At 71.2% G+C, this 113,521-nt stretch carries 97 protein-coding genes, 5 pseudogenes and 1 riboswitch (1 of these 103 only partly in view); of the genes and pseudogenes, 63 read left to right on the plus strand and 39 right to left on the minus strand.

The window, feature by feature from the left end; all coding sequences use genetic code 11:
• The 8 genes from ACSHXC_RS36230 to ACSHXC_RS36265 form a co-directional block, all read left to right on the plus strand.
• A protein-coding gene (locus ACSHXC_RS36230) for a sensor histidine kinase (RefSeq protein WP_438295575.1) crosses the window boundary here: on the plus strand, positions 1 to 136 show its final stretch. 2,342 nt of this gene lie to the left of the window's left edge; the window shows 136 of its 2,478 coding nt (coding positions 2,343-2,478); its start codon lies off the left edge, out of view; its stop codon occupies positions 134 to 136.
• Positions 133 to 618 (plus strand): roadblock/LC7 domain-containing protein, encoded by a 486-nt coding sequence (locus ACSHXC_RS36235; protein ID WP_438295576.1) that lies wholly within the window; start codon positions 133 to 135, stop codon positions 616 to 618. Before ACSHXC_RS36230 ends, ACSHXC_RS36235 begins: the two co-directional genes overlap by 4 nt.
• Before the next feature lie 22 nt (positions 619 to 640).
• On the plus strand, positions 641 to 1,057 hold the full coding sequence (locus ACSHXC_RS36240; protein ID WP_438295577.1) for a DUF742 domain-containing protein: 417 nt from the start codon (positions 641 to 643) through the stop codon (positions 1,055 to 1,057).
• Positions 1,038 to 1,631: a GTP-binding protein gene (locus ACSHXC_RS36245; RefSeq protein ID WP_438295578.1), complete on the plus strand. Its 594-nt coding sequence runs from the start codon at positions 1,038 to 1,040 to the stop codon at positions 1,629 to 1,631. The genes ACSHXC_RS36240 and ACSHXC_RS36245 overlap by 20 nt, the downstream gene beginning before the upstream one ends.
• A gap of 123 nt (positions 1,632 to 1,754) precedes the next feature.
• Entirely contained in the window at positions 1,755 to 2,168 is a 414-nt protein-coding gene (locus ACSHXC_RS36250; RefSeq protein ID WP_438295579.1) for a roadblock/LC7 domain-containing protein, read from the plus strand.
• A 133-nt stretch (positions 2,169 to 2,301) separates the two neighbouring features.
• Positions 2,302 to 3,342, plus strand: coding sequence for a DUF6397 family protein (locus ACSHXC_RS36255; protein ID WP_438295580.1), 1,041 nt, complete (start codon positions 2,302 to 2,304; stop codon positions 3,340 to 3,342).
• 105 nt (positions 3,343 to 3,447) lie between these two features.
• Entirely contained in the window at positions 3,448 to 4,365 is a 918-nt protein-coding gene (locus ACSHXC_RS36260) for an ATP-grasp domain-containing protein (protein WP_438295581.1), read from the plus strand.
• Positions 4,362 to 5,180: an ATP-grasp domain-containing protein gene (locus ACSHXC_RS36265; protein ID WP_438295582.1), complete on the plus strand. Its 819-nt coding sequence runs from the start codon at positions 4,362 to 4,364 to the stop codon at positions 5,178 to 5,180. The genes ACSHXC_RS36260 and ACSHXC_RS36265 overlap by 4 nt, the downstream gene beginning before the upstream one ends.
• A gap of 181 nt (positions 5,181 to 5,361) precedes the next feature.
• Here ACSHXC_RS36265 and ACSHXC_RS36270 read toward each other — a convergent pair whose 3' ends face one another.
• From ACSHXC_RS36270 to ACSHXC_RS36290, 5 genes are all read right to left on the minus strand, one after another.
• Complete coding sequence (locus tag ACSHXC_RS36270) at positions 5,362 to 5,970, minus strand: histidine phosphatase family protein (protein WP_438295583.1); 609 nt, start codon at positions 5,968 to 5,970, stop codon at positions 5,362 to 5,364.
• Positions 5,971 to 6,172: 202 nt separating this feature from the next.
• Positions 6,173 to 7,375, minus strand: coding sequence for an ABC transporter permease (locus ACSHXC_RS36275; protein WP_438295584.1), 1,203 nt, complete (start codon positions 7,373 to 7,375; stop codon positions 6,173 to 6,175).
• Positions 7,372 to 8,109 (minus strand): ABC transporter ATP-binding protein, encoded by a 738-nt coding sequence (locus tag ACSHXC_RS36280; protein ID WP_438295585.1) that lies wholly within the window; start codon positions 8,107 to 8,109, stop codon positions 7,372 to 7,374. Before ACSHXC_RS36280 ends, ACSHXC_RS36275 begins: the two co-directional genes overlap by 4 nt.
• A complete protein-coding gene (locus tag ACSHXC_RS36285; protein ID WP_438295586.1) occupies positions 8,106 to 9,170 on the minus strand; it encodes a peptidoglycan-binding protein in 1,065 nt (354 codons plus the stop codon). The genes ACSHXC_RS36280 and ACSHXC_RS36285 overlap by 4 nt, the downstream gene beginning before the upstream one ends.
• A complete protein-coding gene (locus ACSHXC_RS36290) occupies positions 9,167 to 9,670 on the minus strand; it encodes a hypothetical protein (protein ID WP_438295587.1) in 504 nt (167 codons plus the stop codon). Before ACSHXC_RS36290 ends, ACSHXC_RS36285 begins: the two co-directional genes overlap by 4 nt.
• Positions 9,671 to 9,832: 162 nt before the next feature.
• On the opposite strand from ACSHXC_RS36290, the gene ACSHXC_RS36295 reads away from it, so the two are divergent.
• Both ACSHXC_RS36295 and ACSHXC_RS36300 read left to right on the plus strand, forming a co-directional pair.
• Positions 9,833 to 10,531 (plus strand): response regulator transcription factor, encoded by a 699-nt coding sequence (locus tag ACSHXC_RS36295; RefSeq protein ID WP_438295588.1) that lies wholly within the window; start codon positions 9,833 to 9,835, stop codon positions 10,529 to 10,531.
• The gene (locus ACSHXC_RS36300; protein WP_438295589.1) at positions 10,528 to 11,694 is read left to right on the plus strand and encodes a sensor histidine kinase; all 1,167 of its coding nucleotides are present in this window, start codon (positions 10,528 to 10,530) and stop codon (positions 11,692 to 11,694) included. Before ACSHXC_RS36295 ends, ACSHXC_RS36300 begins: the two co-directional genes overlap by 4 nt.
• Positions 11,695 to 11,706: 12 nt before the next feature.
• Here the strand turns inward: ACSHXC_RS36300 and ACSHXC_RS36305 are convergent.
• Positions 11,707 to 12,177 (minus strand): annotated as a pseudogene (locus ACSHXC_RS36305) (DUF2000 family protein).
• Here ACSHXC_RS36305 and ACSHXC_RS36310 point away from each other — a divergent pair.
• Positions 12,134 to 12,268, plus strand: a pseudogene (locus tag ACSHXC_RS36310) (helix-turn-helix domain-containing protein); the annotation flags it as partial. The pseudogenes ACSHXC_RS36305 and ACSHXC_RS36310 overlap by 44 nt on opposite strands.
• Positions 12,269 to 12,277: 9 nt before the next feature.
• Here ACSHXC_RS36310 and ACSHXC_RS36315 read toward each other — a convergent pair.
• From ACSHXC_RS36315 to ACSHXC_RS36330, 4 genes are all read right to left on the minus strand, one after another.
• Positions 12,278 to 12,877 carry a hypothetical protein gene (locus tag ACSHXC_RS36315; protein ID WP_438295590.1) on the minus strand — a complete coding sequence of 200 codons (600 nt, stop codon included), beginning with the start codon at positions 12,875 to 12,877 and terminating at the stop codon, positions 12,278 to 12,280.
• A complete protein-coding gene (locus ACSHXC_RS36320) occupies positions 12,874 to 14,121 on the minus strand; it encodes an MAB_1171c family putative transporter (protein ID WP_438295591.1) in 1,248 nt (415 codons plus the stop codon). The genes ACSHXC_RS36315 and ACSHXC_RS36320 overlap by 4 nt, the downstream gene beginning before the upstream one ends.
• A 52-nt stretch (positions 14,122 to 14,173) precedes the next feature.
• Positions 14,174 to 14,800, minus strand: coding sequence for a toxin (locus ACSHXC_RS36325; protein WP_438297030.1), 627 nt, complete (start codon positions 14,798 to 14,800; stop codon positions 14,174 to 14,176).
• A gap of 80 nt (positions 14,801 to 14,880) precedes the next feature.
• Positions 14,881 to 15,357 (minus strand): hypothetical protein, encoded by a 477-nt coding sequence (locus ACSHXC_RS36330; protein WP_438297032.1) that lies wholly within the window; start codon positions 15,355 to 15,357, stop codon positions 14,881 to 14,883.
• A 530-nt stretch (positions 15,358 to 15,887) separates the two neighbouring features.
• Here ACSHXC_RS36330 and lanL point away from each other — a divergent pair.
• Positions 15,888 to 18,620: a class IV lanthionine synthetase LanL gene (gene lanL, locus ACSHXC_RS36335; protein WP_438295592.1), complete on the plus strand. Its 2,733-nt coding sequence runs from the start codon at positions 15,888 to 15,890 to the stop codon at positions 18,618 to 18,620.
• A 231-nt stretch (positions 18,621 to 18,851) separates the two neighbouring features.
• On the opposite strand, the gene ACSHXC_RS36340 is transcribed toward lanL, so the two are convergent.
• Both ACSHXC_RS36340 and ACSHXC_RS36345 read right to left on the minus strand, forming a co-directional pair.
• Positions 18,852 to 19,427: a DUF2165 domain-containing protein gene (locus ACSHXC_RS36340; protein WP_438295593.1), complete on the minus strand. Its 576-nt coding sequence runs from the start codon at positions 19,425 to 19,427 to the stop codon at positions 18,852 to 18,854.
• 652 nt (positions 19,428 to 20,079) lie between these two features.
• Positions 20,080 to 22,353, minus strand: a complete 2,274-nt coding sequence (locus ACSHXC_RS36345; RefSeq protein WP_438295594.1) for a D-alanyl-D-alanine carboxypeptidase — start codon at positions 22,351 to 22,353, stop codon at positions 20,080 to 20,082.
• A gap of 307 nt (positions 22,354 to 22,660) precedes the next feature.
• Between ACSHXC_RS36345 and ACSHXC_RS36350 the strand changes: the two genes are divergently transcribed.
• Complete coding sequence (locus ACSHXC_RS36350) at positions 22,661 to 24,433, plus strand: Imm49 family immunity protein (protein WP_438295595.1); 1,773 nt, start codon at positions 22,661 to 22,663, stop codon at positions 24,431 to 24,433.
• A 14-nt stretch (positions 24,434 to 24,447) separates the two neighbouring features.
• Here the strand turns inward: ACSHXC_RS36350 and ACSHXC_RS36355 are convergent, their stop codons facing one another.
• Positions 24,448 to 25,455, minus strand: a complete 1,008-nt coding sequence (locus tag ACSHXC_RS36355; RefSeq protein WP_438295596.1) for a LacI family DNA-binding transcriptional regulator — start codon at positions 25,453 to 25,455, stop codon at positions 24,448 to 24,450.
• 427 nt (positions 25,456 to 25,882) lie between these two features.
• On the opposite strand from ACSHXC_RS36355, the gene ACSHXC_RS36360 reads away from it, so the two are divergent.
• The 4 genes from ACSHXC_RS36360 (at position 25,883) to ACSHXC_RS36375 (ending at position 32,053) form a co-directional block, all read left to right on the plus strand.
• Entirely contained in the window at positions 25,883 to 29,062 is a 3,180-nt protein-coding gene (locus ACSHXC_RS36360; RefSeq protein ID WP_438295597.1) for a GH92 family glycosyl hydrolase, read from the plus strand.
• Positions 29,063 to 29,291: 229 nt separating this feature from the next.
• Positions 29,292 to 30,284 (plus strand): zinc-binding dehydrogenase, encoded by a 993-nt coding sequence (locus ACSHXC_RS36365; protein ID WP_438295598.1) that lies wholly within the window; start codon positions 29,292 to 29,294, stop codon positions 30,282 to 30,284.
• Between the two features lie 123 nt (positions 30,285 to 30,407).
• Positions 30,408 to 31,391, plus strand: a complete 984-nt coding sequence (locus ACSHXC_RS36370; RefSeq protein ID WP_438295599.1) for a GlxA family transcriptional regulator — start codon at positions 30,408 to 30,410, stop codon at positions 31,389 to 31,391.
• Positions 31,392 to 31,447: 56 nt separating this feature from the next.
• Positions 31,448 to 32,053, plus strand: a complete 606-nt coding sequence (locus tag ACSHXC_RS36375; RefSeq protein ID WP_438295600.1) for a cysteine hydrolase family protein — start codon at positions 31,448 to 31,450, stop codon at positions 32,051 to 32,053.
• Between the two features lie 41 nt (positions 32,054 to 32,094).
• On the opposite strand, the gene ACSHXC_RS36380 is transcribed toward ACSHXC_RS36375, so the two are convergent.
• Together ACSHXC_RS36380 and ACSHXC_RS36385 are read right to left on the minus strand one after the other, a co-directional pair.
• Entirely contained in the window at positions 32,095 to 34,623 is a 2,529-nt protein-coding gene (locus tag ACSHXC_RS36380; RefSeq protein ID WP_438295601.1) for a DHA2 family efflux MFS transporter permease subunit, read from the minus strand.
• Positions 34,624 to 34,669: 46 nt separating this feature from the next.
• A complete protein-coding gene (locus ACSHXC_RS36385; RefSeq protein WP_438295602.1) occupies positions 34,670 to 35,617 on the minus strand; it encodes a nitrilase-related carbon-nitrogen hydrolase in 948 nt (315 codons plus the stop codon).
• Between the two features lie 168 nt (positions 35,618 to 35,785).
• Here ACSHXC_RS36385 and ACSHXC_RS36390 point away from each other — a divergent pair, with 168 nt between their 5' ends.
• The 4 genes from ACSHXC_RS36390 (at position 35,786) to ACSHXC_RS36405 (ending at position 40,393) form a co-directional block, all read left to right on the plus strand.
• Complete coding sequence (locus tag ACSHXC_RS36390) at positions 35,786 to 36,685, plus strand: PIG-L family deacetylase (protein ID WP_438295603.1); 900 nt, start codon at positions 35,786 to 35,788, stop codon at positions 36,683 to 36,685.
• A 145-nt stretch (positions 36,686 to 36,830) separates the two neighbouring features.
• A complete protein-coding gene (locus ACSHXC_RS36395; protein ID WP_438295604.1) occupies positions 36,831 to 38,075 on the plus strand; it encodes a styrene monooxygenase/indole monooxygenase family protein in 1,245 nt (414 codons plus the stop codon).
• Between the two features lie 144 nt (positions 38,076 to 38,219).
• Complete coding sequence (locus ACSHXC_RS36400; RefSeq protein ID WP_438295605.1) at positions 38,220 to 39,266, plus strand: tetratricopeptide repeat protein; 1,047 nt, start codon at positions 38,220 to 38,222, stop codon at positions 39,264 to 39,266.
• Between the two features lie 59 nt (positions 39,267 to 39,325).
• A complete protein-coding gene (locus ACSHXC_RS36405) occupies positions 39,326 to 40,393 on the plus strand; it encodes a polyprenyl synthetase family protein (protein ID WP_438295606.1) in 1,068 nt (355 codons plus the stop codon).
• 7 nt (positions 40,394 to 40,400) lie between these two features.
• On the opposite strand, the gene ACSHXC_RS36410 is transcribed toward ACSHXC_RS36405, so the two are convergent.
• Positions 40,401 to 41,456: an isopenicillin N synthase family dioxygenase gene (locus ACSHXC_RS36410; protein WP_438297034.1), complete on the minus strand. Its 1,056-nt coding sequence runs from the start codon at positions 41,454 to 41,456 to the stop codon at positions 40,401 to 40,403.
• A 490-nt stretch (positions 41,457 to 41,946) separates the two neighbouring features.
• Here ACSHXC_RS36410 and ACSHXC_RS36415 point away from each other — a divergent pair, with 490 nt between their 5' ends.
• Positions 41,947 to 42,510, plus strand: a complete 564-nt coding sequence (locus ACSHXC_RS36415; protein ID WP_438295607.1) for a GNAT family N-acetyltransferase — start codon at positions 41,947 to 41,949, stop codon at positions 42,508 to 42,510.
• Between the two features lie 104 nt (positions 42,511 to 42,614).
• Here ACSHXC_RS36415 and ACSHXC_RS36420 read toward each other — a convergent pair whose 3' ends face one another.
• Positions 42,615 to 43,058: an SPW repeat protein gene (locus tag ACSHXC_RS36420; protein WP_438295608.1), complete on the minus strand. Its 444-nt coding sequence runs from the start codon at positions 43,056 to 43,058 to the stop codon at positions 42,615 to 42,617.
• Between the two features lie 280 nt (positions 43,059 to 43,338).
• On the opposite strand from ACSHXC_RS36420, the gene ACSHXC_RS36425 reads away from it, so the two are divergent.
• A complete protein-coding gene (locus ACSHXC_RS36425; RefSeq protein ID WP_438295609.1) occupies positions 43,339 to 44,211 on the plus strand; it encodes a class I SAM-dependent methyltransferase in 873 nt (290 codons plus the stop codon).
• Positions 44,212 to 44,301: 90 nt separating this feature from the next.
• Here the strand turns inward: ACSHXC_RS36425 and ACSHXC_RS36430 are convergent.
• The 3 genes and pseudogenes from ACSHXC_RS36430 to ACSHXC_RS36440 all read right to left on the minus strand — a co-directional run.
• A pseudogene (locus ACSHXC_RS36430) lies at positions 44,302 to 44,565 on the minus strand (esterase); the annotation flags it as partial.
• Between the two features lie 165 nt (positions 44,566 to 44,730).
• The gene (locus tag ACSHXC_RS36435) at positions 44,731 to 45,129 is read right to left on the minus strand and encodes a MerR family transcriptional regulator (RefSeq protein ID WP_438295610.1); all 399 of its coding nucleotides are present in this window, start codon (positions 45,127 to 45,129) and stop codon (positions 44,731 to 44,733) included.
• A 100-nt stretch (positions 45,130 to 45,229) separates the two neighbouring features.
• Complete coding sequence (locus ACSHXC_RS36440; RefSeq protein WP_438295611.1) at positions 45,230 to 45,709, minus strand: GNAT family N-acetyltransferase; 480 nt, start codon at positions 45,707 to 45,709, stop codon at positions 45,230 to 45,232.
• Between the two features lie 130 nt (positions 45,710 to 45,839).
• On the opposite strand from ACSHXC_RS36440, the gene ACSHXC_RS36445 reads away from it, so the two are divergent.
• Positions 45,840 to 47,117 (plus strand): RNA polymerase sigma factor, encoded by a 1,278-nt coding sequence (locus ACSHXC_RS36445; RefSeq protein ID WP_438295612.1) that lies wholly within the window; start codon positions 45,840 to 45,842, stop codon positions 47,115 to 47,117.
• On the opposite strand, the gene ACSHXC_RS36450 is transcribed toward ACSHXC_RS36445, so the two are convergent.
• Both ACSHXC_RS36450 and ACSHXC_RS36455 read right to left on the minus strand, forming a co-directional pair.
• Entirely contained in the window at positions 47,091 to 48,275 is a 1,185-nt protein-coding gene (locus ACSHXC_RS36450; RefSeq protein ID WP_438295613.1) for a flavin-dependent oxidoreductase, read from the minus strand. The two genes, ACSHXC_RS36445 and ACSHXC_RS36450, sit on opposite strands and share 27 nt — an antisense overlap.
• Positions 48,276 to 48,421: 146 nt before the next feature.
• A complete protein-coding gene (locus tag ACSHXC_RS36455) occupies positions 48,422 to 49,600 on the minus strand; it encodes a serine hydrolase domain-containing protein (RefSeq protein ID WP_438295614.1) in 1,179 nt (392 codons plus the stop codon).
• Positions 49,601 to 49,908: 308 nt separating this feature from the next.
• Here ACSHXC_RS36455 and ACSHXC_RS36460 point away from each other — a divergent pair, with 308 nt between their 5' ends.
• Together ACSHXC_RS36460 and ACSHXC_RS36465 are read left to right on the plus strand one after the other, a co-directional pair.
• A complete protein-coding gene (locus ACSHXC_RS36460) occupies positions 49,909 to 51,822 on the plus strand; it encodes a bifunctional metallophosphatase/5'-nucleotidase (RefSeq protein ID WP_438295615.1) in 1,914 nt (637 codons plus the stop codon).
• 34 nt (positions 51,823 to 51,856) lie between these two features.
• Positions 51,857 to 52,537 carry a formylglycine-generating enzyme family protein gene (locus tag ACSHXC_RS36465; protein WP_438295616.1) on the plus strand — a complete coding sequence of 227 codons (681 nt, stop codon included), beginning with the start codon at positions 51,857 to 51,859 and terminating at the stop codon, positions 52,535 to 52,537.
• 21 nt (positions 52,538 to 52,558) lie between these two features.
• On the opposite strand, the gene ACSHXC_RS36470 is transcribed toward ACSHXC_RS36465, so the two are convergent.
• Positions 52,559 to 53,389, minus strand: coding sequence for a class I SAM-dependent methyltransferase (locus tag ACSHXC_RS36470; protein WP_438295617.1), 831 nt, complete (start codon positions 53,387 to 53,389; stop codon positions 52,559 to 52,561).
• A gap of 61 nt (positions 53,390 to 53,450) precedes the next feature.
• Between ACSHXC_RS36470 and ACSHXC_RS36475 the strand changes: the two genes are divergently transcribed.
• The 3 genes from ACSHXC_RS36475 (at position 53,451) to ACSHXC_RS36485 (ending at position 57,474) form a co-directional block, all read left to right on the plus strand.
• Entirely contained in the window at positions 53,451 to 54,059 is a 609-nt protein-coding gene (locus ACSHXC_RS36475; RefSeq protein ID WP_438295618.1) for a TetR family transcriptional regulator, read from the plus strand.
• A 117-nt stretch (positions 54,060 to 54,176) separates the two neighbouring features.
• Positions 54,177 to 54,989, plus strand: a complete 813-nt coding sequence (locus ACSHXC_RS36480) for a class I SAM-dependent methyltransferase (protein ID WP_438297035.1) — start codon at positions 54,177 to 54,179, stop codon at positions 54,987 to 54,989.
• 589 nt (positions 54,990 to 55,578) lie between these two features.
• Positions 55,579 to 57,474, plus strand: coding sequence for a bifunctional metallophosphatase/5'-nucleotidase (locus ACSHXC_RS36485; protein ID WP_438297037.1), 1,896 nt, complete (start codon positions 55,579 to 55,581; stop codon positions 57,472 to 57,474).
• Positions 57,475 to 57,655: 181 nt separating this feature from the next.
• On the opposite strand, the gene ACSHXC_RS36490 is transcribed toward ACSHXC_RS36485, so the two are convergent.
• Positions 57,656 to 57,784, minus strand: coding sequence for a hypothetical protein (locus tag ACSHXC_RS36490; protein ID WP_438295619.1), 129 nt, complete (start codon positions 57,782 to 57,784; stop codon positions 57,656 to 57,658).
• A 299-nt stretch (positions 57,785 to 58,083) separates the two neighbouring features.
• Here ACSHXC_RS36490 and ACSHXC_RS36495 point away from each other — a divergent pair.
• The 12 genes and pseudogenes from ACSHXC_RS36495 to ACSHXC_RS36550 form a co-directional block, all read left to right on the plus strand.
• Positions 58,084 to 58,437 (plus strand): annotated as a pseudogene (locus ACSHXC_RS36495) (radical SAM protein); the annotation flags it as partial.
• A gap of 55 nt (positions 58,438 to 58,492) precedes the next feature.
• Complete coding sequence (locus ACSHXC_RS36500) at positions 58,493 to 58,897, plus strand: hypothetical protein (protein ID WP_438297117.1); 405 nt, start codon at positions 58,493 to 58,495, stop codon at positions 58,895 to 58,897.
• Complete coding sequence (locus ACSHXC_RS36505) at positions 58,894 to 59,103, plus strand: hypothetical protein (protein WP_438295620.1); 210 nt, start codon at positions 58,894 to 58,896, stop codon at positions 59,101 to 59,103. Before ACSHXC_RS36500 ends, ACSHXC_RS36505 begins: the two co-directional genes overlap by 4 nt.
• Positions 59,100 to 59,693, plus strand: coding sequence for a hypothetical protein (locus ACSHXC_RS36510; protein WP_438295621.1), 594 nt, complete (start codon positions 59,100 to 59,102; stop codon positions 59,691 to 59,693). Before ACSHXC_RS36505 ends, ACSHXC_RS36510 begins: the two co-directional genes overlap by 4 nt.
• Entirely contained in the window at positions 59,690 to 60,997 is a 1,308-nt protein-coding gene (locus ACSHXC_RS36515; RefSeq protein ID WP_438295622.1) for an MFS transporter, read from the plus strand. The genes ACSHXC_RS36510 and ACSHXC_RS36515 overlap by 4 nt, the downstream gene beginning before the upstream one ends.
• A gap of 132 nt (positions 60,998 to 61,129) precedes the next feature.
• Positions 61,130 to 62,386, plus strand: coding sequence for an SLC13 family permease (locus ACSHXC_RS36520; protein WP_438297039.1), 1,257 nt, complete (start codon positions 61,130 to 61,132; stop codon positions 62,384 to 62,386).
• A 9-nt stretch (positions 62,387 to 62,395) separates the two neighbouring features.
• Positions 62,396 to 62,872: a universal stress protein gene (locus ACSHXC_RS36525; protein WP_438295623.1), complete on the plus strand. Its 477-nt coding sequence runs from the start codon at positions 62,396 to 62,398 to the stop codon at positions 62,870 to 62,872.
• A 191-nt stretch (positions 62,873 to 63,063) separates the two neighbouring features.
• Entirely contained in the window at positions 63,064 to 63,555 is a 492-nt protein-coding gene (gene crcB, locus ACSHXC_RS36530; RefSeq protein WP_438295624.1) for a fluoride efflux transporter CrcB, read from the plus strand.
• Positions 63,552 to 63,899 (plus strand): DUF190 domain-containing protein, encoded by a 348-nt coding sequence (locus ACSHXC_RS36535; RefSeq protein WP_438295625.1) that lies wholly within the window; start codon positions 63,552 to 63,554, stop codon positions 63,897 to 63,899. Before crcB (ACSHXC_RS36530) ends, ACSHXC_RS36535 begins: the two co-directional genes overlap by 4 nt.
• The gene (gene crcB, locus ACSHXC_RS36540; protein WP_438295626.1) at positions 63,896 to 64,270 is read left to right on the plus strand and encodes a fluoride efflux transporter CrcB; all 375 of its coding nucleotides are present in this window, start codon (positions 63,896 to 63,898) and stop codon (positions 64,268 to 64,270) included. The genes ACSHXC_RS36535 and crcB (ACSHXC_RS36540) overlap by 4 nt, the downstream gene beginning before the upstream one ends.
• Positions 64,271 to 64,461: 191 nt before the next feature.
• Entirely contained in the window at positions 64,462 to 65,079 is a 618-nt protein-coding gene (locus ACSHXC_RS36545; protein ID WP_438295627.1) for a phosphatase PAP2 family protein, read from the plus strand.
• A gap of 105 nt (positions 65,080 to 65,184) precedes the next feature.
• Entirely contained in the window at positions 65,185 to 65,892 is a 708-nt protein-coding gene (locus tag ACSHXC_RS36550) for a hypothetical protein (RefSeq protein ID WP_438295628.1), read from the plus strand.
• Positions 65,893 to 65,972: 80 nt separating this feature from the next.
• On the opposite strand, the gene ACSHXC_RS36555 is transcribed toward ACSHXC_RS36550, so the two are convergent.
• Both ACSHXC_RS36555 and ACSHXC_RS36560 read right to left on the minus strand, forming a co-directional pair.
• Positions 65,973 to 66,596, minus strand: a complete 624-nt coding sequence (locus tag ACSHXC_RS36555) for an RraA family protein (RefSeq protein ID WP_438295629.1) — start codon at positions 66,594 to 66,596, stop codon at positions 65,973 to 65,975.
• A 123-nt stretch (positions 66,597 to 66,719) separates the two neighbouring features.
• Complete coding sequence (locus ACSHXC_RS36560) at positions 66,720 to 67,634, minus strand: carbohydrate kinase family protein (RefSeq protein WP_438295630.1); 915 nt, start codon at positions 67,632 to 67,634, stop codon at positions 66,720 to 66,722.
• Between the two features lie 439 nt (positions 67,635 to 68,073).
• A riboswitch (cyclic di-AMP (ydaO/yuaA leader) is annotated at positions 68,074 to 68,257 on the plus strand.
• Between the two features lie 2 nt (positions 68,258 to 68,259).
• On the opposite strand from ACSHXC_RS36560, the gene ACSHXC_RS36565 reads away from it, so the two are divergent.
• The 4 genes and pseudogenes from ACSHXC_RS36565 (at position 68,260) to ACSHXC_RS36580 (ending at position 70,705) form a co-directional block, all read left to right on the plus strand.
• The gene (locus ACSHXC_RS36565) at positions 68,260 to 69,012 is read left to right on the plus strand and encodes a transglycosylase SLT domain-containing protein (RefSeq protein WP_438295631.1); all 753 of its coding nucleotides are present in this window, start codon (positions 68,260 to 68,262) and stop codon (positions 69,010 to 69,012) included.
• A gap of 323 nt (positions 69,013 to 69,335) precedes the next feature.
• On the plus strand, positions 69,336 to 69,767 hold the full coding sequence (locus ACSHXC_RS36570) for an anti-sigma factor antagonist (RefSeq protein WP_438295632.1): 432 nt from the start codon (positions 69,336 to 69,338) through the stop codon (positions 69,765 to 69,767).
• A gap of 95 nt (positions 69,768 to 69,862) precedes the next feature.
• Positions 69,863 to 70,213, plus strand: a pseudogene (locus ACSHXC_RS36575) (dihydrofolate reductase family protein).
• A gap of 42 nt (positions 70,214 to 70,255) precedes the next feature.
• Positions 70,256 to 70,705: a nucleoside deaminase gene (locus ACSHXC_RS36580; RefSeq protein WP_438295633.1), complete on the plus strand. Its 450-nt coding sequence runs from the start codon at positions 70,256 to 70,258 to the stop codon at positions 70,703 to 70,705.
• A 21-nt stretch (positions 70,706 to 70,726) separates the two neighbouring features.
• Here ACSHXC_RS36580 and ACSHXC_RS36585 read toward each other — a convergent pair whose 3' ends face one another.
• A complete protein-coding gene (locus tag ACSHXC_RS36585; protein WP_438295634.1) occupies positions 70,727 to 71,437 on the minus strand; it encodes an HAD family hydrolase in 711 nt (236 codons plus the stop codon).
• A 100-nt stretch (positions 71,438 to 71,537) separates the two neighbouring features.
• The gene (locus ACSHXC_RS36590) at positions 71,538 to 72,485 is read right to left on the minus strand and encodes an ETX/MTX2 family pore-forming toxin (protein ID WP_438295635.1); all 948 of its coding nucleotides are present in this window, start codon (positions 72,483 to 72,485) and stop codon (positions 71,538 to 71,540) included.
• 315 nt (positions 72,486 to 72,800) lie between these two features.
• Between ACSHXC_RS36590 and ACSHXC_RS36595 the strand changes: the two genes are divergently transcribed.
• From ACSHXC_RS36595 to ACSHXC_RS36610, 4 genes are all read left to right on the plus strand, one after another.
• A complete protein-coding gene (locus ACSHXC_RS36595) occupies positions 72,801 to 73,760 on the plus strand; it encodes a HAMP domain-containing sensor histidine kinase (protein ID WP_438295636.1) in 960 nt (319 codons plus the stop codon).
• Positions 73,757 to 74,416 carry a response regulator gene (locus ACSHXC_RS36600; RefSeq protein WP_438295637.1) on the plus strand — a complete coding sequence of 220 codons (660 nt, stop codon included), beginning with the start codon at positions 73,757 to 73,759 and terminating at the stop codon, positions 74,414 to 74,416. Before ACSHXC_RS36595 ends, ACSHXC_RS36600 begins: the two co-directional genes overlap by 4 nt.
• A 55-nt stretch (positions 74,417 to 74,471) precedes the next feature.
• Positions 74,472 to 75,050 (plus strand): ScbR family autoregulator-binding transcription factor, encoded by a 579-nt coding sequence (locus ACSHXC_RS36605; RefSeq protein ID WP_438295638.1) that lies wholly within the window; start codon positions 74,472 to 74,474, stop codon positions 75,048 to 75,050.
• 190 nt (positions 75,051 to 75,240) lie between these two features.
• Positions 75,241 to 76,842, plus strand: coding sequence for an adenosine deaminase (locus ACSHXC_RS36610; RefSeq protein ID WP_438295639.1), 1,602 nt, complete (start codon positions 75,241 to 75,243; stop codon positions 76,840 to 76,842).
• 30 nt (positions 76,843 to 76,872) lie between these two features.
• On the opposite strand, the gene ACSHXC_RS36615 is transcribed toward ACSHXC_RS36610, so the two are convergent.
• The 3 genes from ACSHXC_RS36615 to ACSHXC_RS36625 form a co-directional block, all read right to left on the minus strand.
• Positions 76,873 to 78,468 carry a molybdopterin-dependent oxidoreductase gene (locus ACSHXC_RS36615; RefSeq protein ID WP_438297041.1) on the minus strand — a complete coding sequence of 532 codons (1,596 nt, stop codon included), beginning with the start codon at positions 78,466 to 78,468 and terminating at the stop codon, positions 76,873 to 76,875.
• A 78-nt stretch (positions 78,469 to 78,546) separates the two neighbouring features.
• Positions 78,547 to 80,628, minus strand: coding sequence for a hypothetical protein (locus ACSHXC_RS36620; RefSeq protein ID WP_438295640.1), 2,082 nt, complete (start codon positions 80,626 to 80,628; stop codon positions 78,547 to 78,549).
• Between the two features lie 194 nt (positions 80,629 to 80,822).
• On the minus strand, positions 80,823 to 82,919 hold the full coding sequence (locus tag ACSHXC_RS36625; protein ID WP_438295641.1) for a glycoside hydrolase: 2,097 nt from the start codon (positions 82,917 to 82,919) through the stop codon (positions 80,823 to 80,825).
• Between the two features lie 134 nt (positions 82,920 to 83,053).
• On the opposite strand from ACSHXC_RS36625, the gene ACSHXC_RS36630 reads away from it, so the two are divergent.
• A complete protein-coding gene (locus ACSHXC_RS36630; protein ID WP_438295642.1) occupies positions 83,054 to 83,941 on the plus strand; it encodes an ATP-grasp domain-containing protein in 888 nt (295 codons plus the stop codon).
• Here the strand turns inward: ACSHXC_RS36630 and ACSHXC_RS36635 are convergent.
• The gene (locus ACSHXC_RS36635; RefSeq protein ID WP_438297042.1) at positions 83,928 to 84,590 is read right to left on the minus strand and encodes a PAS domain-containing protein; all 663 of its coding nucleotides are present in this window, start codon (positions 84,588 to 84,590) and stop codon (positions 83,928 to 83,930) included. The two genes, ACSHXC_RS36630 and ACSHXC_RS36635, sit on opposite strands and share 14 nt — an antisense overlap.
• A 116-nt stretch (positions 84,591 to 84,706) precedes the next feature.
• Here ACSHXC_RS36635 and ACSHXC_RS36640 point away from each other — a divergent pair, with 116 nt between their 5' ends.
• From ACSHXC_RS36640 to ACSHXC_RS36680, 9 genes are all read left to right on the plus strand, one after another.
• Positions 84,707 to 87,859 (plus strand): cytochrome P450, encoded by a 3,153-nt coding sequence (locus ACSHXC_RS36640; protein ID WP_438295643.1) that lies wholly within the window; start codon positions 84,707 to 84,709, stop codon positions 87,857 to 87,859.
• Positions 87,860 to 88,017: 158 nt separating this feature from the next.
• Positions 88,018 to 88,950, plus strand: coding sequence for an NADP-dependent oxidoreductase (locus tag ACSHXC_RS36645; protein ID WP_438297044.1), 933 nt, complete (start codon positions 88,018 to 88,020; stop codon positions 88,948 to 88,950).
• A 214-nt stretch (positions 88,951 to 89,164) separates the two neighbouring features.
• A complete protein-coding gene (locus tag ACSHXC_RS36650; RefSeq protein WP_438295644.1) occupies positions 89,165 to 90,427 on the plus strand; it encodes an imelysin family protein in 1,263 nt (420 codons plus the stop codon).
• Positions 90,424 to 91,656, plus strand: coding sequence for an iron uptake transporter deferrochelatase/peroxidase subunit (efeB, locus tag ACSHXC_RS36655; RefSeq protein ID WP_438295645.1), 1,233 nt, complete (start codon positions 90,424 to 90,426; stop codon positions 91,654 to 91,656). The genes ACSHXC_RS36650 and efeB overlap by 4 nt, the downstream gene beginning before the upstream one ends.
• A 186-nt stretch (positions 91,657 to 91,842) precedes the next feature.
• A complete protein-coding gene (locus tag ACSHXC_RS36660) occupies positions 91,843 to 93,744 on the plus strand; it encodes a phospholipase C (RefSeq protein ID WP_438295646.1) in 1,902 nt (633 codons plus the stop codon).
• Positions 93,745 to 93,910: 166 nt separating this feature from the next.
• Complete coding sequence (locus ACSHXC_RS36665; RefSeq protein WP_438295647.1) at positions 93,911 to 94,825, plus strand: glycoside hydrolase family 25 protein; 915 nt, start codon at positions 93,911 to 93,913, stop codon at positions 94,823 to 94,825.
• A gap of 140 nt (positions 94,826 to 94,965) precedes the next feature.
• Positions 94,966 to 96,570: an APC family permease gene (locus ACSHXC_RS36670; protein WP_438297046.1), complete on the plus strand. Its 1,605-nt coding sequence runs from the start codon at positions 94,966 to 94,968 to the stop codon at positions 96,568 to 96,570.
• Positions 96,571 to 96,905: 335 nt separating this feature from the next.
• Positions 96,906 to 98,900 carry a hypothetical protein gene (locus ACSHXC_RS36675; RefSeq protein ID WP_438295648.1) on the plus strand — a complete coding sequence of 665 codons (1,995 nt, stop codon included), beginning with the start codon at positions 96,906 to 96,908 and terminating at the stop codon, positions 98,898 to 98,900.
• A gap of 55 nt (positions 98,901 to 98,955) precedes the next feature.
• Positions 98,956 to 100,599: an ABC transporter substrate-binding protein gene (locus ACSHXC_RS36680; protein ID WP_438295649.1), complete on the plus strand. Its 1,644-nt coding sequence runs from the start codon at positions 98,956 to 98,958 to the stop codon at positions 100,597 to 100,599.
• 15 nt (positions 100,600 to 100,614) lie between these two features.
• On the opposite strand, the gene ACSHXC_RS36685 is transcribed toward ACSHXC_RS36680, so the two are convergent.
• A complete protein-coding gene (locus ACSHXC_RS36685; protein WP_438295650.1) occupies positions 100,615 to 102,030 on the minus strand; it encodes a pyridoxal-phosphate dependent enzyme in 1,416 nt (471 codons plus the stop codon).
• Positions 102,031 to 102,315: 285 nt separating this feature from the next.
• On the opposite strand from ACSHXC_RS36685, the gene ACSHXC_RS36690 reads away from it, so the two are divergent.
• Entirely contained in the window at positions 102,316 to 102,675 is a 360-nt protein-coding gene (locus tag ACSHXC_RS36690) for a peptidase inhibitor family I36 protein (protein ID WP_438295651.1), read from the plus strand.
• 349 nt (positions 102,676 to 103,024) lie between these two features.
• Here the strand turns inward: ACSHXC_RS36690 and ACSHXC_RS36695 are convergent, their stop codons facing one another.
• The 3 genes from ACSHXC_RS36695 to ACSHXC_RS36705 form a co-directional block, all read right to left on the minus strand.
• Entirely contained in the window at positions 103,025 to 104,455 is a 1,431-nt protein-coding gene (locus ACSHXC_RS36695) for a hypothetical protein (RefSeq protein WP_438295652.1), read from the minus strand.
• Between the two features lie 131 nt (positions 104,456 to 104,586).
• Entirely contained in the window at positions 104,587 to 105,969 is a 1,383-nt protein-coding gene (locus ACSHXC_RS36700) for an amidase (RefSeq protein ID WP_438295653.1), read from the minus strand.
• A gap of 84 nt (positions 105,970 to 106,053) precedes the next feature.
• Positions 106,054 to 106,977 carry a LysR family transcriptional regulator gene (locus ACSHXC_RS36705; protein WP_438295654.1) on the minus strand — a complete coding sequence of 308 codons (924 nt, stop codon included), beginning with the start codon at positions 106,975 to 106,977 and terminating at the stop codon, positions 106,054 to 106,056.
• Between the two features lie 137 nt (positions 106,978 to 107,114).
• On the opposite strand from ACSHXC_RS36705, the gene ACSHXC_RS36710 reads away from it, so the two are divergent.
• Positions 107,115 to 108,365, plus strand: coding sequence for an MFS transporter (locus ACSHXC_RS36710; protein ID WP_438295655.1), 1,251 nt, complete (start codon positions 107,115 to 107,117; stop codon positions 108,363 to 108,365).
• 17 nt (positions 108,366 to 108,382) lie between these two features.
• Here ACSHXC_RS36710 and ACSHXC_RS36715 read toward each other — a convergent pair whose 3' ends face one another.
• Entirely contained in the window at positions 108,383 to 109,213 is an 831-nt protein-coding gene (locus ACSHXC_RS36715; protein WP_438295656.1) for an alpha/beta fold hydrolase, read from the minus strand.
• A gap of 180 nt (positions 109,214 to 109,393) precedes the next feature.
• On the opposite strand from ACSHXC_RS36715, the gene ACSHXC_RS36720 reads away from it, so the two are divergent.
• A complete protein-coding gene (locus tag ACSHXC_RS36720; RefSeq protein ID WP_438295657.1) occupies positions 109,394 to 110,239 on the plus strand; it encodes a PhzF family phenazine biosynthesis protein in 846 nt (281 codons plus the stop codon).
• A gap of 10 nt (positions 110,240 to 110,249) precedes the next feature.
• Here the strand turns inward: ACSHXC_RS36720 and ACSHXC_RS36725 are convergent, their stop codons facing one another.
• Positions 110,250 to 110,645, minus strand: a complete 396-nt coding sequence (locus tag ACSHXC_RS36725; RefSeq protein WP_438295658.1) for a tautomerase family protein — start codon at positions 110,643 to 110,645, stop codon at positions 110,250 to 110,252.
• A gap of 130 nt (positions 110,646 to 110,775) precedes the next feature.
• Complete coding sequence (locus tag ACSHXC_RS36730; RefSeq protein ID WP_438295659.1) at positions 110,776 to 111,693, minus strand: glutaminase; 918 nt, start codon at positions 111,691 to 111,693, stop codon at positions 110,776 to 110,778.
• Positions 111,694 to 111,949: 256 nt separating this feature from the next.
• Here ACSHXC_RS36730 and ACSHXC_RS36735 point away from each other — a divergent pair, with 256 nt between their 5' ends.
• Positions 111,950 to 113,350, plus strand: coding sequence for a cytochrome P450 (locus ACSHXC_RS36735; protein WP_438295660.1), 1,401 nt, complete (start codon positions 111,950 to 111,952; stop codon positions 113,348 to 113,350).
• The last annotated feature ends 171 nt before the right edge of the window (positions 113,351 to 113,521 follow it).

The following is a 113,521-nucleotide window of genomic DNA, read 5'->3' on the forward strand; positions in this document are numbered from 1 at the left end:
GCCCACCCCCGAGCAGGCCCGCGACCGCATGACGGCCTACATGGGTGGCTGGGCCCGCGGCGCCGCCGCCCGCACAAGCACCCCCGCACCGGGCGAGCCCGGCGCCGGCCACCCGAGCGAAGGAGACCGCGCATGATCGACCACCAGAGGCTCGACACCCCGCACCACACCGGGGCGGCACCCGGCTCCGAGGCCCGCTGCGGGTCCCGCTCCGGCTCCGGCGAACTCGACTGGCTGCTGGACGACTTGGTCATGCGGGCGGGCGAGGTCCGGCACGCCGTCGTCCTGTCCAACGACGGCCTCGCCGTCGGCGCCTCCAGCGCCCTGACCCGCGAGGACGCCGAACACCTCGCCGCCGTCGCCTCCGGATTCCACAGCCTCGCCAAGGGAGCCGGACGCCACTTCCACGTCGGGGGAGTGCGCCAGACCATGGTCGAGATGGACGACGGCTTCCTCTTCGTCGCGGCCGCCGGAGACGGCTCCTGCCTCGCCGTGCTGTCCTCGCTCACCACCGACATCGGGCTCATCGCGTACGAAATGGCGCGCCTGGTGAAACGTGTCGGCGAACACCTCTACACGCCGCCGCGCCACATCGTGCGCCCGCCGGCCGCCGGTTGACCGGAAAGGGGACGCCCACCCCATGAACGAGCACCCGCCGGAAGGCCCCGCGTACCGGCCGAGCCACTGGTACGACGCCGAAGCGGGGCCGCTGGTCCGTCCGTACGCCATGACCGGCGGCCGCACCGCACCCGGTCCCAGCGGCGTACGCCTCGACCTCATCGCGCTCGTCACGCTCGCCGCGCCGCAGGGCCCCGGGCCCGCCGAGGAATCCCTCCTCGGCCCCGAACACCGGGCGCTGCTCGCCCTGTGCCGCACGGAGACCCAGTCCGTCGCCGAACTCGCCGCCGACGCGGACCTGCCCGTCGGCGTCGTACGCGTCCTCGTCGGGGACCTGCTCGAAGCCGGCCACGTGGTCGTCAGCCGGCCCGTACCGCCCGCGCAACTGCCCGACGAGATCATCCTGAGAGAAGTGATCGATGGCCTCCGAGCCCTCTGAACCCACCCCCGCCCTCGCGCTGAAGATCCTCGTCGCGGGCGGATTCGGCGTGGGCAAGACCACCCTGGTCGGAGCGGTCAGTGAGATACGGCCGCTGCGTACCGAGGAACTCCTGAGCGAGGCGGGGGAGTCGGTGGACGACACCGATGGTGTGGACCAGAAGACCACGACCACCGTCGCCATGGACTTCGGCCGGATCACCATCCGCTCGGGCCTGTCCCTCTACCTGTTCGGCACGCCGGGGCAGGACCGATTCTGGTTCCTGTGGGACGAGCTCTCCCAAGGGGCGCTCGGCGCCGTCGTCCTCGCCGACACCCGCCGCCTTGAGGACTGCTTCCCGGCCGTCGACTACTTCGAGCACCGCCGCATCCCGTTCGTCGTCGCCGTCAACTGCTTCGCCGGAGCCCGCTCCTACGGCGCGGCCGACGTGTCCGCGGCCCTCGACCTGGACCCGGGCACCCCCGTGGTGCTGTGCGACGCCCGCGACAGGGACTCCGGGAAGGAGGTCCTGATCCGGCTCGTCGAATACGCGGGGCGCATGCACACCGCGCGCCTGCTCGACTCGGTCGGCTGATGCGCCGCCCGCGCCCGCCGCGCGACTCCCCGGCGCCCGGCACCGCTTGCCCGTGGCGCGCCGGTGGTGAAGGGTGGCAGGGGAACGGGGAAACGGGGAACTGCATGAGCGGGGAGGCCTGACATGGCTCTGAACAAGGAACTCGACTGGCTGCTCGACGACCTGACCCGGCGGGTCGAGCACGTACGCCACGCGATCGTGCTGTCCAACGACGGTCTGGTCACCGCCGCGAGCGCCGACCTGAAGCGGGAGGACGCGGAACACCTGGCCGCGGTCTCTTCCGGGCTGCACAGCCTCGCCAAGGGCTCGGGCCTGCACTTCCGGGCCGGCAAGGTCCGCCAGACGATGGTCGAATTCGACGAGGGTGTCCTGTTCGTCACCGCCGCCGGCGACGGCAGCTGCCTGTGCGTGCTCGCCTCCGCGGAGGCCGACATCGGCCAGATCGCGTACGAGATGACCCTTTTGGTCAACCGGGTGGGCGAGCACCTCTCGGTGGCGGCGAGGCAGCCCGGGAACCTTGGCGTGACCGAGCTCTGAACTGTCTGAACAGGCGCTTCGCGCGCCGGATTTGAGTTGTCCACAGGCCGAGCGGGATGTCCGTGCGGCGGGTTACGGTCGTCACCGAGAGTATTCGTCTCTCGCGTACTCGTTCCTCACGGGGGAGGATCCGATGACCGTCTTCACCGCTGTCACCACCAAGAACGCCGTTGTGCCCGCCGTCGCCGCCGGTGCGGCACCGGCCGGGCCACGCCTCGCACCCGGCGCCGCCGCCCGCGAACTGGAGCTCAGGCGCGGCGAGTTCGAGCTGGCCGTCCAGCTCGGCCACATTCGCACCGTCCCTGACCCGGGCGGGGGACAGCGCCGGGTCACCGCGCGCGAGGTGGCCCGGCTGAGAGCCGCGGCCGACTTTCCCGAGGGCCTGCGCGAACGGGTGCGGACCGTCGGCACCGGCGAGGGCGCCGACCTGCTCGGCATCGCACCGGGGCGCTTCACCAAACTGGCCCGCACGGGCCGGCTCACCCCGGTGCGCTGCTACCTCAACCGCTACCGGGCGGTCGTCTGGCTCTACCTGGCCGACGAACTGGTCGAACTGGCCCTGCGTGACCCGGAGTTGCTGAGCGGCCGCCACCCGGAGCCCGACGGCGGCCAGGACTGGCGGGCGCGCAACTGGCGCGGGCGCAGGATCGCCATGCTGGCCCGCCAGACCGACGACCAGTGGGAACAGGCGGCCGCGGTCGCCTCCGCCCTCGACAGCGCACACCTCGCCGAGATCGTCCGGGATCCTTACGAACGGGCCTGCCTCAGGCGTCTGCAACCCGAGACGTTCAGGATCCACCCCGAGTCCGCGATCGCCCAGGCCATCGTCGACCGGGTGCTCCTGGCGGACGAGCCGGACGAGATCGAGTGGTTCCGGCTGCTCCTGGTGGAGGCCCTCGCGGACGCGCGGGACCAGTGCCCGGCGCCGCGCCCGATCGGGGACCCGGCGGCGGAGCGGGGCATCCCGGCGGCCGCGGAGCCGGTGACGAAGCGGGGTGTCCCGGCCGGCGTGGAGCCGCCCACGCCGCGGCCCTTGGGGCGGACCGGCCCACGGACCGCCGCTCCCGCGCCGCGTCCTGGCGGAGCCGAGCGCGCCCGGCGGGGGCCCATCCCCCGGGCGAAAGGAGCGCCGGTACAGCGAAGTCTGCTGAGGCGGCTACGGCGGGGAAAGTAGCCGGGCCGGGGTGGGCGGTCGACCCGGCCGAAGTTCATGACATCCTGTGACGTCACAGCTCGCCGGACGGGATCGGCGGACGTCCGGGCATTACGGGGAAGGTCGATGAGGCTCTGCTTCCTGGTGGAAGAGCACTACCGCCATGACGGCATGCCCGTCGAGGTGATCCGCCAACTCGACGCCTGGGGGCACCAGGTCGATGTGGTGCGCCCCGGCGGGTCCCTGCTGCGGATGTCGGAGGCCGTCCGCGCGGGCAGCCACGACGCCTGGGTGCTCAAGACGGTGTCCGGCGGCCCGGGGCTCCCGCTCCTGGAAGCCGCCGCCGCGGTCGGCCTGACCACGGTCAACGATGTGCGGTCCATCCGCGGCGTACGGGACAAGGCGCTCGCCTCGGCCATCGGCCGCAGCCGGGGCCTCCCGGTGCCGATGACGTACGCGGCCGCCCGGCCCGAACTGCTCGCGGAGATATCCGAGTCCGAGTACCCGCTGGTGGTGAAGCCCGCCGACGGAAGCTCGGGCCGGGCCGTGCACCTCGTGCCGTCGCCGGACCGGCTCGATGCGATGCTGCCCGTCCTCGCGGGGGAGGGGATGCTCATAGCCCAGCCGTATGTCCCCAACTCGGGCATCGACCTCAAGGTGTACTGCGTCGGAGGCGAGCTGTACGCCACCGAGCGCCGCTCGCCGCTCCACCCCGACCAGGGCGTCCGCGAACGCCATGTCCCGCTGCCCGCCGAAGTGGCCGCCATCGTCGACCAGGTCGGCGCGGTCTACGGCCTCGACCTGTACGGCGTGGACGTGCTGCTCGGCCCGGACGGGCCGGTGGTCGTCGACGTGAACGACTTCCCGAGCTTCCGACAGGTTCCGGACGCGGCGGCCAAGGTGGCCCGCGCGGTGCTCGAACTGGCCCGCACGGGCAGCGAGGTCGCCGCCGCGGCCTTCGTGTCCGGGACGGGGCGGATCCCGGAGCAGTCGTTCGGGGCACAGCCCGTCCGGAGCTCGGCGGGGGCGGGAGAGGGCCGGTGAGGGACACGACGACGGTCGGGCTCATCACGCCCGAGCCGGACCATCCGCTGCTCTCCGCCACGACAGAACTGCTCAGCGGCGAACACCGGGTGGTGGCGGTCCACCCGGAGGCGGCCGACGCAGCGGTGCTCGGCCCGCTCGCGGACGTCTACCTGCTGAAGTCGCGCACGCCCCGGGCTCTCGCGCTGGCCCGGGACCTGGAGTCCCGGGGGGCCGCGGTGATCAACTCGGTGGAGGCGACCACCCTGTGCCAGGACCGTACGGCCATGGCGGAGCGGGCCCGTGCCGCGGGGCTGCCTTTCTCGGCGACCCGCACGTTCGGTTCGCTGGCCGAGCTCGCGGCCGATCCGGGGCCGGCCGGTCCGCTGGTGGTGAAGAGCCGCCACAGCAGACGGCACGACCTCGTGGCGCGCGTCGACGGCCCGGGCCGGTTGGCCGAGCTGGCCGATGCCTGGGCGGATGAGCCCGTCGTGGCGCAGGAGTTCGCCGAGAACAGCGGCTATGACCACAAACTGTGGGTGATCGACGGCACGGTGTTCGCGGCACTGCGCCGCTCCGAGCTCGCTCCCGAGGGCCGCGGCCTCACTGTCCCGCTCGCGCTCGGTGAACTGCCGTCCGGCTGGGCCGAGTTGGTGGTCGAGGTGGGCGATGTCTTCGGCCTCGACGTCTACGGGGTCGATGTCATAGACACGGGCGACGGCACCCCGCTGATCGTCGACATCAACGCGTTCCCCGGGATCCGGGGGCAGGCCGGCGCTCCGGAGGCCCTGGCGGCGCTGGCGCTGCGCAGGGCCCGTGCGGTGGTGGCGGCCTGAGGGGCTGTCGCTGAACCCGGTCCGGGTTCGCGGCGCCTGGCGTGCGCATCGCCTGAGCTTGGTGCGCCCTGGCAGGCACGGGTCAGTGGGCCCCGCCCCTGCTTGTCGCACCTCGCACGCGCGCACCAGATCCCGCAGACCGATCCGGACGGAGCGAGTCACACGCCCCGGGCCGGCCCGCTCAGTTCGCCGTGTGCTGCAGCACCGAGTTCCAGGCGGTGATGACCGGGCGGTCGTGTTCGCGGCCGAGGCGGGACACCGCGCCCGTGTCGAGGACGAACAGCGCGCCGCCGGAGGCGGGCAGGCCGAGGTAGCGGGCCGTGAGGACGCGCAGGAAGTGGGAGTGGGCGATGAGGACGACGTCCTCGTCGCTCGCGCGCAGGGCCGCCTCGGCCTCGGCCAGCACGCGGTCGGCCCGCGCGCCCACTTCGGCCGGGCGCTCGCCGGGGTGGTCGGCGGGGCCGGGGGCGACGCCGTCGGTCCACAGGTTCCAGTCGGGGCGGCTGCGGTGGATCTCCACGGTGGTGATGCCCTCGTAGCCGCCGTAGTCCCATTCATGGAGATCCGGGGTGATTCGGGCGTTCTTGAATCCGGCCAATTCGGCCGTATGCACGGCTCGTTGGAGTGGGCTGACCAGAGCGAGGCCGACGGGCCGGTCGGCGAGCAGCGGCGCGACCGCGCGGGCCTGCTCTTCCCCGTGTGCCGTGAGCGGCAGGTCGGTGTAGCTCGTGTGCCGTCCCGACAGTGACCATTCGGTCTCCCCGTGACGTACGAGGATCAACTCACCCATGGCTGTGTATTCCGTTCTCCGTGTGCGTCCCCCGGGCCGGTACCGCCCCGGCCGTACGCGAGGACAACCGTCGAGGGTGCGCACGCATTCCGTGCGCACCGGCGTGTCGGGCGTCGGGTACCTCACGTGCGGGGGTGGCATCCTGCGGGCCGGGCCGGGCCGGACGGCTCGGGTCCGGCCCGCAGAGTGGGGACCGCGGCGCTCAGACGGAGTGCAGGGCAAGCGTCGGGGACAGCCGGGATGCGCGGACCGCCGGATAGAGCCCGGCGACCGTCCCGATCACCAGGGTCGCGCCGAAGCCCCCGGCGACCGCCCACGGCGGAATCACCCAGGGGATGCCGCTCGCCACCGAGTACACCGCTGTCGCCGCGCCGCCGAGCACGATGCCGGCCGCGCCGCCGAGCCCGGACAGGAGCAGCGACTCGGTGACGAACTGGCCCCTGATCTGGCCCCGGGTCGCGCCGATGGAACGGCGCAGGCCGATCTCGTAGCGGCGCTCCAGAACAGAAATGATCATGGTGTTGGCGACGCCGACCCCGCCGACCAGGAGCGCCACCCCGCCGAGCCCGAGCAGCAGACTGCTGAACGCGCCCTCCGTGGCGGCCTTCGCCTGTAGGCCGGAGGACGGGTCGGTGACGCTGACATTGCGCGGCGTCTCGGGCGAGACCGTGCGCGGGATCAGATCGTGGACCCGGTCGACCGAGGCATCGGCGGAGCGTTCGTAGATGGCCGTGGGACGGCCGTCGAAGCCGAGGCGGCCGGTTGCGACGTCCCAGCCGACCAGCGCCGAGCGGGCGATGTCGGGGGCCAGCGGCAGCGGGTCGAGGATGCCGAGCACGGTGAAGTACTGGCCGTTGATGAACACCTGCTGCCCGGGTGCGGTGATGCCGAGCCGCCCCGCCGCCACATCGCCGAGCACCACCGACGGGTATTTCCCGGTGGCCGAGTTGAGGAAGGTCCCGCTGCGCATCGTGCCGCGCAAGGTCGTGAGCAGGTCGTCCGTGGCGGCCTGGACCTGGATGCCGCCCGTGATGGTCTCGGGGATCTTCTCCGAGCGGCGTACGGTCTGCGGCACCGAGCCCGTCGCGCCGACGTGCTCCACCCCGGCGATCCGCCCCACCCGCCCGGCCGCGTCCTTCGCCAGCGGCACCGGCTTCCCGGTCAGCAGGTCCGTGCCGGGCGTCACGACCAGCATGTTGGTGCCGAGCTTGTCGAGCTCCCGGAGCAACTGCTCCTTGCCGGACGCCGAGATGCCCACCACCGCGATCATGGTGGCGATGCCGATCGCGATGCCGAGCGCCGAGAGCACCACCCGCAGCGGGCGGCTGCGCATCCCGGCGGCACCGGTGTGCAGGACGTCGCGCGGGCCGAGCCGAGCCGGCCTGAGCACCGGCCGCCCGCTCATCGGACGTCCTCGGAGCACGTCGGACGGCCATCCCCGGGAGGCACGCGGACGTCCCGCACCACACGCCCGTCCCGGATCCGCACCTGGCGCGGCAGCCGTGCCGCGATCTCCGTGTCGTGAGTGATCACGGCGATGGTCGCGCCCTCCTCGTTGAGTTCCTGGATCAGCTCCATCACCGCTTCGCCGGAGGCTGAGTCGAGCGCGCCCGTCGGCTCGTCGGCGAGCAGCAGATCGGGCTCGCCGACGACCGCGCGGGCGATGGCCACCCGCTGCTTCTGACCGCCGGACAGCTCGTGCGGCCGGTGCCTCATACGGTCGCCCAGGCCGACCCGCTCCAGGGCCACGCCCGCCCGCCTGCGGCGTTCGGCGCGCGGCAGCCCGGAGTAGAGGAGCCCCTCGGCCACGTTGTCCTGCGCGCTGATGCCCGGTACGAGATGGAAGGCCTGGAAGACGAAGCCGATGTGCTGCGCCCGCAGCGCCGAGAGTTTGCGGTCGGTGAGGGTGGCCGCGTCGTGCCCCGCGATGGTCACGGACCCGGAGGTCGGCAGGTCGAGGGTGCCGATGATGTGCAGCAGGGTGGACTTGCCCGAGCCGGACGGGCCGACGATGGCGAGGAGTTCGCCCCGCTCGACGGTGAGGTCCACCCCGCGCAGCGCGGCGACCCCGCCCGGGTACTCCTTGGTCACGCCGGTCAGTTCGACCACGGGCGGCTGGGTGAGTGCGGCGGTGCTCATGTCGAGGGCACCCCGACCGGCAGGCCCGAGCGCAGGCCGTCGCCGGATATCTCGACCCGCCCCTGCGCGAACATGCCGAGCCTCACCTTCACTTCGCGTGCCTTGCCGTCCGCGACCACCTGCACCCCGAACGAGCCGTCGTCGAGCGCGAGCAGCGCACCGACCGGCACGCTCAGCACGTTCCTACGGGTCTCACCGGTGAGCCGCACGGTCGCGGGGGACTTGTCGATGCCCTTGACCTTGCCGGGGTCGTCGAAGGTGACGGTCACCGCGATCCGGGGCGTCTTGTCGTTCGGGTCGTCGCCCGCCTTGGCGGTCCCGCCGACCGAGGACACCGTGCCCGAGGTGGTGGTCCCGTCGGGCAGCTCCACCTGCACCTTGCCGCCGGCTTTGGCGAGCGCCGCGTCCGACACCTTGAGCCGGAGCTGGACGACCCGGTCGGAACTGGTCGTGGTCATGACCTTCTGGCCGGATGCGGTGCGGTCGCCCACCGCGGCGTCCGCGCTCTGCACCCGGACCGGACCGGTGGCGAAGGCGATCTGCTCGGGGCCCACCTGCCCGCTCTGCGCGAGACCGTGCTCCTTCTGCCAGCGCTTGACCGCGTCGGTGGTTCCGGGCGTGAACGTCTCGTCGTCGGCCAGCCCGCTGCCGTACCCCAGCGCCCGCAGGTTGGCCTTCAACTGCCGTACGTCGGCGCCCTTGTCGCCGCTCTTGAGGACCCGGTACATCGGCTCGGACCCGTACATCAGCCGGACGTCCTTCCCGTCGACCGCGTACAGCCTGCCGTCCCGCCCGATGCTCGAACCGCTGCCCGCGATCCAGGTCAGGGTGCCGCCCGCTCCCGCGTTGAGCTTGCTCTCGCGGGAGTAGCCGAGGGTGCCGTCGACGCTGGTGCTGCTCACCAGATCGCCCTGCTGGATGGGCGCGGTGGCGGGTGGAAGGCCGGTCTGCCGCTGTCCGGAGTCCTTGGGACCGGGTTGAGCGAGGCCCGTGACGGCGAACCCGCCGCCCGTCACGGCCGCCACCGCGACCACCGCCGCGATCATGGTCCGGGGCCTCATGCGGCGCACTCGTTGAGGGCCTTCATGAACGTGTCCTTGTCGACCCCGTCGGGAATCCTGAAGCCGCTGCTGCGACCGCCCTCGACCTTCGGGTCCGGCATGTCGAAGCCCTTGCCCCGCAGGCACTGCGCGATCTTGACCTGCTGGTCCTGCTGCTTCGGGTCGGGGGCGCCGGTGCCGCCGCCTCCCTCGACACCCGAGCCGCACGCGTTGAGCGCCTTGTTCCACTTTTCCGCCGAGGTACCCGGGGGCTGGGAAAGGGACTGGGCGTAGGGGTTCTCTCCCGGCTTGAGGTCGGGCACGTCCATGCCCTGCTTGCGCAGGCAGCCGCGCAGCGCCTGGGCCTTGTCGGCGGCCGACGCGTCCCCGCCGGAGCCGTTGCCGGAGGCGCCCGAATCCTTCCCCGGGCCCCCGCCCGACGAGCCCGAACAGCCGGAGGCGAACAGGGCGAGACCTGCCATCCCGGATGCCAGGACCAGGGTGAACCGGTGGTTCCTCATCGTTTCTCTCCTCGCGGACATGCGTGGACGCGGCAGCGCGCGCCGGCCGCCGGGCAGCGGCCGAGGAGAGCGTCCAGGAACCCGCTGTTTCGTTTCCCTTACGGCGCCCGCCGCCGCTCGCCGTAACAACGACGAAAGGTCCGTTTCCGGTAGACAGGGGGCATGCGCGTACTGGTGGTGGAAGACGAGGCGTTCCTGGCCACGATGATCGCCGAGGGCCTGCGCCGCGATGCGATCGCGGTGGACGTCGCCCTCGACGGCCTCAGCGGGCTCCGCAAAGTACAGCTCGGCGACTACGACGTCCTCGTACTCGACCGTGATCTGCCCGGCCTGCACGGCGACGAGGTGTGCCGCCAGGTCGTGGCCGGGGGACTGCTCACCCGGGTGCTCATGCTCACCGCATCGGGCACCGTGCGCGACCGGGTCGAGGGCCTCGGGCTCGGCGCCGACGACTACCTCACCAAGCCGTTCGCGTACGACGAACTCCTCGCCCGGGTGCTCGCGCTCGGCCGCCGCGCTCGGCCCGCGCTGCCCCCGGTCATCGAGCGGGCCGGAACCGTCCTGGACACCGCACGCCGACGGGCGAGCCGCCACGGCCGGGAACTCGCCCTGACCCGCAAGGAGTTCGCCGTCCTGGAAACGCTGATGCGGGCCGACGGCGGGGTGGTCAGCGGCGAGGACCTCATCGAGCAGGTGTGGGAGGAGCACGCCGGGTACGACACCAATCCGGTACGGGTCGCCCTCAGCAGGCTGCGCGCCAAACTCGGCGACCCACCGGTGATCGAAACCGTCCCCGGAGCGGGCTACCGCATCGCCCGCGACCCCGAAGGCATCGAGGGCGCCCGGCGGGCCGAACGATGATCGACCGCCTGCTGCCCACCACCGAGCGGGCCCGGCTGACCGCCCTGTACGGCGGGCTGCTCCTGCTCGCCGGATGCGTACTGGTCGGCGTGATCTACGTATTCGTCCAGTACGGCCTCGACAGCCGAATCGGCACCGCCTTCACGGGAGTTGCGCCCGGCGGCCGGACCGAACCGAAGCCCACCGCCACCCCGCCCGGCGATCTCATCCCGTCCGAGCAGGCGGGCGAGCACGCCAGGACCCAGGTCGTCCAGGTGGTCGCGGCCACCACGCTCAACCGGCTGCTGACCGTCTCCGGGATCGCGCTCGCCGTCTTCGCCGTGCTCTCGGTGTTCCTGGCCTGGTGGATGGCGGGGCGGGTGCTGCGCCCGGTCGGCCTCATCACCGCCACCGCGCGCAAGCTCTCCGGCGAGAACCTCCACCAGCGCATCGACCTCGCGGGACCTCCCGGCGAACTCAAGCAACTCGCCGACACCTTCGACCAGATGCTGGGCCGGATCGAGCAACTCGTCGGCGCCCAGCGGAGGTTCGCCGCGAACGCGGCCCACGAACTGCGCACACAGCTCGCCGTCCAGCGGGCCGCCGCCGAGATCGGCCTCGTCGACCCCGACCCGGAGCGGATCAAGTGGATCCGCGGTGAACTTCTCCAAGTGGCCGACAGCAGTGAGCAGTTGATCGATTCGCTCCTCCTGCTCGCCGCCACCGACCAGGGCCTGGAGCACCGCGAACCGGTGGCCCTCGACGAGAGCGTGGCCGTCGTCACCGGTGAACACCGCGACGAGGCGAACGAACGGGGCATCACCCTTACGACCGCCCTGGAACCCCTGACCGTCGAGGGTGACCCCGTGCTGCTCACCCATCTGATCCGCAACCTGATCGGCAACGCGCTCCGCTACAACCACCGCGACGGCAGCGTCCACATCGCCCTCGCCGCGGCCGACCGCACGCTCAGGATCACGAACACCGGCCCGGCCGTGCCGCAGGACGCGGTGCCGGCGCTCTTCGAACCCTTCCGCCGCCTGAACGAACGCAGGCACGCGCCCGGCGAGGGTGCCGGCCTCGGCCTGGCCCTGGTCGCCTCCGTCGCGCGCGCCCACGGCGGCGAGGCCACCGCCGAGGCGAATCCGGGCGGCGGCCTCACGGTGACCGTCCGGCTGCCCTGACCCGGGGCCCGGTCAGGGGTGCATGCGCGCCCCCCTTGAGGACCTTGTCGACCGCGTTGCGCGGCCCGTGGACGGCCAGCCGACCAGATCGAGGTCGGGGCCGGGTACGGCCCGGACCGCGGCCCGGTTGTCCGCGTCGTTGCCCGTGCTGAACATGTCGCTCGTGAAAACCGCCCGGGGCAGTTCGCGGCTCAGGGCGCGGGTGTGGGCCGCGCGCAGGACCTCCTTGCTCCCCTCGAAGACGAGGACGGGCTGGCGGAACAGCGGGAGATAGGGGGTGCCGTCGGCATCGGCGTACGGCTCGCCGATGATCTCGGGCAGCGCCGTGCCGAGCCCGCTGACCGGGAAGGCCGTCACATTGAGTCGCTGCCAGGTGTGCAGGTCGTCGCGCAGCAGCACGGCGATCTTCGTGTCGAAACGGACGGGCGCACTGTCTGATGTGCTCCTCGACGGGCAGCCGCCCGGTGACGTGGCCCGCGCCACCGGGTTCTACGACCAGTCCCATCTGACCCGCCACTTCAAGCGCGTGGTGGGTACGGCGCCGGGACGCTATGCCCACCGCGCCCGGGCCTGACACCCGGGATCAGACGAACAGGAACGCCGCCGAGGTGGCCGCGCCCAGCGCGCCGCCCGCGACCGTCTGCATGACCGTGTGGTAGGTCAGGGCGACCCGCGACCAGCACACCACGGCCGTGATCGCGTAGGCGAGCAGCCACCAGGGGGAGTGCACGACGGCGAGCAGCGCCACGACCGCCGAGGCGACGGCGGAGTCCACCGAGATCTTCCAGACCGTGTTCACGGCGAGCAGGAAGATCGTCATCACCCACAGGGCGAGCATCGCGGTCAGGATGCCGGTCGGGGCGTGGCCGAGCACCATGACGACCGAGCCGGCCCCGATCGAGCCGAGGATGACGAAGAAGATCGGCGCCCGCTTGGTGCGGTCGACGACATGCCGGTCGCCCCAGGTGCCGCGCTTGCGCTCCCATTCGATGTAGCCGGCCGGTATGAGCCCCGCGCACAGCGCGCCGAGCAGCCCCCACAGCAGGCCGGTCCACTCGCCGGCCGCGGCCAGGCCGATGCCGAGCATCCCGGCGAGCAGGACGTTGCGGGGCTGTAGGACGTCGGTGACGGTGCGGGCCGTGGCCGTCGTACGGTTGCCGGCCTCGGCCAGGGTGTCGCTCACGCGGTCTTCTCCAGGGAGTCCAGGACGCTGCGGGCGCGCTCGCCGCTGATGGTCCGGTAGGCGGCGGCCACCCGTACCAGCCAGGCGACTTCGCCGTCCTGGTCGGTGGCGTGCTTGGTGTCGACGGCCGCGGCATCGCCCGCGGGGGCGCCGTCGGCCTTGGCGGCGAGTGCCGCCTTGATCCAGTACGCCTCGGCGAGCGGCCCCTCGCTCTCGGCGCGCGGGCCGTCGTGGGAGGCGGCCTGCTTGGCGGCCGGGAGCAGGCCGTCCGGAACGTAGTGGCGCAGCTTCTCGACGGCGTCGGCGATGTCGGCGGCCCACCGGTCGATCCGCAGGTCCGCCGGGGTGCCGAAGCGGGTCAGCTCGCGGGTGAGCGAGGCCGGCGCCTCGAAGGGCTGGTCGGGGAAGGCCGTCATCAGCTCCCGCCACAGCGGATGCAGCCGGGCCTGCGCCCGCCACAGCCGCACCCGGCGCCAGCCCTTGCTGAACGCGGGGATGGACGCGCCGAGCGCGAAGAACGCGAACAGGACGACCTGGGCCGCCTCGGTGACCTCGTCGAACTTCAGGGCGAAGGCCGGGCTCGGCTGGTCGGCGACGCTGATCCACAGGAACAGGGTGCGGCTGAGGGTGTAGCCGACGCCGATGAACATGGCGAACGTCATCATGCCGAGCCCGATCCGCAGATGGCGGGCCGTGGCCCCGGCGGTGGCGAGCGCCCACTGGTAGGCGCAGACGGCGGATGCGGCACCCAAGTACAGGTAGAACACGCTCATGTAGAGCGTGGCGCCCCACTGACCGGCGTGGTCGGAGACGAACCGGTCCGAGGCGTACGAGCGGTCGACCACGGTGAAGAAGAGCACGGTCAGCAGGATCAGCGTGGCGACGGAGGCCTTCGCCGCCACCTGCTGGATGATCCGGGCGAACCGGACGTGGCGGGGGATGACGCCGCCCTCCGGGAAGTGGCCGTAGATCGCCACGATGTAGCTGAGGATCGCCAGGATCGCGATGGTCGCCGTGTAGTGCTTGATCAGTACGGCGAGGTCGACGACGGGGCTGTTGTTGAGCCCGATGCGCACGACCTTCGTCTTGGTCCACAGGGCGACGGCGAAGCCGGCGTAGCAGCCCCACAGGGCGCGTCTGCGTTTGTCCTCCTCGTCTCCCCAGAGGGCCGCGGGCATGCGCCACAGGGCGACGGCAGTCATCACGCCGGCTATGAGATAGCCGGCCAGGTCAAGCGCGGTCACGGAGATTCCTCGGGGGGACGGGGAAGGGGACAGGAGGGGGAGCGGAGGGAGCCTATGAGCGGCGGAAGAAGCCGCGGCGCCGGTGGGCGACGGGCCGCGAGAGGGAGTTCGCGAGCCGCCCGACCATGTCGTCGCTGGTCACGTCGCGGGCCATGCGGGGAATGAGCGAGGCGCCGAACTCGGCGATCCGCTCGTCGTGGGTGTCGTACTGGGCCCGCGCCTGGATGGGCCCGCCGGAGCGGAACGCCTCGGTGACCGCGGGCGGCAGCCCGTCCGGCTCGTCGGCGGCGGGTTCGGCCGGTGCGGTCGGCCTGTCGGTGGCCAGGACGCGGTTGATCAGCGAGGTGTTGAAGACGGGAAGCAGCTGGCGCAGCTGGTCCGCGCTGAGGGTCGTACCGTGGTCGAACCACTCGTGGCACAGCTCGTGCAGGATGACGTGCTGGGTCTGGTACAGGGTCGGGCGCTTGCGGTAGAGCACGAAACTGGTGCCGCCCGACTTGAGGCGGAGACCGCAGGCGGCGTTCACACGGGCCAGACGGTCGGGCAGTTCGTGCAGCACGATGGTGCGGCCGCGGGCCTCTTCCATGTTCGCCACAAGCCCCGGAATGCTGAACGGGGCCGGGATGGGCAGATCCGCAAGGCCGGCTTCGCACTCTCTCCGCAGCTCGCGCATGGACATGGAGACCTCTTGATCGTAGTCACGCGTGTGTGACAAGCGGTCTGCGATCTTAGCCAATGGTCATGAACACGAGATGCCGGCTACCCAGGCTGTCCGCCAGGGGCCGCTTCGGGCCCGTTGTCCCGTCCGTACTTGCTGTCCTTGCTGTCCTTGTTGTCCTCGAGGAGGGAGAGGACGAACTGGAGCAGCTCGGGGTCGAGCCCGTCGTCGTCGATGCCCCGGCCCGCCAGACCGCTGATCTCCCCGGTACGCCGCTTCGCGAGGAACTGGAGCCCCGCCACGACGTCGTCGACCACCTCGGACTCGTCCTTGAAGAAGCGCCAGTCCACGCCGAAGCCGATACCGAGCGCCTTGAGGATCTCCTCGGACGGGTTGGTGACCTTGCCGGCGAGGATGTTGGAGAAATAGCTGTGCGAGAGCGAGCCGCCCCGCTCCTTGACGAGATCGGCGAAGACCCGGCCCGAGATCTTCTCTCCCGGGAAGGTCTTCTCGACCATGTACTCGACCTTCTGCTGCAACGTCGTCAGCTCGGGAGTGCGCTCTTCGCCGTTGTCCATCAGGGTCCCCACGTCCACGTCCGCCGCTCATGCGCTGTCCGACGATGCGCGATGTTCGATTCGGTCAACGGATTCGTACTTTAACCGACCTTGGTACAGGGGCCCGGTCGACGGGGAGGCTGTCGGCCACGGCCGTCGGTGACAAAACGGAACATCTTGCTCCGCGATCGGAACCGGACTTGCGGAAACACTCTACGTCACTGTTAACTCGAAAAAACACGAACAAGGGGCCACGAGGGGAGTTCCTTGCTCGGGTGGCTGCTGTGCCCTGCGCGCCTGGCGCGTCCGGGTGCACGGCCGTGGCAAGCAGGTGTAGCCCTTCGCGACGGGGGACGCGCGAAGGGCTACACATGCATTATGCACCTTGTCTGTGGGGTCCGGCGACCACCCCCGGTGGATATGTGACCGGCTCCGTTCAACTCCCAGCCGAATACGATCGATTGCCGAGCCGGGCGCGAGCCGGGGCGCTCCTGTGACTTGGCCGGGAAACGCCTCCCGGGACCGGGGGAGCGCACTGCCATGCTGGCCGGGTGACGTCGAGCTACCGGCCGATCCTCGCGCGGATCCTGGCGCAGGCGGAACCGACCACCACATGGCGGGTGCGCCACCGCGACCCTTGGTGCATGGTCGCTCCGGCGCATCACATCAGCCGCCGGCAGGGCTGGAAGCTCCATGTGTCGGCCACACCTGTCTCGGCGCCCCAGGTCCTGGAGAACGCGGCCCGCGTGCTCGTCGCGCACGGGTGTGCGTTCAAGTTCGCGGCGACTCCAGCCGTCGCCGCCGAGATGAACGCGGTCCGCGCCGCCCGCGCCCAGTCGGGGAAGTTCCTCACCGCCTACCCCGCCGACGACGACCAGCTCCGGTTTCTGGCCGAGGAGTTGGACGACCGGACGCGCGGTCTGGCCGGGCCCGCGATCCTGTCCGACCGGCGCTACCGTCCCGACAGCCTGGTGCACTACCGCTACGGCTGCTTCGCACGGCCCCGCGAACTCAACGACGAGGGGTTCTACGAGGGCCGCCTGCGCGCGCCCGACGGTACCTTCGTGGCCGACGAGCGGAACCCCTGGTTCGCCCCGCCGCCCTGGGCGGGCAGCCCCTTTCCCAAAAATGCGTCGGTGAGTTCCGGACGGCGACGCGGCGACCCCGTGCTCCTCGCCGGTCGCTACCGCGTCAAGGAGGCGATCCGGCACTCCAACCGCGGTGGCGTCTACCGCGCCCGCGACGAGCGCACCGGTGACACCGTTCTGCTGAAGGAGGCCCGCCCGCACGTCGGCGCCGGGCCCGACGGCACGGACGCACGGGACTGGCTCCGGCACGAGGCCGAGATCCTGCGCCGGCTCGCCCCGCTCGGGATCACCCCGGCGGTACGCGAGGTATTCGAGGCGGGCGGCCATGTCTTCCTCGCCGAGGACCTGATCGACGGCGTGAACCTCCAGCAGTGGACCGCCGACCGGCTGCGCACCGGCGACGGCCGCGTGCTCGTCGCCGAGGCGTGGAGTCTCGCCCGCGAACTCGCCGAGATGATCGGCCAGTTGCACGCCGAGGGCCTCGTGCTGCGCGACTTCAAACCGGGCAATGTCGTGATGACCCCCGAGGACCGGCCCGTCCTTGTCGACCTGGAGTGCGCGGTACGCACCGGCACCCCCGCGCCCGTCGCGGGAACGCGGGGCTTCACGGCGCCCGAATACCTCGAAGCCCCGGCCGGCTCCGCCCCGCCCGCGCCCGGACCGGAGGCGGACTGTTTCAGCCTGGGCGCCACGCTGCTCCATGTGACGACCGGGATCAGCCCGGTCCTCGCCCCGGACTCGCCGCCGACCCGGCCGACCGGCGAACGCCTGGCCTCGCTCATGGCCGAGGCCGCCCCCGAAATCCCCGCCTTGCGCGCGCTGGCCCCGCTCATCAGGGGGCTGACGGGGGACGGCACGGGACGGTGGACGCTGGGACGGGCCGCGGAGTACGTGCGTACGGGGGAGAGGGCGCACCCCGTGTCCTCCTGCCCAGCCTCCTCCGTCCCCCCTTCCGCGGACCGTCTGCTCGCCGACGGACTCGCCTTCCTCGCGGACACGATGGATCCCTCGCAGGAATACCTCTGGCCGGGCCCGCCCGCGCTCCCGTACGGGGACCCCTGCAATGTGCAGCTCGGCGCGGCCGGGGTGCTCGCCGTGCTTGACCGCGCGGTGCGCTGCGGGCACGAAGCGGTCGCGCCCACCCTGCGCACCGCCGCCGAGTGGCTCGACCGGCTACTGACCGCGCCGAGCCGCGTCCTGCCCGGCCTGTACTTCGGCCGTTCCGGCGCCGCCTGGGCCCTGTACGAGGCGGCGACGACGCTGGGAGACACCGCGCTGGCGGAGCACTCGATCGCGTACGCCCTGAACATCCCGCTCGAAGGCGGCAACCCCGACGTCTGCCACGGTCTGTCCGGGGCGGGCCTGACGCAGCTCCACCTGTGGCACGCGACCGGCGACCGGCGTTTCGCCGAACGAGCGGCCCGGTGCGCGGACGGCGTGCTGCGGCTGCTCCACGACGGGCCGGGGGTGGAGTGGGACGCGGGCCCCGACTTCCGCGCCGACCTGGCGGGTTCGGCCTGCTACGGGTTCGGTCACGGCGTGGCCGGGAACGCGGCCTTCCTCCTCGCGGCCGGCCGGGACCTGGACCGCCCCGACCTGACCGACATCGCCGTCGGCGGCGGGCACGCCTTGTGCGCCGTCGCCGAATGGCGCTCGGGCAGCGCGCGCTGGCCGAAGGGCCCTGGCCGCACCGAGCGTCCCGGGCTGAACTTCTGGTGCAACGGCACCTCCGGCATCGGCACCTTCCTCGTGCGGCTGTGGCACGAGACCGGCGACGAACTGTTCCTGGAACACGCCGAGGGCGCGGCGCGTGCGGTCCGGCAGCAGCGCTGGCAGACCGGCCCGGGAACCTGCCACGGAGCCGCCGGCAACGCCGAGTTGCTGCTCGACCTCCACGAGCTGACCGGCGAGGCCCGGCACCGCGAGGCCGCCTTCGACCTCGCCTCCTGCCTGACCGTACGGGCGGCCCGGCGCCACGGCCGTTTCCTGGTGCCGGACGACACGCTGCGCGAGATCTGCGCCTCGTACAACGTGGGGATCTCCGGCGTACTCGATTTCCTGCTCCGCCTCACCCACGGCGGACCACGATCGTGGCTGGTCGACCGGCCGGCCCGAGAGCATCACCCAACTTCTGGAAGGGAAGCGGCATATGGAGAGCCTCGTTCTGGAACTGCAGGAACTGCCCGAAACCGATGAACAGCAGCTTGAGCCGATGATGTGTTGCGACACCGGCCACCACAGCTTCGATTGGACCGACCTGTGCGCGGCGCGCGACTGACACCGTCCGGCGCCTCGTGACGGTCTCATGAAGCCCCCGGCGTCCTTCGCCACCAGCACGGCTGCGGACAGTTCACGGCCTGGGTGAGCGGCACCTGCGCGGGCACGTTCGCCGCCCGCGCAGGATGCGCCCAGCGGCCCTGTGCCGGATCAACTCGGTTGATCCGTCGGTGAGTTGGCGCCCGGCAGATGGACGACCACCAGAACGATGCCCGCCACCATGAAGTTGCGGGCCGCCGCGTCGAGCCCGTTCCAGGACTTGGACTGCCACATCGAGAACCACTCCCCGCCGACGGCCATGAACCCGGCGCCGAACAGCAACAGCACCATAAGGAGCCCTATCGTGCTCAGCCGCCGGGCCCGCGCGAAACCGGCCCGGCGCCGCAGCCCGCCGAACCACACGACGGCCGCCGCTATGAGTACCAGGGCCGCCAGCGTCTCCCAGACGATGATCAGGACGTACGCGATGTCCTGGAGCGTGCTCGACGTGATGGCCCGCCACATGAGATCCGGATCCTTGAACGTGGTGTCCATCGCCAGGACGTGACGGACGAACTGGCGGTTGGTGTCGAAGTCGGTGATGTTGCCGAAGGCGACGAGCGCCATGTACAGCGCGACGGTGGCGGTGAGGAGCGCCGCGGCGACCGGCAGCGCCGGTAGCCCAGTCCCGCTCACGGGGCCTGCGCCGCCCGCCGTACGTGCTCCGAACCTGAACCTGGAGGTCATCCCGGACTCCCTTGTCGCACCGAACCGATTCCTGCGCCGAACGGACGGGCTCCGTGCGCGCCTGTCGTTCAGCCTGCCCACCATCGTGCCGCGCACCACTGACAATCGGACCTCGCGGGGAAGCGACGGGGCCCCACCCGTGCCACGCGGAACGGGCTCTGGTCAGGCCAGGCGGAGAGAAAGTCCGAGCCTGCGGAGGTGCGCTGTCGCCATGCGCTGCGCCACCACACCAACCTCCAGCTCGGGCCGACGTGACCGGACGGGGTACGCCGGCTGCCCCGAGGAGAAGTACGACTCCTGGGCGGAGAGGTTTCGAGCACCCTAACTCCCTTGCTGTACAAGGGCGTTGACGACCGGCGGGGCCTGGAGTTGACTCGGGGCTGAAACAGCGCACCAGGGAAGGAGCCCGACCATGATTCCCGAGCAGCCTGTTCCTCCTACGACTCCACCGAACCCCCCGTTCACGACTCCCCGCCCCGCGACGGCCCCACCGCTGCGCGCGGCCAACTGCTCGTGCGGACCGAGCTGTCAGTGCGGATGCCAGAGCGGCGGACCCTGCCAGTGTGGAGGCGCCGTCCCCTGCTGACCCGTAACGACCGCGCGGCCCCGCCGGAACCGGCGGGGCCGCGTTGGGCTGTCGTCGACTCCCGGGTCAGCCGAGCCGGGTGAGCTTCGCGCCGAACGAGGGCTCGGCCAGGTCGTCCTTGAGCGTGACAGGCACCCTAGCCTCGCCGGCTCCGCTGCCCACGGTCAGCATGCCGACCTCCGTACCCGCCTTCGCCGAGTGCGGCAGCTTCTTGCCGCCGTCCGTCAGCTTGATCGCGACCGAGGCGCCGGACCACACGGGCACGGTCAGGTCCTTGGCGGCGACGACCGGGACCGTACCGCCGAGGCCGTCGTCCACCTGGCCGACCACCTCGCCCTTCTTCACCAACGTCTCGGTCCTGAGCGCCTTGTCCGCGGCCAGGATCAGGCTCTTGCTGGCCGCCGTCGCGGTGTCGATGATGGGCGCCTTGTGCTGACCGAACACGGCGCCGATGACCAACTGCTTGCTGTCGCCGACCGTCGTCTCGGCCGCGAACAGCAGATTGCCGCCCGCCTTGGTCGTGGACCCCGTCTTGATGCCGACGACACCGTTCAGCGGGACGAGCTTGTTGAAGTTGTTCTGCGTCCTGGCCGTCTCGACGGTGCTGCCGCCGGACGTCGTCGTCGACTGGTACGACGGCAGCTTGGCGATCTGTCGGAAGACCGGGTCCGCCATGGCGCGCCTGGCCAGCTTCACCTGGTCCTCGGCCGTGCTGACCGTGGACTCCATCAGACCGCTCGCGTCGGTGTACGTCGTGCTGGTCATCCCGAGTTCCTTGGCGGTGTCGTTCATCTTCTTGATGAACGCCTCCTCCGTCGACGCGTCCCAACGGGCCAGCAGGCGGGCCACGTTGTTCGCCGAGGGCAGCATGACGGCCTGCAGTGCCTCCAGTTCGGAGACCTGCTGACCCGCCTTGACCTCGACGACCGACTCCTTCTCCGCGACGCCGTTGGTGTAGTCGTCCTGGGCCTTCTGGTCGACCGGGATCGACGGCCCCTTGTCACCGGCCTTGAGCGGGTGGTCCCGCAGGATCAGATACGTGGTCATGACCTTGGCCACGCTGCCGATGGGCAGCGGCTTCATCTCCCCGTACGAGCCCATCCGGCCGACGCCGTCGATGTCGACCACGGCCTGCCCCTCGGTCGGCCACGGCAGCGACAGGGCCCCGCCGTCGGCGGTGTGGCTCGACTTGCCGGTCAGTTCGAGCGTCGGCGTCGGGAGGGGACGCAGCGCCTGGACCGCCACCAGGACGACGGCGAGCAGCGCCACCAGCGTGCCCCAGATCTTGATCCTTCGCGCGACCGTACGGCCCACCGTCTCGGGCTTCGGCGGCGTGTTCGTCAGCTGCGCGAGCAGGTCGAGCGGGGGCGGTGGACCCGCCGCGTCACCGGCTCCGGACGAGGTCGCGGGCGTTGCGGAGGCGGGGGCGGGCGGCCTGGTCAGCGGCATGGTGCGGTCGTTGTCCGCACGCGAGGGCGCGGCGAACTCCCGGGTGCGGTCCGAATCGGCGGAACCTCCGCCGGGCTTCGCGCCGGACGACGAAGGTACGGGGGTCGGGACGACGGGGCGGGGCGGGGTCGCGCTCGGCAGGTCCGGCTTCAGCGCGACGAACTCGCTGGTCCGCTCGGAATCCGACTCCCTGCGGGCGGCCCAGGAGGGAGCCGGGGGCTTCCTTGCGGAGTCGGGCTCTGGGGCCGATCCCGAGTCCGGCTCCGACCCCGAGTCCGGCTTCGCGTCCCCGTCGGCTTCCGGGCTGCGTACCGGTGCGGGGGCGGAGACGGGGTCGGGCTTCGCGGATGCCTTCGGCGCGTCCGTCTTGGGCTGCTGTTCGGCCTGTTCGGCCTGTTCGGGCTGTTCGTCGTTCGGCGGGGTGCTGGACGCGGCGGCATCGATGCGTGGGTCGCGGGCGGCCTCGCCGGCCGTGTCGTTCTCCGCGTCTTCCGCCTGGTCCTCGTCGGGCTCGGAGGCCGCTTCCGCCGTCGGTCGAGCCGAGTCCTGCTGGGGTGCTGGGGATGCGGGAGACGGGGCAACCAAGGTCTTGTCGGCCCGATCGGACTGATCCGCCCGATCAGTCCGGTCCGCTCGATCCGCCTGGTCCCGAGTCGGCTCGGGGCGGCCGGAGTTGGGGCCGACCTCGTCGACCTTGTCGACCTCGTCGGCCGGGTCCACCGGGGCCGCCGGTTCTGCCGGGTGCGCCTGCGCCGAATCCCCATCCGTATCCGTCCGAGCCTCGGCCCGCTCAGCCGCTTCCTCCGCCGCCTTCACCGCATCGGCCTCGTCGCCCGGTGCCGCCTCCTTGCCGGAAAGCTCGCCCGCCTTTGCGCTGTTCTTCTCGTTCATACGTAGTGCAGCCCGCCTTGCTGTGCTGATCTCACCCTGTGCTCTGCGCTGTCGGCCGCCAAGACGCCAGGAACATACGAAGGCGTTCCAGTCGGAAGTCTTCATTTCCGATCTGGTCCGAAACCTTCGTGGCGCCGGGTGACCAAGCAGGCATCACCACGATCGCACGTCCATGTGACCAAATGATGACAAAGGCGCCGAGGGACCCGTCATGCGTCCCCGGTCGTCCGCCGGGCTCGGCGCATTGTCAGACCCCCTTCCTATGCTGGCAGGGCAAGATCGAACGGGGACTCGTCGGGAGGCAGAGGTGCGGATCGAGCGCCATCGAATCGGTGAGGCGGCATTGGCCGCCGCGGAGACCGGCTTCGCCGAGCGGATCGCGGGGGACGTGCACCGGATGCAGGACGATCCGCGTCCGGCCCGCGGCTGGCGTGCGATCGCCGGTGCCTTCCTGGACTACCTCGGGGCGCGGTCGATACGGCTGCCCGACCTGGGCGGAAAGGACGCCGAGGTCGCGCTGGGATCGGCGGCGGCCGCCGCGGTGGGCGCCCTGGAGCTGACTGTCTTTCCGGGGTGGCAGTTCGACGTGTTCATCGACTACGCCGGGGCCGGGGTGTCGTACGGCGGCGAGTTCGACCGCGATGAGGAGAACGGGACGCGGGACGGACAGGTCCGTTCCTTCGAGTGGCTGGACGGCTTCTATCTGGCGTTCCTCGCTCACTCCGCGGACCGCAGGGCCGAGATGTTCATCGAGGCGGCCCCGTCGTGGCGAGGGAACGAGGGGCGTGCCGACGTGGCGCTCGTCCATGCCTTGATGGCGTACGCCTTCGGGCACGAGGAGGGGCCGGACGACGCGGTCTCGCCGGGGCCGGTCCAGGACATCGAGAAGTGCGCGCTGATCGACATGGTGACCGCGACGCTCGGCGAAGGGGACGACTGGCCCGGCCACCGGGCCGCCCTCAGCACCCTGCGAGCGCTGGCGGCGGGCGACGAAGAGGGCTTCACCCGTTGTCTGGCAGCGCAGTTGGAGCAGCACCGCAGCCGCGCCGCCGGAGGAAACGCCGGGCCGCGGAGCCTGCTGCCGCTCGACGCCATAGCGCTCATGGCCATGGCCCACCGCCGGAGGGGCTGGCTCACGCGCATCGACACCGCATACCTTCCGCACGCGCTGGTGACGGGCTTCACCCCGGGCGTGCCACGGGTCCGGGCGTACGGGCGGGACAAGCGCGCCGATGCCGTGGCCGCGCTCGCCACCGGCGGCCCCCTTGTGGTCGAGAGGCCGCCGCACCCCTTCGTGGCGCAGTCCATCGCCCCGTCGCTGTACGACGACTTCGCCGCGCAGGAACTGGAGCGCTTCCACGACCACTCCGTAGACCCGAAGGCGCTCGCACGGGATCTGACGTCGTTCATGTCGGATCAGCGGCAGCGGTTCCTGGTGCGGGCGGCGCTCGATCCGGACGGGACGGATCCGTGCCAGTACGAGGCGCTGCTGCTCGGTGCCGAGGCGGGAGCGGGCGCCCTTCGGGTGGCACGCGCCGAGCCGGGCACGGAGGTGGAGGTCGCGATCGGCGGCACGACCCGGCTGCTGCCGGCGTGGCGCAGCTCGTATCGGCCCAATCCGCACCAGTGGCAGCAGGCCGTGGCGCTCGCCCTGGTCGTCGGCGCGCGCAGGCCGCTGGCCGACTGCGTCCTCGTCGAGCCCGAGTTCTTCGTGGAGGACGACCACCCCTCGCCCGGCGGGGCGTACTGCGCGGCCCTTCACGACTATCTGCGCGGCGTCGATCCCGAGCCCGCGATGGACCACGCGCTGACGACGGCCGCCCGGATGGCAGGGGGCAGCTTCCTCGCCCCACCGGCCTCGCTCCTTTCCCAGCTCGTCCAGGGCGACCAGCGGGGCTTCGCCCTCGCGCTGGCCGACGCCCTGGAGGAGCACCGCGAGCACTACACGGTCGGCGACCGGGGCAAGGACATGGAAGCCGCCGTCAACCTCGACGTCCTGGGGCTGGCCTGCCACGCCCGCCGCATCGGCTGGCCCATCCCCATAAGGTCGCCCTATCTGCCCGAGGGGCTGCTCCGGTAACGGGGGTACGGCCGCTATCCGCGCACGCCCCCCACCGATCCCGACCCCCGGACGATGAGCCGGGTCAGGAGGACGACGGAGCGGGGCGCGGAGAGGTCGCCGTCGATCCGGGAGAACAGGAGGTTCGCGGCCGTCGCACCCAGTGCGACCGGGTCCTGGCTGACGACGCTGAGCGGAGGGCTGAGCCGGTCGGCCAGCGGGAAGTCGTCGAATCCGACGAGGGCGACGGGGTCGGGGCGCCCGAGCCCGTCCATCACGCCGATGCTGATCAGATCGTTGGTGGTGAACAGCGCCGTGGGCGGATCGGGCAGCGCCCGCAGCTCGGTGAGGGCGGCCGCGGCGTCGGACTGGGAACGCAGTCCGTGCCGTACGAGAGCAGGGTCCTCGGGTATGCCGTGGGAGGCGAGGGCGTCGAGGTAACCGGCGTGGCGTTCGCGCTGGGTCCAGATGTCGAAGCGGTCGCCGAGATAGGCGATCCGGGTGTGTCCGTGGCCGAGCAGATGGCTGACGGCCCGTTCGGCTCCCGCGCGGTTGTCGACGGTGACGGTGTCGACGGCCAGCCCCTTGGCGGGCCGGTCGACGCAGACGACACAAGTCCCGCCTTCCATCGGCTGCTTGAGGAAGCCATGGCCCCCGTTGGTCGGCACCAGGATGAGGCCGTCCACCTGGCGGGCGGTGAACGCGGCTATGACCTCGCGTTCACGCCGGGGTTCGTCGTTGGTGCTGCCGACCAGGACGAGAAAGCCCCGCCGATGCGCCTCGTCCTCGACGGAGCGGGCCATGAGCGCGTAGAACGGGTTGGCCAGGTCGTCGACGACCAGGCCGATCGTGGACGTGCGCAGGTTCTTCTGCCGCAGGCTGCGGGCGTTGTCGTTGCGCTGATAGCCCAACTGCCGTACGGCCTGCTCCACCCGGGCGGCGGTGTCAGGCGAGACCCCGGGCTCGCCCGACACCGCGCGCGAGACGGTCATGGGGCTCACACCCGCCGCGCGGGCCACGTCCTTCATCGTCGGGCGCCTCACGAGCCTCCTCATCGACCGATCCGTGCCCGGGTCCGGCACGGCGACGGCTCGATGATGACAGACGACGATGACAGGCGACGCCCCATGTCAGGCGGCCAACGGGGTGCCTGGGGCGGCCGGGGCGCAGCTGCCGCAAGGGCCACTGCGGCTTGTTAACGTTCCCATGCAGGGAACATGGCAGGCCACGCTCGGCTGACTAGTCGTCAAAATCCGCCGAACAGGCGGAGATTGCTCCCTCTGGCCCATGGTGGCGGAACCTCAAGGTGAACAAGGGGCTCGATTTCATCCCCGGCCCTTGACGGGTGGTCAGGGACACCTCAACAATCCTGAGTTGATTGGTAACGTTCACATGCATATCGAGCATCCCCCGTCCCGAGGCCGCCCGTCGGACGGCGAGCGGTCCTTTGCGAGAAGGTGGTCCCCCCTCGTGCTCCGCTCCGTGCCCTCCGCCGGATCCGTGATCCGGTCCAGACGCCTCTCCCGATGCGTCGGCGCATTCAGTGCCCTCGCCCTCTCCGCCTTAGGGCTCGCCGGCCTCGCCGCGGCGCCCGCCCACGCGGCGACGCTTCCGCTGACCCAGTACGTCGACCCGTTCATCGGCACAGACGACAGCAACGCTCCCAACCCCGTGCCCGGCGGCGCCGGGGGCAGCACCTACCCCGGCGCCGTGGTGCCCTTCGGCGGCGTGCAGTTCGGCCCCGACACCCCCACTGCCTCCCCGTCCGGCTACCGCTACAAGGACACCTCCGTCGAGGACTTCAGCCTCACCCACTTCGACGGAGCAGGCTGCGCCAACAACGAGGACCTGCCGCTCCTTCCGGTCACCGGCGCGCTCGGCAGCTCGCCCGGCACCAACTGGACGAGCTACGCGTCCGGTTACACCAAGGCGAACGAGGCCGCCAAGCCCGGCTACTACAAGACCCGCCTCGACCGCTACTCCACCGATGTGGAGCTGTCCGCCACCACCCGCACCGCCATGGGCAAGCTGACCTATCCCGCCTCGACCGCGTCCCGGCTGCTGATCAACACTGGCCGCAGCGCCACCGGAAACCGCGCCGGAACGGTGCACATCAACGGCAACGAGCTGACCGGAAGCGTGACCGCGGGCGGATTCTGCGGCTCGTCCAAGACGTACCAGATCTACTTCGACGTGCGCTTCGACCGGGCGCCGACCGGCTTCGGAACCTGGTCGGGCGGCACGGTCAGCGACGGTTCGACCAGCGCGTCCGGCACCAACACCGGCGCCTATGTCACCTTCGACACCACCGGCAACGCGGCGGTCCAGTTCAAGGTCGGTCTGTCCTACGTCAGCGTCGCGGGCGCGCAGGCCAACGTGACCTCGGAGAACAGCGGCTGGGACTTCGGCGCCGTCCGCACCGCGGCCGACACCTCCTGGAACCAGATGCTCAACCGGCTCCAGGTCTCCGGCGGCAGCACCGCGGACAAGCAGAAGTTCTACACCGCGCTCTACCACGTGCTCCAGAGCCCCAACATCTCCAGCGACGTCAACGGCGACTACCGAGGCTTCGACAACGCCGTGCACAACTCGGCCAGGCCGGTCTACCAGAACTACTCCGGCTGGGACATCTACCGATCCTGGGCGGCGCTCATCGCGCTGATGGCGCCCACCGAGGCGAGCGACATCGCCAAGTCGATGGTCCTGGACGGACAGCAGGGCGGGCTGCTGCCCAAGTGGTCGCAGCAGACCAACGAGGACTTCGTCATGACGGGCGACCCCGGCCCGATCATCGTCAGCAGCATGTACGCCTTCGGGGCCCGCGACTTCGACACCTCGGCGGCCCTGTCCCTGATGGAGAAGGCGTCCAACGGCGGTACCGCGCAGGGCAGTCCGATACGCGGTCGCCAGTCCACGTACACGAGCCTGCACTACCTCGACGACCCCTCCGACTCCCTCGAATACTCGGCGTCCGACTTCGCGGTGGCCCAGTTCGCGAAGTCCCTCGGCAGCACATCGAGCTACACCACACACATGGGGCGCGCCCAGTGGTGGCGCAACACATTCAACTCCGAGTCGTCCTATGTGCAGCAGCACAAGAGCGACGGCTCGTGGACCTGGCCGCTCGACCCGGCCAGCCAGTCCACGTTCACCGAGGGCAACGCATCGCAGTACACCTGGATGGTGCCGTACGACTTCTCCGACCTGATCAACTCCATGGGCGGCTCCGGGACTGCCGTCCAGCGTCTCGACCACCACTTCACCGAGGTCAACGCCGGGCAGAGCAGGCCCTATTACTACATAGGGAATGAGCCCGAGCACGGTGTGCCGTGGGCCTACAACTACGCCCGCCACCCGGCCGGGGCCGCCGACGCGGTGCGCAAGGTGATGTCCGAGTCCTTCACCACCGGCGCCGGAGGGCTGCCCGGGAACGACGACCTCGGCGCGACGTCGGCCTGGTACGTGTGGGCCGCGATCGGCATGTACCCGGCCACGCCCGGCGCGGACACGCTCGCGGTGCACGGGCCGCAGTTCCCGTCCATCCTGATCCAGCGCGCGGCCGGGAACATCACCATCAACAGCTCCGGGACCGGCCCCTATGTGCAGGCCCTCGATGTCGACGGAGCGTCCACCAGCCACAGTTACCTGCGCTACCCGGACGTCGCGAGCGGCGCGACCCTCACCTACACGATGGGCGGCGCGCCCAGCACCACCTGGGGCACCGGCGCCTTGGACGTGCCGCCGTCGTTCCAGGACGGGGCCACGCCGGTGCCTGCCGCACCGGAGCTCGGGACCGACCTCGCGCTCGGCAGGGCGGTGACCGGATCGGCGCCCTGCGCGTCCGCCGAGTCGGCAGACAAGGCGGTGGACGGCTCCCTGACGAACAACAGCAAGTGGTGCTCGTCCGCGGCCGACCCCTCCCTTCAGGTCGACCTCGGGTCCGTCCGGAACGTGTCGTCCTTCGTGATCAAACACGCCGGTCTGGGCGGCGAGAACACCGGCTGGAACACCGGCGCCTTCCAGATCCGGACCAGCACCGACGGCACCGCCTGGACCACCGCGGCCACTGTCACCGGCTCACGCTCCAGCCGCACCTACCACCCCGTATCGGCCAGATCCGCCCGCTACGTGCGCCTCGTCGTCACCAGCCCCTCCAACACCGGCGGAGGCGGGAGCGACGCGGCCCGCGTCTACGAGCTGGAGGTCTACGGGCCGAGCGGTGGCGTCCGGGACCTCGCGATCGGGCAGCCGGCCACGGGCTCCGCGTCCTGCAACGCCTCGGAGACCCCGGACAAGGCGGTCAACGGCAGCTTCGCCGGGGGCTCCGGTGACAAGTGGTGCTCGAAGGCGTCGGGCACCAAGACCCTTCAGGTCGATCTGGGTGCGTCCCACCCGCTGACCTCGATCACCGTGCGCCATGCGGGCGCCGGCGGCGAGAGCGCGGACTGGAACACCAAGGACTTCGACCTGAGCGTCTCCGCCGACGGCAGTACGTGGACGACGGCAGCCCAGGTCCGGGGCAACTCCGCCGATTCGACGACGAGTTCCGTCACGGGATCGGCCCGCTACGTACGCCTCGCGGTGATCACCCCGACTCAGAACAGCGACCCGGCCGCGCGCATATACGAGTTGGAGGTGAACGGAACCTGATCGTCACCGGCAGCTGAGCGAGGTGGGGCCGGCGCCCCGCGCGCCGATTCCGTTGGCGGCCCGCCCCAACTCCCCTGGGGCGGGCCGCCGTTGGTATCTTCACCCCCACCCGTGTCGCGATCTTGTCTGCTGAAACGATTCATGCGCATAAAACGCCCGAACCTTGGGAATTCAACCATCAGAACAGGGAACACCTGTGCGACACAGGGGTGAAGGTGGGGATGTACAGATGAAGGCCATGCGGTTCGCCGGGGCGGGACGGCCGCTCAACATGGAGACCGTTCCGGACCCGGAGCCGGGACCGGAATGGGTGGTGGTCGACATAGAGGCGGCCGGCCTCTGCCACTCGGACCTGCACATCATGAGCGGCATGGATCTCGGCGACCTCACTGTGAAGTCGCCCGTGACCCTGGGCCACGAGGGCGCGGGGGTGATCTCCGCGGTGGGCGACGGCGTGCGGGACTTCGCGGTGGGCGACCGGGTGGGCATCGCCCTGGTCACGCACCCGATCGAAGCGGCCCGCTTCGCGCCCGGGGTGGGACACGACGGAGCGTTCGCCGAACAGGAACTGGCCCATGTGTCCACGCTGGTGCACATTCCGGACAACGTGACGTTCGCCGAGGCCGCGGTCGCGACCGACTCGGTGGCCACCGCCTATCACGCGGTGCGGACGGCCGGTTCGGTGCGACGCGGCCGGACCGTCGGCGTCATAGGGCTCGGCGGCCTCGGCCTCAACGGCGTACGGATCGCCGAACTGCTCGGCGCGACCGTGTACGGGGTCGACATCAACCCGGCCACCTTCGGCCCGGCGACAGAAGCCGGAGCCTCGGCCTGCTTCCAGGACGTACGGCAGCTCACGGCCCAGCACCCCGATGTGATCGTGGACTTCGCCGGTGTCCCCTCGACGGCCGCCGCGGCGGTGGAGAGCGTGCGTCCGGGCGGCTGTGTGGTGCTCGTCGGGCTCGGCGGTGCCGTCGCCCCGATATCGATTGCTTCCCTGGTGATGCGCAACGTCCAGCTCGTCGGCTCCCTCGGCGCGAGCAAGGACGAACTGCGGGAGGTGTACGACCTCATAGCGAGCGGTGCGCTCAGGCCGGCGGTGCAGGAGGTGCCGTTCACCGAACTCCCGGCGGCGATGGACCGGTTGGCCCGTGGTGAAGTGCGGGGCCGCCTCTACACGCGGCCGCGCGCCCACACCCGCGTGGCGGCAGAGGCTGCCTGAAGGACGGCCGGGGGCACGGGCGTCGGCAGAGGCGGAGGCCCTCGGCCGACGCGCTGCGACGATGGCCGGATCTGACAGAAAACCGTCATTGCTGACATCGGAACCCACCCCGATGATGGTGCCATGCCCACTCCTCATCGCGTGGTCATCGCGGTCTTCGCGGACGTCGACGTTCTGGACGTGACCGGCCCCGCCGAGGTCTTCGCGCTGGCCAACCGGGTGATCCGGGGCCGGACCGAGTACCGGGTCCGGCTCGCGGGTACGGTGCGGGGCGAGGTCGCCACCTCGGCAGGGGTGCGGCTGCTCGCCGACCTCGCCTTCGACGAAGTCGGCGCCGCGGTGGACACGTTGATCGTGCCGGGGGCGGTCGACATGACCCCCGAAGGGCCCGTCGCCCGGATCGACGACCGGGTCGTGGCGTGGGTGCGCGACACCGCGCCCCATGCCCGGCGGGTGGCGTCGGTGTGCGTGGGCGCGCACGTCCTTGCGGAGGCCGGGCTGCTGGAGGGGCGCACCGCGACCACGCACTGGTCGACCGCGGCCCAGCTCGCCCGCGAGCACCCCGGCGTGACGGTCGACCCGGACCCCATCTTCGTACGCTCGGGACAGGTCTGGACCGGCGCGGGCATCAGCGCGTGCCTCGACCTCTCGCTCGCCCTTGTCGCCGAGGACCATGGGGAGGAGGCCGCGCTGGCGGTCGCCCGGCTCCTCGTCATGTACCTCAAACGGCAGGGCGGGCAGAGCCAGTTCAGCGTGCCGCTGTCCCGGCCCGCCTCGACCCGCCGGGACAGCGCCGAACTGCGCAGGTTCATCGCCGACCATCTGGAGGGCGACCTGTCCGCCGCCGTCCTGGCCCGGCGGATGTGCCTGAGCGAGCGGCACTTCGCCCGGGTCTTCCGCAAGGAGACCGGGACCAGCCCCGCCGCCTATGTCGAAGCGGCCAGGGTGGAGGCGGCCCGGCGTCTGTTGGAGAGCACCGACCAGTCGCTTCAGCAGATCGCGGCGGCCTCGGGCCTCGGCTCCCTGGAATCCCTGCACCGCGCGTTCCAGAGACAGCTGCGGGCCACCCCGGCGGCCTACCGCCGCCGGTTCCGCACCCTCACCTGACGCAGCGGCGCCCCTGACTCCCACACACAGGTCAGCCACCCATAGAGAGGGCACACATGGACAACGCAGCCACCACCCTGCGGAACGTGATCGGCCTCGACAATCAGCTCCCGCACCTGTCCGACACCGCCCTCATCATGATCGACTTCCAGAACACCTACACCACCGGAGTCATGGCCCTCGAAGGCTCCGAGCAGGCGCTGGACGCAGGATCCCGGCTGCTGTCCGCCGCGCGCGCCGCCGACATCCCGGTGATCCACGTCGTCAACGACGGGGGCGAGGGCACGCCGTACGACATCCGTGCCGAGATAGGGGCGATCTGTCCTCAGGTCACTCCGCTCAAGGGCGAGCCCGTGGTGGTCAAGCGGTTCCCGAACTCCTTCCACGACACCGAGCTGCAGGAGATGCTGCGCGAACTCGGCGTCGGCGGCGACCTGGTCCTCGCCGGCTTCATGACCCACATGTGCGTGACCTTCACCGCCCAGGGCGCCTTCAACCTCGGCTACCGGCCCACCGTCGTCGCCGAGGCGACCGCCACCCGCACCCTGCCGGGCCCGGACGGGAAGCCGATCCCGGCCCCCGTACTGAAGAATGCGAGCCTGACGACGATCACCGACCTGTTCGGCACGGTCGCCCCGACCGTCGACAGCCTCCCCATCTGACCGGGGGACGCCGGGTGCCCGTGTGGCACCCGGCGCATTCCTCAGCGCGGCGTGGACTTGACCAGCAGCGCGGCGACCAGCCCCGCGAGCAGGGTGAGGCCGGTCGACCACCACAGGGTGTCGGTATAGCCGTCCAGCGTCGCCTGCCTCATCGCGTCCGCCAGTGGCGTCGGGAGGGCTTGCGGGTTGACCGCGCGGCCGCTGCGGGCCAGCTCGGCAAGGCTCGGCGGAAGTCCCTTGACCTCCTCCATGCGGGAGGCGACGGCCGTGGCGAGGATGCTGGCGAACATCGCCGTGCCGAGTACTCCGCCCACCTGGCCGGCCGTGTTCGTCAGTGCCGCGCCGCCGCCGGAGTCCTGCGCCGCGATGCCGCCCGTCGCGATGGAGTAGAGCGGCATCAGGGCCATGCCGAGCCCGAACCCGGCGAGGAGCATGCCGGGCAGAGCCACCGTGACGTACGCGCTGTCCGTGTCGAGGAACGTCAGCAGGCCAAGGCCGACCGCGGCGAGCAGCAGCCCCGGCACGATCAGGTTGCGCGGCGGGACGCGGTGGAGCAGGCGGCCGGAGACCTGAGTGGCGCCGACGACGATCGCGGCGACCGTGGGCAGCAGGTGCACGGCGCTCTGCATCGGGGCGTCTTTGCGGATGTTCTGGAGGTACGCGCTCAGGACCAGGACCAGCGCGAACGTTCCGGAGCCGGTCAGGAACAACGTGATCAGGGAACCCGTGCGACTGAGATCCCCGGGGATATACGGGGCGAGGAGCGGCGCGGCCGTGTTGAACTGCCAGAACACGAACGCCGTGAGCAGGGCGATGCCGATCCCGAACAGGGCGAGCACCAGCAGGTCGGTCCAGCCGCGCGAGCCCGTCTCCTGGAAGCCGTAGACGAGGGCGACGACCCCGCTGGAGCCGAGCAGCACGCCCAGCGGGTCGGGGCGGCGGCGGGTACGGAGCGGGCGGTCGTGGACCAGGGTGGCCGCGCCGATGACGGCGATCACCGCGAGCGGCACGTCGACGTACAGGCACATGCGCCAGCTCGTGTTCTCCACGAGCCAGCCGCCGGTGAACAGGCCCAGGACGGAGCCGCCCGCGGCGATCGCGGCGTACAGGCCGAAGGCCCTGCCCCGGGCCTTCCCGTCGGGGAAGTCGACCGCCACCAGGGCCAGCGCGGCCGGCGACAGGAGCGCGGCGAACGCTCCCTGCGCAGCGCGGGCCACGACCAGCACGTCGAACGACGGGGCCGCGCCACCGACCGCCCCGGCCACCGCGAAGCCGACGAGGCCGACGATCAGCATCCGCTTGCGGCCGATCAGGTCCGCGAGATGACCGCCGAGCAGCAGCAGCCCGCCAAAAGCCAGTTCGTACCCGGAGAACACCCAGTTCAGGCCGGATGCGGACGCATGCAGATCCATCATGACGGAGGGCAGCGCCATACGCAGGGACGTCGCGTCGAGCAGCACGAAGAGCTGCACCAGAGCGACCACCGCGAGGCCCCACCGGCGTCTGGGGTGCACAGGGGGCGATTTCCGGAGGTCGGTGGGGGAAGGAGCCACGCCCGGTGGTGACACGGGACGCACCGGGGTCGTGGGAGCGTACGCGGGCGGCGGGGGCAGCGGCCGCCCGGCCGGAACGCGCGGGTCGGCAGGGACCGTCGGCGCGGGAACCGGACTCTGGGGCGCGAAGTCCAGCAACTCGGCTGCGTGGCGGCCGAGTTGGGCAAGGACCGCGCCCGGCAGCCACTCCTCGCCCGTGTCCGCCGCCGTGTGGTCCGCCACCTGGTGGAGAGTGGGCCGCTTGGACGGGTCCTTGTCGAGACACGCGCGTACGAGACCGATCAGCGACTCCGGTACGCCGGTCAGGTCCGCCTCCTCCTCGGCGACCCGGAACAGGTGGGCGTTCAGCCCGGTCTCCGTGGCGCCGAAGAGCAGCCGGCCGGTCGCGGCGTGGACGAGGACGGCACCCAGGCAGAACACATCACTGGCCGGGGTGAGTTCGAGGCCGCGCACCTGCTCCGGCGACATGAAGCCGGGCGAGCCGATCAGCATGCCGGTTCGGGTGTGCAGGCTGTCCCCGGCGAGGCTGTCCATGGCCCGCGCGATGCCGAAGTCGATGACGCGGGGGCCGTCCACGGTGACAAGCACGTTGGACGGCTTGAGGTCGCGGTGGATCAGCCCCGCCGCGTGCACCGCCTGCAGGGCGAGGGCGAGTCGGTTGGCCAGGACGCGGACGGAGGTCTCGGGCAGCGGCCCGAAGTCCTTGCCCACCACGGTGGTCAGGTCGGGCCCGGGGATGTACTGGGTCGCGACCCAGGGCACGGCGGCGTCGGTGTCGGCATCGAGCACGGCCGCCGTCCAGGCGCCGCCCACCCGCCGGGCGGCCGCCACCTCACGGGCGAAGCGCCTGCGGAACTCGGGGTGCTGGGCGTGCTCGGCCTGGACGACCTTGACGGCAACGGTCCGCCCGGCCTCGGAACGGCCCAGATACACCAGGCCCATACCGCCGGCGCCCAGGCGGGCGATCAGGCGGTACGGGCCTATGTGTGTCGGGTCCTGGGAGATCAACTGGTCCACGGAGGCACGGTATTGCAAGGCCGGGGGCTCCGGTGCCGGATTCCGGTCAAGACCGTGTAAGCGCTCCGTGGGTGTGCGGCAGGGTCGGGGGCCTGGGGGTTTCGTCCACGTGCAGGGTGAAGATGTCCGGGCGGGCGTAATGCCCGGTCGCGTCGAAGTCGAAGCGGCTGCGGGGAATGTCCCCGAGGTCGAGCTCCGCGACGAGGATCCCCTCGCCGTCCCTGAGGGGACCGGCCAGGACTTCGCCGAGCGGGGAGACGATCGTGCTGCCGCCGCCGATGAGGACGGTGTCCGGCCCGTCGCCCTGCACCGGGTGGACGTCGCCGGGCATGTCCGACCGCAGGAGGTACTGGTTGGCGCTCAGCACGAAGCAGCGCCCTTCGAGGGCGACGTGCCGCATGGTGGCCTGCCAGCTCTCCCGGTCGTCGACGGTCGGTGCGCACCAGATGTCGACCCCCTTCGCGTACATCGCCGTACGGAACAGCGGCATGTAGTTCTCCCAGCAGATCGCCGCCCCGAGCCTGCCGTGCCCGCTGTCGACCACCGGCATCGTCGAGCCGTCGCCGAACCCCCAGATCAGCCGCTCGGCGGCGGTCGGCATCAGCTTGCGGTGCTTGCCGAGATATCCCTCGGGGCCGAAGAACAGGGCGACGCAGTACAGGGTGGAAGCCGCCCGCTCCACCGCCCCGACCACGGCGTGGCAGCCCAACTCGCGTGTCAGGGTGGCCAGTTCAGCTGTCTCCGGGCCCGGTACCGTGATGGCCGACTCGAAGTAGCGCCGGAACGTCTCGCGACCTTCGGGGGTGCGGCTGCCCACCCGGACCCCGAAGTCGAGCCCCTTGGGGTAGCCGCCCAGGAACGCCTCGGGCAGCACGACCACCTCGGCGCCCCGGCCGGCGGCCTCGCGCATCAGGTCCAGTGCCTTGGCCAGGCCGGCCGGGGTGTCGAACAGCTTCGAACCCGCCTGGACGACGGCGGCGGTCAGTTGGGTCACGACGCCAGGGTAGCGGGGTGGCCCGCTGCCGATTCGCGCTCCGTACCCCCAGAACCTCCGTCAATTGGTGCTTGCGGCACGCCCGGAGGTAAATACAGGATCTGAGTGAATTCTGCGATAATAATCCGTCCCGTGAACGGGACAGCGGAATGGCTGGGAAAACGCGGAATGCGAGCCGCCACAGCGGTGTGCGGCCTGGCGATTCTCGCGTGCGGGCAGATCGCCGTACCCGCTCAATCCTCGGCGGCAGCCCCCGCATCCTGCCGGAGCACGGTGTTCGCCGGGGTGGCGCACGAGGACGACGATCTCCTCTTCATGAGTCCCGACCTGCTGGACGACTGGGGGAGGGGCGCCTGTCTCGACATCGTCTACCTCACCGCGGGTGACGCGGGGAGCACCGGCACCGGGTACGCCGAGCGGCGCGAGCAGGGCGTCGGCCGCGCCTATGCGCTGCTGGCGGGCGTCCCCAACGACTGGCGCCGCCAGGACCGCAAACACGCCGGGCGTACGGTCCGGGCCTTCGCGCTGCGCGTCCCGGCGGGCCGGCCCGGCGTGCGCGTCACCTTCCTCCGGCTGCCGGACGGGCTGCACGACGGCTCGGGCACCCGCCTGCAAGGGGGCCAGAGCCTCCTCAAGCTCGAACAGCGAAGGATCCGTCGCATCACGGCCATGGACCGCAGCGCGAGTTACGACACGAAGGAACTCACCGCGCTGCTGTCCTGGTTCGTCGCGGATTCGCATGCCAGGACCGTACGCACCCTGGACTATCGGAATGCCGACTACGGACGCGCCCCCAAGAGCGATCACAGCGACCATGAAGTCGCGGCACGCTTCGTGAAATCGGCGGCCGCTTCCATTCCGGGCCCGAAACCCTTCGTCGTCGGATACCGGGGCTATTCCATCAATGCCCTGGCGCCGAATCTCGCCCTTCAGCCGGCCCGGCGAAAGGAATCCGTGTTCCGGCGCTATCTTTCCACGACACTGTGCACCAGGGCGTGCGCCTACTACACCGGCCCCCTGTGGTCGTCGTACCGGCATTGGATGTTCCGTCAGTACCGGGGTGAGTAGCGGCCTGCCCGGCCCTGATGTGCCGTCAATTCCCTGGCTCCGGAAGTCGGCCACCTCGTGCGCGCCCCTGTCGTCTAGGCAGTCCCGCACGCCACCCAGTACAACGGGGGAGTCGGGACGGATGGTGGACCGGGTGGAGGCATGTGTGCGCAGGATCGCGATCATCGGGGCGGGGCAGGCCGGGCTGCAACTGGCGCTGGGACTCCAGGCCGCGGACTACGACGTGACGCTGGTGTCGGAGCGGACCGCGGAACAGATCCGCGACGGCCGGGTCACCTCGACGCAGCTGATGTTCGGGCCGGCCCTGGCACTGGAGCGGGCGGCCGGGCTGAACCTCTGGGACGACCGGGCACCGGTGATGCGCGGCCTGGAGATGAACCAGTGGGACCCGACGGCCGAAGAGCCCTGGTCGGCGCGGTTCACCACCACCTATGACGCGGAGGTCCGCTCGGTGGACCAGCGGGTCAAACTCTCCGCGTGGCTGGAGCTGTTCGAGGCGCGCGGCGGCCGGGTGGAATTCCGGGCGGCCGATGCCGACGACCTCGCGGAGATCGCCGCACGTCACGAGCTCACCGTCGTCGGCACCGGCCGCGGCGCGCTCTCGTCGCTGTTCGGCCGCGACGAAGCACGCTCGGTGTACGACCGCCCGCAGCGCGCCCTCGCCGCGTTCTACGCATGCGGTGTCACACCGCGGGGCGACGAGACCGACGCGTATCTGAGGGTCACGGGCATGCCCTCGGCCGGGGACGCCATCGTGCTTCAGGCGCTGACCGTGGGCGGACCGTGCGAGATCCTGCTCCTGGAGGCCAAGTCGGGCGGCCCGTACGACTGTTGGGAGGACCGGCCCGGGCCGCGCGAGGGGCTGCGGCGCGCGGTGGAACTGCTGCGGACGTACGCGCCGTGGGAGTACGAGCGCTTCGCCGGGGCCGAACCCACCGACGAGGGCGCCGCGTTGTACGGCGCGATCACCCCGACCGTCCGGCACGGGGTGGCCGCGCTCGGAGGCGGCCGGTACGTCCTGGGCATGGCGGACGCGGTCGTCGTCAACGACCCGATCACCGGCCAGGGCGCCAACAACGCGGCCCGCGCCGCGGCCGCGTACCTCGACGCGATCGTGCGGCGCGGCGAGCTGCCGTACGACGAGCGCTGGATGCGGGGGACGTTCGACGCGTACTGGGAACACACGAGGTATGTGCACGCCTTCACAGATCTGATGCTGCGTCAGCCACCGGCCGAGCACGTCTCGCGCCTGCTGCGGGCCGCCTTCGAGTTCCCCGAGATCGCCCACCGCTTCGCCAACGGCTACGCGGACCCGCTCGACTACCACGACTGGCTGATCGATCCGGAACGGGCCGATGCCTATCTCGCCAAGATCGCCGGGTCCCGCTGAGGGCGGACCTCCGCGCCGGACGTCAGACTTCAGATGTACGGCACACGAGCTCTGAGGCTGACTCCTCGGGACCCGGTTGTCTCATAGCTTCGTGATCAAGGCGGGAGCGCTCTGCTCCGCACTCCGATCCGAAGCGAGACAACCATGTACGGCAAGGCATTCGCCCCCGAGTACCGGGGATCCTTGGGCGAGCTCTCGGTGAACACCTCCCTGGAGGAAGTGCTCGCCAAGGCCGTCGAGGAGCAACGGCGGGCCCAACTGGACGGCGACGCCGTGGAGCTGGCGCACACGGGGCTAGCCGTCGCCGAGGCGAGCAGGCGGCTCGGCCGCGTGGAGGAGGCCGAGCGGGCGTGGAAGGGCAGCTACCGCGCGGCCCGCCGGGCGGGCGACCGGGGCGCGATGGCCTGGGCGGTGTGGAGCGGCGGCACCCTGGCCCGCCAGCGCGGAGACCTCGCCCTTGCCCGGCGCCGGCTCGCCACCGCGGCCGAACTCGCCGAGCAGGGCGGCGACATCGTGGCCCGCGGCTACTCCCTGGCCGGACTCGCCGAGACCGGACGCATCCAGGGCGACTACGAGGCCGTCGGCAGGCTCCACGAGAAGCTGCTCGCCGAGGCGCGCAAACGCGGCGAGGCCCGGCACACGGTGTGGGCGCTCGAAGGCATCGCGCAGATGCACCGCAACACCGGCTCCTTCGACAACGCGCTCGCCCTCTTCGAGGAGGCCGCGCAGATAGCCGGCGACGCGGGTGACGACCGCGGCCGGGCCTGGGCGCTGCGGGGCATCGCCGATGTGCGCTCCGCCCAGGGCGACCCCGAAGCGGCGTTGGCCCTGCTCACCGAGGCGGAGGTCCTCTGCCGCGAGATCCAGCTGGTCAGCGCGCTCGCGTACAACCACAAGATGCGGGGCAACGTGCTGTACCGCGCGGGGCGCTACGCCGAGGCCGAGGAGTGCTACAGCGGGGCGCTGGCGGAGTTCCGCGCGATGGGCGAGCCGCGTGGCGAGGCGCTGTCCCGGCTCGGCCTGGTGAAGGCGAAGGCCCGGCAGGGGCGCGCGGTGACCGAGACCGCGGCCGACCTCGATGTGCTGGAGCGAGCGCTCCGCGACATCGGGTTGCAGCACGCCCAAGCCATGATCGGCAAGGCGCGCGCCGAGCTGGGCGTCGCGGCCGCCGGCGCCGTACCCGCCCACTGAGCGCGGCCCCCGCGATGTCCTCAGCATTCTCCGCAAGGCCCACGACAGGAACAGAGCCCATGTCCATCCAGACTGGTCTGCACACCCCCGTATCCCTGAAGCCCAGGCCGTCCGCGCCCGCCACCCTCACCCGCTGCCGGGAACTCGTCGAGCCTGCGCTGCGCAAGGCCGTACAAGGGCTGCATCCCGGGCCGGGCCGCATCGCGGCGCATGCGTTCGGGTGGTGCGAGGCGGACGGTACGCCGAGTTCCGGGGGTGGCGGCAAGGGGGTGCGGCCGGCGCTCGCCGTGCTCGGGGCGGAGGCGGTGGGCGCGAGCGCGGACGTGGCGATACCGGCGGCCGTGGCGATCGAGCTGATCCACACCTTCTCGCTGATGCACGACGACATCATGGACGGCGACGAACGCAGGCGGCACCGCGACAGCGCCTGGAAGGCCTTCGGCACAGGGCCCGCCGTCCTCGCGGGCGACGCCCTGTTCGCCCTCGCCGTACGTACGCTGGCCGAGGCCGGTGGCGTGGGAAACGGTGCTGCTGTACGTCAACTGGCCGTGATGATGGGCGAGTTGGTGCACGGTCAGGCCGATGACGTGCTGTTCGAGTCCCGCCCGTGGACCGGTGCCGGGGCGGTGGGTCTGGCCGAGTACCGGGCCATGGCGGCGCGCAAGACGGGTGCCCTGCTTGCCTGCGCGACGGCCCTCGGGCCGGTCCTCGCGGGCGCCCCGCCGCTGCTCACGGACGCGCTCACGCGGGCCGGACGGCAGTGGGGCCTCGCGTTCCAGGCGGTCGACGACGTGCTGGGGATCTGGGGGGACCCCGCGGTCACCGGCAAGCCGGTGCACAGCGATCTGCGGCGCGGAAAGAAGACGCTGCCCGTCCTCGGGGCGATGGCGATGGACCCGTCCCTCGGGCCTCGCCTGGAGGGCCTGCTCGCCGGGAGCCCCGACGAGGCCGCCGTGCGGCACGCCGCTGACCTCGTCGAGGAGGCCGGCGGCCGCGCCTACGCCCTGCGGGACGCGCGTACCCGGGTGGCCGCCGCGCGCGACCACCTGCGGGCGGTGCCCCTTGAGGCGCCCTGCGTGGACGAACTGGTCGCCCTCTGCGAGCTGTTGCTCGACCGCCGGGCATAGCCGTCGGCTACGAGGCCGGGGCGGATCCGGCGAGCGGGCGCTCCGTGAGCAGCAGGTCCGCGTGGTGGCGGGCGGCCACCAGCGGGTGGGCCCGCAGCTTCCCCTTGAGTTCGTTGCGGCCGTACTCGGCGAACAGCGGGTTCGCCGGGTCCGTGGTGGCGCCGGGCGCGTGCGCCGCGTACGGGAAGGGCAGCGGCTCGATGTGGGCGTCAAGGCGCGGGTTGTAGAAGAACGGCACCGAGAAGCGCTCGGTGGCTCCGGGCGGGCTCACCACGCGGTGGTTGGTGGCCAGCAGGTAGCCGTTGGTCGCGACTTCGAGCAGCTCGCCCAGGTTCACGACGAAGGCACCGGGCAGCGGTGGCACGTCGTGGAAGCGTCCGTCCTCGCGCTGCACCTGGAGTCCGCCGACGGTGTCCTGGTGGAGCAGGGTGAGGAAGCCGTAGTCCTTGTGGGCGCCGACGCCCTGGGCGGTGCCGTCCTCGGCGCTGCCCGGGTAGCGCACCAGCTTGAGGTGCAGATGGGCCCGGTCGCCGAACACGTCGTCGTAGAAGTCCTCGGGTGCGCCGATCGCGGCAAGCAGCTCGTGCAGCAGCTTCTCGGCGACCGCGCTGAGCCTCTCGATCCAGGTGAGCGCGGCCGTCCGCAGCCCCGGCAGGGCGCTGGGCCACTGGTTGGGCCCCTCCAGCCACCAGTACGCGGGCTCGTCCGGGCCGGGTATGTGCGCGGGGCGCTCGGCGCCGATGTCGAGCTGGTCGCGCCAGTCGCGGGAGCCGCCGGTGCGCTCGTCGCCGGTGCGCGTATAGCCGCGGAAGTGGGGCGAGTTGACGTTGTCGATGGCGAGCCGGTCCGCCTCGGGCAGTCGGAAGAACGCCCGCATGGTGTCGTTGAGCGCGGCGGTCTCGGCGTCGGTGACGCCGTGCCCGACGAGCTGGAAGAAGCCGACGCCGTGCGCGGCGTTGTGGAGCTCGGTGTGCAGCTGTCGCCGGGCCTCGGGGCCGCGGTCGGCGGCGGAGAGGTCGATGATCGGGAGCTGCGAGGAGGTCACGTACGACATGGGAGCCATCCGCTGGGATATGCCCCGGCCGGCGCGGGTGGGCGCGGTCACGGCTGCGCCGGGGTGAGGCGGGCGCCGCGGGAGGCACGGGGAGGGTGAAGGGGGGCCTGGGTCAGCGAGAAGTGCGACAGGCCATGCTCGTAACGCGGACGTAGTCCACGTGGCGGCGTCGAACGAGCGGAGGCATGTCGCCAGGTTACTCCCGGGGCGGCCCCCTGGAGCTGTGATCACCCTCACACGCACTGGTGAGGGTCATGATCACGACTCGGGTGGTGGCGGCCGTCCGCGGTCGGTGGGGCCGGCCGACCGGGCGGCGCACGTGCGCGCCGGGTAACTCGGACTCCGCGTCCGGAACCGCCGATTCCCGCATCGCTGAAGCGCCCCCGTCTGCCCCCGGTCGAGTGGAGAGCATCTTCGCCCCGGCGGGTCGGGTTGCGCCAGACCGCGGCTTCGGCGGCGTGCATCGACAGCGGGATGGGAAAGCGGAGAGGATGTCGGGGTGAGCACCCTTACCGCCGAGGCCATCGCGACCGCGCGGCTCGACCTCCTGCCGCTCCGCGTCGCACACGCCGAGGAAATGGCCGCGGTGCTGTCCGACCCCGCGCTGCATGCCTTCATCGGCGGCGCCCCGGACACCCCGCAGTCCCTCCGCGCCCGCTACGAGCGCCTGACCGCGGGCTCCCCCGACCCCGGGGTGAGCTGGCTGAACTGGGTGATCCGGATCCGCGACGAGGGCTGTCCGGCGGGCACGGTCCAGGCGACGGTGGGCCCGTCCCCGCAAGGAGCGGTCGCCGAGATCGCCTGGGTGGTGGGAACCCCGTGGCAGGGCCGGGGCATCGCCACCGAAGCGGCCCGGGGGCTCGTCGAATGGCTCGGCCGGCGGCCCGTGCGGGAGGTGCTGGCACACATCCACCCCGAGCACCCCGCATCCGCCGCCGTCGCCTCGGCCGCGGGTCTTGCGCCGACCGATGTGTGGCAGGACGGCGAGCTCAGGTGGCTGCGCCGGGTGGGCTCAGGGCCCGACGGCGCCCGCACCAACTCCGGTTCCCAGTCCGGGCGTTGACATGCGGGCGCCGTGCGAGTCGGCTGGTTCACCGCATCCTGGCGATGCTCGGGCTCCGTACGGCCGACGGGGCCTTCACGGCGTCAGGGTTGCGGCGTGCGACGTCAGGTCGACTTTCGGCCCTTGCTCATCAATATGCCACCCGCGACCAGTGCGAACAGGCACACACAGGCGCCTGTGATGACGTTGCTGAGGATGGCTCCGGTGCCGGCGCTGCGTGCGGCGACCCAGGGAGAGACGATCAGCCAGGCTCCGAGGAGCAGGACCACGAAGTTCAGGTCGGAGGACCTCTCCGGGGCCATGGACATGCACAGGCCCAGGACCGCGAGGGCGATGCCGACGATCAGGTTGCTGAGGGCCAGGGTGGGCTTGGCGGCCGAGAAGTGGACCGTCCAGCCGGAGATCGCTGCGTATATGCCGGCGAGGATCACGAGTTCCTCGACCGCCGCGACGCCTCGGGTTTCCATCACCTTGGCGTAGCGGTCCCGCATCTCCGATACATCGGGGTGCCCCGCGATATCACCGGGGCGGTGTGAGACGTCGGCCATCCGACTCGCCTCCTTCTGAAAGTCTGCACGTCTGGCCGCGCTGCGACAGTATGCCGCGCTCCCATTGTGCGCTTATGTCGCCTTTATGTGTAGTGGTCGGAATCTCGGAATCCGGGAGCCCGGGGCGACGGTCGCCTTGAGTGCTGCAAAGGATACGGAGCGTGCATCCAGGGGTTCCGGGGCGGCATTTCCGTTTCTGCCGGGGGAGTTTCAACCGGGGGGTGTCCGGGCCATGCCCTGTGGTCATCTTCCGGTCATCTGGCGGGAGTAGGACCGGGCCATGTCACAAACGACGAGTGCACCGGTGGCGTCCCCGGCCGGCTTCTCCGATGTCAAAGGCTGGTTCTGGCCGGCCGATCAACTGCTGTTCGACTGGTTCCTGAAGCGTCAGGAAAAGACCCCGGAACAGGCCGGTGACCTGCTGGAACTCGGTGCCTACCTGGGCAAGAGCGCGATTTTCATCGGCGGGTATCTGCGGCCGGGTGAGGAGTTCACGGTCTGCGACCTCTTCGACTCACCGGCACCGGACGACCCCAACAGCGCCGAGATGGACCGTTCGTACTCGACGCTGACCCGCCGCGGTTTCGAGGCGAACTACCTCGCCTTCCACGAAGAGCTGCCCACCGTCGTGCAGGCGCCCACCTCCGTCATCGCCTCCCGCCTGAAGCCGGACAGCTGCCGCTTCATCCACGTCGACGCCTCGCACCTGTACGAGCATGTGCACGGCGACATCGAGGCCGCCAGGGAGCTGGCCGCCCCGGACGCGATCGTGGCCTTCGACGACTTCCGGGCCGAACACTGCCCCGGCGTCGCGGCGGCGGTCTGGGGAGCGGTGGCCACGATGGAGCTGAAGCTCATCTGCATCACCGGCACCAAGGCGTACGGCACTTGGGGCGACGCCGAGCCGGTACGGGCCGAGCTGCTCGCATGGCTGAAGTCGCGCAAGGACCTGTGGCACGGGGTGGAAGAGGTGGCGGGTGCCCCGCTGATCCGGATCGACGGCAAGAAGGCCCAGGCCCCGACCCCGCCCCAGCCCCTGCATCCGGCGGCCCCGCCGGAGCAGCCGGCCGAACCGAAGCCCGCGGCGCCGGCTCCGGCTGCCGCGTCCCGGGGTCTGTTCGCCAGGGTCGTCGGCGGTCGGCGCCGCCGCTGAGGGCCCTGCGGCCGGCCCCGACGCGCCGCCCGGGCGTCGGGGCCGACTGACTCAACGCGGCAGGAACTCCCGTACCCCGTCGCCCAGTTGGGCCGAGTGGTCGACAACCACGCCGACGCCCTGCTCCTGCCCGAACAGATCCGTCCACGAGCCGAAGAACAGGAAGCTGTTGTTCGTCGCAAGCCCCACCGCGGCGAACACCAGCAGCTGAGTCGCCACCAGCAGTCCCAGCCGGCCCAGGACGATTTTCCAGTTCTGACGTGCCAGGCGCGGCCACAACCAGATGGTGACCGTGAACATCACCACCGCGCAGAGCACGGTCAGTGCCAGCACGTTGTTACTCGTGAGACCCATGGGTCGATAGAACTCTCTGCCAGAAGTACACCCGGGCACGCCCGAGTGGCACCGCTCGGGGGTGCTCAGAAAGTTAGACAGAGATGCGGCCGGATCCGTTCCACCGCGCAGCCGACATCCTTTGCCATGTGGCCGACCGGCGGGGTCGGGCCTGCCGTCGGCGGTTCAGCGGGCCGCGGAGGCTTCCGGGAGGCGGTCGGCGGGTACGCCTTCGCTCACCGTGTCGAGATACTCCGACACCGCGTCGCGGTTGCGGATCAGGCATTCGATGCGCTGCGTCATGCGGTCGCGTTCGAGGGTGAGTGTGGAGAGCATCTCCGGGGTGGCGTCGGGGAAATGGATGACGCGGGGCTTGTTCAGGCAGGGGAGGATCTGCTTGATGATGCGGGTCGGAAGCCCCGCGTCGAGCAGTCCCCGGATCTGCAGGACCCGGTCCACGAGGTTCTCGTCGTAACTGCGGTAGCCGTTGGGGGAGCGGCTGGAGATGATCAGGCCCTGCTCCTCGTAGTAGCGCAGCAGCCGACGCGACGTGCCGGTGCGCTCCGAAAGCTCTCCGATGCGCATGTGCTCCTCCTTGCGGATCGACTCCCTTACCCTCACATACATGTGAGGCTACGGGCGAGTGTACGACCAGGGCTTCCGCGGTGGTCGGCTATCGGCCAAGTCAGAGGTCCCGTACGAAGCGAAGGCCCGGTCGGCCGTCCAGCCGGAGCGGCGTGGTGGAGGTGAATCCGGTGCGGGCCAGCACGGTCCGGGAGCCGGTGTTGTCCAGGGTCGTGACGGCGGTCAGCGTGGTGAGGCCGTACTCCGCGAGGGCCAGCCCGCAGGCCTCGCGGACGGATGCCGTGGCCAGCCCCTGCCCGGCGGCCCGCTCGGCGATCCGGTACCCCAGCTCGGCCGAACCGTCAGCCGCGTCAACCAGGTTGACCCGGCCGAGGATCGAGCCGTCGTCGTCCACCACGAGGTGGAAGAAGCACGTGCCCGCGTCCTGCTCGGCCAGCCGTGCGCGGTGCAGGGCGTCGAAACGGGCGAAGTAGTCGTCGCCCCGGTCGGGTATCGACGCGGCGAAGTACGCCCGGTTCTCCCGCTCGAACTCCAGGAGGGCCGGGGCGTGGTCGAGGCGGAGACGCTGGAGCCGGTGCATGCGCCAAGGCTACGCAACCGGGTGCGGACACAAGCCGGGAGGAGCCCTGCGCCGGGATGCGCGAGGGCGTCCGTACGGCCCGCCGGGTCGAGCTTGCCGCGTCCGCGCGGGGCTGCTCTGATGGGTGGCCGTGACGGCAGCAAGTGCGACCGAGACGGTCGAAGCGGTATTCAGGATCGAGTCCGCGCGGATCATCGCGGGGGTCGCCCGCATCGTGCGGGACGTCGGCATCGCGGAGGAACTCGCGCAGGACGCCCTGGTCGCAGCGCTGGAACAGTGGCCCGGTTCGGGCGTCCCGGACAAGCCCGGCGCCTGGCTCATGGCCACCGCCAAGCACCGGGCGATCGACCTGGTCCGCCGCAAGGAGACGTACGCCCGCAAGCTGGCGGAGGTCGGGCGGGCCCTCGAAGACGTGCCGCCGCCCGACCCGGCGGACTTCGACGACCCGGACCGCATCGACGACGACCTGCTGCGGCTCATCTTCACCGCCTGCCATCCCGTGCTGTCGACGCAAGCCAGGATCGCCCTCACCCTGCGCCTGCTCGGCGGGCTGACCACGCAGGAGATCGCCCGCGCTTTCCTGGCCCCCGAGCCGACGGTCGCCCAGCGCATCGTCCGCGCGAAACGAACCCTCGCCAAGGCCGGGGTCGCTTTCGAGGTGCCCTGCGGTGCCGACCGGGACGCCCGCGTCGCCTCGGTCCTCGAAGTCATCTACCTCGTCTTCAACGAGGGGTACTCCGCGACGGCCGGCGACGACCTGGTGCGCCCCGCGCTCTGCGAGGACGCGCTGCGCCTGGTGCGCGTGCTCTGCGCCCTGATGCCCAAGGAGCCCGAAGCGCACGGGCTGGCCGCGCTGTTGGAGTTCCAGGCCTCCCGCATCGCGGCCCGCACCGGACCCGGCGGCGAGCCGGTGCTGCTCGCCGACCAGAACCGCGCCAAGTGGAACCGCCTGCTCATCCGCCGGGGCATCGAGGCTCTGCACCGCGCGGGCGACGGCCCGTACTCCATCCAGGCGGCGATCGCCGCGTGCCACGCGCAGACCCTGCGCTACGAGGACACCGACTGGACGTCGATCGCCCTCCTCTACGGCCGCCTGATGACGCTGACCCCGTCCCCCGTGATCGAACTGAACCGGGCCGTGGCCGTGGCGATGTCCGAGGGCCCGGCGGCAGGCCTGGCACTGGTGGACGCGCTGCGGGACGAACCGGCCCTGAAGGGCTACCACTTGCTGCCGAGCGTGCGAGGGGATCTCCTGGAGCGCCTGGGCCGGCGGGCCGAAGCGAGGGCGGAGTTCGAGCGCGCGGCCTCCCTGACCCAGAACGCCCAGGAAAAGGACCTCCTCCTGAAGCGCGCCTCCCGCGCCGACCCCGACGGCATCGACTCAGCCGGAGGCCAGGGAGGCGCGTGAGTTGAGGACGTCCACGTCGCTTCCCGTGGCGTGCCGGTAGGTGTCGGTCATCCGGGCGAGGCCGCTCGCGGAACCGCTGCTCGACCGGCTCATCTCCCGGTTGGCCAGGACCACTGCCGCTGTCGCCTCCCGGCGCACGTTCTCGTACCGGGCGAGGCCGGATGGCAGGTCACCGGCCGCCGAGAGCTCGTGGGCCAGCACGCGGGCGTCGACGATCGACTGGGACGCGCCGTTCGCCCCCACCGGATACATCGGGTGCGCGGCGTCGCCGAGCAGGGTCACCCGGCCGAGCCCCCACGAGGGCAGCGGCTCCCGGTCGACCATCGGGTACTCCAGGATCCCCGGGCTGTTCGCCAGCAGAGCCGGCACGTCCAGCCGGCCCAGCGACCAGTCCTCGAAGTACGGCAGTACGTCCGCGAGGCGGCCCGCGCTGTTCCAGTCCACGCCCTCGGCGAGTGGGCCCGGCTCCGACACGCGCACCTGCGCCACCCAGTTGACCCGGCCGCGCCCGATCGGATAGGCGACCAGCTCCGCGTCCCCCTCCCGGACGATCACCATCGAGCGGCCGGTGAGGAACGGCTCGGCCCGCGTCACGCCCCGCCACATCCGGATGCCCGACCACAGCAACGGCCCGCCGTCCGGATGCAGCCGCGCGCGGACGGCGGAGTGCAGCCCGTCCGCGCCGACGAGCGCCTCGGCGCCGATCTCCTCCACGGCCCCGCTCGCCCGGTTCATCAGCCGGACGCGGACCGTGCCGCTCTCCTGCGCGAAGTCCACCAGCCGCATGCCGGTGCGTACCGCATCGGTGCCCAGCCGTTCGCGGACCGCCGCGAGGAGCAGGAGTTGCATCTCGCCGCGGTGGACCGAGTACTGCGGCCATCGGTAGCCCTTCGCCAACCCCCTTGGTTCTGCGAAGAGTTGATGGCCCTTGGAGTCGCTGTACACGTTCTCGGCCGTGGCCACCCCGGCCTCGGCGAGGGGGTCGCCGAGGCCGAGCTCGGTCAGTTCGCGTACCGCGTGCGGCAGCAGGTTGATGCCGACCCCCAGGGGCCGGATCTCCCGCGCGCTCTCCGTCACCACCGCGTCGATGCCCGCCGCATGCAGACTCAGCGCGGCAGTGAGCCCGCCGATCCCCGCCCCCGCTATCAGTACCGTCATGACCGACTTCCTTTCTCCCGGCTCCACCCTGCGATGGTCGAAGCCGGAAGTCCAAGACATGTCAGGTCTTGGGGCCAGAAGCATTCCTTATGGCTCTTGTGCACGGAGCGAGAGGGCTCCTGCCTTCAACTGCCCGCCCCCGTAGGTCATGTGGTGCCGCAGAACTCCGCTTCGGTGACCTTCGTCGAGTCGCCCGTCCAGTCCCCGTTGAAGTTGAAGGCCAGGGAATGCCTGGCGTCCTTCGTCACTACGGCCTCCGAGCTGGAGCCGTGGATTCCCCCGGAGTGGCCCCACACCTCGGTGCCGCAGGACAGCGTGACCTTCATCAGGCCAAGGCCGTAAGAGGCGTGGGGGATCTCGTTGCTCGGGACGGTCGCCGTCATCTCCGCCAGCTGGCGCGGCGGCAGCAGCTTCCCGCCGAGCAGTGCGCGGTAGAACCGGTTCAGGTCAGGCGAGTTGGAGACGACCTCGCCCGCCGAGCCGGCGGCCGACGGGTTGAGCTCGGTGACGTCGTACACCTGGTCCGGGGTGCCGCCCAGCGTCGAGTACGCCCGGCCGCTCGGCTCCGGCATCCGGGCGTCGGTGCCGGGGAACGAGGTGGAGCGCAGCTTCAGCGGGCGCAGGATGCGCCGCTCGGCCTCCTGCGCGTACGAGTGGCCGGTGACCTTCTGGATCACCATTCCGGCGAGGATGTAGTTGGTGTTGGAGTACTTCCAGCTCGTGCCGGGCGCGAAGTCGGGCCGGTGGGTCAGGGCCGTGCGCACGAGGCGCTCGGGGGCCCAGGTGTCGTAGCGGTGCTGGAAGAAGCCCGGGCCGAAGATCAGCTTCCGGAAGTCCGGGTCCGCCGTGTAGTTGTAGATCCCGCTGGTGTGGTTGAGGAGTTGGCGCAGAGTGATCGCACGCCCGTCGTTCCCGTTGCCCCGCACCAGGCCCGGCAGCCACTTGTCCACCGAGTCGTCCAGGCTCAGCCTCCCCTCCGCCTCCAGCTGGAGCAGCACGGTCGAGATGAACGTCTTGGTGATCGAGCCGACCCGGAAGGTGTCCTGTGCCTGGCGCTCGCGGCCGGTGCGCGTGTCGGCGACGCCTGCCTCACCGGTCCAGCGGCCGCGCCCGTCCTCGGCGACGCCGATCACCCCGGGCACGCCCGCCGCGACCGTGGCGTCCATGGCCCGCTGAGTGGCCCGGTGGCCGGTGGGGTGTGCCGGTCCGGTGGGGTGCGCCTGCTGTGCCGAAGCGGGTGCGACGAACGCGGTGGCGGTCACCGCGGCGACGAGGACCGCCCCGAGGATCGCGGTCCTGACTCTCCGTACCGTACGTACTGCCATGAGGGCCTCTTCCCATGAGTGCTCGCGTGGTGCGCCGGTCGGCCCGTAGGACCCGGGGGCGGGGGAGCGAGTTGAGCGGGCTTGGTGCGGTTGAGCGGGATTCGGCCGTTTGCCCGCCCCGCACCTGCTGGGATTCCGCGACACGAGCGCCCCTTTTGCCGTGCAAGCGTGTCTGCCGCGAGCCGACGACTTAGGTTGGGCGCGCCCGATCCCTTCGCCACGGGGGCGAGGGAATGCGCCCGGTGCGACGCGTGTCCGGCGCATGTCCGCGGACGCGGGGAAGCCTCGACCCGAGACAGGGGAGCCACGTGCGCGAGCTCGGCCGGCGCAGTTTCATGACCGCGGCAGGTTCGCTGGGGGCTCTCCTCGCCACCGGGACCCCCGCCTTCGCCACCCCGCACGCGCGGGACGCGGCGAGTGCGCACGAGTACGTCGACGTCCAGCTGCTCAGCATCACCGACCTCCACGGCTACCTGCAGGGCGCGCCCGGGGCGGATACCGTGATCACCGGTGCCGGCGGCCGGCGGTTCGAGGTGGGCGGGGTCGCCTATATGGCCACCCACCTGGAACGGCTGCGGGCCGGCCGGGCGAACTCGATCTTCTTCGCGCCGGGTGATCTGTTCTCGGGATGGACGCTGGCCGCGGAGTCCCTGGCCGACGAGCCCACCATCGAGGCGCTCAACCGCCTCGGCCTCGACTTCGCGACGGCCGGCAACCACGAGTTCGACCGCACACCCGGCTTTCTGACCGGCCACATGCAACACGGCATCCCGTATCCGGGGATGGGGCACACCAACACGTTCTACGACTCCCAGGGCGAGCCGTTCCTCGGGGCGACGTTCCGCTACTACAGCGCCAACGCCGTCTGGCGGCACAGCGGCCGGACGGTGCTCCCCCCGTACAACATCGAATGGGTGACCGCGCCGGGCGGGCGCCGACTGCCGATCGGGTTCATCCACCTGACGACGGTCGGCATGGAACGCTTCTCCACCTCCTACCAGCCCGCACTCTCGACGCTGGCCGAGGTCGCCACCGTAAACCGGTACGCCGCTGAGCTGAAGGAACGCGGCATCAACGCCATCGTCCTGAGCATGCACGACGGGGCCGTGGCCGGGAACGACTTCAACAGCGCGACGATCCCGTCCGGGCCCGCCTACGACCTGGCGCTGGCGGTGTCGGCCGACGTCGACGTGATCGTCACGGGCCACTGGCACTGCGCGTTCAACATGATGCTGCCCGACCCCCGGGGCAATCCCCGCCCGTTCGTGGAGGCGGGCTGCCACGGCCAGCTGATCAACGAGATCAACCTGCGGCTCGACCCGGACACCGGCGCCGTCGTCCGCGCCCTGACCACATCCACCAACCACCCCAACACCCGTGACGTGGCGCCCGATCCGGCCCTCAAGGAGATCGCCGACTACTGGACCGGCTATGCGAGGCGGCGCAGCGCCACCCCCGTCGGCCGGGTGACCGCCTCCTTCACCATGCACCTCAGCCCCACGGGCGAGAGCACGATGGGAAACCTCGTGGCCGACTGGGCGCTGTGGGCCGGCCGCCAGAAACCGGACACCTTCGACAACTCCAACATCAACCCGAACGACCCCGCCGACCTCGCTCTGATCGCCGTGGCCCCCCGCATCGGCCGCACCGTCATCGGCAACGGGCTGCCGCACATCCCGTCCTCGGGTGGGGTGATCACCTTCGACCGGGCCTGGAAGGCCGTCGGCTACGGCTGTCCCGTCATCACCGCCACCGTCACGGGACAGACCATCCACGACGCACTGGAACAGCAGTGGGCCGAGGACGACCGGGACCTCACCTACGCGCCCCTCGCCGTCTCCTCCAACGTCCGCTACACCTTCGACGCCGCCGCGCCGCCCGGCGCGCGCGTCAGACCCGCCGACGTCCTCATCGACGGCATCCCGCTCGACCTCCGCGCGTCGTACCGGCTCGCCTCGACGTCGTACACCTTCATCGGCGCCGACGGCTATCCAGCTCTCCTGAAGCACACCGGGGCGGTCCGGCACACACGCGACTTCGAGAGCTTCAACGCCTTCGTGCGCGCCAAGTCCCGCCTCGTACCCGCTCCGTTGGGGCGGGTGAGGGCGGTCAACGAGTCGGCGCCCGGCGCGTGTCTCGGCACCCTTCCCCCGCACCCCTACACCCGTGCCCTGCCCCCGCCGGCCCACCGCGCATGCGAGAACCCGCTGACCGAAGAGTAGGGGCGGGCCGAGCCCTGGCTAGGATCACTTGATCATGGACGCGAATGCGATGGCCAGGGAAGAAATGATCGCCGTTCCGCCGGGGCGGGTGACGCTGTCGGACCGGCGGACGCAGCGCAGTTGGCAGGCCGACGTCGCGGAGTTCCGCCTCGGCGTGCACCCGGTGACCCAGGCGGCGTACGCGCAGGTCGTCGGAGAGTGGCCCAGCACCGCGCAAGGTGAGCGACGGCCCGTCGAGGGTGTCTCCTGGCTGGACGCGGTCCTCTACTGCAACTCCCGTTCCCTGAAAGAGGGGCTGACGCCTTCGTATCGCCACGTCGAAAGCGAGAGCGTCGAATGGGACGCGTCCGCCGACGGCTACCGGCTCCCGACCGAGGCCGAGTGGGAGCACGCGTGCCGGGCCGGCACGACCGAAGCGCGGTACGGCCCGCTGGACGACATCGCCTGGCACCGGGCCAACTCGGAGGAGCGGATCCACGAGGTGGGCGGCAAGCGGCCCAACGCATGGGGCCTCCACGACATGCTGGGCAATGTGTGGGAGTGGTGCTGGGACGTCTACGACGCCGAGGTCTACAAGAGCTACCGGGTGCTGCGCGGCGGCGGATGGTTCGACGAGCCCTGGAGCTGCCGGGCTTCCGTGCGGCGCCGCAGCCACCCGACCTTCCGGATCGACGACGTGGGGTTCCGCGTCGCACGGTCGGTCCCGCGAACGTGAAGTCGTTGCCCCAACTGCCGGTCAGGCGGTGGTGGTTCGGGTCGCTGAGACCGCCACCGTCGCGTAGCGCATCGTGAAGCTGCCGCCCAGCGTGTCGACGGCGGCCCCCGCCGCCCGCACCACCTCGGCCAGCTTGTCCGGTGCGAGGCCGGTGAGGATGCCGTAGGTGGGCAGCTGGTCCAGCCATGCGTCGCGGGTGTAGGACCGCTCCCAGTCGAAGCGCCACTGCTCCGGCTCGCCGAATCCGCCCGCCTCGCGGATCCCGTCGGCAGACTTGGTGAGCATCGCCGCGTACGCGTCGAGGGTGCTCTTCGCCATCGCCCGGGGATCGAACGGGGAGTCGGGCACCACTCGCCGGTAGGCGGTGCCGAAGGCGTCCGCCACCTCGGGCGGAAGCTGGAAGGCGTTCCAGAACGCGGTGAGCAGGCCGCCGGGCCGCAGTGTCTGCGCGGCCTTGGCCGCTCCCGCGACCGGGTCGATCCAGTGCCAGGCCTGCCCGGCGGTGACCGCGTCGAACGTCCGCCCCGCCGACTCCCAGTCCTCGACGGTCGCCACCTCGACCTCGACCCCGAACCGCCGGGCCACGTCGGCCATCCGCGCGTCGGGCTCGACCCCGAGCACGTGGCACCCCACCGCCTGCAACTGCCGGGCGGCGATGCCGGTGCCGCAGCCGACGTCGAGGACGTCCGGGCCAGGGGAGGCGGCGACGATCCGGTGCACCAGGGCGTCGGGGTAGCGGGGGCGGGCCCGGTCGTAACGTTCGGCGTCCGAGCCGAACGACTCGGCCATGTGGCGGTCCCTGTGGGGCTCGCTTCCGGCGGGAGGCTGCTGCTCGGGCGGCAGAGTGGGCATGCGCCCACTATTGTGGGCACGTGCCCACTCGTCAAGGGTGGCGACCGGGAGAGGATCCGCGATGCCGACAGGTGTGGCCCTGCAGGACCCACGCGAGCAGTTGTTCAACGCCGCCGAGCGGATCCTGCTCCGGGACGGAGCCGGCGCACTGACCAGCCGGGCCGTCACCACGGAGGCGGGCTGCGCCAAGGGCGTCCTGCACCGGCACTTCGCCGACTTCGACGACTTCCTCGCCGGGCTCGTCCTCGACCGCATAGGCCGCCTCGACGCTCAGGGTGCCGCCCTGTGCGACGCGGCCGGAAGCGGCACCGTCGCGGACCGCCTCACCGACGCGCTGACGGAGCTGTTCGGGCCGGTCGCGACGGCGGTCATCGGCCTCGTCATCTCCCGGGACGCCCTGCGCACCCGGCTGCGCCGGACCACGCCGCGCGGGATCCCCCTCCTGACGGAGGGCACAGCCATGATCGCCTCGTACCTCGGCGCGGAGCGCGACCTGGGCCGCATCGCGGCGGACGCCGACATCGACGCCCTCGCCCCCACGCTGATCGGCGCCGGACACCTGCTGTTCGCCGGGCGGGAGGGTGCCCCGCCCAAGGCCGAGGACGTCCGCAGGACTGTGACCACGGTCGTCGCCGGGGTCGTGCGCGAGGTGCCGGAGGCATCGACCTGACACACTGTCAGGCATTTACCTTTCCGGCGTACTGGGTAGGGTCGTGGCGCAATGGTGTCCGTGAGGGGAGACCTGTTGACCGACACGACCGACGGCTTCGACCCGGCAGTACGGCGGATGATGTCGTCCAACGAAGCGAACTGGGATGCCCGCACCCCGGTCCATCTCGCCAGCCGTTTCTACGGCCTGGCCGACAAGACGGCCGACCCCGAGCGGTGGTTCGGGGCGTACGAATGGGAGGACCTCGGCGAGCTGGAGGGCCGGGACGTCCTGCACCTCCAATGCCATCTGGGTACCGAGACGGTGGCGTTCGCCGCGCGCGGAGCCCGCACCGTCGGGCTCGACCTCTCCGGCGCGTCGGTGTCGGCGGCACGGACGGTGGCCGCCGAGGCGGGCCTGGATGTCGAATACGTCCGGGCCAACGTCTATGACGCGGTCCGGGAACTGGACGGGCGCCGATTCGACGTCGTCTACACCGGCAAGGGCGCCCTGTGCTACCTCCCGGACCTGCCCCGCTGGGCCGAGACGATCGCCGCGCTGCTGCGCCCCGGCGGACGGCTCTACCTCGCCGAGTTCCACCCGCTGTTCAACTCCCTCGGCCCTTCGCCCGGCCCGGGCGAAGGGAGCGAACTGCTGCTGCGGCACGACTACTTGAGCGGCCGGGGTCCGGTGCGCCGTGACGCCACGTACACCTATACCGACGGTCCGGCCGTGCAGGGTGCCACCGAGTGCTTCGAGTGGATGCACGGGCTCGACGAGGTGATCAATGCCCTCCTCGGCGCGGGCCTCGGGATCACCGGTCTGCGTGAGAGCGACGAACTGCCCTGGCCCCGATGGCCTCAGATGGTGCCGACCCCGCAGGGCTGGTGGCGGCTGCCCGACACCGCGCCACGCATCCCGCTCCTGTACGCCCTGACCGCACAGCGCTGACCCCCGCGAGGTCTTTCCCGGGCCCGCCAACTACCTTGTGTCGAGCCTGATTTGGAGGCGTGGCCGCGGGGGACAATTACACCGGGTGCATCCCCCACACCGCCCCCGCGCGGGGCGTGCGGCGAGGAACGGGGAAGGGGCGGCCTGCCATGAGGAGAGGTAAAAGCCGGTTAGCCCTGGGCGCCCCCGAGACCCGTCCGACGAGGGGACTTCGCGCCCGCGCCACATTCCCCGGATCGCTGACGCGTATTCATGACGCTTGCGCACAAGCAGGGTTGCCGCATGCCCGTTTCCGTTCAGCTACCGGTCATGTGACGCATCCTCCGCGTTCCGCGCGTCTTTTTCTGTCCTTGTGGTTCGTGCGCTTGAGTGGTGCCTGTTGGACGCCCGGATTCGACGCTCGTTCTCCGGCGGCGTGTCATGGGTTCGGCCATCCTGTTGTGTTGTATTTCTTGTGCCCGCAATCAATGGATTCGTGTCGCGTAGTTCTTCGGGCCGCCAGGTGGGGAGCCGGAACATCGTTCCCGGCGTGGCTGCGTAGCTTTCGAATGAGGGAGTCGATATGTGGGGCGTGGGTCGACGCAGCTTCATGACTGTGGCGGGATCACTCGTGACGATGGCGGCGACGGGCACGCCGGCCCTGGCCAGTGGCCACGCCCGCGACGCCGCGAGCGCGGCCGAGTACGTGGACGTACAACTGCTCAACATCACCGACCTGCACGGCTATCTGCAGGCCCCGCCGCCGGGTGACGCGGTCATCACCGGCGCGGGCGGCGAGCAGTTCACCGTGGGCGGAGTCGCCTACCTGGCCACGCACCTGGCAAACCTGCGGGCCGGACGCACCAACTCGATTTTCTTCGCGCCGGGCGACCTGTTCTCGGGCTGGGAGTTCCCGGCCGAGTCGCTGGCCGACGAGCCGACCATCGAGGCGCTCAACCGGATGGGGCTCGACTTCGCGACCGCCGGAAACCACGAGTTCGACCGCACCCCGGGATTCATGATCGACCACATGGAGCACGGCAGACCGTACGCGGGCGCGGGCTGGACGAACAGTTTCCCCGACTCCACCGGGCGGACCTTTCGCGGTGCGAAGTTCCGTTACTACTGCGCCAACATGCTGTGGGGGAATTCGGGAAGGACCGTTCTTCCCCCGGTGAATGTGGAGTGGGTGCAGGGCCACGGCGGGCGGCGCCTTCCGATCGGATTCATTCACCTCACGGTCACCGGAACCGAAACCTCGTCCACGGGATTCCAGACGGCTCTGCGCATGCTGGACGAGTTGAAGACCGCGAACCGCTACGCGGCGCTGCTCAAAGCGCAGGGCGTCAACGCGATTGTGCTCAGCATGCACGACGGGGCGGTGGCCGGAAGCGATTTCAACAGCGGGAGCCAGCCCACGGGGCCCGCCTACGATCTCGCGCTCGCCGCGTCGCCCGACATCGACGCCATTGTCACCGGGCACTGGCACTGCGCGTTCAACATGATGGTGCCCGACCCCTCCGGCCGGCCGCGTCCGTTCGTCGAGGCGGGCTGCCACGCGCAGCTCATCAACGAGATCAACCTGCGCCTCGACCCGGTGACGGGCAAGGTCGTACGGGAGCTGACGACCTCGACCAACCATCCCAACACCCACGATGTGACGCCCAATCAGGACCTCAAGGAAACCGCCGACTACTGGACCGGCTACGCCGACAATCGGGGTGCCACCCGGGTGGGCCGCCAGACGGCCACGTTCACGCGCACCCTGAACAGCCTGGGCGAGAGCACGATGGGCAACCTCGCGGCCGACTGGGCGCTGTGGGCCGGGGCGCAGAGCCTGGACCCCTTCGACACGGGCAACATCTACCCCAATGCCCCCGCCGACCTGGCCCTGATCGCGCTGGCCCCGCGTTCGGGGCCGAGCGTCATCAACACCGACCTCACCCTCGACGCGACCACTCAGGGGGCGGTCTCCTATCGCAAGGCGTTCAACGCGGTGGGCTACGGCAACCCCATCCTGACGGCCACCGTCACCGGTCAGGTCATCCACGACACGCTGGAACAGCAGTGGAAGACGAAGGGGGCCGTCCTCACGTACGCGCCCTTCGCCGTGTCGCACAACGTGCGGTACACGTTCGACGCCGCCGGATCGGCGGGCAACCGCGTCGCCCCGGCCGATGTCCTCATCGACGGCACTCCGCTCGATCTGCACGCCACCTACCGGCTCGCCACGACGGCGTACACGCTGATCGGCGCGGACGACTACCCGGCGCTGCTCGACCACACCTCACCGGTGCGCCACACCCGCGACTTCGAGAGCTTCGTCGCGTACGTCCAGAGCCAGTCCGTCCTCACCCCCGCCCCCCTCGGCCGGGTCTCCGCGCGCAACGCGGCCGCACTGCGCGCGGAGACGGGCCAGTTGCTGCCGGTGCCCAAGACGCTCACTGCGGACTCCGGGCCCCGGGTGGCCTCGGCGGGCACGAAGGGCGGAGCGGGGCGCTGCTGATCTGCACATCCCGCCTGCGCGCTCGTGTCGCGCGAGGCACATCCCGCCCCCGCGCTCGTGTCGCGCGGGGGCTGCCGCCGGGCTCACGACCGCGCGCTGGTAGTGAAACGGGCGCCCGGTGTGCTTCTTGGCGCTCATGGGGGCCGCGTTGTTCGAAAGGCCCCCGGGCCGGGACGCGCTGTCAGCCGTCCCGGCCGCTGTCGTCGTCGTAGGGATCGCGGCCCGGCAGCGGCGGAAGGCTCAGATCGCGGGGCACCGGGCTGCTGCCGACGCCGCGCCGGTAGCGCTGCACGCGGACCTGAAGGTGCATGCGGCGCGCCTGCCTGCCCAGTTCGCGGCGCTCACGACGGCCGGCCTCGTCGTCGTCGAGCTCGGCCGACTGCCGACGGGCCTCCCAGAACGCGCGTTCCTGCGCGGCGGTCTCCTCCCCGGCCGACGCGGCCGGACCGGACGAAGCCGCAGAATCGGCCGAGCCATCCTTCGGGCGAGATCAGGGTCAACATCGATTCGCCGTTCCTCGATGATCTGGATTCCCTTCCCTTCTCCGATTTCCCCTTTGTCTCCGACTCCGGCTGCCCGCCGCTGACATACTTCGACTCGAACCGTGGAATGGTCATCCCGGCCCTCGCGGTCAACTCCAGCCGGAGCTGCCCCTACAACTGCTCCTTCTGCGGCGTGCTCACCATCGGACGCAAATACCGGATGCGTTCGGGCGAGTTCGTCGTCGCCGAACTGGATCACTTCAGGACATCCGACGGCCTCGGCTACCAGCACGTCTACTTCAGCGACGCGAATTTCTATGTCTACCCCAAACGGGCCCTTCAGATCGTCCAGGCGCTGCACGCCTACGATCCCCGGATCACGTTCAGCTTCGGCACCCGGGTCAACCAGCTGATCAAACACCAGGACTTCATTCCCGATCTCAAGGAATGCGGGCTCCGATTCGTCGAGCTGGGCATCGAGAGCGCGTCGCCCGACGTGCTCAAGCGGCTGGCCAAAGGCGTCGATCCCTCGGACAGTGTGGACCGGCGACCAGCCGTCGGCCACACTGCCGGTCCGCATCCCCGACTGGACGGCGGTCGCCCTGCCCACCCGGCCGGTCGCCCTGTGCGCCCAGTACGTCCACCACGAGCTCGGGCACGTGATGGAACTCGCCTGGCGCCCGCCGGACCTGCCGCTCGCCGCACGGTGGCAGGCGCCGGACACCGTTGTGGAATGGGTAGCCATGGTCGTCGAGCGGCTGAGCCGCTGCGACGACTGGATGACCGCGCTCGGCCTGGAACCCGAGTGCGCCCGGCAGGTCGGCGAGCACTGCCGCTACGAGGACCACTACACCCGCGCCTTCGCGGCCCTCGTCCTGCACTGCGTGGGGATCCGGCCTGAGTGCCTGGAGGTGAACTCAAGGAAATCACTGGGGAGTTGATCGATCCCGAGCATCTGCGCGAAGAGGTGCGGCGCGCCGACTACTGGCGTACGGTCGCGCAGGGTCACACCCGTGCGGACGCCACGGTCGACGTCCTTCAGGCGGCGCACGGGGCCCGCTGGTGGGAGCGGCCGGAGAGCTGGCATCGGCTGCGGGCGGACGTCACCGCGCAGTGGGCGGCGGCCCGGGAAGCGGGGGAGCGGTGAGCGGAAGATCACCCTGGACGGCGTTCCAGCCCGTCATCGACCAGACGCACTGCCCGTTCGCCCGCGTCACGCACTGGGTGTACTCCGACCCCGCGGACGAGGGGCTGTCCCTCGGCGGCCACCTCGAACGGGCGCTGCCGCTGCTGCGCGGGGCGCTGCGCGAGGTGGCCGAGGACGACGCCGACGGATTCGTCCTCGAACTGCCCGGCCGCCTCGGAGCGGACGTCACGCTCCTTCGGGAGTCCTCCCTGACCGCGCTGAGCTGGCTGGCCGAGCGGTCCGACCCGCCCTGTCGGGTCCGCATGGCCGATCTCGAAGACCCCGCCTGGTGGTTCCCCTTCGACGGCGAGCGGCTGTTCACCGTGGCCTTCGGCGAGTGCTTCGCGGCGGCACACACCCGGTACTCCTTCGGTGCGAAAGGCCTCTTCCTGGTGTTCCAGCACGAGTCGGCCTTCTCCCGCCGCTACCCCGAAGGGATCCCGGCCCCGCTGCGCGACCGGATCCGTACAGCCTTCGAGGAGGCGGGCCGCCCGTACCGGTACGACATGGGCGTCGTGCCGGCCCTGCGCACCGGAAAAGGTGACAAGTGAAGGATGCCCCCGCGCCATCGGACGCGGTACGCCGCGCGACGGTCCGGCGCTACCTCCTGCTGAGCGGCCTCGACTTCTTCGGCGACATGTGTCTGACGGTCACCTCGGTGCTGCTGCTCACCGAACGCGGCCTGACCAGCACCACCATCGTCTCCCTCATCGGCACCGTATGGCTGCTCGAAGCGCTGCTCGAAGTGCCCACCGGGGTGTTCGCCGACGCGGTCGGCCGCCGTGCCTCGCTGCTGCTCGGCTTCGTCATCCGGGCGGTCGGCTACTCGATGCTGTTCTTCTCGGCGAGCCCGGGCGTGGCCATCGCCGGAACCCTGCTCGCCGCGGTGGGCGCGCCATTCGCGTCCGGCAGCCTGGATGCCTGGGCCGTGGACAAGCTGCACCGCGACGACCCGGCCGCGAACCTCGACGCGCTGTTCGCGCGCGGCCGCATGGCGGAGAACACCGGCATCGTCACCGGCACGGTGGCAGGTGCCGTCGCCGGCCAGTTCCTCGGCCTCTCCGTGCCCCAACTCCTCGCCGGTGCCGCCTGTTTGACGGGCGCCGTCTTCACCATGACCCTGCTCAAGGACCCCGCACCGACGCCCACACAAGCCCCCAAGGGCTCGGTCCGCCGCGAGCCGGCCGCCGCCTCCCTCGAAGCGCTGCGCGGCTGCGGCCGGGCTCTTGGCACCGACCGGCTGCTCACCGGACTGCTGCTCGGCATCGCCGCGCTGTATCTCTTCCGGGCCCTGCCGGGCGTGCAGTGGACCGTCCACTTCGACGCGCTCACCGGCGGCTCGCTGGTCGTGATGGCCGCCGCCCGCTGCGCGGGCGAGCTGCTGCAGATCCCGGTGCTCGAAGTCGTCGCACGCACCGTGCGCGGCCGCCCCGAACTGCGCTGGCGGATCGTGCTGATGAGCGCGGTGGCGGCCGGAGTGTTCCTGGCGGGCGCGGCCGTCACCGGCTCGGGCCTGCTCGGCATCCCCCTCTACATCGGCTTCGTGATGGCGGGCGGGCTCTGCATGCCCGGCCTCAAAGCCGCCCTCAACGAACGGGTGCCCGCGCGGGGCCGGGCCACCATGCTGTCCGCGGGCGGCCTGTTCAACTCGCTCGCGAGCGGCGTCGGCCTGTACGTGATGGGTGCGCTGGGCTTCGGTCTCGCCAACGTCAGGGGAGTGTGGACGTTCGCGGCGGCGGGCACCGCGCTGGCCGGGACGCCGGCGGCCTGGTGCTGCCTGCGGTCCTCGCGCTTCCCGGCGCGGATGCCGGACGAACCGGTGACTGCCCCGCAGGCGGCACCGCTCGCTCCCTGATGCGGATGGCCCCGCGGCGCAGGCCTGCCGCCCCTGCCGGAGAATGCGGAGTGGTGATCAGCACACAGGGTCACCCGCGGTGGTGTGGCACGTGGCCCGCGGCCGTGATCGCCCGCAGCCCGGAGGCCGACCCTGAGTACCGTCACCGCCGAGACCGTCTCGGCCGTCCTCCTGCTCGGCGTGCTCGCCTTCGCCGTCGTACGCCCCCGCAACTGGCCGGAAGCGGTGGCGGCGCTCCCCGCGGCCGGACTCGTGGTCGCGCTCGGCGCGGTCTCGCCGACCGAGGCATGGCAGCAGACCCGTGACCTGCTCCCGGTGGTCGGCTTCCTCGCAGCCGTCCTCGTACTGGCTCAACTCTGCGACGACGAGGGCCTGTTCACAGCCGCAGGAGACGCCGTCGCCCGCGTGTGCGGGGCCAGTCCCCAGCGGCTGCTCGGCGGAGTCTTCGCCGTCGCCGCCGCCATCACCGCGGTGCTCAGCCTGGACGCGACCGTCGTGCTGCTCACCCCCGTGGTGTTCGCGACGGCGGCTCGCGTCGGTGTGCGGGCCCGCCCGCACGTGTACGCCACCGCGCACCTGGCGAACTCGGCCTCCCTGCTGCTGCCCGTCTCCAACCTCACCAACCTGCTGGCCCTGGCCGCCAGCGGACTCTCCTTCACCCGGTTCGCGGCGCTGATGGCGCTGCCCTGGCTGGCCGCCGTCGCCGTCGAGTACGCGGTCTTCCGCGCCTTCTTCCGCACCGACCTCGCGGCCACGGCGCGCGGGACAGGGGCGACGGGAGGCACGGAGGTGCCCGTGTTCACGCTGGTGGTCCTCGCGCTGACGCTCGGGGGGTTCGTCGTGACCTCGTTCGCCGGCCTCAGCCCGGCCTGGGCGGCGCTCGCGGGCGCGCTCGTCCTCGCCGCCCGCGCCCTGTCCCAGCGGCGCACCACGCCGCGCAAACTGGTCGGCTCTGCGGGCATCCCGTTCTGCCTGTTCGTGCTCGGCCTCGGCATCGTCGTCAAGGCCGTCGTCGACAACGGACTCGGCTCCGCCATCGGCCACCTGCTGCCCGACGGCGACTCGCTGCCCGCCCTGCTCGCGGTCGTCGCCGTCGCCGCGGTGCTCTCCAACCTCATCAACAACCTGCCCGCCGTGCTCGCCCTGCTCCCGGTGGCCGCGGCCGGCGGGCCCGGCCCGGTCCTTGCCGTCCTCATCGGCGTCAACCTCGGCCCCAACCTCACCTACGTCGGGTCGCTCGCCACCCTGCTGTGGCGGCGCATCCTGCACGAACACGACGACGCGCCCGCCCTCGGCCACTTCACCCGCCTCGGGCTGCTCACCGTTCCCGCCACACTGGTCGCGTCGACCGCCGCGCTGTGGGCGGCGCTGCACACGATCGGAGGCTGACCGCATTCCATGAGCGTCATCATCTGGATCACCGAGGGCACCTGGCCGGCCTGCGTGGACGCCGCACGCGAGCGGGCCGGGGACGCCGACCTCGTACTCCTGCACGTCACCGACGACGCGGTGTCCGAGGCCGCGCACGGCGCGTTCGCCGGGCTCCTCGGCCGCGGCCAACCGGAGCGCGATCCCGGCACCCGGCTCGAAGACCTCTCCCGGGCCGCCGCCGACGACCTGTTCGCCGAGGCCGAACGGCGCCTGGCCCACCCGGCCCGCCGCCTCGCCCTGCACGGCCGCGCCGAACAGCAGGTCGTACGCGCCGCGGAAGGCGCCGAGCTCCTGATCTGCGCGCGCGACGGCGACTCCACACACCTCGGCCCGCGCAGCCTCGGCCCGGCCACCCGGTTCGTCGTGGACCACGCGCCCTGCCCGGTCCTGCTGGTCTGGCCGGACACGGCACCCGGCCTCGGCTCGCTGCCATCGCCCCCTTGACCGCGAACCTCGTACGGGGCCGGTTGGCGAGCGGGTGAGGCCCGGCGCTAGCCTTGGGGAAGCGGTGATCCCCTGTGTTCGCCGCGCGGCGGTGGGGCCCGCCGTACCCGAACCGCGGCATCCGCGCCGCCAACGGTCCCTACTTGCGAGCGCGTGCGCCCGGGTAAGGGCGTCCCGCAGGTAGGAGAGGTATGTCCAAGGGAGCCCAGCCGTCGAGGACGGCCACCGAGCCGACCGGTCCCGGTGTCGGCCAGGCCGTGCCCGTGCGGCGCCGCGCCGTCACGCGCGGGCTCGGCCCGGTCGTCGCCGTGGTGGCACTCGGCGGAGCGATCGGCGCCTGCGCGCGCTACGGCGCCTCGCTCCTTTGGACCACCGAGCCCGGCTCGTTTCCGTGGACGACGCTCCTGGTCAACGGCGTGGGCTGTGCTGTGATCGGCGTGTTCATGGTGATGATCACCGATGTGTGGGCGGCGCACCGGCTCGTCCGCCCGTTCTTCGGGACCGGCATCCTCGGCGGCTTCACCACCTTCTCGACGTACGCCGTCGACATCCAGAAGTTCGTGACCGCCGGACAGCCGCGCACCGGCCTCGCCTATCTGGCGCTGACGCTGCTCGTGGCGCTCGCGGCGGTATGGAGCGCGGTGTGGCTGACCCGTCGCGCACTGGTGCGGAGGCATCGATGACGAGACCGACCGGACGGGCCCTGCGCCTCACGATCTTCATCGGCGAGAGCGACCTGTGGCACCACAAGCCCGTGTACGCCGAGATCGTCCACCGGGCGCATGCGGCCGGCCTCGCCGGTGCGAGCGTGTTCCGGGGCATCGAGGGCTTCGGCGCCTCCTCGCTCATCCACACCCAGCGGCTGCTCTCGCTGAGCGAGGACCTGCCCGTCGCGATCGTCGTCGTGGACGACGAGCAGCGCGTACGGGACTTCCTGCCACAGCTCGACGAGCTGGTCGCCGAGGGCCTGGTGATGCTCGACGACTGCGAGGTCATCCGGTACGCCGGACGGGAGCGCGCCGAGTGAACTGGCTGCTCGTGGTGGCGGGGGCGGCCATCGGCGCGCCCCTGCGGTACCTCACCGACCTGGCCGTGCAGAGGAAGCACGACAGCGTCTTCCCCTGGGGCACCTTCACCGTCAACGTCGTCGGCTGTCTGATCCTCGGCGTGCTCACCGGTGCGGTCACGGCGGGCGCCGCGTCCTCACAGGTGCAGCTGTTCGTGGGCACCGGGCTCTGCGGGGCGCTGACCACGTACTCGACCTTCTCCTACGAGACGCTGCGGCTCGCCGAGGACGGGGCGAAGTTCTACGCCGCGGCGAACGTCGTGGTCAGCGTGGTGGCCGGGCTCGGCGCGGTCTTCATGGGCGTGGCGACCGCCGAGGCGTGGTGGGCCTGAGGCCCGGCTTCATCACGTTCGGCTGAGGCTGAAGGCACAGCCACGCAACCTACCTCTATCCTTTTACGTCTACGAGCTTGTAGACGTTCATTTTCCGCTCACGAGGCAGTTGCCAGGACTTCTGCTCCCCGCCAAGCCCTGTTCGCCGCGGGGCGCGCACCGCCCGTCGAACCACCGGAGAGCCGCATCCCATGACCAGTTCCACCCCCACGCCGCAAGCCCTGGACGGCGCGTCCATCGACGGCGGTCTGTACGGCGACATCACCGACTTCGCCCGGCACACGCACTGGCTGAACGGGCCGGTGTCCGCCTTCACCACTTACGGCGTCGCCCTGTTCGCGGTGTTCATGCTGGCCGGCTGGTGGTTCGCCCGGCGCAAGGACGCCTCGGTGATGGCGGCGGCGCTGGCCGCGCCCCTCGCGATGGTGCTCGCGTACGTGGTCAATGCCGCGATCAAGACGGTGTTCACGGAGCCGCGCCCCTGCCGAGCGCTGCCGCACGACTTTCTGATCGAGAAGTGCCCGCCTCTGGACGACTACGCGTTCCCCAGCAACCACACCACGGTGGCCGCGGCCGCGGCGGTGGCCCTGTTCCTGGTCAACCGGCGCCTCGGGATTCTGGCCTCGGTGGCCGCGCTCCTGATGGGTGCCTCGCGGGTGTACGTGGGTGCGCACTATCCGCATGACGTGCTGGTCGCGTTCGTGGTCGGAGGGGTGGTCTCGTTCGCGGTGACCTGGTCCGCGCGCCGGTTCGCGGCCCCGCTCGTGACGCGGCTGCGGGGCGGCGCGCTGAGGCCGCTGCTTGCGTGAGCGGGTGTTCTCCGGCGCGTTCTCCGGCACCCTGAGGCGGCGTTCCTCATGCGCTCGGGCGTGGACCGCTGTCCAGGCCGGGCCCGACGCCCTAGGCTCGGCGACGTGCTGCGAATCGTCGAAGAACTCGCCGGACCGGGCCCGCTGCGCATCTGCGCCCACGCCCCCGCCGACGGTGCTGCCGGGACCGGGCTGCGGGTGCTGCTGATCGCGGACGTGCTGGCGCGCGTCGTCGAAATGCGCGGCCGGGCGGTGCTCATCGGGTGGGCCGGCCCGCAGGACAAAGCGGCCGCCGCTGCCGCCGGCATCCGGCCCGCCGACGCCGAGGGCGACCCGAAGGAGATCGCGGAGGCGCTCGGCGGCCCGCCCGGCGTGCAGCTCACCGCCGGGACGTACGAAGGCTCGGGCAGCGCCTGCCTGCAGATCGGCGAGGCCCAGCTGCCCCCGTTCGAGGGCCTCGACCTCCTCGCCGTACGGCTGCTGCTGCTCAGCCACCCCTACGAGGAGCCGGTCTCGGTCACCGCCGAGCAGGTCGGCGAGGCCGGCCGCGCCATGGCCCGCTGGCGGCGTGCCGTGGCGGACTGGGCCGAGCAGCCCTCGAAGCCGATCCCCGCCGACCTCAAGAGCACCGCCCGTACCGCCCTGGACAATCGGCTCGACACCGCGGCCGTCCTGCGCCTCCTCCACGATCTGGCGACGGCCGACGACGTGCCGCAGGGAGCCAAGTTCGAAACCATGGCCCACCTCGACCGCGTGCTCGGCCTCGAACTCGTCCGCGAGGTGGGGACCGCGCGCGGGGGAGCGGGTCAGTAGTCCCCGCGGACGGGCCACGCAGGCACATCGCCCCGTGACGGCAGATGGGCCGGACGCCGGGGAGGTGGGCCGAAGACTGCTCAGCCCTCGAAGCCGCCCTCGCTCAGGGCCTTGTCGATGCGGGCGCGGTGCGTCGCTTCCCACATGTCGAGGGATTCGTCGGCCTCCTTGGCCAACTTGCGCCGGGCGTCCAGGAGCACCTGCTCCCAGCGGGCGCGGGGAGTGACCACGATGCCCTCCTCGTCGGCCACCACGATGTCGCCCGCGTCCACCCGCACGCCGCCGCAGCGCACCGGCTCGTTGAGCGGGGCCACGGCCTTCTTGGTTCCGGGGATGGGAATGACGCCCCGGGCGAACACGGGAAAGCCCAACTCGCGGACCTCGGCGAGGTCACGAATGACACCGTCGGCCACGAACGCGGCGATTCCCCGGCGTTGGGCGACGGCGCACACGTTTCCGCCGGCGAGCGCGTGGTCCAGGTCGCCCGATTCGACGACGACGACCGAACCGGGCTCCGCACGGTGGATGGCCGCGTGCAGCATGAGGTTGTCGCCCGGGGGACACCGAACGGTGAATGCGGGACCCGAAACGCGCGGCATCGGGGACCACAAAGGGCGAATGCCGATATCCATGACCTGCTCGCGTCCCAGGACGTCGGCGAGCGTGGTCGGGGAAATGTTCTTGAATTCGCTGATGTCGTTCATGTTTCTTCCTGACGGGACTTGACAGGGCGTAATAAGGGCTTGTTCGGAGCGCCAGTTGGGTGGCACCGGGTGTTCGGTGCCGCCTCGGTACGAGCGTGTGCGGCTTTGAACGCCGGAATGATCTCAGGCGATCTGATGCGCCGCCAGCAGGCTTTTTTGTGAGATGGGGTCGGTGGCGACCGGAGCCGTGCAGGCATGGGCGCCCGCCAGCGTGCCGAAGCGGCCGCATTCCCGTACGTCCCGGCCGGTGAGCCTGCCGTACAGGAAGCCGCTGACGTACGCGTCGCCCGCGCCGCTGGTGTCCACGACGGGGGCGTGGGGTGCGACCGCCGGGATGTGGTGTGGGGTCGGTCCGCCGTCCCGGGTGAGAAGGTAGGAGCCCTCGGCGCCGGCCGTGGCGACCACCGTGTCCGCGCGGCCCTCGCGGAGGATCTCCCGCATCAGAGCGGGGGTGTTGTCGCCCGCGCCCGCCGCGCTGAGGAACACGAGGTCGGAGCGGAGTGCGAACTCCCGGTGGTGGTCGGCCAGTCCGTCCCAGTCGTGCAGATCGGTCGAGACCGGGACGCCGAGCGCCTCGATGTCGTCGAGGAGGAAGCGCGCGAAGTTCATGATGGAGAGGTGGACGTGGCGGGTCCGGCGCAGCCGGGGGAGGTAGAAGTCCCGGGGCATGCGCAGGTCGGCCGGGTCGCGGGCGTCGTAGAAGGACATCCGGCGGCCGTTCGCGTCCACCAGGTTCACCGCGCGCCGGGTACCCGCCGGGGAGATCAGCGGGGCGAAGTCGACATCGCCCTCGGCCAGCAGCTCGCGGACCCGGGAGCCGATCCAGTCGTCGCCGATGCAGTCGATCAGGCCGACCTCCAGGCCGAGCGCCCGGGCCCCGAGAGCCACGTTCGCGCCGGTGTGCCCGGGCCACTCCTCAATGGGCCCGACCTGCACCGAGTCGGCCGGCGGGACCGGCAGGGAATCGACCCGTACGACCGTGTCCACCCCCGTGCCCCCGACCACCAGGACGTCGTACTCCGCGCTCTCTCGGATCACCGTTCCACCCCTCCGCTGCCGGCCCCCGCCGTGGAGGGCTGCCTGTGACCATGATCTCCGGCAGGGGCGTAAGGGAGGTGTGTGGTGTCGCCGGTATGCGAGACATGGGTCATAAGAGAGGTCCCAAGTGTCCAAAATGAGGCACTTTGAGGCGCCGTCGCTCCGGTTTTTGTAATGTCCGAATTGGTGGCTATTGAGTAAGGCTCGCCTCTTTTGCGGGTCGGCTGTTCGGTTGCTCGAAGAGCGAGTGAATTGGGTCACGTGCGGGGGTGTGGGCGCCCGGGTCCGCCGGGGTCATTTCGGTTGGGCCGAAAGCGAGTTGAGAGCGTCGGGCGGGGTGGCCGACGGGTGTGGATTTAAGTGGATCTATATCCCGGATCGCGCCCTTTGAATTCTGGGCTTGTTTCCACTCGGCGTATTCGTCTACGTTCACCGCAATCCGGATGGAACGCCGAATCCTGCCGCCGTCCGGACCCTCCCACACACGTATGGCAGGAGCGGGGGACCCAGGTAAGCCGCCGATCCGGATTCCGGAACGGCTGGGGTGAAGTCGCGTGCGCCGCGACCGGACATCTCCCGTCCGAACCCGACAGCTCACCTCGCAGGCGAAGGAGAGGAATTCACCATGCCTGCAAAGGGCAAGCACCGCCGCCCCAAGTCCAGCTCGTTCTCCCGTGGCCTCGCCGTCGCGGGTACGGGCGGCGCCGTACTCGCCATTCCGGTGATCGGTGCGACCACGGCCACCGCCGCGCCCGCGTCGGTCCACTCCGCCACCCCCGTCACGGCGGTGAAGGCGTCCCCCACGAGCTACTCCGTCGTCGCCGGGGACTCGCTTGCCAAGATCGCCGACGCCCTCAACGTGAGCGGCGGCTGGAAGCAGCTGTACCAGGACAACCAGAGCGTCATCGGCGGCAACCCGGCCCTGATCCAGCCCGGCCTCAAGCTCACCGTCGGCGCCCCCGCCCGGGCCGCCTCGGCCGACCGTGCCGACCGCTCCGCCCGCACGACGAGCCTCACCACGGCGACTACGGCGACCACGGCCAGTGCGCCGAAGTACGCCAACAACCTGGACGGCTGGATCAAGCAGTCGCTGGACGTCATGGCTCAGCACGGCATCCCGGGAAGCTACAACGGCATCTACCGCAACATCATGCGTGAGTCGTCGGGCAACCCGCTCGCCATCAACAACTGGGACATCAACGCCATCAACGGCGTCCCGTCCAAGGGCCTGCTCCAGGTCATCCAGCCCACCTTCGACGCCTTCCACGTGCCGGGCACGTCCACGGACCTCTACGACCCGGTGGCGAACATCACCGCCGCGTGCAACTACGCCGCCAAGAGGTACGGCTCGATCGACAACGTCTTCGGGGCGTACTGACGGTCGGCCTCGGGGCCGGGCGCTTGAGGAGGGCGCCCGGCCCACCGGGCCGACGGCCCCAACTGACCATCCGGTGGCGGGGTTTCGGATCCCGCAAGTCGGCAGATAGGGGCGCCCTACCTGCTTCGCTCCCCGTGTGCAGGGTTCAAACGGGGAGCGGCGCAAATTTCGTTCACCCCCCAGGGTGAACAATTCGAAGGCTGCACGTTTCTGCATGCGGCTCTATTCCTAGGGTGGTAGTGCGTCACCCCGGGACCACGGTGACTGCCCGACAACCGAGTACCTCCGCACCCGCGGGGGTCAGTTCTGGACCGGGAGCTGCCATGGGAACCACCGCTCGGCCATCCGTCTCGGCGCCTGTTCCGCTTCCGCCGGGGCTGCTGCCGGACCGGTGCTGCAACGCCCGTACCTATCTGATGCAGGGGTTCACGGTGGTCGAGGTCCAGGGCACCGTCGACCTGGCCACCGCGCCCGGCGTACAGCTGCACCTCGACGCCGCCACACAGCCGACGGGCGCCCGCGTGATCGTGGACCTGCGGCCCGTCGACTTCTTCGACTGCGCCGCGCTCACCCTGCTGTGCCGGGCGTTCCGGAGAACCCGGGCGCGCGACGGCCACCTCGGCGTGGTGTGTGTACGGCCCTGGCATCGGCGGATCCTGACGGCGGGCGGTCTCGACCCGCTCTTCACGCCGACGACCACGATCGAGGAAGCGGCCCGGGCCGCCCTGGCCGCACCGAAGGCCGGTGACAACTAGAGCTGGGCGCAGGGCTCTGGCATACACGAAGAAGAGCCCGCGCCCTTGACGGGAAGGTCGGCGGGGGCGGGCGTATCGTCGCGTGGGTGACTGCGATGAGAAAGATCATCCTTCCCATGTCGGTCTCCCTCGACGGCTTTTTCGCTGGGCCCGAGGGCGAAATCGACGGGCACATGGTCGACGACGAGCTGCACCGGTACGTCAACGGACAAGGCGCGTCCGGGCGGGGACCTCGTGATCGGCGGGGCGAATCTCGCCGCCACGTTCCGGCAGTACGACCTCATCGACAATTCCGCCTCTACGTCCACCCGGTCCTGCTCGGAACGGGCAAGCGCCTCTTTGCGACCTCGGGCGCCGACACGCACAAGCTGCGACTCATCGAGACCCGCACCTTCGGCAACGGCGTCGTCCTCCTGCACCACGAGCGGGTCCGGACAGCCGAGTAACCGGCGCCCGTACGCACCCGGAAGACGGCGGGAACGAGGAACATGGAACGGCAACTGGCCAGGCAATGGCTCGCGACGGCTGTCGAGGAGGCCCGAGCGGGCCTCGCGGAGGGCGGCATCCCGATCGGCGCGGCGCTCTACGGCGCGGACGGAGCAGTGCTGGGCCGCGGACACAATCGGCGGGTGCAGGACAATGATCCCTCGCTGCATGCCGAGACGTCGGCATTCCGCAATGCGGGAAGGCAACGTTCGTACCGGGGCACGACGATGGTGACCACGCTGTCCCCGTGCTGGTATTGCAGCGGCCTGGTACGGCAGTTCGGCATCTCGCGCGTCGTCGTGGGGGAGGACGAGACCTTCCAGGGAGGTCAGGAATGGCTGGCCCGGCACGGGGTGGAGATCGTGGTGCTCGGCGATCCGGAATGCGTGGCCATGATGAAGGAGTTCATTGCGGCGCATCCCGCATTGTGGAATGAGGACATCGGGGTGTGACCGGTCACGGAGGGACAGCCTTCAACTCGGTTTCCCTTGACGGCCGTTGAGGTGAGCCGCCAGCTCACTCAGATGGCGGATCGTGGCGATCTCCGCAGGCAACCCCGCCGGCCGCGGCCTCGACGTGACAAGCACCGCCGCCATCCCGTACGTGTGCGGCCCCACCGCATCATTTTTCGGGTTGTCCCCCACGAACAGGATGTTCTCGGGCGGGCAGGCCGCAGCCTCGGTCACCGCCGCGTAGAAGCGCCGGTCCGGCTTGCGGATGCCCAGAGTGCTGGAGAGCACCAAGGCGTCGAAGCACTCCGCGATCGAGGAGCCGGCCAAGGTCTGGAGGCGGACCCGCTCGGGGCGGTCCGTGTTCGAGGCGAGGACGCACCTCAGCCCGGTCGCGTGCAGGTCCCGCAGCGCCGACGCCGCCACGGGGTCGATTTTCGCGTCGGGCAGCGCCGCGAACACAGCGTCCATCGCGAGCCGCAGGTCCGGGATGCCTGCGCCGCAGTCCTGGGCGGCGCGGCGCAGGCGGGTGGCAAATGTGCTGCGTACGCCTCGGGCGCGGTCGGAATCCCGGAGGCGCTGGGTCACGTCGTCGAATCGGGTGGGGAAGTCGTCAGGGATCACCGTCCCCGGCAGGTCGCCCAGCGCTTTCGCGACCAACTGGCCGTCCGGGGACGAGCCGTGGCCCGCCAGAGTACCGACGAAATCCAGCGCCAGAACGCGCACCTCTGCCATGAGACCGCCCCTTTCCCGGGATCGGACTCACCTTATGGAACTCACCTCGGTGAGTGGCCCGACGGACGGGCGGTGTCGCCAAGTCCGGCGCGGCAGTGTCTCAATGACCGGGTACCGCTGCTCGGTTTCCGTTCGGTGCGAGCGGAATCGGGATCGTGCGGGAATCCACGCCGCTGCGTCGGCTGCCGTCGAGGGGTTTCTGGTCGGCATTCACGTTCAGCGAGACACCCTGGCCTCCGCTGAACGTGCCACTGGCGAACGCATTCACGCCGTCCGCGACGGTCTCGTATCCCGGTGTGTCGATGATCTGGTGCTGCCGGCAGTCCCGGAACACCTGCTCGATCGGCACGAACCACAGCCAGTGGCGATCCCCGTCCTGGTTGAGGTCGACCTTCTCGTTGAACCAGATCGCCACGTTCCCCCGCAGCGCGACCGTGGCCGTCCAGTCGATGTCGTACTTCTGCGTGCCGACCACCAGCGTCGCCTCGACCACCGACTTGGGCGGTATCCGCAGCGGGAGGTCGACGCTCCAGGTCTGCGTCTCCTTGTGCGTGAACTCCTGGGTCGAGGACAGGCTCGCCTCGATCGACGTCGTCTCGCTGACCTTGGCGACCGCCGGGATCTCCGCCGACACCTCCACGGTCACGCCGATCTTCAGCGATTCCGTGACCGAGATACGCAGATCCTGCTCGGTCGTCTTGCTCTGCTTGTAGGTGACGGTCTGCTCCACCGCGGTCCCATTGCGGTAGTTGGTGGCCACTGAACTGACCTGTCCGGGAACGGGAGATGGAGCATTCGCGTCGTAGATGATGTCCCGGTATTTCGCGCCGACCTGATGCCGGTGGTAGTCGTTGAGGAAGCTCTGCTTCGCATAATCGGTGGATGCGGTGAAGCGGCATCCGTTCGACGCCGGGAACCGTTCGCGGGCCATCCACCGACCCCATGCGTCCGTAATCTCCTGGAGGGGCCGAGCCGATGTTTTCGCGCTGCCCTGACGAGGTGCGGCATGCGCCGCCGTTGTGAGCGATACGGGAATGGCGGTTGCCACTCCGACGGCTGGAGCCAGCGTGAGCAGACGCCGTCTGGATACATGACTCATCAGCGGGGGAGCCCTTCGTTCCGTGCGGGGTGAAACAGGCCAACTTCCTTGGTACGCCATGCAATCCACTGACAGCCGTTCCGCATAGGGACTTTGGTCCCGACCCCGCCTTGAAGCGAGCGGGAAAATGGGTGTCAGCATGTATGGACGTGACCCATACCGATTGCGGAGACTTCCCTGACCAGCATGTTCACCCCAGGCAGGCGGCATTGTGCCCGGATCCCACGGAGGCAGGCGGTTCACGGAGCAACGAGAGGACCCGCGATGTCGCTGTTCTGGCGCATCTTTCTGCTGAACGCCGCCGTGGTCCTCGTGGCCATGGCACTGCTCCTCGGGCCGTTTGTGACCGTGTCCAAGCATGTGCGGCCCGGTGAGGCCGAGGTGGTGGTGTCCGGGGTCGCCGTGATGCTGGTGGTCAACGCACTCCTCGTCCGCTTCTTCGGACTCGCCCCCCTGAAACGGCTTTCGCAGGCCATGACGACAGCCGATCTGATCCGCCGCGAGGCGCGCCCCGAAGTCCTCGGAACCGGGGAAGTCGCCGATCTGACGCGGACGTTCAACTCCATGCTCGACCGCCTCGAATCCGAGCGCGCCGCCAGCAGCGCCCGCATCCTGAGCGCCCAGGAGGCCGAACGGCAGCGCGTGGCCCGGGAGCTGCACGACGAGGTCGGCCAGACCCTCACCGCCGTACTGCTCCAGCTGAAGCACGCGGCCGACCGGGCGCCCGCCGCCCTCGGCGAAGAACTCCGCCTCGCGCAGGAGACCACCCGCGGCAGCCTGGACGAGATCCGCCGCATCGCGCGGCGCCTGCGCCCCGGCCTGCTCGAAGAGCTCGGCCTCGCCAGCGCCCTGCGCGCCCTGGCCGCCGAATTCACCGTGCCGGGCCTCGCCGTACGCCACCGCATCGACCGGGGCCTGCCACCCCTGGACCCCGAGAGCGAGCTCGTGCTCTACCGGATCGCCCAGGAGGCCCTGACCAACATGGCACGCCACTCGGCGGCGACCCAGGCGGAGATACGACTGCGCGGTGGCGCTGCCGGGGTCGTCGAGCTGCTCATCAGGGACAACGGCAAGGGCACCGGCGGGGCCCCGGAGGGCAACGGCATGCGCGGCATGCGCGAACGCGCGCTGCTGACGGGCGCGGAGCTGTCGTTCGGCGCCGGACCGTGCGGCGGCACCGAAGTCCGTCTGGCCGTCGCCGCGATGGCAGGGAGCACCGCATGACGACACCGGACCGGACCCGCATCCTGCTCGCCGACGACCACGCCCTCGTGCGCCGCGGCGTCCGGCTCATCCTCGACAGCGAGCCGGACCTCACCGTCGTCGCCGAGGCCGACAACGGAGCCGAAGCCGTCACCCTGGCCCGCGAGACACCCGTCGACCTCGCCATCCTCGACATCGCGATGCCCCGCCGGACCGGACTCCAGGCCGCACGCGAACTGTCCCGGCTCCAACCGGATCTGCGCATCCTGATTCTGACGATGTATCACAACGAGCAGTACTTCTTCGAAGCCCTCAAGGCCGGGGCCTGCGGGTACGTCCTCAAGACGGTCGCCGACCGCGACCTCGTCCTTGCCTGCCGGGCCGCCATGCGCAACGAGCCGTTCCTGTACCCCGGAGCCGAGAACACGCTGATCCGCGAGTACCTGGAACGCCTGCGCCAGGGAAGGCCGCTGCCCGACCGGGCGATCACGGAGCGGGAGGAGGAGATCCTCAAGCTCGTGGCCGAGGGGCACTCGTCGAAGGACATCGGCGATCTCCTCGTCATCAGCAGCAAGACCGTGGAGCGCCATCGCGCCAATCTTCTGCAGAAACTGGGCCTCCGCGACCGCCTCGAACTGACCCGGTACGCGATCAGAACGGGGCTCATCGAGCCGTAGCCAGCCCCCCTCGCAACTTCCGCACGCAGAACAACCCTTGCACCAGGAGCCATCGGTGGCCAAACAAGACCGTGCCGTACGCACCCGCCACGCACTCATCCACTCCGCGGCCGAAACCTTCGAGCGGCACGGATACGTACAGGCGACACTCATGGACATCAGCGCCGGTGCCGGTGTCAGTGTGGGAGCACTCCACTTCCACTTCACGAGCAAGGCCGACGTGGCGACGAGCGTGGAAACAGCGGCGGCGGTACGGCTGCGCCGGGCGGCCGAGAAGGCGCAACAACCCGGCATGAACGCCTTGCAGCGGCTCACCGGCACCTCGTACGCGCTCGCCGACCAACTCCGCCGTGACGTCGTGTCCCGGGCAGGCCTGAAGCTGAGCGATGACGGAGTACGGGAGGGCGGCCTCGATCTGCGCCGCGAATGGCAGGACTTCGTGCGGAGTGTGCTCGCGGAGGCGTCCGACCAGGACTTCCGGCACGAGCCCGTCGAGCGGAGCGACATGGCGGACCTGATCTTCGCCGCCACCACGGGCATCGAGTTGCTCTCCCGCCGCGACCCCGCGTGGGCGTCGCCCCCGCTCCTGAGCACCTTCTGGCGCCTGGTCCTTCCGCAGGCGCCACCGTCCTGACCGGGCCCATACGTTCCGCTCCTGACGTCGGGGCAAGAGCGTGCCCAGGCCGTGAGCTCGCGGGGCCGGCCCAGGCTGACCGGTTCGGGTGGGTCGCCCGGGGCGTGCTGGGACTCTTGGGCGGGGAGGGGCTTCGGCAGGTGCCGATGGATGCGGCGCGGAGCGCCAGGTACGAGGAGAGGAACGCAGTATGCGCAAGAGGCACGGAACCCGGTGGCCGGTGCTCGCCGGTCTCACGGCACTGGGTGTGGCCGCGGGGGTGCTGCCCGCGGCCGCCGCCCCACCGGATCCGGGCGGTCGTGAACAGGCCCGGGTCCAGGCGTACTTGGGGCGAATAGCGAACTCCCCGAGCGAGCTCGGGCGTTTCATGACGGAGCTGCCCAAGGGCGCGGATCTGCACCACCACCTGGGCGGCGCGGTGCGCCCGGAGTCGCTGATCGGGTACGCGGCGAGGGACGGGAAGTGCATCGACACCACGACTTACGTGGTCGCTCCGGGGCCCCAGCCCTGTGCGACCGGACAGCGCCCGGCGCGTGATGCCGTACCGCCGGGCCCGTTCCGGCAGCACGTGATCGAGGCGTGGTCGATGCAGGGGTTCCGCCTGCCGCCCGACGGTGATCCGCAGCCCGGCCACGACCACTTCTTCGACACGTTCGGAAAGTTCGACGAGGCCGAATCCGGTCATGATGCGGACATGCTCGCCGAGGTCGCCCGGGCCGCGGCCAAGGAACACAGCAGCTATCTGGAAACCCTCACCACTCCCGAGGCAGGACCGCTCAACCAGCTCGTCGACCGCATCCTGCCGAAGGACCCGGGACCCGCCGACTTCGCGCGATTCCACGCCACTCTGACCGCGAACCCGCAGTTCCAGGCTCTCGTCCGGCAGGCGGCCGACGACACCGACCGCAGCGTCCGCGACTACCGCAAGCAACTCGGCTGCGACACCCCGGCCGCCCCGGAGGCCTGCCGCGTCGCGATCCGCTTCGACTACCAGGTCCTGCGCGCCCAGGACCCCCGCCACGTCTTCGCCCAGCAGATCCTCGGCTTCGAGCTCGTACGCCGGCACCTCGGCGGGCTCGTCGGCGTGAACATGGTGCAGCCGGAGGACGCGCCCGTCGCGCTGCGGGACTACACCCTGCACATGAAGATGGTCGGCTTCCTCAAGTCCCTTGCCCCGAAGGTGCGGGTCAGTCTGCACGCGGGTGAACTCGTCGAGGGCTTGGACGGGGTCGGCGGACGCGACCTGACCTTCCACATCAACGAGGCCGTCGCCGTGGCCGGTGCCGACCGGATCGGCCACGGCGTCGACTTCGCCCACGAGAAGGACCCGGCAGCGCTGGCCGCGCGGATGCGGAGACAGCACGTCCTCGTCGAGGCACCGCTCGTCAGCAACGCCCAGATCCTCCGCGTCAGCGGTGACCGGCATCCGCTGCGCCGCTACCTCGACGCGGGCGTCCCGGTCGCGCTGGCCACCGACGACCCCGGCGTCAGCCGCAGCGACCTGACCGCCGTCTTCCAACAGGCCGTCACCGACCAGCAGTTGACCGTCGCGCAGCTGCGCAAACTGGCCCGCGCCTCGCTGGACCACGCGTTCATCGAGGGGGCGAACCTGTGGAAGGAGCAGGACAGCTACGGCACGTTCGCCAAGCCGTGCCGGAACGACACCCCTGACGCGCGCCGGTCGCCGAGCGCCGGTTGCCGCACCTTCCTCGCCGCCAGCCCCAAGGCATCGCTGCAATGGAAGCTGGAAGCGGACTGGGGAACCTTCCTGGACCGGTACGCGCACAGCTGAGCCGACGCGTTGCGCGCGAGCGCCATCGGCTCATGCGACGGTGACCTCGACCGAGTGCCGGCCCGTCGCCCCATTGGGGACGGTCGGGGTGCGCTCCTCGGTCTGGGGCGCGCCCGTGCCGTCGGTGGCCCGAACGGTCAGGGTGTGGCTGCCGGGGACGGTGGCCTGCCAGGGGAAGGACCACAGGCGCCAGGTGTCGGCACTGTCCTCGGCCGCCAGGTCCGCCCGCTGCCAGGGCCCGTCGTCGACGCGCACCTCGACGCGCTCGATGCCCCGGTGCTGCGCCCAGGCCACCCCCGCGACCATGACGGTGCCCCGCTTGAGCCGCGCGGGCGTCCTGGGGGTGTCGATGCGGGACTGCGTCTTGACCGGGGCCTGCTGCGACCAGGACCGCTTCACCCAGTACGCGTCGTACGCGGCGAAGGTGGTCAGCTCGATGTCCTCGATCCACTTGCACGCCGACACATAGCCGTACAGGCCGGGTACCACCATGCGGACCGGAAAGCCGTGGGCGAAGGGGAGGGGCTGACCGTTCATGCCGATGGCGAGCATCGCGTCCCGGCCGTCGAGGACCGCCTCGACCGGGCTGCCGATCGTCACGCCGTCCACCGACCGGGCGACCAGCTGATCGGCGGGCCCGCCGCGCGAGGGCGGGCGCACACCGCACTCCTTGAGGAGGTCGGCGAGGCGTACGCCGATCCAGCGGGCGTTGCCCACATAGGGTCCGCCGACCTCGTTGGACACACACGCCAGCGTGATGTCCCGCTCGATCAGCTCGCCCGCCCGGCCCTGGACGAGATCGTCGAAGGTGACCGTGCGAGGGGCGGTGACACCCTCGCCGTGGATCTTCAGCCGCCAGGTGGTGGCGTCCACCTTCGGCACGACGAGGGCCGTGTCGACGCGGTAGAAGTCGGAGTTCGGGGTGAACAGCGGGCTCAGGCCCGGGAGTTGGAGGTACGCGGCCTTCGCTACGGGCGCCGCGGGCGAGGCCGGGCGGGGCAGGACGACCTTGGCGCGGGAGGCGTCCGCTCTCTCACTGCTCGAGTTCAGTACGCGGCCGAGCAGCCCGGAGGCCGTGGACGCGGCAGCCGCCGCGGTCGCCGCGAGCACGAACGCGCGCCGGTCCCAGCCCTCGCCCCCGGCAACCCGCTGCGTGCTCGGTCGTACGCCGGGCAGGCGTCCGACGAGCCAGTGCAGAAGCACCGCGCCGGCGACCGCGCCGAACACGGACGGCAGAGCGTCCATCGCGCTGTGCGAGTCGGGGCGTCCGGTGGCGGCCAGCGCCCCCACGACCCCGAACGCCAGGACCCCGGCGGCCCCGGCCCGTCGGTGGCGCAGGGCCAGCATCCCGAGGACCAGGGCCAGGACCGCCAGCACGGCGAGGATGCCGATCTGGAGGACGAGCTTGTCGTGCGTCCCGAAGTGACGGATAGCCCAGTCCTTGAGCGTCACCGGCGTCCGGTCGATGGCCGCCCCGCCGACCGCGGTCACCGGCCCGGCCTCCGGGCGGACGGCGGCCGACACCAACTCGGCCACCGCCAGCGCCGCATAGCCCGCGAGGAGACCGCACAGGGCCCCGAGTGAGGTACGGGCCCGCCCGCTCAGTTTCTTCGTCACACCCCGCATTCGATACCGCGAAGGCAGCGGATTGTCCACGCACGGGCCGTGCGGTCACACGGACGGCCGCGCCCCCCTGACGAACCCTCAGCTCATGGTGACGGTCAGCAGCGAGTACTGAATCACCGTCAGATCGACCGTCACCGTGCTGCCGTCGGCCTTCCACGGGACCGGTACCGGCGCGGGCGAGGAACCGTCCGGCGAGCTGACCGCGGCGGCCGTCACCCGCCGGCCCGCCGGGACCGCCAGCGAGACGGTGCAGGCGGCCGGAGTGGTCCTGAACGCGGCAGGGCTCTCACCGAAGGCGGTGAAGTTGACCAGTTGGACGATGGTGTCGTCGCCGAGGCGGCTCAGCTCCAGGTGGATGCGGTGGTCACCGGCGAGCGAGACGGCGGGCGGCGCGGCCGTGCGGACGGGTTCGAGGAGCCGGTCGGCGCCCGGCCCGTCCGTGCGCGACAGACAGGCGAGGCCGGGCAGATCCTGGAAGTACCAGCACGTGCCTGCCCCGAATGCGTGGCGGCCGGTGGCCGGCAGCGGGTCGGCCTTGCGGAAGCCCAGCACATCGGCGAGCGCGTACTCGGTCCTGGCGGTGCCGAACGCGTCGAGGGCGGTGGGCGCGGGGCCGGTGACGACGACCGTGCCGCCGTCGCTCACGAACGAGCGGAGTACATCGGCCTCGGTATCCGAGACCGCCTGCAGATTGGGCAGGTACAGGACGCGGTATCCGGCGAGGTCGGCGCTGGTGAGGTCCGGACTCGGCACGGTGTTGAACGGAATGTGCGCGTACACCAGCGCCTTGACCGTGCCGCGGAACTCGCCGAGCCACTTCTGCTGGGTGCAGCTCTCCTCGGAGCTCTCGAAGCTCCACCAGTCCGTGACCCCGGCGGGCGGCTTGGTGTTGACGTACATGCCGCTGCCCTGGACGGGACTGACGAAGTCGCGGCTCGCGGAGGAGTGGTACACGCCGACCGTCGCTCCGGAGGCCGCGTCGAACAGCCGCTCCTGATGCGCCGCGACGAACCCGAACATCCGCCCCCGCATCGCGGTGTCGGTGCTCTGGTTCTTGAACGGGCTCTTCACCTCGTACGGGTTGCAGCCCGCCGCGAGCAGCTCGGCCATCACCAACGAGGCGTCGTCCGCCTTCCAGCCGTACGAGAACGCCCAGGCGGGCTTGGTTCCGCTGGCGGCCCGCGCGTACTTGTACATCGAGATCAGACAGGTCCAGTCGCTGGCCGTGGCGTGGCGCATGCCGTCGTAGTTGCCGAGGATGTCCACCTCCCACACCTGGCTGACGCCCTCCGCCCGGCGCAGCCGCGCGCCGTCCAGGCCGATGAGGGACGCGTACTGGTAGTCCATCGTCACCGTCTCGACGAAGGTGACCAGGTCGGGGTTGACGGAGCGGCCCGCCGCGGCGATGTCCAGCTGGAACTGGGACAGGTTGCGGTGGCGCCACTCGACGTAGCGGCGAAAGCCCGGGTTGGTGAAGTCGGCCGTCCGGGGCAGTTCGAGACCGGTGTCGGCCTTGAACGCGGAAGCCGCCCAGGAGGAGGCGTCGCACCAGCTCATCGCGCCGTCGAAGTAGATGGGAACGTCCGGCCAGATGGCGTCGATGCCCGTCGCCGCGAGGCCCCGGATTCGTGCCAAGTAGTAGTCGCGCCAAGGAGAGTTGGGGCTCAGCCAGCAGCTCTCGTCACCCGGGTCCACCCAGACGACGAGGCCGCCGTAGAACACATTGGGCCGGCCGTCGAGCCCGCGCTGCACCCAGTCCTTGCCGTTGCCGTTCTTGTAGAAAGAGGGGCCCTTCTCGCCGCCCGGGCTGATGAGTTCGAGCGAGGGGTAGTACATGACCACGCGCATCCCGGCCTTGTGCGCCAGGTCCGCGAAGCTCTTCACCTTCGCCATGTGCTCGGTGAACTGCTGGTCGGTCAGCCAGTTCGACAGGACGGTGTCGAGTTCGATCACGCTCACGTTCTGCGCCTTGAGCGCGCTGATGACGGGCAGCATGTCGCGCTGGGGATCGGCGTCGTCGTCGAAGGTGCCGTCCGCGAGCCGGGCGTATCTGGCCCAGTCGGGGAAGGCGGCCCCGGCCACTCTCCTGGCTTCCGCGTCCTCGGCCCAGGCCGGGCGGGGGCCGCCGCCGGGAAGGAAGGGCAGCAGCTGTGATGCCACTGCCAGTCCTCCGGCGCCGAGCCCCGTCCGTAACACGCTGCGCCGGCTCAGTCTTCGTCTCGATTCCATGCCCCGTCCCTCTCCCATCGGCCGCACCGGTACGGTTCCGGCTCGGGCGAGGCATCCTGTCGGCACGTGGCCGGATCGGCCAGAGCGCCCTTTCGGCCAGGAGACGATGGACTGCGCGCAGAGCTCTACGACACGACCTGTGCCGGGCACAGCCGCTGCGGCTTGCCGCCCTTGAGGGTCGCGTCCACGCAGCCGCCCGGGAGCCCGTCGTGGGAGGTGCTGCCGAAGTTGGCCGTGACGGTCAGCGTGCCGTCGCCGAAGACGGTCCGCTGCACGGTGCGGTCGGCGGTCAGCCAGTCGAAGGACGTCAACTCCTGTGTCCCCGCCGCCTGGTGGAGGGGTGCGAAGTACTTCTGGAGCACGGCCAGTTCGCGCAGGTTCTGGTCAGCGCGCCTGTCCTTGTCGCTGAGTACGAAGTTCAGCGGGGTGTTGTAGAGCATCGCGAGCAGCGCCCGCGTCGTCTTCTGGTCCACGAGCTTGCCGAACGGCAGCTCCCAGCGCTCCGCGTTGATCAGCGAGCCGTGCAGCGCGGTCTCGTACAGCGGCACGCGATAGGCCGGGTCGTACATCGCCTTGAGGGCGTCGGCCACCGCGGCCCGGTGCTCCGGCTTGAAGTCGGCCACCCGAACCGGCTTGAAGAACGTGTCGGGGGCCGGCGCGGGCGTGTAGCCGCCCCAGGCCGTGTCGTCCTTGGGCTGGTCCGGCGCGCTGTCGAAGTGGCCCGTCTCCATCGGCCACAGCCGGCCGTCGACCGGCGTTCCCGAGCCGTGGTCGAAGGCGAGGACCTGGTTGGCCCAGGCCCCGGCGGACTCCGAGCCGAGCACGAGCGGGGCCCGCTCAGCCGTGCCGTCGGTCAGGCGCCACATCCGGGCTAGGCGGTTGGCCCGGTCCTGGGCCATGGTCATCGGGTGCGCGGCGTCATGGTCGCGGAAGAGCTCGCCCGCCGCGTCCACGTCCAGGAAGTAGCTGGTCGCGCCGCCCGCGACCAGCGAGCGCGTGCGGTTCGCGAGGTAGTGCCGCTGCGGCTCGGCCTGTTCGAAGGCCTGCGAGCTGAGGTAGCAGCCCTGCTTGTGGAAGCCCGGCTGGGGTGTGCCGTCGGCCCGCCGCACGCAGAAGGACGGGTAGACGTTGTCGGGCCACACCGAGTTCGGGGGAGTGTCGGGGCCCTTGTCGCGCCCGTTGGCGAACGAGTCGTACGGCCCGACCAGGTACCCGGCCTTCTGTGCCGCGGTGATGTCCGCCGCTGTCATGGGCGAGTCGTCGGCGTCGTACCCGAGCCAAAGGCGGGAAATGCCGAGGGAGTTGAGCTTGTCGATGCCCGCCGCCTTGCGGCTGCCGCCCCAGGCGTAGGCGTGGAACGCGCCGAGGAGCTTGCCCGTCTCCGGGTTCTTCCGGATCTTCTCGCTGAGGCTGCCGAGCTCGCCGTGGTCGGCGAGCCAGTGCCGGTAGTCGACGGCGGGCGCGACCGGGGAGCCGTCGGTGAGGCTGAAGGCGACGGTGTACGCGCGGGTCGCGTTGCCACCGGAGAAGTCGTGCTTGGCCGTGGTGCGCAGCCGCCCGCCCTGCGAGGTGTACGCGAGTGATGTGCCGATGTCGGTGGGGGAGAGGTAGCTGACTCCCCGTCCGGCGCCGAGGGTGTAGCCCCAGACGGGCAGGGTCAGCTGGGAGGCCATGTCCTCCTCGCTGCCCACGAGCTGGGCACGCGGCGAATTCCAGAAGGCGTCGGCCACCGGCAGGGACAGGCCCTCGCCGCGCGGGAGTTGGAGGGCGGAGGCGGTCTTGTCGGTGCCGGTGACCGGCCAGGACAGGGTGCCGTCGCGATCGGCGCTGATCGTGACAAGGAGCCTGCCGCGTTCGACGTGCGCCTCGGCGTTCAGGCCCCGGCCGGGATACGACCAGCGGGCGCCCTTGCTCGACGTGGTCACATGACTCGGCCTGCCCGGCGCGTCGGCGGCCGGGTCCGACACCCGCAGGGTGCGCCCGTCGTCGGTGCGGGCGTCGATGGCGAGGGTCGCGGGGTCGATGGTGGCCGTGCCCCCGGCGACGGTCAGATCCACCCGGCCGTCGTGGATGCGTACGCCTGCGGATTGGGTGGGACCGGCGGACGCCGCCGGGGTGAGGCCGGCCGCCAGAGCGGTGGCGACGGCGAGAACGAGAAGGGTGCGCCGGCCGGTTCGGCGGGCCGGGCGCGCGATGGATGACTGCCCCGTGCTGATGTCCATGGCGCATGGATAACGAAGAGTTGTAAGAGGGTTCTAAGAAGCGGTGGTCGGCCCGCCCGATAAATGCGGAGCTGTGCGGAGCCATCGTGTGCGAGGGTGCCCGGCGTATCGGACATCAGACATCGGAGGGGCGCATGAGTACTGCCAGGATCGCGGTCGTGACCAGTGGGGCCGGCTTCGAGTACGACGTCGACCTGCCGCTCATCGTGGCCGCGCTGCGCGGCGAAGGCCTGGCGGCACAAGCGGTCGCCTGGGATGCGGACGATGTGGCGTGGGACGGCTTCGACCTCGCGGTCATCCGCTCGACCTGGGACTATGCGACGCGGCTCGACGACTTCCTCGCATGGGCCGACCTCACGTCCCGGCACACCCGGCTGCTGAATCCCGCGCCGATGGTGCGCTGGAACAGCGACAAGCGCTATCTCGTGGAACTCTCCGAGCGCGGTGTTCCCGTCGTGCCGACACGGGTCCTCGAACCCGGCGACCAGTGCGGCGAGGCCGACTTCGACCGGGCCGGGGACGTCGTGGTCAAGCCGACCGTCTCCGCGGGCGCCCGGGACACCGCACGCTACGAACCAGGCCAGGCCGCGGCTGCCCTCCGCCATGCGCGGATGCTGCTCGACCAGGACCGTGCGGTGCTGATCCAGCCGTATCTGCGGCTGGTGGCCGAGGGGGAACGCGCGCTGGTCTTCGTGCGCGGCGCGTTCAGCCACGCCCTGCGCAAGGGGCCGCTGCTGACCGAGTCCGGGGTGATGGACAACTTCAGGGTGCCGCACCCCGATCTCGCTCCGTACCGACCGACCGAAGCCGAACTGCTCACCGCCTCGGCCGCGTTGGCGGCCGTACCGTCACCGCAGACCCCGCTGTTCGCCCGGGTCGATCTGGCCCTGGACGAGCACCGGGAGCCGGTGGTCATGGAGCTGGAGCTCATCGAGCCCAATCTCTTCCTCGACACCAACCCGCGCGGGCTCGGCCTTCTGGCCGAGGCGGTCGCGGCGGAGGCCGGGCTCAGGGCCGCGTGATCAGGCCCTCGGCCGGCACCGGCGGCCAGTGGCCGGGGGCCAGGACGCCCAGCGCGTACGCCTTCGCCACAAGGGCCGTACGCCCCTGGACGCGCCAGCGCTGGGAGAGCCGGGTCAGGTGGTAGTTCACGCCGTCCACGGTCAGGCCCAAGGCCTTGCCGATGGCGGCCGTGGTCGCGCCCGACGCGGCCAGCGCCAGAATGCGGGCCTGCGCCTCGCTCACCGAACCGCGCGGTGCGGGCGGCGGTGCGGGGCGCTCGTCCCGTACGTACAGCATGGTGAGCAGTACGGGGGCCGGGGTGGGCATGGCCATGATCGGGTCGATGGTGAACTCGCCCTCGCGTTCGGCCCCGTCCTTGCCCGCCCGCCAGGTCACCTCGATGGGATAGCGCGACGTACGGCCCGCGCGCAGCGCCCTGACGAGGCGGTCGATCTGCTCCTCGGAGCGCGGGGTGAACAGCTCGCGCAGCGAGCGCCCGCGCAGTTGTCCCGGAGTGGTGCCCCACTCGGCGGCCATCGCGGGATTGGCGACATGCACCTCCCCGTCGATCGAGCAGACGGCGATCGGCATGGGGATGCGGTCGAGCAGGGCCAGGAAGTGGTTGCGCCACGCCCCCAAGTCCTCCTCCGGTGTCTGCTGGTCGGCCATGCCGCGTGCCACCGCCCCTCTTTGGCCAGTCCGCAAGTGCCGGACGCGAGAAACCACTGCACAATCATGCAGTCGCGGGCCCGGGAGCGGCACCCCGGGCGGGTGACGCTGGATGCATGACGGACATGATCCTGATCCCCACAGACGCACACACCGCCGACGCCGTCCCCCTCGTGGACATCTCGGGCGGCGGTCTCACCGAGACGCCCGTCCAGCAGGCGATGGACCTGGCCCGCGTGCACGGGCCGGTGTTCCGGCGCCGCCTCAACGAACACGAGCACCTCTTCGTCAGCTCGCTCGACCTGGTCACCGAGCTCGCTGACGAGACCCGCTTCTCCAAGGGCATCTCGAAGACCCTGGACCATGTGCGCGAGTTCGCCGGCGACGGTCTGTTCACCGCCTACAACGACGAGCCGAACTGGGCCAAGGCGCACGACATCCTCATGCCCGCCTTCGCGCTCGGCTCGATGCGGACCTATCATCCGGCGATGCTGCGCGTCGCGCGCCGCGTGATGGACAGCTGGGACCGCCGGGCGGCGCGGGGCGCGGCGGTGGACGTCGCCGACGACATGACGCGGATGACCCTGGACACCATCGGACTCGCCGGATTCGGCTTCGACTTCGACTCGTTCGGGCGGGCCACCCCGCACCCCTTCGTCGAGGCGATGGTGCGCTGCCTGGAGTGGAGCATGAAGCGGCTCGGCCGCACCCCGGGCGGCGACTACAGCGAGCAGGACCGGGAGTTCGAGCGGGACTCGGCCTACCTCGCCTCCGTGGTCGACGAGGTCATAGCCGCCCGCACGAAGAGCGCGGACACCTCCGTCGACGACCTGCTCGGCCTGATGCTGGGCGCCGCGCACCCCGAGGACGGCACCACCCTGGACGCGGCCAACATCCGCAACCAGGTCATCACCTTCCTCATCGCCGGGCACGAGACCACCTCGGGCACCCTGTCCTTCGCCCTCCACCACCTGCTCAAGGACCCGACCGCGCTGCGCCTGGCCCAGCGCGAGGCCGACGAGCTGTGGGGCGACAACCCCGATCCCGACCCCGCCTTCGAGGACATCGGCAAGCTGCGCTTCACCCGCCAGGTGCTCAGCGAGGCGCTGCGGCTCTGGCCGACGGCGGCCGCCTTCACCCGGCAGGCCCGCGAGGACACCCTGCTCGGCGGGCGCGTCCCGCTGCGCGCCGGCGAGCTGGTCACGGTGCTCACGCCGATGCTGCACCGCGACCCCGCGTGGGGCGACAACCCCGAGCTGTTCGACCCGGCCCGGTTCACGCCCGAGGCGGAGGCGGCCCGCTCGCCGCACGCGTACAAGCCGTTCGGAACCGGTGAACGGGCCTGTATCGGGCGGCAGTTCGCGCTCCACGAGGCGACGATGCTGCTCGCGCTGCTCGTGCACCGCTACCGCTTCGTGGACTGTGCGAACTACCAGCTGCGGATCAAGGAGTCGCTCACCCTGAAGCCCGAAGGCTTCGTCCTCTCCCTGATCCCGCGCACCCCCGCCGACCGGGCCCTGAACCGCGCCGCACTCCCCGCCGCGTCCTTTGGCAAGCCGTCCGAGGCGGCCGAGTCCGGGCCCGAACTGCCCTCGCGGGTCCGCCAGGGCACCGGCCTGCTGCTTCTGCACGGCACGAACTACGGCACCTGCCGCGAGTTCGCCGAGCGCCTGGCCGCCGAGGCCACGACGCTCGGCCTCGCCACCGAGATCGCCCCGCTGGACGCCCACGCCGGCGCGCTGTCGAAGGGCCGTCCAGTCGTCATCGTCGCCGCCTCCTACAACGGGCAGCCGACGGACGACGCGGCCCGCTTCGTGCGCTGGATCGAGGACGCCGAGCCGGGAGCCACCGACGGCGTGCCGTACGCGGTGCTCGGCGTCGGCGACCGCAATTGGGCCGCGACCTACCAGCGCATCCCCACCCTCATCGACGACCGCCTGGCGGCCCTCGGCGGCGAACGGCTGCTGCCCCGCGCCGAAGCCGACGCCTCCGGTGAACTCATGGGCACGGTAAGGGAGTTCGCACGGTCGCTGCGCGTGGCGCTCCTCGAACGGTACGGAGACCCGGAGACCGCCGGCGCCACCACGTCGCCCGCCGAGGCCGCGTACACCGTCACCGAGATCACCGGCGGGCCGCGCGAGGCGCTCGCCGCGCGCCACGGCCTGGTGGAGATGACCGTCACCGAGGCCCGCGACCTGACTTCGCCAGGGCACCCCCGGCCCAAGCGCTTCGTGCGCCTGGCCCTGCCCGACGGCGTCACCTACCGCACCGCCGACCACCTCACCGTCCTGCCCGCCAATGACCCGGCCGTCGTCCACCGGGCCGCCGCGGCCCTCGGCGTGGACCTCGACGCGGTGCTCGGCATCCACGCGCCGGGCGCCGCGCCCGCCGCCCTGCCGGTCGACCGACCGCTGTCGGTGCGCGAACTCCTCACCCATTACGTCGAGTTGGGGGCACGGCCCACCCGCGACCAGATCGCGCTGCTGGCCGCGCACAACCCCTGCCCGCCCGAGCGCGCCGCCCTCGAACGCCTGGCGCCGGACGACCCGCGCCCCCTCCTCGGCCTCATCGAGGACCACCCCGCGCTGAAGGGCGCACTCGACTGGCCCACCCTCCTGGAGCTGCTGCCGCCGCTGCGCCCCCGCCAGTACTCGGTCTCCTCCTCGCCCGCCCGCGACCCCCGCCACGCCGACCTGATGGTCGCGCTCAACCCCGGCGGCACCGGCTCCGGGTATCTGCACGCGCTGAGGCCCGGGGACACCGTGCTCGCCCGGGTCCGGCCCTGCCGCGAGGCCTTCCGCATCGCGCCCGAGGCGGCGGAACCCGTCATCATGATCGCCGCGGGAACGGGCCTGGCGCCTTTCCGGGGTGCCGTCGCAGACCGCCTGACGGCTGGTCGACTCGCCCCCGCGGTCCTCTACTTCGGCTGCGACGCACCGGAGGTGGACTTCCTCCATGCCGACGAACTGCGCGTCGCCGAACGGGCCGGAGCTCTCTCGCTGCGACCCGCCTTCAGCACCCCCGCCGAGGGCGGCGGCCGCTTCGTGCAGCACCGCATCGCCGCCGAGGCCGACGAACTCTGGCCGCTCCTGGAGGCGGGCGCGCGGGTGTACGTGTGCGGCGACGGGAACCGCATGGCACCGGGGGTGCGGGGCGCCTTCCGCGACCTGTACACCCGGCGCACGGGCGCCTCGGCCGAGGACGCCGAGGCCTGGCTGAACCGGCTCACGGCCGAGGGGCGGTACGTGGAGGACGTCTACGCGGGCTGAGCCGTCCCGGCGGTTCCGGGGGGCGGGCCCGCGCGGCGCGCACCAGAATCGTAGGAACCGGGCAGGCCCGTCACCGTAGGGCAGGCCTCCCCGTCCACCTCGACATCGGGAGAGAGCACGCGATGCCCACCAGCCCCGCAAGCACCGAGAAGAGCACCATGAAGGCCATGACGTACGCCTCGTACGGGGACGACTCGGTCCTCGGCCTGTCCGAGCTGCCACTGCCCAAGGTGGGCCCGGGCGAGGTGGTCGTGCGGGTGCGCTGCGCGGCCGTCAACCCCGTCGACTGGAAGATCATGTCCGGCGGTCTCGACAGCATGATGGACACGGTCTTCCCGGTGGTCCCGGGCTGGGATGTCGCCGGTGTCGTGGAACGCACGGGCATCGACACCCCCGAGTGGAAGGCGGGCGACGAGGTCTTCGCGTACGCCCGCAAGGACTATGTGCACGGCGGCACCTTCGCCGAGTTCGTGACGGTCCCCGTACGGGCGCTCGCCCGTCGGCCCAAGTCCCTGAGCTGGGAGGAGACCGCGGGCGTCCCGCTTGCGGGGCTCACCGCCCGGCAGACCCTGACCCGGCTCGGCACGGGCAGGGGCGACACCGTGCTCGTGCACGGCGCCGCGGGCGGCGTGGGCACGTTCGGCGTACAGATCGCGAAGGCCATGGGCGCCCGTGTCATCGGCACCGCCTCCGAGCGCAACCACGACCGGCTGCGCGAGCTGGGGGCGGAGCCGGTGACGTACGGCGACGGCGTCGCCGAGCGCGTCCGGGCGCTGGCCCCCGAGGGCGTGGACGTCGTCGTCGACTATGTCGGCGGGGTGCTCGACGCCACCTTGGCGGTGTTGCGCGAAGGGGGCCGGCATGCCTCGATCGCCGACCCGTCCGTCATGGAGGCGGGCGGCCAGTGGATGTGGGTACGCCCCGACGGGCCCGGCCTCGAAGCCCTCGCCACGCTGGCGGACGCGGGGCAGCTCAAGGTTCCGGTCGCCGAGTCGTTCCCGCTGGAGCGGCTCGCGGACGCGTTCGCCCTCAGCCGGACGGGCCACGCCCACGGCAAGATCGTGATCCGGGTCAGCGGGGACGCGGCGTAATCCGATCCGGCCGGTGAGGCTGTGGCGTCATCCGGATCCGGTCGGCGAGGACGTGAGGTGATCCGCCGTTCGTGGCCGGGGCCGGTGTCGTATCGGTGAACTCAGGGGTAAATCTGGACGCCCGGCCACCCGGATGAGCGTTCGGGCCCGGCCGGGTGCCTAGCATGAGCGGCGTAGTCCCTCGCAGCTGACACGACACGAACGGAGCGCCGTGATGCGTGACCCCGATCCGGGTTCTGGTCAGGAACCGGCCGAACCCGACGAGGGGTCCGGCACGACGGCCCGCAAGGCCTGGCCGCCCGTCGGCCGGCGTACCGGTGCGGCCCTGGCCGTGGCAGTGGGCGCGGGCGTCTACGCCCTCGCCTCGTCCGGCGGCGGCTCCTCGGACGCGAAGCCTCCGGCGGCGAAGGGCCCGACCACCGTCGAGGTGTCGCCGGGCGCCTGTGGCAAGGGCTGGAGCGGCGCGACACCGGGCCCGCAGGTGTTCGCGCTGAGCAACACATCCTCCTCGGCCGCCGAAGTCGATCTCACCGACCCCGCGACCGGCGCCGTCTACGGAGAGGTCGAGGGTCTGGCCCCCGGCACGACCCGCGAGATGCGCGTGGTCCTCGGCGGCGGCTCGTACGCTTTCAAGTGCCTGCCGGACGACGCCGACGCGGTCACCGGACCCACCGTGAAGATCGCGGGAGCGAGTACGGGGAGCGGCCCGGCCGCGGTCCCGGTGACCCAGCACGACCTCATCCCGGTGGCTCTTTCCTACCAGCAGTGGATCACGGCCAAGACCGTTGAACTCACCGACCGCACCGACGAGTTGAAGCGCGCCGTCGACGACGGCGACCTCGCCGCGGCGCGGGCCGCCTGGCTGCCCGCGCACCTCGTGTACGAGCGGATGGGCGCCGCGTACGACGCGTTCGGCGATGCGGACGGAGCCATCAACGGCGCCGGCCCCGCCCCCTCGGACGCCGCGTCGGCCAAGGACTTCGAGGGCTTCCACCGCGTCGAGTACGGGCTGTGGCACGGCGAGTCGGCCGCGTCCCTGCGCGGGCCTGCCGACCGGCTGTCCCAGGCCGTGCACGCCCTGCGGGACAGCTGGCCGCAGGAACGGCTCGACCCGGCCCAGCTGGGGCTGCGCGCCCACGAGATCCTGGAGGCCACGGCGCAGTCGGAGCTCACCGGCCGCACCGACTACGGCAGCGGCACCAATCTGGCCACCGCCCGCGCCAACCTCGACGGCACCCGCGAACTCCTCACCCTGCTGCGCCCGTTGCTCACCAGCCGCTACCCGGACCTGCCGCGCCTCGACGCCTGGTTGGACCGCACCCAGCACACCCTGGACGGCTTCGGCGCGGGCGGCCACTGGACGCCGCTCGACCGGCTCGGCCGACAGGACCGGCAACGGGTCAACAGCGACGTCGGCCAGGCGGTGGAACTCCTCGCCCCGGTGGCGACGATCTGTGATGCGCGGAGGACGGCATGAGCGAGGTACGACGGCGCGGCTTCCTGCGGGGCGCGGCCGTGGGGGTCGGCACCGCGGTCACCGGGGCCGCGCTGAGCGGCGCGATCCCCCGCCCGGCCCTGGCGGACGACGCGGCCAAGCCCTCCGCGCACGTGGACTTCCACGGCGTGCACCAGGCCGGAATCCTCCAACCCCCGCAGCGTGCAACGGCGTTGGTGTCCTTCGACGTGACGGCCGCGGACCGCAGGGAGCTCACCGAGCTGCTGCGTACCCTCACGGAGCGGGCCCGTTTCCTGGCCACCGGAGGTTCACCGGCACCGGTGGGGATCACCGCGCCGCCCAGCGACTCCGGGGTGCTCGGCCCGCAGGGGCCGACGGGTGGGGTGACGGTCACGACGGGCGTCGGCGCCTCCCTCTTCGACGACCGGTTCGGGCTCAAGGACCGCAAGCCGGCCCGGCTCACCGCGATGCCGGCCTTCCCCGACGACGACCTCGACGCGGCCTGGTGCCACGGCGACCTGAGCGTGCAGCTGTGCGCGGAGAGCCCGGACGTCGTTCTGCACGCCCTGCGCGACATAGCCCGGCACACCCGCGGCGGAATGCAGGTGCGCTGGCGCATGGACGGCTACACCAGCCCGCCCAGGCCCAGCGGCACTCCCCGCAACCACATGGGTTTCAAGGACGGCACCGCCAACCCCGACACCGCCGACGCGGCCGCGATGGACCGGCTGGTGTGGGTGGGTGCCGGGGGCGGCGAGCCCGCGTGGACGGCCGGGGGCAGCTACCAGGTCGTGCGGCTGATCCGGATGCTGGTGGAGTTCTGGGACCGGGTCTCGATCAGTGAGCAGGAGCGGATGTTCGGCCGCAGCCGCGACACCGGCGCCCCTCTCGACGGCTCCGCCGAATTCGACACCCCGAAGTTCGCAGAGGACCCCAAGGGCGATGTGATCCCCCTGGACAGCCACATCCGGCTCGCCAATCCGCGCTCAGGACAGCCCAGTGAGAACCAGCGCATCCTGCGCCGCGGCTACAACTACGACCGGGGCATGGATGCCAACGGCGACCTCGACATGGGACTGGTGTTCTGCTGTTATCAGCAGGACCTGGCCCGGCAGTTCGAGACCGTCCAGAAACGGCTGAAGGGCGAGCCCCTGGTGGACTACATCAAGCCATTCGGGGGCGGCTACTTCTTCGCCCTGCCGGGAGTGCGGGACCGGACAGACTGGTTCGGGCGGGCCCTGCTTGCCTGACGGTCGCCGGCCCGGCCGCATTTCACCAACAGAGAGTCAAGTTTTGGCCTGGTATTCCTGACTGGGTGTTCACCAGGAGGACACGGTGTCGCTGTCGCGGTGTAGTGGTCCGCGCGAAACATCGCGTCTCGTCAACGACATCAAGACGGCGGCCGGTCGCCGGACGCCAGTGGAGGCACGCGGAGCATGGGCGGCAAAGGTAGCGCGGCGGGTCCGGGGCGCTGGGCCAGACGGTGGGGAGCGTTCGCCGGAGCGGCGGCACTCGGCCTGCTGAGCGGTACGGTCCCGGCCGCGGCGGACTCGGCGGACCACCACGGCGGCGGCCAGACCGCCACCCCGGTCAAGCACCTGGTGGTGCTCTTCCAGGAGAACGTGTCCTTCGACCACTACTTCGGCGCGTACCCGGTGGCCGCGAACACCGACGGCACGAAGTTCACCGCCGACAAGCACACCCCGAAGGACATCGACACCCTGCGCAACGCCGGGCTCCTCACGAAGAACCCGAACCAGTACCTGCCCAAGCGGCTCACCCCCGAGCAGGCCATGACCTGCGACCAGAACCACGGCTACGGGCCCGAGCAGTACGCCGCCAACGGCGGCAAGGCCGACCTGTACGTCCAGAACACGGACTCCGGCAAGTGCTCCGGCAACCTGTTCGGCGAGCCCGGCCTGGTCATGGACTACTACGACGGCAACACCGTCACCGCGATGTGGAACTACGCCCAGCACTACTCGCTCGGCGACAACTCGTTCAGCACCACCTACGGTCCCTCGACGCCCGGCGCGCTCAATCTCGTCTCCGCGCAGACCCACGGGGTGATCTCCACCGACCCGACCTCGGGCACCGAGCACCCCAAGCAGACGGCAAAGCCCGATCCGTACGCCGTCGTGTCTCCCGACGCCAAGGGCGTCGGCACGCTGGTCAACGACCCCGACCCGGCGTACGACGACTGCTCGGGCAAGGACCACACCAGCAAGAACGCGCTCGCCGCGATGCAGGGCCGCAACATCGGTGACCTGCTCAACCAGCAGAAGGTGACCTGGGGCTGGTTCCAGGGCGGCTTCCGGCCGAGCACCGCCTGGGACGGCAAGCAGGGCGACTACGCGAAGTGCTCCGGCACCACCCACGCCAACGTGGGCGGCGCCGCGGCCATCGACTACAGCCCGCACCACTCGCCGTTCCAGTACTACAAGTCGACGGCCAACCCGCACCACCTGCCGCCGAAGAACACCGCCGAGATCGGCCACAACGGCCAGGCCAACCACAACTACGACCTCGCCGACTTCGACGCCGCCCTCACGTCGGGCAACCTGCCGGCGGTCAGCTTCCTGAAGGCCCCGGAGTACCAGGACGGCCACGCCGCCTACTCCGACCCGATCGACGAGCAGCACTACCTCGTCGAGCAGATCAACAAGATCCAGCAGTCGCCGGAGTGGAAGGACACGGCGGTCGTCGTCGCCTACGACGACTCCGACGGCTGGTACGACCACGCCTACGCCAAGCCGCAGAACGGCTCCAAAAACACCAAGCCCGGCTCCGACGGCAAGGCCCCCGACAGCCCCGCCTGCCAGGCCGGACCGGCCGCGGCCGGCGGCTACTCCGACCGCTGCGGCCCCGGCACGCGCCAGCCGCTGCTCGTCATCTCGCCGTACAGCAAGGTGAACTCCGTCGACCACACCCGCACCGAGCAGGCGTCGATCACCCGCTTCATCGAGGACAACTGGCACACCGGACGGATCGGCGACGCCTCCTTCGACGCCCGCGCGAACGCGCTGACCTCGGCGTTCGACTTCAAGCACCCCAACAACAAGCAGGTCCTGCTCAACGCCGACGGGTCGGTCAAGTCGGTCAAGGACATTCCCCAGCACCCGACCCCGCCCGCCTCCTCGACCGGGGGCAGCACGTCCGGCACGGGCGGCTCGGGCAACAACCCGACGACCCAGACGGCCGGCGAGACCCTCGCCGAGACCGGGTCCTCCTCGGCGCTCGTCCCGGCCGGGATCACCGCGGGCGCGCTCGCGGTGGGCGGCGCGGGCATCGCCTTCGCTCTGCACCGCCGCAGGAACCGCGCCAGTGCGGCTCAGTAACTCCCGCTGCTGACAAGCCAGTTGACCGAAGGGCCGCCGACATGTGTCGGCGGCCCTTCGCGTCGCGTGCCACAGGACGCGCCGGGGGCGAGTCGGCCTGCCCGTCAGCGGGCAAGCAATAGGGGGGAGGGGTGGTTCCGGCCGGCTCGCTCGCGGAAGGTTGCTGATGGGTATCTACGGGCAGGACTGGGCGTCGTACCAGTCGTCGACACCGAACACGAGCGGCCTGGCCTTCGCCTTCGTCAAGGTCACCGAAGGACTCTCGTACATCAACCCCCGCTGGGTGACCCAGCGGGACCACGCCAAGGCCAACGGCCTGGTGTGGGGCGCGTATCACTACCCTCACATGGGCAACAGCGCCCAGGCCGAGGCCGACTACTTCATCGCCCAGGTCAACTGGCGGCCGGGCGACGTGGTGATCCTCGACTGGGAGGGCTACGACTCGGCGAACTCCGGCGTCCCCAAGTCGACCCAACGCGCCTACAAGGACGCCTGGTTGAGATATGTCAAGAGCCGTCTGCCGCACCATCCCGTCGGCATGTACGCCAACCTCGACTACTGGTGGAACGTCGACCAGGACGGCTTCTACGCCGACTTCCTGTGGATCGCCACGGCCGGCCGCGCCGCCGGGAACCCCGGGATCCAGGCCAGCTGGATGTTCCACCAGTACGGCGAGTCCAACGGCCTCGACCTCGACTACTGCCGCCTCGCCAGCACCAGTGAACTGCGCGACTGGACGCTCTCGTTCCAGCACTCACCGCCTGAGGAGACCGACATGCCCCAATGGATCACCGGCCGCGTCGACCCGGGCGCCCAGCCCACCGTCGTCCTGCTGCCGCACGGCAGCGCGTGGGCCACCTACAACCGAAGACTGCACCTCGGCATGGACCAGATCACCACCACCCCGGCCACCGGCTCGGTCCGCGTCGCCCTGCACGACGGCAACGCCTGGCACGGCGTCCAGGCCGTGCAGCTCGCGGCCGAGGGAGGCTCGGTCGATGTGGACATCACCAGCGGCGATGTGAAGCTGAGCCTCCAGACGGACACGGCGGGCGTCAGCTTCGCCGTCGAAACCTGGTAGTCCCGGTCGAAACCGGTCAGGGCTCGGCCGAAACCCCCTGGAACTCGGTCACCTTCCTCGGTGACGCACGGCTCACGGCGTGACACGCTGGTCACTCTTGTGTCGTGAGTCATGCGAGGAGGCGGGTGCGCGTGCGGCCGATCCAGCCGGGGGAGACCCCTTCGGTCCTGACCGTACTGGGCGAGGAGCGGCGGCTCCACAAGGAACTCGGATTCTGGAGCCTGACCGCGATCGGGTTCTCCAACATCCTCGGCTCGGGCTGGCTGTTCGCCGCCATGTTCGCCGCCCAGACCGCTGGGCCGGCCGCCCTGCTCTCCTGGGTCGGGGCGGGCGTGCTGTGCGCGCTGGTGGCCCTGGTCATGGTGGAACTCGGGGCCACCCGCCCGGAAGGCGGCGGCACGGTGCGGTGGCCGCTGTACGCCAGCGGCCGCCTCGTCGGCACCGTGGTCGGCTGGTCCGTGCTGCTCTCGGTCGGCGGCACGGCGGCGGAGATCAGCGCGATCATGCAGTACGCCGCGCACTATCTGCCGAGCCTCTACGACCACGGCCGCCTCACCGGCTCCGGCCTCGCCGTGGCCACCGGGCTCAGCGTGCTCCTGACGGCGCTCAACTGGTTCGCGGTGCGGACCTTCGCGAAGCTCAACAACCTGGTCTCGCTGTTCAAGGTCCTCATCCCGGTCCTCACAGTGGTCGCGCTGTTCCTCTCCGGCACGCACTCCGGCCGCCTCACCGACCACGGCGGCTTCGCGCCCTACGGCTACGCGACCTGTCTGACCGCCCTTGCCGGCGGCGGGATCGTGTACTCCGTCAACGGGTTCCAGGCACCCCTCGACTTCTCCGGCGAGGCCCGCAACCCGCGCCGCACCGTACCGTTCGCGGTGCTCACCGGCATCGGCCTCGCCGTGCTCGTCTACCTCGGCCTCCAACTGGCCTTCCTCTTCACGGTCCCCGACTCCCTCCTTGGCCACGGCTGGCAGGGCGTGAACTTCGACTCGCCCTTCGGCCAGCTCGCCCTCGTCCTCAACCTGCACTGGCTTGCCACCCTGCTGTACGCGGACGCGGTGGTGTCGCCCGGCGGCTCGGCGTACGTCGGGGTCGCGATCGACGCCCGGCACACCTACGCGCTGGCCAAGAACGGCCTGCTGCCCCGCTTCTTCATGCGGATCGACCCCCGCTCCGGGACGGCACGGCGCGCCCTGGTGCTGAACCTGCTCGTCATCGTCGTCTTCATGCTGCCGTTCGGCGGCTGGCAGGACATCGTCAGTGTGATGGGCGACATGTACCTGCTCGTGTACGCGGCCTCGGCGGTCGCCGCCGCCGCGTTCCGGGCCCACGACAGGGACCGGGGGCTCCCGCCGGCGGACGGCCAGGTGCCCGGCGTGCACTGGATCGCGCCCATCAGCTTCCTGGTGGCCAGCGAGTTCGTCTTCTGGTCGGGCTGGCACCACCTGCGGCTCGCCTTGCCGCTGGTCCTCGCCGGCGTCCCCCTGTTCCTGCTGCTGCGCCGCGAGGAGCAGGGGCGCTCCACGCTTCAGGAACTGCGGCACGGCGCCTGGATCGTCTTCCACCTCGGCGCACTGACCCTGCTGTCGTGGCTCGGCACCTTCGGAGGCTCGGGCCACCTCCCGGCACCGTACGACTCCGTCGTGGTGGCAGCGGTGTCGCTCGCCGTGTTCGCCTGGGCGGTCCGCTCCGGCACGGCCCACCTCAGAACGGCCCCGGTGACGGCGTTGCCGACCACCTGACGGGAGGCTTCAACCAGCCGCGGACACCAGGGGGTTGGTGCTTCCGGTTCGTAAATCCCCGCAACTGTCGCACGGGTGCCGATCCGATGGTCGGATGTGGTGGAACACCCGTCGCGGCCTGTCCCTCCGGTGTTACCTTCCGTGTCAATCGATGCGGAAGGTGCGCCTTGTGCGTGTCGGTTCCGGGGGCGGTGAGTGCGGTGGGGGATCTTGACGCGGCAGGGGGCGCCGATGCGTTCCTGCGGCACATGTTGTGGCGGTATCCGGGGCAACGGCAGCCGATTGTCGCGCTGTTGGGGCCTCGGGGGTCCGGGAAGACCGATCTGTTGCGGGCCGTGTCGCGGGCGTGCGGCGGAACCGTGGTGCACGCGGGGCTCGACTTCGAGGAGAACCCCGTCGACCCGGTGTCGGCGGCCGCGCTTGTCGCCTTCCAGATGATGCGCGGCTGGGACAACCTGCGCCGCGGGCCGGTGTTCCACCGCTTCGGGCTCGGGCTGCTCGCCCTGAACGAGAACCTGGACGCGGACCGGGGCCGGGCCGCCGACCAGATACGTGAGCTCATACAGCAGTACACGCGCAACAGCCGGTCGGGCAGGTTCGCCGCCGGGGTGGAACACGCAGCGGCGGCCACCATGGACGTCGTCGCCCAGGGAGCGTTGAGCCCCCTGGTCTCGGGGCCCGCGCGGGAGGTGGTCTCCGCCGTCCGCGACCGGGCCAAGCCCGTGATCGGATCCCTGTTGCAGAGCGCCGCACGGTGGGGTGTACGGGACGCGCTGCGCTGGCACATCAGTGTTCCCGAGGCCGAGTCGGCACGCTCCATCGACGCGCTCATCAGGTTGAGTTCCACCTCGCGGTCCGCCGCGGTCGGCCCCCTGATGGCCGCCTTCCTCGCCGACGTCAAGGACCAGGCCGAACGCCATCCGCCGCTGCGCTCCGCCTGCTCCTGCGTACTGCCCGCGCACGGTGCCCGCCGCGACCGGCACGACCACGCCTGGGTGCTCCTCGTGGACGGCGCGCAGACCCCGGCCGGACGCCGCTTCCTCACCGAACTCGCGGGCGCCCGGTCCCGCAACCAGCTGGCCGACATCGACGGTTCGGGTGCGGCGGACCCGCTGCTCGTCCTGGCCGCGTGCGAGCAGTGGCAGTCCGAGTGGACGTCCTGGTGGTGCGAGCCCTGGCGCTCGACGCCGCTGGCCGCCACGCCCCAGCGCCGCGTCCCGCTCCTCTCCCGGGCGACCCGGACGCTGTGGGCGCGGGAGAACGACGCGGCCGTCGCCGTCGAGCGCGGGCCCGCGGCCGCCTGGTGGTACCCCGTGTGGCTCGACCCGATGACCGAGGAACAGATCGGGTACGCGATGGACCGCTCCGACCCGTCGCCCGCCCGGCCGCTGCCCGCATCCGTCGTCCACCGGCTCACCGGCGGCCACCGGGGCGCCGTCTCCGCCGTGCTCGACGAACCGTTCGGCGCGCACCCCGGCCCGCACGGACCCGCCGTGTCGCTGCTCGCCCCGGCCGACGAGGACGGCACCCCGCTGTGGTCCCACGCCCTGGAGACCAGCCTCCCCGAAGGGCTGCCCGTCCCCGGCACCACGTGGAGCACCACCCCCGCGATCGTCCTCGCGGCCGCCTACCTCGCCGACGTACGCACCGCACAGGACCCGCGCCTGCCCGCCGCCTCGACGGAGCTTCCGCGCAGCCTGGAACTCCTGCGCCGGCACCTGTGGGTGAGCACCTTCACGCACCGCCACTCGCGCATCCGCCAGATCGGCTGGGGTGACTCCGACGGGCCCGCCACGCTGCACCCCTGGCTGGCCCGCTCCGCACTCACCGCGCTGGACACCGCCCGGCCCGCGAGCCCCGCCGGGACAAGCCCCTGGCACGAGGTGTTCGCCGCGCAGTCCGTCGCCCTGGCCGCTCTGCCGGTGCACGGCGGCGATGCCGCGGCCGTCGAGCGAGGGCTCTTCCACGATCTGGCCCTCGGCCGTTTCGCACCGGTGGCCGCGGCGCTTGCGGACCGGTTCGACGAGGACCACCGCGCCTGGATCCGGCTGCTCGACTACCTCTCCTCGGCGCCCTGCCGGCTCCTGTACGAGCACGCGCCCCAGGAGGCGTACGCGCTGCTGCTCGACGGGGTCGAGGACGGCGGGCAGACGGTCCTCGCGGTGGCCACCGCCAAGCTGCTCGCCCTGCTCTGGCTGTACAGCGACCCGCTGACCGAGCACACCCGGCGCTGGGACGGCGAGATACAGGAATGCTTCACCCGCCTCGCGCACAACTCCCGTCTGCTGGACGTCAGTCCGCTGCAGCAGGCGGCGGCCGCCTTCGCCTAGCCCCGCGACGGACGCGGCACCCCCGCGCCCGCCGACCGCACCGCAAGGAGTGTCCATGCCACCCGCTGTAGGCAACCCCCGCTTCGGCCGGCTGCGCCGTCACCCGGTCCTCTCGCTGCTCGCGGCGCTCGTGATCCTCACCGGCCTCGTCTTCGGCGGCCGCTGGGGCTACGACAGGCTTTTCCCGCCCTCGCTGACCTGCGGCACCGGCATGACCGAGACCGGAACCCCGCTCGCCTGCGCGGGCGTGAACATCGACAGCGGGCCGTTCACCGACCACGAACCCGCCCGGATGCGGGAGCTGGAGCACATGGTCAAGTCGGCCAACGACGCGGTGAAGGGCCCGTACACCAGCGTCGTCCTGATGCTGGACCTCTCACCCGTGTCCGACGTGGACACCCTCACCTACGACTCCCTCTACCCCAACATCGAGGGCGCCCTCACCGCCGTGTGGCGGGCCAACAACACCGCCGCCTACGGCAGTACGCCCGCCGTCAAGCTGTACCTCGCCAACATGGGCAGCCAGTACGCCTCGTGGGACCACACCGTGGCCGAGCTGAAGGAGCAGATGAGCGCCGAACGCATCTCGGCGGTCGTCGGACTCGGCCAGTCCACCGAGCAGACCCGGCGCGCCGCCGCGGCGATCTCCACGCAGCTACACATTCCCGTCATCGGATCGACGGTGACGGGCGATTCGATGAACCTCGACCCGGCCGACCCCACCGGCAAGAAGCAGATCGTCGACATGTTCCGGGTCTCCCCGACCAACGCGGACTCGGTGATCGCCGCGAACCAGTACGTGTCCACCCTGAAACCGGCCGTGACCTCACTCGCCGTCGTCGCGGACAGTGTCACGGGCGACGACTACACGCAGACGCTCGCCGAGGCGGCCAAGACCAGGTTCAAGGCGCCGAACCGCACCGTGACCGTACTTCCGTACACCTCGCCCAGCGATCTGCCCGCCGGATCAGGCCGCCAGGACTACCTGGTCCAGCAGTTCAACCTCATGCACGCCAACCTGTGCCAGGCCGCCCCGTCCGTCGTCTACTTCGCGGGCCGGGGCCGCGACCTCGGGGCGTTCGTCGAGAACTGGGTGCAGGGCGCGCCCTGCGGGATTCCCCAGCTGCACATCCTCGCCGGTGACGACGCCTCGGAGTCCATCCACGACAAGGGCGTGCTCAACGGCATCGCGTCCGGCCGGGTCACCGTCGCGTACACGGCGCTGGCCAGCCCCGACGAGTGGGGCAAGGACTGCCCCGGCTCCGACGCCAAGCACAACTACGACCAGTTCTGGGCCGCGTTCACCGGCCGCCCCGACCCCTGCACCGGCCAGCCGCTCACCGCCGACAAGGAGGTGGCGACCCTCACCTTCGACCCGGCCGATCTCGGCAGCGGGCAGGCCATGCTGACGCACGACGCGGCGGTGGCGGCGATCAGCGCGGGCCGGCGCGACGCCGTCGGGCTGAAGAATCCGGGCCTGGAGACCGGCATCCTGCACCAGTTCTACTGCGCCCAGATGCTGCCCGGGGCGAGCGGCTGGCTGTCGTTCCGCACCGACGGCACCCCGGCGGGCAAGCCCAGCCCGGTGGTCCAGCTCGGCTCCGACGGCTCGACCAGGACGAGCGCCCTCACCTGGCCCGACGGCACCCCCAACCTCAGCCTCCCGCAGCGCGGCGGCAAGGGGGCACCCGGCTGCTGAACCTCGCAAGATCGCTCACCGAGGGGTGGGGAGGAGCGCGCGCAGATCGGCTGCATGGATGAGGGTCCGCGCGCAGCCGTCGCGCAGGACGACCGCGGTGTCCTGGGCGTGCCCGGTCAGTGTGCCGAGGGCCGCCGCGGCGGGTTCGCCGTAACCGAAGTGGGGGAGCGGCGCTTCGAGGTGGTCCGACAGGGGATCGGCCGGGCTCGCCGTGCCGTCGTGCAGGGCCGATTCGAGTGCGGCGAGGGTGACCGATCCGGTGAGCTCGGGCGCGGTGGGCCGGCGGTCGGGGCCCGCCGGGCAGGGGCCGGCCGGCAGGACGGGGTCCGTGCCGCCCTGCTTCCTGGCGCGGAGCACCTCCAGCGCGTCACCGACAGAGGTGTGGGTGTTGAGGTAGGGCAGCGGTGAGGTGTCGTCGGCCATGGGCGCGGCGTCGGCCACCCTGGGGCCGCTCGCGTCGCCGTCGAGGAAGCCCAGGCGTAGCATCCAGGTGTCGTTGAAGTACTTGGACAGGTACTGCCTTCCGGAGTCCGGCAGGATCACCACCACGACGGCGTCGGGCCCGGCATCCGCGGCGACCCGATGGGCCGCGGCCAGCGCCGTACCGGAAGAACCACCCACCAACAGCCCTTGTTCGCGGGCCAGTTGGCGCAGGGTGTCGAGGGCCTCCCGGTCGGCGACGGGCACGATCCGGTCGACGACGGCGGGGTGGTAGGACGTGGGCCAGACGTCCTCGGCGGTGTCCGGATGCAGGAAGTGTCCGGCCGCCTCGATGAAGTAGGGGCGGCCGTCGCCCCCGGAGTAGACCGACGAGGCGGGGTCCGCCCCGATCACCTCGACGGCGTGGTCGCTGACCTCCTTGAGGTAGCGTCCGGCCCCGCTGATCGTTCCGCCGGTCCCGATGCAGGACACCAGATGCGTGACACGCCCCCGGGTCTGGCGCCAGATCTCCGGCCCGGTGGTCAGGTAGTGGGCGTCCGGGTTGGCCGGGTTGTCGTACTGGTTGGCCAGCCAGGCACCCGGCGTCGTCTCGGCGAGGTGGGCCGCGAAGCTCATCGGGTGGTCGGGATGCTGCCGCGGCAGCCCGGCCGGCTTGACCACCACCTCGGCGCCGAACGCCCGCAGGGTGTCGACCTTCTCGCCGCTGACCCGGTCGGAGACGACCACCACGATCCGGTACCCCTTCTCGGCCGCCACCAGCGCGAGCCCGATGCCCGTGTTGCCGGAGGTGGCCTCGACGACGGTCCCGCCGGGCCGCAGCAGTCCGTCCTGCTCCGCCTGCTCGATCATGCGCAGACCGATCCGGTCCTTGGCGCTGCCCCCGATGCTCAGGTACTCCAGCTTCGCGTAGACAGCGGCGGCGCTGCCGGTGCGGATCCGGACCAGCGGGGTGCCGCCGACGAGGCCGAGCGCAGACTCATACACATCCATCGCGTCCATTACGGCACCTTAGCCAATGGCCGCGCGCCCAAACTCCGTGCCGGGCCCGGTGAGTTGGGCCGTACGGCAGGGAACGGGCGCCCGGTGTCCGGAGGGTTTCCCTGTTTCCTGTTCCCGGGGTCAACGGGAAACCCGTCGACCCGGCGCCGAACGGCCGACAAGACTCCTGGCACCGGGTCGGACGGACATCCGATCCGGGACGCCCTCGGGGCAAGGAGCCCCATGAGGGAGCACGGTCGTACCGGTTCATCGTCATCGTCAACGAGGGGAACTCCCATGAAGCTGCGTTCCTGGTCCTTGGCCTCCGCTCTTTCCCTGACCGCCCTGCTCATGCCCGTCACCAACGCGGTGGCGGCGCCCGCCGCCCCGGCCGCGCCCTCCTGTACGCAGGGGTCGATCTGCTTCTACACCGGATCCCGTTACAACGGCCGGAGCTGGGAGTGGGTCGCCAAGGACGGGTACCACGACATGCCGGCCGACTTCCACGACAACGTCGGATCGTTCGTGGCCAGCGTCGACGGCTGTTTCATCAACTGGGACCCGAAGGAGACCCGGGTGGTGCGCAGCGGCGACAACCGGATCGACTACGGCTCCGACTTCGGCGGCCGGATCGACGGCGTGGGCCCGGGCTGCTGACCATGTCGCCCGGCCGTCCCGGAATCGGCAACGAAAGTTGCCGCAGCCGCTCGACGGGCGCACGCTCCTCCGCATGAGCGCACACGGCGATTCCGCACACGTACACGCACCTGGACACGGGCATGCACACGGGTGCCCTGATCCCCGGCGGCCTGCTCGCGGTCGCGGAGGGCGGTCTGCGCGGACGCGCCGGAGGGCATCCTGCGCCGCCCCGACGCGTTCCTCCTTGCCGCCACCACGGTCCACACGGGCGTACGCCCCGCTTGGCGGCGGATACTGGGCACGGCGGCCGGATCGTCAACTCGTCGCCGTGCCCAGGGAGTTGAACCATCAGGTCCGCACGGTGGGGCTATCGCTCGGCGTGCCCCTTCGCCAGTGACCACTCGCGGTGGAGGGTGCCCAGCGGGATGTGGTGCTCGATGACCGGCGTGCCGAACAGGGAGAGCTGGAGATTGAGCCGCCCGCTGAGGTCGAAGCCGCCGTACACCGCCCAGGACGCGGACGCCGAGGCCTTGCCGTCGCTCGACGCGTTCGCCTTGGCGTCGACCTCGCCGCGCAGATAGGGCGCGAAGTCGGCGGTGACGCCGACGGCCCCGTACAGGCCGACGGAGGCTTCGGCGCCGAGCGCGCCCTTGACCTGTCCGGCGGCGGTGACGCTCGCGTTCACCGGCGTGCTGTGCACGGCCGACGTGCTGACCGGGGACCAGCCCTTGCCTGCCGCGTAGCTGCCGCCGACGCGGAAGTCGCCCTTGACGTCCTGCTGTACGTCGAGGGCGACGTGGCCGTCGGCCTCCACCTGCACGTAACAGGTCAGGTCGAGGTTGACGACGACGGGCACCGGGCCCACCTGGATGACCGGCGCGCTGTGCAGCTTGGCGAACGGGATCCGCTTCGGTGCGCCGGCGCTGGCGGCGGCGCGGCCCTTGAGCGCCCACTGCGAGGACCAGTCACCGCTCATGCCGAGGAACGCGGAGCTCAGACCGAGCCCGCCGTCCTTGCTGCCGTCGTACGAGAACTCCACCTGGGGAGCGAGCTGCACGAAGCCGGAGACCGAGGCCCCGGCGGAGGCAGGGGCGTCCTTGGCGGTGTCCACGGCGGCGTTCACGTCGAGGCGCAGGTTGCCGAGGGGGAGCTTGGCGCCCTGCGGGCCGAACCGTACGCCCTGGCTCTTCGCGTAGGAGAAGGTGACGCCCTTCATCAGGGGCACGACCGAGACGGAGGCCGGGTCGACCGGGACCTTGCCGTCGGCCTTGTCGTCCTTGAGGACCGAGGCAAGCGTCGTGGAGGCGGTCTTCACCTCGGTGCCGCGGTCGTTCTTGCCGACGACCTCGGTGACCTTCGCGAGCAGGCCGTTGGGGGCGCCGGGTGCCGGCGCGCTGGCGATGATGTCGCCCACGGCGACGGGCTTGTCGACCGGTTTGTCGGTCGGTGCGCCGGCTGTCTTGCCGGGCGCGGGGGAGTGGCTCGGCTTCGCGGTCGGGGCGGACGGGGCCGTGGCTATGACGGCGCGCCCGCTCGCCTTGTCGTACGAGGCGACCTTGAGGGAGGACTTCTCGGGCTGGCCCTTGCCGGTACGGGTGCGGGCCAGCGGCGTCGGCGCGGCCGAGCCCTGCGGGGCGGCGTTCACGTCGAGCTGCTGGCTGCCGTCCGACGTCGCCGCGGGAGTCGCGGCGCTTCCCGGTCCGGCCGCCGCGCTGTGGCCGGGCGAGGAGCAGCCCGTACCGGCCAGCGCGAGGGCGGTCAGGCCGGGGAGCAGGAGGCGTCTGGTGAGCATGCGCACGTAGGTGTGACCTTCGGGTTGGGGGGTGGCCGTTACCGACAGGTAACGTGAAGGTGATCATGCCATGTGCACACGCCCGTGGTCATCTTCGGAGCCTGCCAACTCGCCTGCTGAGCAGGTCCGTTGAAGCTTCATCTACGAGGGGAGCCGGACACCTCCATGGGTGCGGTGCGCCGCCAGGGGTGGAGCTCCTCCAACTGGGCTGCCAGGTCGAGCAGTTGATGCTCCGCACCCGGTCGTCCGACGAGCTGGACGGAGCCCGGCAGGCCCGAGGGGAGCGAGCCGAACGGCACGGCGAGGGCGGGCCGTCCGGAGAGGTTCCACGGCGGAGTCATCGGCGAGCAGGCGGTGTTCACCAGCACATTGGCCAGCCAGCCGCGCTCGTGCCAGGCATCGGCCGCCGGGCCCGGGCGGGCAAGGGCGGGGGTGACCAGCGCGTCGTACTTCTCGAAGAACGGGTCAAGCCGCTGATTCAGCGCTGCCCGGTGGTCGGTGTTGAGCATGCCGAGCCGTCCGGCAAGGCGTCCGATCGCCGCGTGGCGCCGGGTGCGGGGCGCGAGCAGCCCCGGGTCGAGCGCCCGGGCGTCCTGCGCGGTGCCGCCCGTCCAGCGGGCCAGGATGGTGGTCCCGAAGGAGAGGGGGTAGGGGGGATGGGCGGTCGCCAGGCGGTGGCCGGCCCCGGCGAGGGCCCGGGCGGCCCGGCGGGCGAGCCCCGCGTACGCCGCGCCGACCCGAACACCCGCTAGGGGGCTGCGCGTTGAGAAGGCGATGTCCAGGCCGGCGCCCTTGCCCGGGGATGCGCCCTCGCCGAAGTCCGTGACCGGTTCGCCCGCGAGCACCGAGAACATCAGCCGTGCGTCCGCCGCGGTCGTCGCGAGCGGGCCGTTCTCCGACATGCCGAACCAGCCGCCGCCGAGGTCCACGGGTACCCGCCCGGTGCCCGGCTTGAGGCCGATGAGGCCGCAGTGCGCGGCGGGAATGCGCAGCGAGCCCATGCCGTCGTTGCCGAGCGCGATCGGCACGAGGCCCGCCGCCACCGCGGCCGCGCTGCCCCCGGACGAGCCGCCCGCCGTGCGCGAAGGATCCCAGGGGTTGCGGGCGATGCCGTGCACTCCGTCCGTGGTGCCGAAGACGCACAGCTCCGGTACGTGGGTGAGCCCCACCACCACCGCGCCCGCCGCGCGGAGCCGGGCCACGGTGACATGGTCCTCGGCGGCCGGTGTCCCAGAGGTGGCCGCCGAGCCGTTGCGGGTGCTCTCGCCGCGTACCGGCAGATTGTCCTTGATGGCCACGGGCACGCCCGCGAGCGGCAGTTGGCCGAGATCCGCCCGCGCGCCGACCGCGTCCGCCTCCTCCAGTGCGGCGGCCGCACGTACCACGCGGAACGCGCCGACGCGGCCGTCCACGGCGGCGATCCGGGCCAGATGGTCGGCGACCACCTCGCGGGCCGTGGCCTCCTTGCGGCGCACCGCCTCGGCTGCCTCGACGGCGGTCCGGCCTGCCCACTGGGTCACGGTGGCTCCTCGCTGCTGGCTTGGTCACGAAGGCTGAGGAGGTCACTGTGTACGGCCGTGCGGCTTCTGTCGATACCGCGATCTTCATTCGGCCCAACTGGGCTTCCAGGCAAGGGAATTGGAATGGTGGTGCTGGGCGAGATGGCTGCGCAGCGCGGTGAGTGCCGGGTGTGGGTTGTCGCGGTGCCAGATGAGGGAGTGCGGGTAGACCGGCGTCGGGTCGACGAGCGGAATGCGCCGCAGGCCCTGGTCCGCGGGCCAGGCGAAACGGGTCTGCTCGCCGACGAGGGTCGCAAGCGTCGGGGAGTCGGCGATCGTGTCGAGCAGCGGCTCGGTGCCGAAGTCGGGGCCGGTCGCCTCGATGGTGAGCCCGAACGCGGCGGCGAGGTCTTCGTAGTACGCCGCCCACTCCGTTCCGGCAACCAGGCCGGGCATCCAGATCCGGTGCCCGGCGAGCTCGGCGGGCGTGACCGAGCGGGCGGTGGCCAACGCGTGGTCCGGTCCGGTCACGAGCTGCACGGGTTCGTCATGGACCCGGGCGGTCCCGATCCCCTCGGGCAGCTGCCGCTCGGCCAGGGTGACCGCGCGGAAGGACGCGTCGATCGTGCCGGAGAGGACCGCGGCGAAGGCGGCGTCCGCGTCGAAGAGAGTCACCACGTCGAGTTCGGCCCCGGGGTGCGCGCGGTGGAAGTGGCGCAGCAGATCGGCGGGTGCGAGCCGCCGCCCGATCACGTCGACACGCAGCGCGCGGCGGCCGGGCCGGACCGAGGCCGCCGCCCGCTCCTCGGCCTGCAGCAGAGCCCGGGCATGGGGCAGGAACGCCTGCCCGTCCATGGTGGGCCGGGCCCCGCGCGGGGTGCGGGTGAACAGCCGCACCCCGAGCTCCTTCTCCAGCGAGGCGATGCGCTTGGAGACGGCCTGCTGGGTGATGGCGAGATCGGCGGCGGCCTGCTGGAACTGGCCCGTGTCCGCGACAGCGACACAGGTGCGTACGGCGTTGAGATCCACGCCGGGCGACCCTAGTGCACAATTTCTGGTTGTGGCTCGGCGTCCGGGTGGTTGTTTGACCGGCGCGTGGGCCGGCCGCTTTGATCTCGCTGGTCAACGCGAGGTTGTTCGGCAGGGCGGCGAAGGGTGTGCGGGGCATGGTGGGCAGGCGGTCGCTCGGGCGGCAGTTCGGGTGGCTGTGGGCCGCGTACGGGGTCAGTACGGTCGGCACGATGCTCGCGTTCGACGCGTTGCCGATCATCGCCATCCTCGTGCTGCACGCCGGGCCGGCCGCGGTGTCGGCGCTTGCCGCCACCGGGCTCGCGGTGGGGGCCGCGCTCGCGGTGCCGCTCGGCCCGTGGGTGGAGTTCCGCCGCAAAAGGCCGGTGATGATCGCGACGGACCTGATCCGGTTCGCGACCCTGCTGAGCATCCCCGCCGCGTTCGCGCTCGGCCTGCTCGGCTTCGTCCAGCTCGTGGTCGTGTCGGTCGTCGTCGGCGCGGCCGACCTCACCTCCAGGGCGGCGAGCGGCGCCTGCCTCAAAGCGCTCGTACCGCCCGAGGACCTGCTCGTTGCGAACGGCCGGTTCGAGTCCACCAGCTGGACCGCCACCATGATCGGACCGCCGCTCGGCACGGCCGCGATCGGGCTGTTCGGGCCGGTGACCACGGTGACGGCCGACGCGGTCAGCTATCTGCTCTCGGCCCTGGGGATCCGGGCCATCGGCGGGCAGGAGGAGCCCCCGCCGAAGCGCGCCGCCCCACCCTCCGTGCCGCGGCGGGGCGAGCTGCTCGAAGGGTGGCGGTTCATCCTGGCGCACCCGGCACTGCGCCCGCTGTTCTTCAACGTGGCCCTCAACAACGGCCTGATCATGGCGACCGCACCGCTGATGGCCACGCTGATGCTCGGCCCCCTCGGGTTCGCGCCCTGGCAGTACGGGCTCGCGTTCGGCGTCCCGTGCATCGGCGGGCTCATCGGCTCCCGGCTCGCGCGCCGGCTCGTCGCGCGGTTCGGGCAGCACCAGGTCATGTTCACGTCCGGGATGCTGCGCGCATGCTGGGTGATGTGGCTCGGGTTCGTCGGCCCCGGCTTCGCCGGCCTCGTGCTCGTCGTCCTCGTCGAGCTCGGGCTGATCACGTGCTGCGGGATCTTCAACCCGGTGCTCGCCACGTACCGGCTCGAACAGACCGGGACGGACCGGGTCGCCCGCACCCTGTCCGCCTGGTCGGTCACCACCAAGGTCACCACCGCCGCCACGACCGCCCTGTGGGGCGTGCTGGCCGGCCTGACCGGACCGCGCACCGCGATCGCCGCCGCCGGTGTCCTCATGCTCGCGACCCCGCTCCTCCTTCCCCGCCGGGCCCGTACGCCGATGCGCGAGGGGGAACCCGCCCCGAGCGGCACCTGAGCCCCCTCCGTTCGGCATCAGCGACCGCTGAACTCCCGCAGGTCCGCGTTGAGTCGCTCGGCGTGCGTCACGTACAGGCCGTGGCCCCCGTTCTCGTACTGCGTGAAGGTGCTGCCGGGGATGAGGGCGGCGGCGCGGCGGCCGGTGAGGTCGATGGGGGCGGAGGCGTCCTGGTCGCCGTGGATCACCAGCGTGGGGATGTCGATCTTCCGTACCTCGGGGGCCATCTCCAGGGTCTCCAAGTTGGCCACGAGGGCGGTCGCGGCCCGGGCGGTGGCGCCGTGACAGTCCTGGATCACCTTCTGGACGTACGCGGCCGAGACGTCGTTGCCGGGCAGGCCGAGGGCGAAGTAGGCGTCACCGCCGGTCGCGAAGAACTCGGCGCGGTCCCTGCGGAACGTCTCGTTGGCCGCCGCGATCGCCTCGGCGGGCAGCCCTTCCGGGTTGTCGTCGCCGCGCACGATGCCCGGCGCCATGCCGGCCACCAGAGCGAGCCGCGCCACCCGCCCGCTGCCGTGCCGGGTCAGATACCGCACCGCCTCGGCCGTGCCGAGCGAGTGCCCGATCAGGGTGACGTCGCGCAGGTCGAGGTGGTCCAGGAGCGAGCCGAGGTCGTCGGCGAGCGTGTCCAGGTCGAACCCGCCCCAGACGTCCTGTGACCTGCCGTGCCCGCGCCGGTCGAGGCCTATGCAGCGGTAGCCCTCGGTGGCGAGCGGCAGCATCTGGAACTCCCACATCTCGGTACCGAAATAAGCACTGTTGAGGAAGACGAGGGTGGGTCCGTCGGCCGGTCCGTAGTCGATGAAGTGGAGCTCGGTTCCGTCGGTGGCGGTGGTGAAGTACGGCATGTGCATCTCCCCGTCGTGTGGTGGGACCGGCCGCTGCGGTGCGGCGTGTTCGTACTGTGGCCCAGGGTGGGGGTCGTGCGCGATTACGTGTGGGGTAATGGCTCTCGCCGAGCCTGTGCCAGTCCACTCGCCATGAGGTGGCCTTGGTGGGACGCCGTCCGCTGTCACTAGGTTCTCGGCATGCGATTTCACCTGGTCGACGCCTTCACCGACCGTCCGTTCTCCGGGAACCCGGCCGGTGTGTGCCTCCTGCCCGCCGGACAGTGGCCCGAGGAGGTGTGGATGCAGCGTGTCGCGGCCGAGATGAACCACTCGGAGACCGCGTTCGCCCTGCCGTTGCCCGGCTCCGACGAGGCCGACTGGGCCATCCGCTGGTTCACCCCGCTCGTCGAATCCAGGCTGTGCGGCCACGCCACCCTGGCCACGGCGCACGTGCTGCGTACGGAACGGGGGCTGCTCGGCGCCGTCCGGTTCCGCAGCCGGGGATACGGGACCCTCGTCACGCATGCCGCCGCGGAAGGCGGCATCACCCTGGACTTTCCGGCCGCGCCGGGCACTCAAGTGCCCATCCCCGCAGGCTTGTTGGAGGCGTTGGGAGCCGAGCCCGAGGCGGCGTTCCGTTCCGCCGCGCTCGGCGATCTGCTGACGGTGCTGCCCTTCGAGGCCGCCGTACGCACACTGACTCCCGACCTGGACGCCGTGGCCGCGCTGACGCGCCGCGAGGGTCTGCGCGCCGTCATCGTGACCGCCCAGGCGGCCGGGCCCGGACTCGGGTACGACTTCGTCTCCCGCTTCTTCGCGCCGGCCAGGGGCATCGACGAGGACCCGGTCACGGGCAGCGCCCACACCGTGCTCGCCCCGTACTGGTCGGCGCGCCTCGGCCGCGACCGCCTCACCGGCCTCCAGGCATCCGCCCGCACGGGCCTGGTCCGCACCGCGTTGCACGGCGACCGCGTCCACCTCGCGGGCAACGCGGTCACGGTCCTGGACGGCACCTTGCACACCGCTCCGACGGCCATGGGGTAGGCGGGGCAGGTCAGTCGCCGGGGGAGGGGGCGTACTGCGCGGCGCCGTTGCCCAGCGACCAGTCGATCGACTCGTTCTCGGAGAGGGTGACGAAGACATTGCGCGGCTCGGTGCCCGCGTACGCGTGGGCCAGCTCGGCGATGCGCCGGTAGAGGGCCCGCTTCCGGGCGGGCGTCCGCCCGGCGCGCAGGGTGATCGCGACGTACACGATGCCGTGGTCGCGGGGGACGCCGAGGTAGTTGTCGTAGCGCAGGGTGCTTTGGGTCCCGTCGTGCCCGGTCAGGACCTGGAACCGGTCGTCGGGCGGGATGCCGATCGTCTCGACCAGGGCGTCGTGCACGGCACGGCCGAGCGCGTCGAGACGATCGCTGTCGGTCCCCAGCGCGTCGATGCGGACGAACGGCATGTCGGGCTCCCCCTTGGGGTGTTGAGGTCTGGATCCGGGTGTCGTTGCGATGTTCACTGTACATACTAGTAGGTACAGTCAGTGCGTCGGAAAAGGGGCCTCGCCCGGCGGCAAGGCCCCTGATGAAGCGTCAGAAGACCGAGAGGCCCGTCAGCGTGGTGAAGCGGTCCAGGGCGGCGACGCCCGCCACCGAGTTGCCGCGTTCGTCGAGCCCCGGGCTCCAGACGCAGATCGTGCAGCGGCCCGGGACGACGGCGATGATGCCGCCGCCGACGCCGCTCTTCCCGGGCAGGCCCACGCGGTGGGCGAAGTCGCCGGCCGCGTCGTAGGTGCCGCAGGTCAGCATGACCGCGTTGATCTGCTTGGCCTGGCTGCGGGTGAGCAGGGACGAGCCGTCGGCCAGTATCCCGTGCCGGGCCAGGAACCCCGCGGCCCGTGCCAGGTCGGCACAGGACGCGTCCAGGGAGCACTGGCGGATGTACTGGTCGAGGAGGAGCGGGACCGGGGTCCTGATGTTGCCGTAGGAAGCCATGAAGTGGGCGAGGGCGGCGTTGCGGTCGCTGTGGGAGGCCTCGGACGTGGCGACCTGCTCGTTGAAGTCCAGCTGGGCGTTGCCGGACTCGGCGCGCAGGAACGTGCGGAGCGTGTCGGCCGCCGTGCCGGTCAGGGCCTGGAGGCGGTCGGTGACGACGAGGGCGCCCGCGTTGATGAACGGGTTGCGCGGGATGCCGGCCTCGTACTCCAGCTGCACCAGGGAGTTGAACGGGTTGCCGGAGGGCTCACGGCCGACGTGCTCCCACAGCTCCTCGCCCTCGCGTGAGAGGCACAGCGCGAGGGTGAAGACCTTGGTGATGGACTGCGTGGAGAAGGGGTGCTGCCAGTCGCCCACCCCGTACACCGTGCCGTCGAGGTCGGCGACGGCCATCCCGAAGCGCTGCGGGTCGGCCGAGGCGAGGACGGGGATGTAGTCGGCCGGGCGGCCGCGGCCCGGGGTGGCCGCGATCTCGGTGGCGATGCGGTCCAGGACCGGCTGAAAGGACGAGGACACGCTGAACTTGCTCCGGATTCCTGCGACGCTGCACGACTGCAACACCCTACGACAGGGGTCGTGCGGTGGTGCACAGCCGGCGGGGCGGCGTCCGCCGGGGGGCCTCGGCTTGCAAGGGATCCCGGGGAGGGACCCGCACAACCACGAGTGCCCCGGGCGTCCGGGCACTGAGTCCGCGAACGGTCGCCTGTCGCGGGGGAGCGGCGGGTAGGGAGTCGTTACGTTGGGGCCCAACAGCCATACCCGGGGAGTTCCGTTGCCCGTATCCACGCCGCCGCTCAACCCCGTCCGCGGCCCTCGCGGCCTCCCGCCGCTGGGCAACCTCCTCGCCTTCGGGAAGGATCCCCTGGGCTTCCTCACCCGGCTGCGCGACGACTTCGGGGACGCCGTGACCTGGTCCCTCGGGCCGAGGCGCAGCCTGTTCATCTCCCACCCCGCGCACATCCGCGAGCTGCTCGCGGCCCGTGAGGACACGTACGAGATCCTCGAAATCAGCTGGGCGTTCCGGCAGATCACCGGGCAGAGCGTCATTCTCAGCAAGGGCGAGGACTGGCGTCGCAAGCGCTCCCTGGTCCAGCCGACCGTCCGGCCGCGCCAGGTCCGCTCGCACGCCGAGGCCATGGTCGAGTGCGCCGGAGCCGCCGCCGACGGATGGCGTGACGGCGCGCGGATCGACGTCCGCAGGGAGATGGCAGTGATCACCCAGCGGATCGTCCTGCGCACCCTGTTCGGCAACGACCTCGGGCACCAGACCGAGGCCCTGGGCGATGCGATGGACGTCGCCGAGCAGGCGGTGGGGGCCGAGCTGCGCGGCATCGGCCTGTTCCTGCCAGCCTGGGTACGCACTCCCTCCCGGCGGCGCCTGCTCGCGGCGGTGGCCACCATCGACGGCGAAGTGCACCGGCTCATCGGGGAGCGACGAGAGCGGACCGGCGCCGCAGGAGACCCGGCTCACCCCGCCGAAGAGCGCGACGACCTGCTCACCCGGCTCCTCGCGGCCCGCGACGCAGAGGGCCGCCCGCTGTCGCCCAAGGAGGTGCGCAACGAGGCCGTCACCCTCTGGGCCGCCGGTCACGAGACCACCTCCACGGCGCTGACCTGGGCGTTCCATCTGCTCGCCGGTGCGCCCGAGGCCCGCGCCCGCCTTGAGGCCGAGCTCGTGGACGTGCTGGCCGGGCGCCCGCCCGCCATCGACGACTGCGAGCGCCTCACCTGGACCCAGCAGATCGTCAAGGAGGCCATGCGGCTCTACCCTCCGGTATGGCTCATCCCTGCCGTCGCCCGCGAAGGCGCCACGCTGGGCGGCACCCGCATCCCGGCCGGAACCATCGTCTGGTGCAGTACGTGGACCACGCACAGGGACCCCCGCTGGTTTCCGGGGCCCGACCGGTTCCGCCCGGAACGCTGGGACGCCGATGCCCCGGACGTGGTGCCCGACCACGCCTGGTACCCCTTCGGCGGCGGCCCGCGCACCTGCCTCGGCGCCCGCTTCGCCCAGGTCGAGGCGGCCCTGGTCCTCGCCACCCTCGCCCAGCGCTTCCACCTCGACCTGCCCGACACGGAAGTACCCCCACGCGCGGGTCTGCTCCTGCAACCCGCCGCCCCGCTCCACGCGACCCTGCGCCGGGTCAACTGGCAAGTGGAACATGCAGGTTGACCCGGCGACCCATATTCGGATGCCGGACTGACCTCGTCCCGGCTAGGGTGATCCCGTCCAGGTGCGCAGGCAGCGGTTACTTCTTTGGTTGAGCGCCTTCGGGCGTCCGGGTTCGAACCCCGCACACCGCACGCCGCCCTGATCTCTGGACACGTACTCGGCCCCCATCGC

It is taken from the genome of Streptomyces sp. HUAS TT7 (genome assembly GCF_051550175.1).
In the GTDB taxonomy this organism is placed as follows: Bacteria; Actinomycetota; Actinomycetes; order Streptomycetales; family Streptomycetaceae; genus Streptomyces.

What these genes read in the sequence shown, in the direction of transcription:
- ACSHXC_RS36645 (WP_438297044.1), top strand. Translation starts at nt 88,018, where the DNA reads ATGAAGGCCATGACGTACGCCTCGTACGGGGACGACTCGGTCCTCGGC.
- ACSHXC_RS36480 (WP_438297035.1), top strand. Translation starts at nt 54,177, where the DNA reads ATGATGTCGTCCAACGAAGCGAACTGGGATGCCCGCACCCCGGTCCAT.
- ACSHXC_RS36260 (WP_438295581.1), top strand. Translation starts at nt 3,448, where the DNA reads ATGAGGCTCTGCTTCCTGGTGGAAGAGCACTACCGCCATGACGGCATG.
- ACSHXC_RS36710 (WP_438295655.1), top strand. Translation starts at nt 107,115, where the DNA reads ATGGTGGGCAGGCGGTCGCTCGGGCGGCAGTTCGGGTGGCTGTGGGCC.
- ACSHXC_RS36630 (WP_438295642.1), top strand. Translation starts at nt 83,054, where the DNA reads ATGAGTACTGCCAGGATCGCGGTCGTGACCAGTGGGGCCGGCTTCGAG.
- ACSHXC_RS36280 (WP_438295585.1), bottom strand. Translation starts at nt 8,109, where the DNA reads ATGAGCACCGCCGCACTCACCCAGCCGCCCGTGGTCGAACTGACCGGC.
- ACSHXC_RS36565 (WP_438295631.1), top strand. Translation starts at nt 68,260, where the DNA reads ATGCCTGCAAAGGGCAAGCACCGCCGCCCCAAGTCCAGCTCGTTCTCC.
- ACSHXC_RS36475 (WP_438295618.1), top strand. Translation starts at nt 53,451, where the DNA reads ATGCCGACAGGTGTGGCCCTGCAGGACCCACGCGAGCAGTTGTTCAAC.
- ACSHXC_RS36245 (WP_438295578.1), top strand. Translation starts at nt 1,038, where the DNA reads ATGGCCTCCGAGCCCTCTGAACCCACCCCCGCCCTCGCGCTGAAGATC.
- crcB (WP_438295624.1), top strand. Translation starts at nt 63,064, where the DNA reads ATGTCCAAGGGAGCCCAGCCGTCGAGGACGGCCACCGAGCCGACCGGT.
- ACSHXC_RS36535 (WP_438295625.1), top strand. Translation starts at nt 63,552, where the DNA reads ATGACGAGACCGACCGGACGGGCCCTGCGCCTCACGATCTTCATCGGC.
- ACSHXC_RS36570 (WP_438295632.1), top strand. Translation starts at nt 69,336, where the DNA reads ATGGGAACCACCGCTCGGCCATCCGTCTCGGCGCCTGTTCCGCTTCCG.
- ACSHXC_RS36715 (WP_438295656.1), bottom strand. Translation starts at nt 109,213, where the DNA reads ATGCCGTACTTCACCACCGCCACCGACGGAACCGAGCTCCACTTCATC.
- ACSHXC_RS36580 (WP_438295633.1), top strand. Translation starts at nt 70,256, where the DNA reads ATGGAACGGCAACTGGCCAGGCAATGGCTCGCGACGGCTGTCGAGGAG.
- ACSHXC_RS36340 (WP_438295593.1), bottom strand. Translation starts at nt 19,427, where the DNA reads ATGACCTCCAGGTTCAGGTTCGGAGCACGTACGGCGGGCGGCGCAGGC.
- ACSHXC_RS36595 (WP_438295636.1), top strand. Translation starts at nt 72,801, where the DNA reads ATGTCGCTGTTCTGGCGCATCTTTCTGCTGAACGCCGCCGTGGTCCTC.
- ACSHXC_RS36325 (WP_438297030.1), bottom strand. Translation starts at nt 14,800, where the DNA reads ATGTCCATGCGCGAGCTGCGGAGAGAGTGCGAAGCCGGCCTTGCGGAT.
- ACSHXC_RS36640 (WP_438295643.1), top strand. Translation starts at nt 84,707, where the DNA reads ATGACGGACATGATCCTGATCCCCACAGACGCACACACCGCCGACGCC.
- ACSHXC_RS36690 (WP_438295651.1), top strand. Translation starts at nt 102,316, where the DNA reads ATGAAGCTGCGTTCCTGGTCCTTGGCCTCCGCTCTTTCCCTGACCGCC.
- ACSHXC_RS36455 (WP_438295614.1), bottom strand. Translation starts at nt 49,600, where the DNA reads ATGGCAGTACGTACGGTACGGAGAGTCAGGACCGCGATCCTCGGGGCG.
- ACSHXC_RS36270 (WP_438295583.1), bottom strand. Translation starts at nt 5,970, where the DNA reads ATGGGTGAGTTGATCCTCGTACGTCACGGGGAGACCGAATGGTCACTG.
- ACSHXC_RS36285 (WP_438295586.1), bottom strand. Translation starts at nt 9,170, where the DNA reads ATGAGGCCCCGGACCATGATCGCGGCGGTGGTCGCGGTGGCGGCCGTG.
- ACSHXC_RS36250 (WP_438295579.1), top strand. Translation starts at nt 1,755, where the DNA reads ATGGCTCTGAACAAGGAACTCGACTGGCTGCTCGACGACCTGACCCGG.
- ACSHXC_RS36440 (WP_438295611.1), bottom strand. Translation starts at nt 45,709, where the DNA reads ATGCACCGGCTCCAGCGTCTCCGCCTCGACCACGCCCCGGCCCTCCTG.
- ACSHXC_RS36405 (WP_438295606.1), top strand. Translation starts at nt 39,326, where the DNA reads ATGTCCATCCAGACTGGTCTGCACACCCCCGTATCCCTGAAGCCCAGG.
- ACSHXC_RS36665 (WP_438295647.1), top strand. Translation starts at nt 93,911, where the DNA reads ATGGGTATCTACGGGCAGGACTGGGCGTCGTACCAGTCGTCGACACCG.
- ACSHXC_RS36585 (WP_438295634.1), bottom strand. Translation starts at nt 71,437, where the DNA reads ATGGCAGAGGTGCGCGTTCTGGCGCTGGATTTCGTCGGTACTCTGGCG.
- ACSHXC_RS36240 (WP_438295577.1), top strand. Translation starts at nt 641, where the DNA reads ATGAACGAGCACCCGCCGGAAGGCCCCGCGTACCGGCCGAGCCACTGG.
- ACSHXC_RS36435 (WP_438295610.1), bottom strand. Translation starts at nt 45,129, where the DNA reads ATGCGCATCGGAGAGCTTTCGGAGCGCACCGGCACGTCGCGTCGGCTG.
- ACSHXC_RS36290 (WP_438295587.1), bottom strand. Translation starts at nt 9,670, where the DNA reads ATGAGGAACCACCGGTTCACCCTGGTCCTGGCATCCGGGATGGCAGGT.
- ACSHXC_RS36235 (WP_438295576.1), top strand. Translation starts at nt 133, where the DNA reads ATGATCGACCACCAGAGGCTCGACACCCCGCACCACACCGGGGCGGCA.
- ACSHXC_RS36345 (WP_438295594.1), bottom strand. Translation starts at nt 22,353, where the DNA reads ATGAACGAGAAGAACAGCGCAAAGGCGGGCGAGCTTTCCGGCAAGGAG.
- ACSHXC_RS36425 (WP_438295609.1), top strand. Translation starts at nt 43,339, where the DNA reads ATGTCACAAACGACGAGTGCACCGGTGGCGTCCCCGGCCGGCTTCTCC.
- ACSHXC_RS36650 (WP_438295644.1), top strand. Translation starts at nt 89,165, where the DNA reads ATGCGTGACCCCGATCCGGGTTCTGGTCAGGAACCGGCCGAACCCGAC.
- ACSHXC_RS36485 (WP_438297037.1), top strand. Translation starts at nt 55,579, where the DNA reads ATGACTGTGGCGGGATCACTCGTGACGATGGCGGCGACGGGCACGCCG.
- ACSHXC_RS36465 (WP_438295616.1), top strand. Translation starts at nt 51,857, where the DNA reads ATGGACGCGAATGCGATGGCCAGGGAAGAAATGATCGCCGTTCCGCCG.
- ACSHXC_RS36370 (WP_438295599.1), top strand. Translation starts at nt 30,408, where the DNA reads ATGCCCACTCCTCATCGCGTGGTCATCGCGGTCTTCGCGGACGTCGAC.
- ACSHXC_RS36685 (WP_438295650.1), bottom strand. Translation starts at nt 102,030, where the DNA reads ATGGATGTGTATGAGTCTGCGCTCGGCCTCGTCGGCGGCACCCCGCTG.
- ACSHXC_RS36390 (WP_438295603.1), top strand. Translation starts at nt 35,786, where the DNA reads ATGCGAGCCGCCACAGCGGTGTGCGGCCTGGCGATTCTCGCGTGCGGG.
- ACSHXC_RS36470 (WP_438295617.1), bottom strand. Translation starts at nt 53,389, where the DNA reads ATGCCCACTCTGCCGCCCGAGCAGCAGCCTCCCGCCGGAAGCGAGCCC.
- ACSHXC_RS36725 (WP_438295658.1), bottom strand. Translation starts at nt 110,645, where the DNA reads ATGCCGTTCGTCCGCATCGACGCGCTGGGGACCGACAGCGATCGTCTC.
- ACSHXC_RS36365 (WP_438295598.1), top strand. Translation starts at nt 29,292, where the DNA reads ATGAAGGCCATGCGGTTCGCCGGGGCGGGACGGCCGCTCAACATGGAG.
- ACSHXC_RS36525 (WP_438295623.1), top strand. Translation starts at nt 62,396, where the DNA reads ATGAGCGTCATCATCTGGATCACCGAGGGCACCTGGCCGGCCTGCGTG.
- ACSHXC_RS36275 (WP_438295584.1), bottom strand. Translation starts at nt 7,375, where the DNA reads ATGAGCGGGCGGCCGGTGCTCAGGCCGGCTCGGCTCGGCCCGCGCGAC.
- ACSHXC_RS36410 (WP_438297034.1), bottom strand. Translation starts at nt 41,456, where the DNA reads ATGGCTCCCATGTCGTACGTGACCTCCTCGCAGCTCCCGATCATCGAC.
- ACSHXC_RS36545 (WP_438295627.1), top strand. Translation starts at nt 64,462, where the DNA reads ATGACCAGTTCCACCCCCACGCCGCAAGCCCTGGACGGCGCGTCCATC.
- ACSHXC_RS36450 (WP_438295613.1), bottom strand. Translation starts at nt 48,275, where the DNA reads ATGACGGTACTGATAGCGGGGGCGGGGATCGGCGGGCTCACTGCCGCG.
- ACSHXC_RS36610 (WP_438295639.1), top strand. Translation starts at nt 75,241, where the DNA reads ATGCGCAAGAGGCACGGAACCCGGTGGCCGGTGCTCGCCGGTCTCACG.
- ACSHXC_RS36720 (WP_438295657.1), top strand. Translation starts at nt 109,394, where the DNA reads ATGCGATTTCACCTGGTCGACGCCTTCACCGACCGTCCGTTCTCCGGG.
- ACSHXC_RS36555 (WP_438295629.1), bottom strand. Translation starts at nt 66,596, where the DNA reads ATGAACGACATCAGCGAATTCAAGAACATTTCCCCGACCACGCTCGCC.
- ACSHXC_RS36490 (WP_438295619.1), bottom strand. Translation starts at nt 57,784, where the DNA reads ATGCACCTTCAGGTCCGCGTGCAGCGCTACCGGCGCGGCGTCGGCAGC.
- ACSHXC_RS36625 (WP_438295641.1), bottom strand. Translation starts at nt 82,919, where the DNA reads ATGGACATCAGCACGGGGCAGTCATCCATCGCGCGCCCGGCCCGCCGA.
- ACSHXC_RS36615 (WP_438297041.1), bottom strand. Translation starts at nt 78,468, where the DNA reads ATGCGGGGTGTGACGAAGAAACTGAGCGGGCGGGCCCGTACCTCACTC.
- ACSHXC_RS36375 (WP_438295600.1), top strand. Translation starts at nt 31,448, where the DNA reads ATGGACAACGCAGCCACCACCCTGCGGAACGTGATCGGCCTCGACAAT.
- ACSHXC_RS36680 (WP_438295649.1), top strand. Translation starts at nt 98,956, where the DNA reads ATGCCACCCGCTGTAGGCAACCCCCGCTTCGGCCGGCTGCGCCGTCAC.
- ACSHXC_RS36295 (WP_438295588.1), top strand. Translation starts at nt 9,833, where the DNA reads ATGCGCGTACTGGTGGTGGAAGACGAGGCGTTCCTGGCCACGATGATC.
- ACSHXC_RS36400 (WP_438295605.1), top strand. Translation starts at nt 38,220, where the DNA reads ATGTACGGCAAGGCATTCGCCCCCGAGTACCGGGGATCCTTGGGCGAG.
- efeB (WP_438295645.1), top strand. Translation starts at nt 90,424, where the DNA reads ATGAGCGAGGTACGACGGCGCGGCTTCCTGCGGGGCGCGGCCGTGGGG.
- ACSHXC_RS36660 (WP_438295646.1), top strand. Translation starts at nt 91,843, where the DNA reads ATGGGCGGCAAAGGTAGCGCGGCGGGTCCGGGGCGCTGGGCCAGACGG.
- ACSHXC_RS36255 (WP_438295580.1), top strand. Translation starts at nt 2,302, where the DNA reads ATGACCGTCTTCACCGCTGTCACCACCAAGAACGCCGTTGTGCCCGCC.
- ACSHXC_RS36600 (WP_438295637.1), top strand. Translation starts at nt 73,757, where the DNA reads ATGACGACACCGGACCGGACCCGCATCCTGCTCGCCGACGACCACGCC.
- ACSHXC_RS36420 (WP_438295608.1), bottom strand. Translation starts at nt 43,058, where the DNA reads ATGGCCGACGTCTCACACCGCCCCGGTGATATCGCGGGGCACCCCGAT.
- ACSHXC_RS36300 (WP_438295589.1), top strand. Translation starts at nt 10,528, where the DNA reads ATGATCGACCGCCTGCTGCCCACCACCGAGCGGGCCCGGCTGACCGCC.
- ACSHXC_RS36635 (WP_438297042.1), bottom strand. Translation starts at nt 84,590, where the DNA reads ATGGCCGACCAGCAGACACCGGAGGAGGACTTGGGGGCGTGGCGCAAC.
- ACSHXC_RS36330 (WP_438297032.1), bottom strand. Translation starts at nt 15,357, where the DNA reads ATGGACAACGGCGAAGAGCGCACTCCCGAGCTGACGACGTTGCAGCAG.